General features: G+C 62.7%; 99 protein-coding genes and 2 riboswitches (2 of these 101 running past the window's edge). Of the genes, 37 read left to right on the top strand and 62 right to left on the bottom strand.

What is annotated here, in order from left to right; all coding sequences use genetic code 11:
* Positions 1–372, bottom strand: partial view of a GTPase HflX gene (gene hflX, locus GS_RS05060; protein WP_010941674.1) — the beginning only. The gene continues 1,296 nt to the left of window position 1, outside the view; 372 of the gene's 1,668 nt are visible here — the first part of the coding sequence; the start codon lies at positions 370–372; its stop codon lies beyond the left edge, outside the window.
* A 59-nt stretch (positions 373–431) separates the two neighbouring features.
* Positions 432–1,202 carry an enoyl-ACP reductase FabI gene (locus tag GS_RS05055; protein ID WP_010941673.1) on the bottom strand — a complete coding sequence of 257 codons (771 nt, stop codon included), beginning with the start codon at positions 1,200–1,202 and terminating at the stop codon, positions 432–434.
* Between the two features lie 145 nt (positions 1,203–1,347).
* On the opposite strand from GS_RS05055, the gene GS_RS05050 reads away from it, so the two are divergent.
* Positions 1,348–3,000: an HD domain-containing phosphohydrolase gene (locus GS_RS05050; protein ID WP_010941672.1), complete on the top strand. Its 1,653-nt coding sequence runs from the start codon at positions 1,348–1,350 to the stop codon at positions 2,998–3,000.
* Positions 3,001–3,031: 31 nt separating this feature from the next.
* Here the strand turns inward: GS_RS05050 and GS_RS05045 are convergent, their stop codons facing one another.
* Positions 3,032–3,280: a hypothetical protein gene (locus GS_RS05045; RefSeq protein ID WP_010941671.1), complete on the bottom strand. Its 249-nt coding sequence runs from the start codon at positions 3,278–3,280 to the stop codon at positions 3,032–3,034.
* Positions 3,281–3,473: 193 nt separating this feature from the next.
* Here GS_RS05045 and dusB point away from each other — a divergent pair, with 193 nt between their 5' ends.
* From dusB to GS_RS05025, 4 genes are read left to right on the top strand one after another with little or no spacing between them, the layout of a single operon-like run.
* A complete protein-coding gene (gene dusB / locus GS_RS05040; protein ID WP_010941670.1) occupies positions 3,474–4,451 on the top strand; it encodes a tRNA dihydrouridine synthase DusB in 978 nt (325 codons plus the stop codon).
* Positions 4,448–5,539 (top strand): nitrogen fixation sensor histidine kinase GnfL, encoded by a 1,092-nt coding sequence (gene gnfL, locus GS_RS05035; protein ID WP_010941669.1) that lies wholly within the window; start codon positions 4,448–4,450, stop codon positions 5,537–5,539. The genes dusB and gnfL overlap by 4 nt, the downstream gene beginning before the upstream one ends.
* A 55-nt stretch (positions 5,540–5,594) precedes the next feature.
* Entirely contained in the window at positions 5,595–7,040 is a 1,446-nt protein-coding gene (gnfM, locus tag GS_RS05030) for a nitrogen fixation sigma-54 dependent transcriptional regulator GnfM (protein ID WP_010941668.1), read from the top strand.
* A gap of 16 nt (positions 7,041–7,056) precedes the next feature.
* A complete protein-coding gene (locus GS_RS05025) occupies positions 7,057–7,620 on the top strand; it encodes a hydrolase (RefSeq protein WP_010941667.1) in 564 nt (187 codons plus the stop codon).
* Between the two features lie 156 nt (positions 7,621–7,776).
* On the opposite strand, the gene GS_RS05020 is transcribed toward GS_RS05025, so the two are convergent.
* The 4 genes from GS_RS05020 to dnaB all read right to left on the bottom strand — a co-directional run bounded on the left by GS_RS05020 (position 7,777) and on the right by dnaB (position 12,021).
* The gene (locus GS_RS05020) at positions 7,777–8,160 is read right to left on the bottom strand and encodes a hypothetical protein (RefSeq protein ID WP_010941666.1); all 384 of its coding nucleotides are present in this window, start codon (positions 8,158–8,160) and stop codon (positions 7,777–7,779) included.
* Positions 8,161–8,223: 63 nt separating this feature from the next.
* A riboswitch (cyclic di-GMP riboswitch) is annotated at positions 8,224–8,300 on the bottom strand.
* 158 nt (positions 8,301–8,458) lie between these two features.
* Positions 8,459–9,766, bottom strand: coding sequence for an enoyl ACP reductase FabMG family protein (locus GS_RS05015; protein ID WP_010941665.1), 1,308 nt, complete (start codon positions 9,764–9,766; stop codon positions 8,459–8,461).
* An 85-nt stretch (positions 9,767–9,851) separates the two neighbouring features.
* Complete coding sequence (gene lpxA, locus GS_RS05010; protein ID WP_010941664.1) at positions 9,852–10,661, bottom strand: acyl-ACP--UDP-N-acetylglucosamine O-acyltransferase; 810 nt, start codon at positions 10,659–10,661, stop codon at positions 9,852–9,854.
* Positions 10,651–12,021 (bottom strand): replicative DNA helicase, encoded by a 1,371-nt coding sequence (dnaB, locus tag GS_RS05005; protein ID WP_010941663.1) that lies wholly within the window; start codon positions 12,019–12,021, stop codon positions 10,651–10,653. Before dnaB ends, lpxA begins: the two co-directional genes overlap by 11 nt.
* 131 nt (positions 12,022–12,152) lie before the next feature.
* On the opposite strand from dnaB, the gene mutM reads away from it, so the two are divergent.
* Entirely contained in the window at positions 12,153–12,968 is an 816-nt protein-coding gene (gene mutM, locus GS_RS05000) for a bifunctional DNA-formamidopyrimidine glycosylase/DNA-(apurinic or apyrimidinic site) lyase (RefSeq protein WP_010941662.1), read from the top strand.
* Between the two features lie 45 nt (positions 12,969–13,013).
* On the opposite strand, the gene GS_RS04995 is transcribed toward mutM, so the two are convergent.
* Complete coding sequence (locus GS_RS04995) at positions 13,014–13,193, bottom strand: SAP domain-containing protein (RefSeq protein ID WP_010941661.1); 180 nt, start codon at positions 13,191–13,193, stop codon at positions 13,014–13,016.
* Between the two features lie 385 nt (positions 13,194–13,578).
* On the opposite strand from GS_RS04995, the gene GS_RS04990 reads away from it, so the two are divergent.
* Both GS_RS04990 and GS_RS04985 read left to right on the top strand, forming a co-directional pair.
* Positions 13,579–15,204, top strand: coding sequence for a fumarate hydratase (locus GS_RS04990; protein ID WP_010941660.1), 1,626 nt, complete (start codon positions 13,579–13,581; stop codon positions 15,202–15,204).
* 121 nt (positions 15,205–15,325) lie between these two features.
* Entirely contained in the window at positions 15,326–15,721 is a 396-nt protein-coding gene (locus tag GS_RS04985; protein WP_010941659.1) for a PaaI family thioesterase, read from the top strand.
* 13 nt (positions 15,722–15,734) lie between these two features.
* Here the strand turns inward: GS_RS04985 and GS_RS04980 are convergent, their stop codons facing one another.
* The 20 genes from GS_RS04980 to GS_RS04885 all read right to left on the bottom strand — a co-directional run bounded on the left by GS_RS04980 (position 15,735) and on the right by GS_RS04885 (position 41,262).
* Complete coding sequence (locus GS_RS04980) at positions 15,735–18,677, bottom strand: hypothetical protein (protein ID WP_010941658.1); 2,943 nt, start codon at positions 18,675–18,677, stop codon at positions 15,735–15,737.
* A 71-nt stretch (positions 18,678–18,748) separates the two neighbouring features.
* Positions 18,749–20,014, bottom strand: coding sequence for a glycosyltransferase (locus GS_RS04975; RefSeq protein ID WP_010941657.1), 1,266 nt, complete (start codon positions 20,012–20,014; stop codon positions 18,749–18,751).
* Complete coding sequence (locus tag GS_RS04970) at positions 20,011–21,897, bottom strand: helix-hairpin-helix domain-containing protein (protein ID WP_010941656.1); 1,887 nt, start codon at positions 21,895–21,897, stop codon at positions 20,011–20,013. The genes GS_RS04975 and GS_RS04970 overlap by 4 nt, the downstream gene beginning before the upstream one ends.
* Before the next feature lie 121 nt (positions 21,898–22,018).
* A complete protein-coding gene (locus GS_RS04965; RefSeq protein WP_010941655.1) occupies positions 22,019–24,028 on the bottom strand; it encodes a phage tail protein in 2,010 nt (669 codons plus the stop codon).
* 15 nt (positions 24,029–24,043) lie between these two features.
* The gene (locus GS_RS04960; protein ID WP_010941654.1) at positions 24,044–26,077 is read right to left on the bottom strand and encodes a putative baseplate assembly protein; all 2,034 of its coding nucleotides are present in this window, start codon (positions 26,075–26,077) and stop codon (positions 24,044–24,046) included.
* A gap of 23 nt (positions 26,078–26,100) precedes the next feature.
* Positions 26,101–29,460, bottom strand: coding sequence for a putative baseplate assembly protein (locus tag GS_RS04955; protein ID WP_010941653.1), 3,360 nt, complete (start codon positions 29,458–29,460; stop codon positions 26,101–26,103).
* A gap of 19 nt (positions 29,461–29,479) precedes the next feature.
* On the bottom strand, positions 29,480–29,881 hold the full coding sequence (locus GS_RS04950; protein ID WP_010941652.1) for a GPW/gp25 family protein: 402 nt from the start codon (positions 29,879–29,881) through the stop codon (positions 29,480–29,482).
* Positions 29,882–29,891: 10 nt separating this feature from the next.
* Positions 29,892–30,188 (bottom strand): PAAR domain-containing protein, encoded by a 297-nt coding sequence (locus tag GS_RS04945; protein WP_010941651.1) that lies wholly within the window; start codon positions 30,186–30,188, stop codon positions 29,892–29,894.
* 231 nt (positions 30,189–30,419) lie between these two features.
* Positions 30,420–31,076 (bottom strand): phage baseplate assembly protein V, encoded by a 657-nt coding sequence (locus GS_RS04940; RefSeq protein ID WP_010941650.1) that lies wholly within the window; start codon positions 31,074–31,076, stop codon positions 30,420–30,422.
* Positions 31,063–32,151 carry a phage late control D family protein gene (locus GS_RS04935; protein WP_010941649.1) on the bottom strand — a complete coding sequence of 363 codons (1,089 nt, stop codon included), beginning with the start codon at positions 32,149–32,151 and terminating at the stop codon, positions 31,063–31,065. Before GS_RS04935 ends, GS_RS04940 begins: the two co-directional genes overlap by 14 nt.
* 3 nt (positions 32,152–32,154) lie before the next feature.
* Positions 32,155–32,772, bottom strand: coding sequence for a peptidoglycan-binding protein (locus tag GS_RS04930; RefSeq protein ID WP_010941648.1), 618 nt, complete (start codon positions 32,770–32,772; stop codon positions 32,155–32,157).
* A 15-nt stretch (positions 32,773–32,787) separates the two neighbouring features.
* Positions 32,788–33,978 (bottom strand): hypothetical protein, encoded by a 1,191-nt coding sequence (locus GS_RS04925; protein WP_010941647.1) that lies wholly within the window; start codon positions 33,976–33,978, stop codon positions 32,788–32,790.
* Between the two features lie 3 nt (positions 33,979–33,981).
* A complete protein-coding gene (locus GS_RS04920; RefSeq protein WP_010941646.1) occupies positions 33,982–34,416 on the bottom strand; it encodes a phage tail protein in 435 nt (144 codons plus the stop codon).
* Between the two features lie 59 nt (positions 34,417–34,475).
* Positions 34,476–34,655, bottom strand: a complete 180-nt coding sequence (locus tag GS_RS17765; RefSeq protein WP_010941645.1) for a DUF6760 family protein — start codon at positions 34,653–34,655, stop codon at positions 34,476–34,478.
* Entirely contained in the window at positions 34,652–35,014 is a 363-nt protein-coding gene (locus tag GS_RS04910; protein WP_010941644.1) for a hypothetical protein, read from the bottom strand. The genes GS_RS17765 and GS_RS04910 overlap by 4 nt, the downstream gene beginning before the upstream one ends.
* 22 nt (positions 35,015–35,036) lie before the next feature.
* Positions 35,037–35,474 (bottom strand): phage tail protein, encoded by a 438-nt coding sequence (locus tag GS_RS04905; protein WP_010941643.1) that lies wholly within the window; start codon positions 35,472–35,474, stop codon positions 35,037–35,039.
* Between the two features lie 40 nt (positions 35,475–35,514).
* The gene (locus GS_RS04900; RefSeq protein WP_010941642.1) at positions 35,515–37,497 is read right to left on the bottom strand and encodes a phage tail sheath family protein; all 1,983 of its coding nucleotides are present in this window, start codon (positions 37,495–37,497) and stop codon (positions 35,515–35,517) included.
* Between the two features lie 78 nt (positions 37,498–37,575).
* Complete coding sequence (locus GS_RS04895) at positions 37,576–38,424, bottom strand: carboxypeptidase-like regulatory domain-containing protein (protein ID WP_010941641.1); 849 nt, start codon at positions 38,422–38,424, stop codon at positions 37,576–37,578.
* Entirely contained in the window at positions 38,421–39,017 is a 597-nt protein-coding gene (locus tag GS_RS04890; RefSeq protein WP_010941640.1) for a DUF4255 domain-containing protein, read from the bottom strand. The genes GS_RS04895 and GS_RS04890 overlap by 4 nt, the downstream gene beginning before the upstream one ends.
* Positions 39,018–39,030: 13 nt before the next feature.
* Positions 39,031–41,262 carry an ATP-binding protein gene (locus tag GS_RS04885; protein ID WP_010941639.1) on the bottom strand — a complete coding sequence of 744 codons (2,232 nt, stop codon included), beginning with the start codon at positions 41,260–41,262 and terminating at the stop codon, positions 39,031–39,033.
* 268 nt (positions 41,263–41,530) lie between these two features.
* Here GS_RS04885 and GS_RS04880 point away from each other — a divergent pair, with 268 nt between their 5' ends.
* Complete coding sequence (locus tag GS_RS04880) at positions 41,531–41,854, top strand: peptide chain release factor family protein (RefSeq protein ID WP_010941638.1); 324 nt, start codon at positions 41,531–41,533, stop codon at positions 41,852–41,854.
* A gap of 53 nt (positions 41,855–41,907) precedes the next feature.
* Here GS_RS04880 and GS_RS04875 read toward each other — a convergent pair whose 3' ends face one another.
* The 8 genes from GS_RS04875 to GS_RS04840 form a co-directional block, all read right to left on the bottom strand.
* Positions 41,908–44,859: an ELWxxDGT repeat protein gene (locus tag GS_RS04875; protein WP_010941637.1), complete on the bottom strand. Its 2,952-nt coding sequence runs from the start codon at positions 44,857–44,859 to the stop codon at positions 41,908–41,910.
* A gap of 238 nt (positions 44,860–45,097) precedes the next feature.
* Positions 45,098–46,450, bottom strand: coding sequence for a S41 family peptidase (locus GS_RS04870; protein WP_010941636.1), 1,353 nt, complete (start codon positions 46,448–46,450; stop codon positions 45,098–45,100).
* Between the two features lie 163 nt (positions 46,451–46,613).
* On the bottom strand, positions 46,614–47,984 hold the full coding sequence (locus tag GS_RS04865; protein ID WP_010941635.1) for an InlB B-repeat-containing protein: 1,371 nt from the start codon (positions 47,982–47,984) through the stop codon (positions 46,614–46,616).
* Between the two features lie 145 nt (positions 47,985–48,129).
* Complete coding sequence (locus tag GS_RS04860) at positions 48,130–49,182, bottom strand: hypothetical protein (protein ID WP_010941634.1); 1,053 nt, start codon at positions 49,180–49,182, stop codon at positions 48,130–48,132.
* 12 nt (positions 49,183–49,194) lie between these two features.
* Positions 49,195–49,446 (bottom strand): hypothetical protein, encoded by a 252-nt coding sequence (locus tag GS_RS04855; protein ID WP_010941633.1) that lies wholly within the window; start codon positions 49,444–49,446, stop codon positions 49,195–49,197.
* Between the two features lie 124 nt (positions 49,447–49,570).
* Positions 49,571–49,762 carry a hypothetical protein gene (locus tag GS_RS04850; RefSeq protein WP_010941632.1) on the bottom strand — a complete coding sequence of 64 codons (192 nt, stop codon included), beginning with the start codon at positions 49,760–49,762 and terminating at the stop codon, positions 49,571–49,573.
* A 509-nt stretch (positions 49,763–50,271) separates the two neighbouring features.
* Positions 50,272–51,666 (bottom strand): sigma-54-dependent transcriptional regulator, encoded by a 1,395-nt coding sequence (locus GS_RS04845; RefSeq protein WP_010941631.1) that lies wholly within the window; start codon positions 51,664–51,666, stop codon positions 50,272–50,274.
* Between the two features lie 28 nt (positions 51,667–51,694).
* Positions 51,695–53,662 carry a sensor histidine kinase gene (locus GS_RS04840; RefSeq protein ID WP_010941630.1) on the bottom strand — a complete coding sequence of 656 codons (1,968 nt, stop codon included), beginning with the start codon at positions 53,660–53,662 and terminating at the stop codon, positions 51,695–51,697.
* 525 nt (positions 53,663–54,187) lie between these two features.
* Between GS_RS04840 and GS_RS04835 the strand changes: the two genes are divergently transcribed.
* The 5 genes from GS_RS04835 (at position 54,188) to GS_RS04815 (ending at position 59,252) form a co-directional block, all read left to right on the top strand.
* Positions 54,188–55,234 carry an IS110-like element ISGsu4 family transposase gene (locus GS_RS04835; RefSeq protein ID WP_010941629.1) on the top strand — a complete coding sequence of 349 codons (1,047 nt, stop codon included), beginning with the start codon at positions 54,188–54,190 and terminating at the stop codon, positions 55,232–55,234.
* A gap of 533 nt (positions 55,235–55,767) precedes the next feature.
* Positions 55,768–56,556, top strand: coding sequence for a hypothetical protein (locus tag GS_RS04830; RefSeq protein WP_010941627.1), 789 nt, complete (start codon positions 55,768–55,770; stop codon positions 56,554–56,556).
* 478 nt (positions 56,557–57,034) lie between these two features.
* A complete protein-coding gene (locus GS_RS04825; protein WP_010940926.1) occupies positions 57,035–58,153 on the top strand; it encodes an IS4-like element ISGsu1 family transposase in 1,119 nt (372 codons plus the stop codon).
* Between the two features lie 19 nt (positions 58,154–58,172).
* Positions 58,173–58,838 carry a hypothetical protein gene (locus GS_RS04820; protein ID WP_010941625.1) on the top strand — a complete coding sequence of 222 codons (666 nt, stop codon included), beginning with the start codon at positions 58,173–58,175 and terminating at the stop codon, positions 58,836–58,838.
* Between the two features lie 87 nt (positions 58,839–58,925).
* Positions 58,926–59,252, top strand: a complete 327-nt coding sequence (locus tag GS_RS04815) for a hypothetical protein (RefSeq protein WP_164930423.1) — start codon at positions 58,926–58,928, stop codon at positions 59,250–59,252.
* Between the two features lie 104 nt (positions 59,253–59,356).
* Here the strand turns inward: GS_RS04815 and ltrA are convergent, their stop codons facing one another.
* Positions 59,357–60,697, bottom strand: coding sequence for a group II intron reverse transcriptase/maturase (gene ltrA, locus GS_RS04810; RefSeq protein ID WP_164930422.1), 1,341 nt, complete (start codon positions 60,695–60,697; stop codon positions 59,357–59,359).
* Positions 60,698–61,257: 560 nt separating this feature from the next.
* Between ltrA and GS_RS04805 the strand changes: the two genes are divergently transcribed.
* From GS_RS04805 to GS_RS04795, 4 genes are all read left to right on the top strand, one after another.
* Positions 61,258–61,692: a hypothetical protein gene (locus GS_RS04805; protein ID WP_010941623.1), complete on the top strand. Its 435-nt coding sequence runs from the start codon at positions 61,258–61,260 to the stop codon at positions 61,690–61,692.
* Positions 61,693–61,786: 94 nt separating this feature from the next.
* The gene (locus tag GS_RS04800; RefSeq protein WP_010941622.1) at positions 61,787–62,767 is read left to right on the top strand and encodes a transposase; all 981 of its coding nucleotides are present in this window, start codon (positions 61,787–61,789) and stop codon (positions 62,765–62,767) included.
* 197 nt (positions 62,768–62,964) lie between these two features.
* Positions 62,965–63,090, top strand: coding sequence for a hypothetical protein (locus tag GS_RS17695; protein ID WP_262421261.1), 126 nt, complete (start codon positions 62,965–62,967; stop codon positions 63,088–63,090).
* A complete protein-coding gene (locus tag GS_RS04795; protein WP_010941621.1) occupies positions 63,069–63,659 on the top strand; it encodes a carboxypeptidase-like regulatory domain-containing protein in 591 nt (196 codons plus the stop codon). Before GS_RS17695 ends, GS_RS04795 begins: the two co-directional genes overlap by 22 nt.
* Positions 63,660–63,932: 273 nt before the next feature.
* Here GS_RS04795 and GS_RS04790 read toward each other — a convergent pair whose 3' ends face one another.
* Complete coding sequence (locus GS_RS04790) at positions 63,933–65,225, bottom strand: GGDEF domain-containing protein (protein ID WP_010941620.1); 1,293 nt, start codon at positions 65,223–65,225, stop codon at positions 63,933–63,935.
* A gap of 220 nt (positions 65,226–65,445) precedes the next feature.
* On the opposite strand from GS_RS04790, the gene GS_RS04785 reads away from it, so the two are divergent.
* The 5 genes from GS_RS04785 (at position 65,446) to GS_RS04765 (ending at position 70,464) form a co-directional block, all read left to right on the top strand.
* Positions 65,446–66,036: a TetR/AcrR family transcriptional regulator gene (locus GS_RS04785; protein ID WP_010941619.1), complete on the top strand. Its 591-nt coding sequence runs from the start codon at positions 65,446–65,448 to the stop codon at positions 66,034–66,036.
* A gap of 66 nt (positions 66,037–66,102) precedes the next feature.
* Complete coding sequence (locus GS_RS04780; protein WP_010941618.1) at positions 66,103–67,377, top strand: TolC family protein; 1,275 nt, start codon at positions 66,103–66,105, stop codon at positions 67,375–67,377.
* Positions 67,374–68,546 carry an efflux RND transporter periplasmic adaptor subunit gene (locus GS_RS04775; protein WP_010941617.1) on the top strand — a complete coding sequence of 391 codons (1,173 nt, stop codon included), beginning with the start codon at positions 67,374–67,376 and terminating at the stop codon, positions 68,544–68,546. Before GS_RS04780 ends, GS_RS04775 begins: the two co-directional genes overlap by 4 nt.
* On the top strand, positions 68,543–69,742 hold the full coding sequence (locus tag GS_RS04770) for an ABC transporter permease (protein ID WP_010941616.1): 1,200 nt from the start codon (positions 68,543–68,545) through the stop codon (positions 69,740–69,742). Before GS_RS04775 ends, GS_RS04770 begins: the two co-directional genes overlap by 4 nt.
* Positions 69,743–69,759: 17 nt before the next feature.
* Complete coding sequence (locus tag GS_RS04765; protein WP_010941615.1) at positions 69,760–70,464, top strand: ABC transporter ATP-binding protein; 705 nt, start codon at positions 69,760–69,762, stop codon at positions 70,462–70,464.
* Between the two features lie 88 nt (positions 70,465–70,552).
* Here the strand turns inward: GS_RS04765 and GS_RS04760 are convergent, their stop codons facing one another.
* From GS_RS04760 to GS_RS04710, 11 genes are all read right to left on the bottom strand, one after another.
* A complete protein-coding gene (locus GS_RS04760) occupies positions 70,553–73,081 on the bottom strand; it encodes an EAL domain-containing protein (protein ID WP_010941614.1) in 2,529 nt (842 codons plus the stop codon).
* Positions 73,082–73,280: 199 nt separating this feature from the next.
* Positions 73,281–74,417, bottom strand: coding sequence for a trans-sulfuration enzyme family protein (locus tag GS_RS04755; RefSeq protein WP_010941613.1), 1,137 nt, complete (start codon positions 74,415–74,417; stop codon positions 73,281–73,283).
* Positions 74,418–74,432: 15 nt separating this feature from the next.
* The gene (locus tag GS_RS04750; RefSeq protein ID WP_010941612.1) at positions 74,433–75,566 is read right to left on the bottom strand and encodes a trans-sulfuration enzyme family protein; all 1,134 of its coding nucleotides are present in this window, start codon (positions 75,564–75,566) and stop codon (positions 74,433–74,435) included.
* A gap of 74 nt (positions 75,567–75,640) precedes the next feature.
* A riboswitch (SAM riboswitch) is annotated at positions 75,641–75,747 on the bottom strand.
* 154 nt (positions 75,748–75,901) lie between these two features.
* Positions 75,902–76,636, bottom strand: coding sequence for a PilZ domain-containing protein (locus GS_RS04745; protein ID WP_235044976.1), 735 nt, complete (start codon positions 76,634–76,636; stop codon positions 75,902–75,904).
* Between the two features lie 87 nt (positions 76,637–76,723).
* Positions 76,724–77,509: an inositol monophosphatase family protein gene (locus GS_RS04740; RefSeq protein WP_010941610.1), complete on the bottom strand. Its 786-nt coding sequence runs from the start codon at positions 77,507–77,509 to the stop codon at positions 76,724–76,726.
* Between the two features lie 116 nt (positions 77,510–77,625).
* The gene (gene gnfK / locus GS_RS04735; protein ID WP_010941609.1) at positions 77,626–78,372 is read right to left on the bottom strand and encodes a nitrogen fixation two-component system sensor histidine kinase GnfK; all 747 of its coding nucleotides are present in this window, start codon (positions 78,370–78,372) and stop codon (positions 77,626–77,628) included.
* 230 nt (positions 78,373–78,602) lie between these two features.
* Entirely contained in the window at positions 78,603–80,072 is a 1,470-nt protein-coding gene (locus GS_RS04730) for an ammonium transporter (protein ID WP_010941608.1), read from the bottom strand.
* Positions 80,073–80,109: 37 nt separating this feature from the next.
* Positions 80,110–80,448: a P-II family nitrogen regulator gene (locus tag GS_RS04725; protein ID WP_010941607.1), complete on the bottom strand. Its 339-nt coding sequence runs from the start codon at positions 80,446–80,448 to the stop codon at positions 80,110–80,112.
* Between the two features lie 51 nt (positions 80,449–80,499).
* A complete protein-coding gene (locus tag GS_RS04720) occupies positions 80,500–81,252 on the bottom strand; it encodes a hypothetical protein (RefSeq protein ID WP_010941606.1) in 753 nt (250 codons plus the stop codon).
* 347 nt (positions 81,253–81,599) lie between these two features.
* A complete protein-coding gene (nifV, locus tag GS_RS04715; RefSeq protein ID WP_010941605.1) occupies positions 81,600–82,751 on the bottom strand; it encodes a homocitrate synthase in 1,152 nt (383 codons plus the stop codon).
* 215 nt (positions 82,752–82,966) lie between these two features.
* Entirely contained in the window at positions 82,967–83,662 is a 696-nt protein-coding gene (locus GS_RS04710) for a type 1 glutamine amidotransferase (RefSeq protein WP_010941604.1), read from the bottom strand.
* A 250-nt stretch (positions 83,663–83,912) separates the two neighbouring features.
* Between GS_RS04710 and GS_RS04705 the strand changes: the two genes are divergently transcribed.
* A complete protein-coding gene (locus tag GS_RS04705) occupies positions 83,913–85,499 on the top strand; it encodes a methyl-accepting chemotaxis protein (protein WP_010941603.1) in 1,587 nt (528 codons plus the stop codon).
* Positions 85,500–85,555: 56 nt separating this feature from the next.
* Here the strand turns inward: GS_RS04705 and GS_RS04700 are convergent, their stop codons facing one another.
* The gene (locus tag GS_RS04700; RefSeq protein ID WP_010941602.1) at positions 85,556–86,185 is read right to left on the bottom strand and encodes a hypothetical protein; all 630 of its coding nucleotides are present in this window, start codon (positions 86,183–86,185) and stop codon (positions 85,556–85,558) included.
* 192 nt (positions 86,186–86,377) lie between these two features.
* Between GS_RS04700 and upp the strand changes: the two genes are divergently transcribed.
* The 3 genes from upp (at position 86,378) to GS_RS04685 (ending at position 89,251) form a co-directional block, all read left to right on the top strand.
* Positions 86,378–87,007, top strand: a complete 630-nt coding sequence (gene upp, locus GS_RS04695; protein ID WP_010941601.1) for a uracil phosphoribosyltransferase — start codon at positions 86,378–86,380, stop codon at positions 87,005–87,007.
* 18 nt (positions 87,008–87,025) lie between these two features.
* Complete coding sequence (locus GS_RS04690) at positions 87,026–88,276, top strand: uracil-xanthine permease family protein (protein WP_010941600.1); 1,251 nt, start codon at positions 87,026–87,028, stop codon at positions 88,274–88,276.
* A gap of 69 nt (positions 88,277–88,345) precedes the next feature.
* Positions 88,346–89,251, top strand: coding sequence for a YceI family protein (locus GS_RS04685; protein ID WP_010941599.1), 906 nt, complete (start codon positions 88,346–88,348; stop codon positions 89,249–89,251).
* A 115-nt stretch (positions 89,252–89,366) separates the two neighbouring features.
* On the opposite strand, the gene GS_RS04680 is transcribed toward GS_RS04685, so the two are convergent.
* From GS_RS04680 to GS_RS04640, 9 genes are all read right to left on the bottom strand, one after another.
* Positions 89,367–90,638, bottom strand: coding sequence for a rhodanese-like domain-containing protein (locus GS_RS04680; RefSeq protein WP_010941598.1), 1,272 nt, complete (start codon positions 90,636–90,638; stop codon positions 89,367–89,369).
* 216 nt (positions 90,639–90,854) lie between these two features.
* Complete coding sequence (locus tag GS_RS04675) at positions 90,855–90,962, bottom strand: RCKP-type rubredoxin-like domain-containing protein (RefSeq protein ID WP_010941597.1); 108 nt, start codon at positions 90,960–90,962, stop codon at positions 90,855–90,857.
* A gap of 16 nt (positions 90,963–90,978) precedes the next feature.
* The gene (locus GS_RS04670) at positions 90,979–92,415 is read right to left on the bottom strand and encodes a M16 family metallopeptidase (RefSeq protein ID WP_010941596.1); all 1,437 of its coding nucleotides are present in this window, start codon (positions 92,413–92,415) and stop codon (positions 90,979–90,981) included.
* A gap of 37 nt (positions 92,416–92,452) precedes the next feature.
* On the bottom strand, positions 92,453–93,949 hold the full coding sequence (locus GS_RS04665) for a M16 family metallopeptidase (protein ID WP_010941595.1): 1,497 nt from the start codon (positions 93,947–93,949) through the stop codon (positions 92,453–92,455).
* Positions 93,950–93,991: 42 nt separating this feature from the next.
* Complete coding sequence (locus tag GS_RS04660) at positions 93,992–95,074, bottom strand: MlaD family protein (protein WP_010941594.1); 1,083 nt, start codon at positions 95,072–95,074, stop codon at positions 93,992–93,994.
* 15 nt (positions 95,075–95,089) lie between these two features.
* Positions 95,090–95,854 carry an ABC transporter ATP-binding protein gene (locus tag GS_RS04655; protein ID WP_010941593.1) on the bottom strand — a complete coding sequence of 255 codons (765 nt, stop codon included), beginning with the start codon at positions 95,852–95,854 and terminating at the stop codon, positions 95,090–95,092.
* 10 nt (positions 95,855–95,864) lie between these two features.
* A complete protein-coding gene (locus tag GS_RS04650) occupies positions 95,865–96,635 on the bottom strand; it encodes an MlaE family ABC transporter permease (RefSeq protein ID WP_010941592.1) in 771 nt (256 codons plus the stop codon).
* Between the two features lie 6 nt (positions 96,636–96,641).
* Positions 96,642–98,960, bottom strand: coding sequence for an endopeptidase La (gene lon / locus GS_RS04645; protein WP_010941591.1), 2,319 nt, complete (start codon positions 98,958–98,960; stop codon positions 96,642–96,644).
* Positions 98,961–99,089: 129 nt separating this feature from the next.
* Positions 99,090–101,027 carry an ABC-F family ATP-binding cassette domain-containing protein gene (locus GS_RS04640; RefSeq protein WP_010941590.1) on the bottom strand — a complete coding sequence of 646 codons (1,938 nt, stop codon included), beginning with the start codon at positions 101,025–101,027 and terminating at the stop codon, positions 99,090–99,092.
* Positions 101,028–101,298: 271 nt separating this feature from the next.
* On the opposite strand from GS_RS04640, the gene GS_RS04635 reads away from it, so the two are divergent.
* The 6 genes from GS_RS04635 to GS_RS04610 all read left to right on the top strand — a co-directional run bounded on the left by GS_RS04635 (position 101,299) and on the right by GS_RS04610 (position 107,733).
* Positions 101,299–103,725 carry an Rne/Rng family ribonuclease gene (locus GS_RS04635; RefSeq protein WP_010941589.1) on the top strand — a complete coding sequence of 809 codons (2,427 nt, stop codon included), beginning with the start codon at positions 101,299–101,301 and terminating at the stop codon, positions 103,723–103,725.
* 378 nt (positions 103,726–104,103) lie between these two features.
* The gene (locus tag GS_RS04630) at positions 104,104–104,340 is read left to right on the top strand and encodes a hypothetical protein (RefSeq protein ID WP_010941588.1); all 237 of its coding nucleotides are present in this window, start codon (positions 104,104–104,106) and stop codon (positions 104,338–104,340) included.
* 34 nt (positions 104,341–104,374) lie between these two features.
* On the top strand, positions 104,375–104,596 hold the full coding sequence (locus GS_RS04625) for a hypothetical protein (RefSeq protein ID WP_010941587.1): 222 nt from the start codon (positions 104,375–104,377) through the stop codon (positions 104,594–104,596).
* 169 nt (positions 104,597–104,765) lie between these two features.
* A complete protein-coding gene (locus tag GS_RS04620; protein WP_010941586.1) occupies positions 104,766–105,968 on the top strand; it encodes a methionine adenosyltransferase in 1,203 nt (400 codons plus the stop codon).
* On the top strand, positions 105,940–106,359 hold the full coding sequence (locus GS_RS04615) for a YbaN family protein (RefSeq protein WP_010941585.1): 420 nt from the start codon (positions 105,940–105,942) through the stop codon (positions 106,357–106,359). The genes GS_RS04620 and GS_RS04615 overlap by 29 nt, the downstream gene beginning before the upstream one ends.
* Positions 106,360–106,548: 189 nt before the next feature.
* Positions 106,549–107,733, top strand: coding sequence for a methyl-accepting chemotaxis protein (locus GS_RS04610; RefSeq protein ID WP_010941584.1), 1,185 nt, complete (start codon positions 106,549–106,551; stop codon positions 107,731–107,733).
* Positions 107,734–107,827: 94 nt separating this feature from the next.
* On the opposite strand, the gene GS_RS04605 is transcribed toward GS_RS04610, so the two are convergent.
* From GS_RS04605 to GS_RS04595, 3 genes are all read right to left on the bottom strand, one after another.
* The gene (locus GS_RS04605) at positions 107,828–108,187 is read right to left on the bottom strand and encodes a hypothetical protein (RefSeq protein WP_010941583.1); all 360 of its coding nucleotides are present in this window, start codon (positions 108,185–108,187) and stop codon (positions 107,828–107,830) included.
* A gap of 151 nt (positions 108,188–108,338) precedes the next feature.
* Positions 108,339–109,682: a DEAD/DEAH box helicase gene (locus tag GS_RS04600; protein ID WP_010941582.1), complete on the bottom strand. Its 1,344-nt coding sequence runs from the start codon at positions 109,680–109,682 to the stop codon at positions 108,339–108,341.
* A gap of 156 nt (positions 109,683–109,838) precedes the next feature.
* The gene (locus tag GS_RS04595; RefSeq protein WP_010941581.1) at positions 109,839–111,740 is read right to left on the bottom strand and encodes an ATP-binding cassette domain-containing protein; all 1,902 of its coding nucleotides are present in this window, start codon (positions 111,738–111,740) and stop codon (positions 109,839–109,841) included.
* A gap of 162 nt (positions 111,741–111,902) precedes the next feature.
* On the opposite strand from GS_RS04595, the gene GS_RS04590 reads away from it, so the two are divergent.
* From GS_RS04590 to GS_RS04575, 4 genes are all read left to right on the top strand, one after another.
* The gene (locus GS_RS04590) at positions 111,903–112,628 is read left to right on the top strand and encodes a hypothetical protein (protein ID WP_010941580.1); all 726 of its coding nucleotides are present in this window, start codon (positions 111,903–111,905) and stop codon (positions 112,626–112,628) included.
* Positions 112,629–112,692: 64 nt separating this feature from the next.
* Positions 112,693–113,172 carry a 4Fe-4S dicluster domain-containing protein gene (locus tag GS_RS04585; RefSeq protein WP_010941579.1) on the top strand — a complete coding sequence of 160 codons (480 nt, stop codon included), beginning with the start codon at positions 112,693–112,695 and terminating at the stop codon, positions 113,170–113,172.
* A 1-nt stretch (position 113,173) separates the two neighbouring features.
* Positions 113,174–114,979: an aldehyde ferredoxin oxidoreductase family protein gene (locus tag GS_RS04580; protein ID WP_010941578.1), complete on the top strand. Its 1,806-nt coding sequence runs from the start codon at positions 113,174–113,176 to the stop codon at positions 114,977–114,979.
* A gap of 1 nt (position 114,980) precedes the next feature.
* A protein-coding gene (locus GS_RS04575; RefSeq protein WP_010941577.1) for an NAD(P)/FAD-dependent oxidoreductase crosses the window boundary here: on the top strand, positions 114,981–115,343 show its beginning. 861 nt of this gene lie beyond the right edge of the window; the window shows 363 of its 1,224 coding nt (coding positions 1–363); it begins with the start codon at positions 114,981–114,983; the stop codon falls past the right edge of the window.

Here is a 115,343-nt window from a genome sequence, read left to right as displayed (position 1 = left end):
GGCGAGCCGGCGGTCGTCCTCGTGGACCTGGATGACCGCCATCAGATCGAAGCGCAGGAGCGCCAGGTCGGTGAGGTCGTCCTCGGTAAAGGAACCGCCCCTCAGGTTGGTGTGAATATAGCGAAGCCCTCTCAGGAGCCGCCGGCCCAGCGGATACTCGGACAGGTCGGGGATGAAGAGGCCCCGCTCGTCGCCGATAATGACATACTCGACGGAGCCGTGGCGGTTGACGAGAATCCCCACCCGCCGGCGGATGTCCCGGGTGATATCCACCATCCGGGCCGCCAGTTCGGGGGTGATCAGTTCGTCGGGCGGCACCTTGCGCCGGTAGAGCCGTTCAAGGGCCGCCACCTGGCTCGGCTTGAGCCCCATGAGGTTGCCGTGCAGCTGTTTGATTGAAAACTCCTTGAGGCCGGCAGCAGCCTCGTTTGTCAAAGTCCTATGATATTATACCCGCTGTCGACGAAGTGCACCTCCCCGGTAACCCCGCTCGACAGATCGCTGGCCAGATAAAGAGCCGCGCCGGCCACTTCCTCCTGGCTGATATTGCGGCGAAGAGGCGCTTTCTCGGCCACGTGGCCGGCGATCTGGTTGAAGCCGCCCACGCCTGCTGCGGCGAGGGTCTTCAGTGGACCGGCAGAGATGGCATTGACGCGAATGCCGTCGGGGCCGACGGCCTCGGCAAGATACCTGACGCTCATCTCCAGTGCCGCCTTGGCGACCCCCATGACGTTATAGCTCGGGAAAACCTTCTGGCCGCCATAGTAGGAAAGGGTGATAATGCTCCCCTGCCGCTCCTTCAGGAGGGGATGGGCCCCCTTGGCCAGGGCGATGAGGGAGTAAGCGCTGATGTCCATGGCGAGGGAAAAGCCTTCCCGGGTGGTATTGAGAAAGGACCCCTTCAGTTCGTCCTTGTTGGCAAAGGCCACCGAATGAACCAGGGTGTCGAGCCTTCCCCACGAACGCTCAATCCGGGCGAAAACTGCCGCAATGTCGTCGTCGTTGCGAACGTCGCAGGGGAGAATGAGGCTCGCCCCGATGCTTTCGGCAAGCGGGATCACCCGCTTGGCCAGGGTTTCGTTGGCATAGGTGATCGCCAGATCGGCGCCTTCCCGCCTGAACGCCTGGGCAATGGCCCACGCGATGCTTTTCTCGTTGGCGATGCCGAAAACGACCGCCTTTTTGCCTTCCAAAAGACCCATGAATCCGCTCCTCCCTACCGGATGCTGTCACCTGCGCGGAGCACTCACTTCGGCTCGGCGCAGAGGGGATAGTAATACAAAAAAACCCCCTCGTTGGCAAGACATATGGCGATTTTATGATACAAGTGTGAATGGGGAGGACGCCATGACCGGCACCTACACCGAACTCATCGAGGGAAGCGAGCGATTGAGCGGGCTTACTGATGTGGACGAGGTAATCAAAGACCTCTCCCGTCTGCTGCGCAAGCTCGTCAAGACCCGATGGATCGCCGTTTATTTCTTCGACCGGGAACGGAGGGACTTCGCCCCGGCCCGCAGCACGGGACTCCCTGCCAGCTTCCTTCCCGTGTTTCGCGAGATGCCGCTGGCTCCGGACAAGATACCCCTCCTGAAAAGCATGCTCCGCAAGCGGCAGCACCTGATGCTCACTGATCCCGGCTCCTCGGACCTGCTCACCCCGAAGCTCCGGAAACTCCTCCGGAACCTCTGCGTCCTGGCGGTCCCCATGGTGGTCAGGACCCAGGTCATCGGTGCCGTGTTCATGGCCCGGACTCGCGACAATCCTCCCTTCTCCGACGCTGAAACCGCCATCATCCGCGACCTGGTCTCCCACGCGGCACTGGTGGTTTCCCACATGCAGCTCTTCGACGAGTCTCTGGACATGGCCCTGGACCTGGCGGGCCGTATCGACGTAATCCTCACCATCGACGAAATCAACAAGGCCATCTCCTCTTCTCTTTCTCGGGAAAGGATCATGGAAACGGCCATGGCGCAGGTGGAGCGGATTACCGGCTGCGAGTTCGTGGCAATCCTCCAGGCGGAAAACGGAGGGCTCAAGGTCATGTCGTCCCATGCCTCGGGGCTTGAGATCCCCGCGGCCCTCCGCCCCGGTGCGCCCCTGTCGCTTGCTGGCTGTACCGCCTGGACTGCCTTCCGCACCGGCCGCAGCGCGAGCATTGCCGACTTGGCCGATACCAGGAAGCCCGGCACCGTTTCCCGGACCCTTCTGGCCGCCGGCATCCGGTCGCTCCTGGCCATTCCCCTCATGTCGCGCGACCAGGTCAAGGGCGTGCTGCTGCTGGGCGACACGGAACCCGACAAGTTCGCCCGGGGCGAGACCTTTACTATTGAGAAGATCGCGTCACAGATGGCGGTGGCACTGGAAAACGCCCGGCTTTATGAAGACATGCGCAGCCTGTTCTTCAACACCGTGTCCAGCCTGGCCAATGCCATCGATGCCAAGAGTCCCTGGACCAAGGGACACTCGGAACGGGTCATGCACATTTCGACCCGCATCGCCAAGGAGATGGGGCTTTCGGAACAGGAAGTGGAACAGATCCGGCTCGGGGGGCTGCTGCACGATATCGGCAAGATCGGCGTCATCGAGGCGCTTCTGGAGAAGCCGGCGCTCCTTTCTGAGGACGAATTCCCTCCCATGAGGCTCCATCCGGAAAAGGGGGTTGCCATCCTGGCCCCCATCGCCCAGCTGAAGGAGGTGCTCCCCGTTATCCTCTACCACCATGAACGGCTGGACGGCTCGGGCTACCCCGAGGGGCTCACCGGTGATCACATCCCCCTGGGGGCACGCATCGTGGCGGTGGCCGACTCCTTCGACGCCATGGTGTCGGAGCGGCCCTACAAGCATGCCAACACCCTCACGGAGGCCCTGGAAGAGCTTCGTGCCGGCGCCGGCAGCCAGTTCGATCCGGTCGTGGTCGAATGCTTCGCCAGGTATGTCAAGCGGGTAATGGGCAAAGGGGGCGGCAACACGCCCGGTGTGCTCTGGGAAGCTGCCTGAAGGGATCAGGGGGTGAACGGCGGGCGACGGTTTATTCCGTCTCCTCCGGCGGAGCTGCAGGGGCGGGACTCACCGGTTCGCGAGCGCCACGCACTTCCTCCAGCCGTGCAAGACGTTCCTCCACGCGACCGAGACGCTGCTCCACCGATTCGAGAAGATCCAGCGCCCGCTCCATTTTCGCCTTGACCGCAAAGACCGCGAAAGGGAGCACCAGCCAGACGGCCACCACGAACAGGCCGAGAATCGCCATCATAACCATCATGCCGCCGAAGATTTCCATCTCTCCACTCCCGGGGCGCAATTGAGCAACCTTACCCCGTCGAAGCGTACCTTTCGCCCGGCGAAAAGTCAATCATCTCAAAGGACTGCCCCCCCGGCGACGTTGGACAACACCAAAATAAAAGCTTGCGTTTTTCCGGCCCCATGCTACTATGCCTAAATTTTAAGCAATAAAATCGTGCGATCGCCAACGAATGATCCGTTCTCTTACCATAGGCTCCCTGACCCTGGGAAACAATCTCATCCTCGCCCCCATGGCCGGGATAACCAACCTTCCCTTCCGCCTCCTGGCCCGCGAACAGGGGGCAGGTCTCTGCTTCACCGAGATGGTGAGCGTGAACGGCCTTGTCCGGGAAGGTAAAAAGAGTTTCGAACTCCTGCGGAGCGTGCCGGGGGATCGCCCCCTCGGCATCCAGCTTTTCGGGGACGACCCGGACGTCATGGGCCGGGTGGCGGCCACTGTGGACGGATACGGGGACCTCATCGACATCAACATGGGATGCCCCGTGAAGAAGGTGGTGGGGACCGGCGCCGGGAGCGCCCTCATGCGTGAGCCGGACAAGGTGCGGGCCATTGTCAGGGCCGTCCGGCGAGCCACGCGGCTGCCGCTGACCGTGAAGATCAGGAGCGGGTGGAGCTGCGAAGATGCCAACTTTATCCAGATTGCCCGGATTGCCGAGGAAGAGGGATGCAATGCAGTTACGCTCCATCCCCGGAGCAGGGCACAGATGTTCGAAGGCACGGCCGACTGGACGAAGCTCGCCGAACTGAAGCAGGCCGTCGCCATACCGGTCATCGGCAGCGGCGACCTCTTCAGCGCGGCCGACGTGGCCGCCATGCTCGACCGGACCGGCTGCGACGGGGTCATGATCGCCCGAGGTGCTCTGGGAAATCCGTGGATCTTCAGGCAGGCCCTGGACCTGATGGCCGGACGCGAGCCGGCGGCGGCCTCCCCGGCCGAACGGTTGGCGGTGGCCCGGAGGCATCTGGCCCTGTTCACGGAAATGGCCGGCGAACGGGTAGCCGCGAGAGAGATGCGCAAGCACCTGGGGTGGTACTCCCACGGACTCCCCGGTGCGGCACAGTTCCGGAAGGAAATCAACGAGATTGAGGGCAATGGCGCCCTGATGGAAGCAGTGAGCCGCTTTTTCACGGCTGTGGGGGCGCCATGACCACCGAAGAAAAGAAAGAGGAATTCCTTGCCACCGTGATCGACAGCGTCGGAGACGGCGTCATCGTCATCGACCTGGACGGACGGATCGCCCTGATGAACCCCGCTGCGGAGGAGATCTCCGGCATTTCGCGGCGGCAGGCCGTGGGACATCGCTTCGCCCTCGTCTTCCACCGGGAGGCGGTGCTGCGGGAGATGGTCGGCAAGACCGCCACCAGCGGCATGACCATCTCCGACCACGAGAACATCGTCATCCGGAAGCTGAAGCAGCTGACGCCGGTTTCGGCGACCACCTTCCCACTTATGCTTCCTCACGGCGAAACCACCGGGACGATCCTGGTGCTGCGCGACATCACCAGCATCCGGGAGCTGGAAGATGCCGTCCGCAATGCCGACCGGCTTTCCACCCTGGGAACCCTGGCCGCGGGATTGGCCCACGAGATCAAGAACCCCCTGGGGGGCATCAAGGGAGCGGCCCAGCTCCTGGAGCTGGAACTGCCCACCGAAAGCGAGTTGCGCGACAACGTCCGGATCATGCTCAAGGAGGTGGAGCGGGTCAACCGGATTGTTGAGGAGCTTCTGGCCTTGGCCTCGCCCCGGGGACTGCAACTGAGCAAGGTGAACCTCCATAAGGTCATCGGCGACATCCTCACGCTCCAGAAGCGCTCGACCGAAGGGAAGAACGTCGCCTTCCAGCAGCAGTTCGATCCCAGCATCCCGCCCATCCTTGCCGACGAGGGGCTGTTGACCCAGCTTTTTCTGAACCTCGTGAAAAACGCGATGGAGGCGGTGGATGACGGCGGCTGCATCCGGGTCGCCAGCCGGGTGATATCCGACTACTCAATGACCCAGAAGGGCGAGCGACGCTCGCGGATGGTGGCCATCGACGTGGCCGACGATGGACCTGGCATCCCGCCGGAGCGGCTCGAGCAGCTCTTCACGCCCTTTTTCACCACCAAGACCAAGGGGACGGGCCTGGGGCTGGCCATCTGCCAGAAAATCGTGACGGAGCATCGGGGAATGATCAAGGTGGAATCGTACCCCGGCAAAGGGACCACCTTCACGGTGATGCTCCCCCTGATTCAGTAGCCGGGATCTTTCCCTTAACCATGTTCACTTCCATATCCACAGTTCGAGGTCTGCAATGTTACTGAACCGCATATTGGTTGCCGATGACGAAGAAAGCATGCGCTGGGTCCTCTCGAAGGCCCTGCGCAAAAAGGGATTCACCGTGGACCTCGCCCGCGACGGAGAGGAAGCCCTGCGACTGATCCAGTCCAACGAGTACGACTTGGCCATCCTCGACATCAAGATGCCCGGCTTCACCGGGCTGGAATTGCTCGACAAGGTACGGGAGCTCAAGCACGATCTCCTCATGGTGATCATGACCGCCGAGGCGAGCATGAAAAACGCCGTGGAGGCCATGAAGCGGGGGGCCTACGATTACATCACCAAGCCCTTCGACCTGGATGTAATCGATGCCATCATCGAAAAGGTGCACAAGGCCCGGGAGATCACCTCCCAAATGACTATTCTGCGGGAAGAGCTGAAAGAGCGCTATCACCTGGAGAAGAACATCATCGGCAACTCCCCCGCCATGCGGGAAGTCTACAAGACCATCGGCAAGGTTGCCCCCAGCGACGTGACCGTTCTCGTTCAGGGGGAGTCAGGGACCGGCAAAGAGCTCATCGCCCGGGCTATTCACTTCAACTCCAAGCGGATCGGCAAGCCGTTCATCGCCCTCAACTGCGCCGCCATTCCCAAAGATTTGCTGGAAAGCGAACTCTTCGGCTTCGAAAAGGGGGCGTTCACCGGCGCCGTCGAGCGCAAGCTGGGCAAGTTTGAGCAGGCCAACGGCGGCACCATCTTCCTTGACGAGATCGGCGACATGCCCCTCGATCTCCAGGCAAAAATCCTGCGGGTGCTCCAGGAGAAGGAAGTTACCCGCACCGGCGGCAGCCAGAACATCGCCGTGGACGTACGGATCGTGGCAGCCACCAACCAGAACCTGGAGGAACTGGTCCGCAAGAAGCAGTTCCGGGAGGATCTCTTCTACCGGCTCAACGTGGTGCCTATTCAGCTGGTACCGCTGAGGGAGCGTAAGGAAGACGTGCCGCTTCTGGTGGACTATTTCCTCCAAAACGCCTGCGCGGAACTGGAGGTTTCGCCAAAAAAATGCTCTCCCGAGGCCATGGCGCTCCTCACCACCCACAGCTGGCCGGGCAACGTACGGGAACTGGAGAATACCATCAAGCGGGCGGTGATCCTCTCGTCCGACCCGCTTCTCACCCCATCCGACTTTCCGGGGCTGCGTGCCCGCCAGACGGGAAGCGAGGCGACCGCTGCGGACGACCTCTCCCTGGAAGCCCTGGTGGACATGAAACTGCGGGCAAGCCTCACCAACCTGGACAAAATGGAGAGCGGGGATATCTATAACCTGGTCCTCAAGCAGATCGAGCGGCCTCTCATCCGCTTCGTCCTGGAAAAGACGCGTGGCAACCAGGTGAAAGGAGCTGAGATCCTCGGCATTAACCGCAACACGCTACGCAAGAAGATTCAGGAGCTGGGCATCGAACTGAGAAAAGACTGAAAGGAGGGAGCATCTGATGGGAATTATGGAGAAGTTCTTCCTCGACCGGCAGCAGGCAGTGCTCGTGGTCATCGACGTGCAGGAAAAGCTCTGCGCGGCCATGGACCCGGAAGTTCTGGAACGGCTCACGAAAAATACCGGCATTCTGCTGGAGGCCGCCCAGGATCTCGGCATGCCGGTGGTTGCCACTGAGCAGTACGTGAAAGGCCTCGGCTGCACCCTTCCGGTCCTGAAGGAAAAGATCGAGGGAGACGCTTGCGAGAAAATGACCTTCAGCTGCTGCGGCGACGACGCGTTCCTGAACCGTCTCGCGGCACTGGGACGCAAGCAGGTCATCATCACCGGCATGGAAACCCATGTCTGCGTGCTCCAGACGGTCATCGAGCTCCTGGAGCGGGGCTACCATGTCCACCTGGTGCGGGATGCCATTATGAGCCGCCGCAAGGAAAACTGGTTCGTGGGAATGGAAGTGGCGCGGGACGCCGGCGCGGTCATCACCTCCACCGAAGCGGCCCTGTTCCAGCTCCTCCGCGTGGCCGGCAGCGAAGAGTTCAAAAAACTGTCGAAACTGGTGCGCTAGCAGATCGCGGTCGCACGCCATTCCGGGCCGTCCGAAGAGGACGGCCCTTTTTTTGTTGTTGCATGCGCCGGACTACCCGGCATCACGGGTTCCGGGATAAAAAAAGCCCCCTCTCCCAGGAGGAAGGACGAGGGGGCACAAGAACGGGAGGATGGGTTAAAAGAGGAAGGTTACCTTGACCGAAAACCCGTTGATGAGCGGGTCCTGTTGCCGCGTTATCCGCTGGCTCTGCTCCCGGATTTCGTCATGGGGGGCGAGATCCGTGTAGCCGATTTCAACGGGAACACCGCCGCAGTTGAGCGTCACATCGCCGGTTGGGCTGGCTGATATGCTGAAAAAGGTGGCATTTTCCGATTGGGAGGCGGGTGAAGCGGGAGGAGGAGAAACTATAGCCGGAGAATCATGGCTGGTGGCCGATGCGAGGTAAGCGGGGATTGAGTCCGCCAGCGCCGGTATCGCCACAACGGCAACGACGAACAGTACAACCTGCGCAACAACGGCCTTGCCCCATCTGCGACAACACTCCCGAGAAACTCCCATGGCTCGTCTCCTTCCGGCACCGGATAAAGAGCAAGCCGGGGCCGAACGTCGTCGTGCTGACATTTCGGCATCCCGGCTGTCTCAGAGAGACCCTGTGGGCTTTCCGTCCCACCCTCGCGGATGGTTTAGTATTGTCGTGTATCAACGATATGCGGTTTGCATGTGTCATGCAAACCGCATACCATTCAAGTAACAGTATTGTTCCCCTTTTGAAACCCCCTATTCAAGCGAGAGCGCGACGAACAAGAACGACCGCAAGGTGACCTTTTCCGTCGTCCAATGACGGAAAAGGTCGCGATCAGACGGCAAGCCTTCGCGCAATCACGTCGTGATTGAGCCAGAGGACCGGTGCCTGGGGCACCCAGGAGTGATCGAACATGAGTTGGCCCACTGCCTGGAAAACCGCCTTGGAAAGCTCTGCGCAAACGATGTTCTTGGGATCGGCGTTCATGGTCATGAGCGCGTCCGACGCGGTGAGCATCAGGGCGGCCTGATCCGGCGTGTTATGGCGGGGCCACTCTTCCAGTTTGCCGAAGGATGCCAGAACCGGAGAAGCAAGGTAGGCATCGGCCTGGGCCAACACGGCATCCATGGTTTCCCCTTCCCTGAGCAGCGCCTGGCAGGCGGCGCGGATGCCGGCTGCCGCCGAGGAGCCACCCTCTCGCGCAAGGGCAGCCAGCAACGGGTACAGAGAAAGTTCAACCCCAAGGAACAGAGCGCTGGAATTCGTCTGGATCTCCGGCGAATTGTAGACCGTAGCCTTCACACCCTGCTGCCAAACCCGGCAGGCCCATTCCTCAAGGCGGATCTTGGCCCATCCCTGCAGATAGGGAGTGTAGGATTGCCACCGGTATTCGCCGCCGATGAGTACCTCGCAGCCATGGTAGCCGTAGGCTGCGTAGGAGACCCTGGCGCCGGCGACCTCCACCCGCGCCCGCAGTGAGGCAGTGGCGTCCACAAGGGCGCCGAAGGTGTCGGCGGTCACCTCGTCGAAGGAGAGACTGCACAGCCGACCCACGTCGGAGTTCCAGAAGAGCTCCGAGGAGAGGAAGCGGTCTCCCTGTCCCTTGAACACGCGGTTGAGAAGCGGCATGAGGGTCCGGGCGCGGGGAATGCCGCCAGCCATGGTGTGCACGATCAGGAGATTGGCCCCCGATGGCACGAGCCCGTCGAGCTCCCGCGCGAAATCGGCCAGGTTGCCCCGGAAGCGGGCAAGCCCCTTCTGGCGCGACTCCTCAATGGCGGCCATATCAAGAGCGGTTGTGGCTACGGTCTCGGGCTTCACCCCTTTGAGGCGGTCGACCGGGGTGAGCCCGTCGCCGGCAGGCTCCAGATCGAAACCGGCTTCCAGCGGGACATTAATGATCTTCCCCCCCAGGTTCGCCTCGGCTTCGGCCAGTTCTTCGGCGGTGAGAGGGCGCAACGGCCCGTTGTTGTCACGGCGGCCCACCGTGGCGCCGATAATGGTCATGCCGGCTTTCCGAGCCTCGTCAACGATGCCGTTGGCGTAGCCGCGGCCGAACAGTTCGCCGAAGAGGACGAAAACGTCGCCGGGACCGTAGCCGGCAGCAGCGGGAACGTCACGGAGCGGAGTGTATGTGGTCATGATTGATTCCTCGATTCGTAATGGGTACTGACGTCCAGCCGCCGGGGCCGGTCGGTTCCGGAGGATGAGCCGGGCAGGCGGCGCCCTACTCTTTATCCTCCACATCCACGATCAGGCCGCGACCGAAACAGACGCCGCGCTTGGCCGACTTGATGAAGTCAATGAGGTAGCGGACATCATCGGTGATGTGGAGGGAGCGCTCCACCTCTGCCAGGGCATTCTGCATGTTGAGACCCGAGAGGAACAGGAGCTTGAAGGCGTTCTTGAGCGCCCGGATGCGGGACTGGTCGAAACCGTTGCGCTTGAGGCCAACCAGGTTCAGCGCCTTCACCGTATGGGTGTCGTCCATGATGCAGAAGGGAGGCACGTCGCGGGACGAGCGGGACAGCCCCCGCATCATGGCAAAGGTGCCGATGCGGCAGAACTGGTGCACCACACTGTTACCGGAAATGATGACCCGGTCTTCCACCACCACGTGTCCGGCCAGGAGGGCGCCGTTCACCAGGATGATATTGCTCCCCAGCTCACAGTTGTGGGCCACGTGGGAATGGGCCATGAACAGGTTATTGCTGCCGATCATCGTTTTCGTCCCCGGCCGGTTACCCCGGTGAATGGTGACATACTCGCGAATCACGTTGCCGTTGCCGACGATAGTCCAGCTCTCCTCCCCCTTGTAGCCGAAGTCCTGGGGGTCGTGACCGACGATGGCGCCGAAGTGAATGACATTGTTCTCGCCGATCTGCGTCCAGGGACCGATAACGGCGTTGGCCATCACCCTGGTGCCGGCGCCGATGGAGGAGTGATCTCCCACGATGACGTTGGGGCCGATTTCCGCGCCGTCGGCAATGGTGGCGGAGGGGCTTATGTGGGCAGTCGGATGAATGTTAGTAATCATGATGCTTCTCCATATTTTCGAACTTGGTGAATTCGCCGTTGAACAGCAGGTTGACGGAGCCGATGGGGCCGTTACGCTGCTTGCCGATAATGATCTCGGCGTCCTTCTCGTGCCCCTTGGTGCAGGAACCGTCGCGCTTCTTGCAGTCATCGCAGTAGACAGCGTCGCGATACACGAACATGATCACGTCGGCGTCCTGCTCTATGGCCCCCGATTCCCGCAGGTCGCTCATCATGGGGCGCTTGTCGGTGCGGCTTTCCAGGCTCCGGTTGAGCTGGGAGAGCGCCACCACCGGCACGTCCAGCTCCTTGGCCAGGGCCTTGAGGGAGCGGGAGATTTCCGAGATCTCCTGCTGGCGTGACTCCTGACTGGAGCCGCGCATGAGCTGGAGATAGTCCACCACGATCATGCCGAGGCCGTTCTCCGCCTTGAGGCGCCGGGCCTTGGCCCGCATCTCCAGCACCGGAATGGCCGGGGTATCGTCGATGTAGAGCCGGGCCTTGGAAAGCTTGTCGGCCCCGTGGGTCAGCTTGTGCCAGTCGGTGTCCACCAGGTGACCGGTCCGCAGGCGGCTGGCATCAACCCGCGACTCGGAGCAGAGCAGACGCATAACCAGGGATTCCTTGCTCATCTCCAGGGAGAACACGGCCACGGGCAGGGGCGGATCGGCATGGGCCGCGGCATACTGGGCGATATTGAGGGAAAAGGCCGTCTTGCCCATGGAGGGGCGGCCGGCAATGATGATGAGATCGCCCGGCTGGAAACCGGCGGTCATCTTGTCCAGGTCGTAGAACCCGGTGGGGACGCCGGTTACGTGCTCTTTCTTTTCGTAGAGGGTCTCGATTCTCTTGAAGGTATCCTTGAGGATGGTGCCCACCGGGGTGAAAGCAGGGCGGAGCTTGTTCTCGGAAATCTCGAAGATGGTCTTCTGGGCGCCGTCCAGAAGCTCGTCCACCGTGGTCTCCTCGTCATAGCCGCGGGTGACGATGTCGGTGGCGGCGGTGATGAGGCGCCGGGTTACCGACTTCTCCTTCACGATCCGGCAGTAGTAGGCGATGTTGGCGGCAGTGGGGACATAGTCCACCAGGGTGGCAAGATAGGCGCCGCCCCCCACCTCCTCCAGCTCTCCCTTGCGCTTGAGCATGTCCGTGAGGGTGATCAGGTCGCAGGGCTCGCTCCGGTTGGATAGGTCGATCATGGCCCGGAATATCTTGCGGTGGGACTCGCGATAGAAATCGTCGGCCTCGATCAACTCCAGACAGCGGTTGATCGCCTCGTTATCGAGGAGCACGCCGCCGAGAATCGACATCTCGGCTTCAATGCTCTGGGGAGGAACTTTTCTCAGATCGACCGCGGACATGACCTGCCTTGGGAAGAAACGCTGGATGTGAGTCGGAGGAAGGGGTACTATACCCTGCGCCGCCGGTCCGGGTCAACCGTTTTGACCGGGCCGGCGGCGCGCCGGAATAATGCGGATCAGCGGGAGGATAGATGCCGGAGTTGCCGGAAGTGGAGACAACCCTGCGGGGGATCGCGCCCCATGTGACCGGGCGGCGGGTGACGGCGGTCACGGCCCGGGCAGCCAAGCTGCGGTTGCCGATTCCCCCCGAGTTGGGCGAGCGGCTCACCGGCAGGGTCATCGAACGGGTGGAGCGCCGGGCCAAGTATCTCCTCTTGCGCTGCGGCGACGGCACGGCCATTATCCACCTGGGGATGACCGGCACGCTCCGGGTCGCTCCGGCAGGCAGTCCGCCGGGAAAGTACGACCACCTGGACCTGGTCCTGGACGACGGCCGCACCCTCCGCTTCAGGGATCCGCGCAAATTCGGGCTCGTCCTCTGGACCGGCAGCGATCCCCTTGCCCACCCGCTACTGGCACAACTGGGGCCGGAGCCTTTCCCGCCCCTGTTCAACGGGAGCTATCTCTTCTCGCGCAGCCGGAAGCGGAATGCCGCCATCAAGCTTCTGCTCATGGACAACCGGATCGTGGTCGGCGTGGGGAACATCTACGCCAATGAGGCCCTGTTCCGGGCGCGCATCCATCCCGAACGCGCCGCGGGGTCACTCTCTGAGGAAGACTGCGCCACGTTGGCAACCGCCGTCGGGGATGTGCTGCGCGACGCCATTGCCGAAGGAGATACAACCCTCCACGAATTCATCGCGACCGAGGTTCCTTCGGGGTATTTCCGCATCAATCCGGCCGTCTACGGACAGACCGGCAAACCGTGCACGGTCTGCGGCACGCCCATCGCCCGGATCCGGCTCGGCAACCGCTCAACCTGGTTCTGCCCCGTCTGCCAGAAATGAAAAAAGCCGGCTGTGCCGGCTTGACCGGGACGCAGTCGCGGACGGTCAGTTACAGTCGTCGCGCCAGAGACAGCTATCCTGCCCGCACGAGTCGGCGCGGTTGGTCCCGTAACACGCTTCGTTCCCCTCATCCGACTGGATTGCACGGACGAGTTCCGCCTTTTTCATGGAACCGGCCTTGATCCCTCGCTGCTTGGCAATCTCTTTGACTTGCTGCATGTTCATCGCTCTCATCCTCCCGACGGGTATGTTGTTTTCGCCGCATTACATCACAGTATCAGCCGTGTATTGCGGCACCATCACAACGTGATAACGATATCAGGAAATCGGTCCGCTGCAACCGCACCCTGCCGCCACCTGCTTCACGGACGGGGTCTCGCTCCCTTGGGAATCCTTATCGACACGTCCGAAAAAACATTTAATTGTTTCATGAAAAAATTCCGCATTTTCTCCCCCTGCACTTTCTTGCTCGACAAACTGAGAATTTTTCAATAAAATCCCGCCGTATACTGTATACACTTACGCGGACAGCATGGCCCGGAGCGTATAACGATTCCCGCCCGACCCTGCATCCCCGGCCGTCAGCCCATGATCGAAAGGAGAGCACGCGATGTCCACCAAGCCGTTCGTCTACCAGGACCCTTTCCCCCTCGGCAAAGATGAGACGAAGTACCGCAAGATCGAGGGATCCGAGAAACATGTCACGGTCGAGCAGTTCGCCGGCAAGGAAGTGCTGCGGGTCTGCCCCGAGGCGCTTTCCATCCTCGCCAACGAGGCGATGCGCGATGTATCCTTCCTGCTGCGCCCCGAGCACAACGAGTCGGTGGCGAAGATCCTGCGCGACCCGGAAGCGTCCATGAACGACAAGGGCGTGGCCCTCGCATTCCTGCGCAACGCCGAGATCTCCGCCAACTTCGAGCTTCCCATCTGCCAGGATACCGGCACCGCCACCGTCATCGCCAAGAAGGGCCAGCAGGTCTGGACCGGCGGCAAGGATGAAGAATACCTCTCCAAGGGGGTCTACAAGACCTACACCGAGGAGAACCTCCGTTACTCCCAGACCGTTGCCCTCAACATGTACGACGAGATCAACACCGGCACCAATCTCCCGGCCCAGGTCGAGATCCAGGCCGTGGACGGCGATGCCTACAAGTTTCTCTTCATGGCCAAAGGTGGGGGCTCCGCCAACAAGACCATGCTTTTCCAGGAGACCAAGGCGCTGCTCACCCCCGAGAAGCTTGAAAAGTTCCTCGTGGACAAGATGAAGTACCTGGGCACCGCCGCCTGTCCGCCCTACCACATCGCCGTGGTCGTGGGCGGCTGCTCCGCCGACCAGTGCATGAAGACCGTCAAGCTTGCCTCGGCCAAGTACCTGGACGCACTCCCCACCCAGGGGAACGAGCACGGCCAGGCGTTCCGCGATGTGGAGCTTGAGGAGAAACTCCTCCAGGCCGCCTACAAGCTCGGCATCGGCGCCCAGTTCGGCGGCAAGTACTTCGCCCACGACGTCCGGGTCATCCGGCTTCCGCGTCACGGCGCTTCCTGCCCCGTGGGGATGGCGGTCTCCTGTTCCGCCGACCGCAACATCAAGGCGAAGATCACCAGGGACGGCCTCTTCGTGGAAGAGCTCGACCGCAATCCGGGCCGCCTCATCCCCGAGCAGTACCGCGGCAAGCACGAGCACGGCGTCAAGATCGACCTGAACCGCCCCATGAAGGAAATCCTCGCCGAGCTCAGCAAGTACCCGGTTGCAACGCCGCTGCTCCTGAACGGTACCATCGTGGTCGGCCGCGACATCGCCCACGCCAAGTTCAAGGAGATCATCGACGCCGGCAAGCCGGTGCCCGAGTACCTGCTCAACCACCCGATCTACTACGCGGGACCGGCCAAGACCCCGGCTGGCAAGCCCTCCGGCTCCTTCGGCCCCACCACCGCCGGCCGGATGGACTCCTACGTGGATCTCCTCCAGTCCAAGGGCGCATCCATGATCATGATCGCCAAGGGGAACCGCAGCCAGCAGGTGACCGATGCCTGCCAGAAGTACGGCGGGTTCTACCTGGGCTCCATCGGCGGCCCGGCCGCGGTTCTTGCCGAGGAGAACATCAAGAAGGTCGAGTGCATCGACTTCCCCGAACTGGGGATGGAAGCGGTCTGGAAGATCGAAGTGGAAAACTTCCCGGCCTTCATCCTTGTGGACGACAAGGGGAACGACTTCTTCAAGCAACTGGGTCTGTAAGCACTGAAGCCCACCACGCCCCCGGCCTCCTGCGGCCGGGGGCGTTTTTGCGCGTATCGGTCAATGGTAGCGGGCCCGTGTGCCGGGGCGCCGGATGGACGCAGACAAAGGATCAGGAACCATGCAAGTCATCGACGACGGCCGCTGCTTCATCTGCGGCAAGGACAACCCCATCGGACTCAAGGCGGAATTCGTCACCGACCCTCACGAGCGGCGCGCCGAGACGCGCGTTCGAATCCCGGAGGTCTTCCAGGGATGGCAGGGGGTGACCCACGGCGGCATCATCTCGGCCCTGCTGGACGAGATCTGCGCGCAAGCCTGCATGGCGAGCGGACTCCAGATAGTGACCAGCGAGCTGCGCCTCCGCTACCGCGAACCGGTACCCACCGGATCAGAGATAACGGTAATCGGTCAGGTGACGGGCGAACGGCGCCGCCTGGTGGATGTGAAGGGGTGGGTCGAACTGGACGGACGGGTCATGGCCGAGGCCGAAGTGACCATGTTCCGGGTGGGGTAATCTTCCCGGCCGATTACTCCTTCAGCTGATTCTTCAAACTGTCGCGGTGTTTCTCGTACGCTGCGATGTGATCGCCCTTCTTGATCTCCGACTTCCTCCAGTAGATGGTATCTTCGGCGTTTCCTTCCAGAACCGGATTTTTGAAGAATATCTTGACCGTGGCTGGCTGGCCGTCCTCTTTACGCTTCTTGTCGCTCTCCGTGCGGACCGCCGCGATGGCGGCCTTGAGCGTGGAGCCCGAACTGCTATTTTCCGATCCCCGGAGCATCCAGTAGTTTTCAGTCTCGTCGTCCCCCTGGAGCTGGTATTCGACGATATGATCGATGTGGAAGGTCATCTTCTCCCCGGCCCGGTTGAAACGGGGGCGCACGATATCCCGGTCGCTCATGCCCAGGTCAGCGGCTTTCTTCTTGAGGGGCTCGCTCAGGTTCTGCCTCGCCCAGGATTCCCACTTGCCGACCTGACCTGTTTTGCGGTCCCTTTTTTCATGGAACAGCTTATCGGCCTTGGCCCGTCCCGTATAGAGGGTTTTGTGCTTTGCGCCCGCCCCTGCGTGCTCCTTGTATGAAGGGATGGGGAACGGCTTTTCATAGTAGAGGTCCCCTGCCGCGGCAGCTTTCCCCTTTTTCTTGACGGTCTTGAGATCCTGGGTGGGATTGAGGGTAGCCGCCACGATCCAATTCTCGCCGCCGTCCCGGGCCTTGAGTTCCTTGAGACCGTACTCCTTGCGGCGACGGATCGATTTCAGGACGGTATTGAGCTCGTTGAGGCCAATCCCCGTCTTCTCCGCATAGGCCAAGGCCTGATCCAGGGCCGTCTTTACCCGCCCCATGCGCGCGGCAACGTCGGTTGCAGGCTTGTCGGCCTTCTTTTCCGGCTCCTTCGCCCCCGGTCTCTTCCCCCTTTTTTCTGCCTCCGCCTGATACTGCCGAACAGTCTTGCCGTCGGCGGTCCGGGCGTTGGGGTCGGCAGGCTTTTTGGCTTTTTTGGGCCCTCCAGGCGTAACCCTGGCCTTTGCCGGAGATTGTTTCGGCGCCTCTCCCTCCTGGGCCGCCCCCTTCTTCGCCTGCTTTGGCGGCGGCTCCGCCGCCCTGGTATTCTTTTCCTTCCACGCCCCCTTTTTCTCTCCCTTGTCGCCGGAGCCTCCCGTAGCCTTGTCGCTGTAGAGATCGGTCATGAACTTCTCAGCGGAAAACTCCACCGGCTTGAACTCGACAGAAGGTGCTTGGCTGGAGCCGAAGACGTAATCCACCGTGGCGCCGACGCCGAAACTGCCGCCGATGGGCCACTCCTTCCCCCCCAGGGGCCAGGTCCACCGCTTGTCGGGGACGGGCGACCACCACGGGGCATCGATCTCCACGAAAAGGTCACCCGACAGCCCCAGGAACGGCTGGGCCGCGATCTCCATGTCGCCCCGGATGAAGAACTCCCCTTTTTTGTCCTCTCCTTCGGCACCTTTTTCCCGATAGCCGATGACAGGCGTCGCCTCCGCGTACCCCCTGATTCCGGCCAGGGCGTTGACGCCGGCGCCGGCCTTTATGTCGTGGGACAGGATTTCGAGCCCGGCACCGGCCTCGCCCCGGAGCCGGAGACCGGCCGCGGCGGAGATATTGAGGCTCCCCTGGATAGTGAAGTTCTGCGCCTTTTTCGGGTCGGTGGAGTAGGTCCCCTCCACCACGATATTGTAGAACTTGGCCGGACCAAGCTTGGCAAAGGCACCCATCCCCACGTTGGCAAAAATGAAGATGTTTCCCACCACGGGAATGCCGTAGGAGGCCCGGGCCTCCACCTTGAAGAGATCCTTGTTGAAGTCCTTCTGGGGAAAGAGGATGAACTCTTTCTGGGGGGTGATCTTGCCGATTACGGTGAGGTTTCCCCGGGGGTCGACGATGACGTGGGCTGTTCCGTTCAGCCAGTCGGTAAAGGCAAAGGTAAGGTCCCCCTCGCCGAAGACCACGTAGTCGACCTTGTCGCTACGCGGACCAACCGTGGCTGCCGGTGCAGGTGTTCGCTCCGGGGCCGTGTTGGCGGCTTCGAGTCGGGCCGCCGCCCCCTTTTCCATGAGACGAAGGAGGACCTCGCCGGAAAACTTCTCCCCCGTATAGCCGACCTTACCCTCACCCGTAATGGCCCGGCCGTCCCACCCCACTGCCACGTTGCCGGAGAACCCCTTGGGCAGAGTGAGCCCCACCGTGGCCGTACCGGTGACGATCCCTTCGGTGGACCGTTTCAGCTCCAGGCTGCCCGAAGCGAGCCCCCGCACGGTCACAGCCGCGCTCCCTTCAAAGGTGATCGCCTCGTTGACCGCCTCAAGGGTGAGGGTACCGGTAAACGCCCCTCCCATCCGGATCGGCGTGCCCTTGATTCCCAGATGGAGGGCACCGTTCTCCAGGGTATTGATCGCTGAGCCGAGCCGGCTCAGGTCAAGGGCACCGAGCCCCACCAAGTCAGGGGACTTACGGATCAGTACGGCGAGATTCCCTTTTCCCCCGTCGAAGCCCACCCGGCCCCGGATCTTTCCGCCGTCGCCGACCGCCACAAGGAGAGAGGGGGCGAGGGCACCCGTGAACAGGGGGTGAGTCAGGGGGATTGCCTGTTCGCGCACGGAGTAACGTTGCCCGACCCGGCGGACCTCCAGCTGACCGGCCGCGAGGCTGCCGAACCGGACATTGACGTTCCCTCGCGTGCGTTCCTTCAGGAAGTCGGCAATGGGCGGGGGCGGCACAAAGGTGGGCATCCCCTTCAGCTCCATGACGCCGGGGGCAGTCTCCCCCGTGGCATCGGCTGCGGTCGCAGCCTTGAGCATCTCTCCCGTTCGACGGTTACCGATGGTCTGCTGGAGCTGTCGGACCGGGCCGGCAGGCGTGCCGGACCGGGCCGGCGACGGAACCGGAGCGGGTCGCTCCGGGCGCCTGGCTGTGTTGATCGGTTTCGGTCCGGCTTTCTGAGATGTCATGGATGTCCCCGGCTACTGGTTGCTCCCGCGGGGAGAGCCCAGGATAGGAGAGTACAACGGAGACGGACCGGTCATGCCGCAGGACAGATGCCCCGTTCCCGCCCGCAGTAAGGGTTTCGTGCTCCGCTGCCGTGACGGCGTATCGCCTCACGAATAATGGCGGCATAGCCGCTTGCGGCCCGCTCTACGGAGAACGATCGGGCAATTTTCTGCCGGCCGGCCCGGCTCATGGCCTCGGCGCGGGCACTGTCTTCCAGCAGCGCCAGGGCCGCGGCCGCGAACCCTTCTGCGTCCGCGGCATCCAGCAGGATCCCGTCGCGCCCGTCCTCGATCACCTCGGGGATAAAGCAGCGCCGGGAGGCAATCACCGGCACGCCGGCGGCCATGGCCTCGAACAGTCCCCAGTTGGCCGCCCCCTCGAACAAGGGAAACAGGATGACATCCATGGCCTGGAGGTAGCGCACGAACTGGTCGTGGGGGACAAAGGGCCGGAAGATGAACTCCTCATCCTCCATTCCTTCCTGCCGGAGGGCATGCTGCTTGAACGAGGCCCCCCCCAGGTAGGATGCTTCGTTGCCGTAGATGCTCGTCTCATCGCCAACGACGAGGAAGTGTGCGTCGGGGCGGACGGCACGAATCCTGCCGACGGCCCGGACAAACACGTCGAAGCCCCGCACCGCCTCCAGGGTCCTGCCCGCAAAGCCGATGACCGGCCCGTTCCCGGTTATGCCCAGTTCACGCCGCAGAGCCTCCCGGTCACCTGCCGGGGGAGGCAGGGCAAACCCCTCCATCCGGACCCGTACCTTGTTGCGAAGCTCTGGTGGGAACAGGTCGCGGGCGTAGGCGGAGGGAACCACGCAGAGATCCGAATGAATCACACTCGAATGAATAAGAGAGCGCAGGGCCACGTCCATAAGGCTCTGGGGATACCGGCCCGGGAATTCATCCCGGCAGAAGGCCGGATGGTATCCGGGCAGCTCCACATAGGAGACCACAGGGATAGCGAGAATCTCCCGAACGAACAGGGTTGCCCCGAAGGATGCGTGCCCCACCACGGCGTCGATGCCGGTCGAGGCATGGATGTGCGCCAGGGCCTCCACGATGGCCTTGCCCCGGCGCGCCCCCTCCTCGATGCAGCGGGTGTAGTAGGTCCCCGACAGGGGCGATGCCTCCTCCCCGTACCCGTAGTAGGCGACAGGGGGCTTGTCCCGGCGGATCTGCCCGGTGAACGCCCGATCCACCAGAAAGGCACACTCCCACCCCCTTTTCCGGGAAAGAGCGTTGGCTATCCCGGTGAACTGGTTCGGATAGGAAGGATGGACGAATACAACGTTCATCGTTTTTTAGCCAATTTCCTGGCCGCGTCGATAAAACCGCGCGCCCGAGCGGGATCGCTGACACCCAGGGCGGCCGCCACGGCATTGACGGAGGCGGCCGCAAGATCGGCAATGGTCGAGATGCCGGCTGCCGTCAGTTTCCCGGCCAAGGCCGGCCCGATCCCCTTCACGTCCGTCAGGTGCGGAGACTGCGTGCTCTTACCGGGGGGAACGATCACCGTGGGGGCCTCCACTGTTCCGGGACCACTCATGATCGGGCCGTGGATGGTTACGCTCGGGATGGTCATGGTTGGGATAGTGGGCATCGTGAGCGTTGGCGCGGTCATGGTGAAGGTCGGGCGGGTCAGGGTAAACGTGGGCTGCGTCATGGTAAAGGTCGGTTGCGTGAGGGTGAATGTGGGCGAGGTAACCGTAACGGTGGGAGACGTCACGGTTATTGTCGGCTCCGCAACGGCAACGGCCGGGATGGCGACCCAGCGCAGAGACAGCGTGCGCTGGCCGACCCCCGGAGCGGAGAACATGATATCGAAGCTTCCGACGTCCTGGTACCTGAGCACCCGCACCGTGATGAACGCCGTCTGGCCGGCATAGCGGAGGACCGAACCGTATTCCACGTGCTCACCGTAATCTATGCCTACCTGCACGCAGAAGAGATTATCGTCAAACCCGGAGGTAACCCGCGCCGTGCCTACGCCGTCGGAATTGGTCGTGATGGAGATCCGCCCCGTGCGGGCCGAGGCCCCTCCGCCGCCTGCGGCGCTGATGGTGATCTTCTTGCCGGCGGGATCGGCGGCCAGGGTCACATTCTGTCCGGCTGCCAGGTCGATGGCCGCGCCGGGATTGACGACAAGGCTGCCGCCGTTCACGGTGAGCCCTGCCAGAGAGCGGTTCCAGCGCATGGCATTGGCGTTGGAGACGTGCTTATCGCAGGTGGTATCGTCACTTGCGGGGTCAACACAGGCCGGACCGGTCTGCTCGTGCCGGGTGTTGTGGGGGTTGCCGGTGACCCCCGAATGGCTCTCACCGATCGTGATGGTCCTGGCGGTGGTGTTGGGCGTGATCTGGACGGCGTTTGCCGCCACCAGGTCCACGTTGCCGCCCGGATTCTCGACCCCGTCCACGCTCTTCAGCGCTCCCACCTGGGCTGCGGTGGTCATATGGGGGTTGCCCAGGTCGGTCAGGTGGCGGCGAATCATCTCGAATAGTTCAGGATTGGTGTGCACGACGATGTTCTGGATGATGTCCGGGGTGCCGCTCCAGGCACCTCCCTTGCGTATCACCAGGGCCAACGGCACCCGGCAGGGCTCCCCGCAGGCAGGGCAGCCGGCCAGAATCCGGTCGAAGTGGGCCTTCAACAGAGCCCGGATGTCCGCCCGACTATCGGTCGTCTCCGTGGTGAAGAGGCCGGACCAGGCGTCGTCAACCGACGGGACCGGGCCATCCCATTTCTGCACGGCCAGGGAAAAATCCTCCCGCACCCGGCTGTAGCAGCAGGTTTCGCCGCAGGCGTTGCCGCTGTCGGCCATGGGGGCCGGAGCCGGTTCAATGCGGCAGTCCTCCCGGCTCAGCCAGAGGCAGTAGGACGTGACATCCGGGGCCGGCTCGAAGGTGACGGCGGAGGGTCTGTCCACCACGATCTCCCGGCCGCCGCAGTCAATGGCCACACCTTCGCCGACACTGAGCGCGACAGTCTTTTTCGACTCGTCCCAGGAGGCGGTCACCTCAAGGCCGCATACCGCTCCAGTGCCGAGCACCATCCTGTTGATCAGGTGGCGCTTGCCGTTCAGGTAGGACTGCTCCATCTCGAAGTCCCGGACTGTCATCAGCTTGCCGTAAAAATAGAGGTTTCTCTGGAATGGGCTCAGGGTGCGGTCGTTCGACATGGCGTCCTCCTTTTATTCATCTGTTCGTCAGGCAACATGACCCTCTCCGTTCAAACGGCCTGGTTCCGCTGCTCCTGGGCCCGCTCGTTCCAAAGGCTTCCGTCGCCTGCCGGTTTCAGGTTCACTCAAACAATGTATCCATGCCCTGTCGCGCCCGGACCTGCGCCTGCCCCGCCTTCTCGCCGTCGGCCAGATAGGTCTGCCGGGCGAGCGACGAGGAGGTCTCCAGGGCAAAGAGGGGCTGGTTCAGGTTGGTATTGACTTCCAGGTAGGTGTGCCCCCCAAGCCGGAACAGGTTCTCCAGGGCAACTACCGTGGCACAGGTGTGGGCCGGGCGCTCGCGCGCCACGATCCGCTTTACGGTTTCGGTCCTCCCTGCGCCGCCCGGCGGCAGGAGAACCGTGAAGTGGTAGGGATCTTCCCCGAAGAGCCTCATGGTTTCGCGCCACTCGCTCCGGCCCCGGATGCGGTCCAACTGGAACGCCTCCACAATCCACGGTTCCTTGCCGGTGTAAAGAGTGATGAGTTCCGCCAGTCCACCCCGGGTGCCCCGACAACGGTACAGCTCATTGGCCCGGGCGATCAGTGTGCGCAGCCGTGCCCCGCCATCTTCGAGCCACTGGTCCGCATCGGGGAGCGCCAGCCACGAGGCGAGCCAGGGAAGGAAGCCGGCCGGTACGGCACAGGGGTCGGCATAGCGCCGGGTCGTGAATATTTCGCGCTCCAGGTCGTAAAGGACGCTCTCGAACAGGGAAAGAAACCGCTCCAGGAAATCACGCCCCCGCTCGTCGTCCTGGAAGACGGCCGGAAGGTAGCGGAGATACGATTGTTTGGGAAACTGGAGGCGGAGGCTCACCACTGTGGGGGTGGCATGCCGGTCTTCGGAGATCAGTTCCAGGCGCACCCTCAGATACCGTCCCTCCTTCCGCTCAAAAAGGGCGTCGGCCGGATTGGACGGGAAACTTCGCCACTCGCCGTCGGCCGGCAGGAGCTCCGGATCGCGGCCGGTTTCGTAGATGAAGTAGGAAAGTCGCACCTGGGTCTTTGGGGGGACCGTCGCGTCCAGCGTCACCCGGTGCCAGAAGAGGCGGCCGTCGCCGGTATCGAATGAGCGGGAAGTGTAGATGCCCGTTACCGGGCCGCTGCCGGTCCACGAGCCTGCCGGCGGATAGCGACGGCGACGGGTGAGGCGGGCCACCTCCCCATCTTCCAGGGCGTAAAACTCCCCGCCGGGACCGGCGAACAGCCGCAGGGCCTTCCCCTCGTACTCCTCCAGAGGGCTCCAGTCACCTGCCGACCTGATGGCATAGATGAACCGCTCCCGATCAGAGACGTACCATTTGCCGTCGGCGTCCACCGCCAGACCGGCAGGCTCGAAGCCGAGGTCGTCCAGGCCGACGGTGCCCAGGAACCGGCCCTGGTCGTCAAAGGTAACGATGGCGGTGAGCCCCGTATCGAGGCAGTGGACCAGGGCCCCCCCGCCGGACGGGGAGGGAGCCGGGCCCAGCGCCAGCGCCACCGGCTGCTTCAGCCGGTCGGCGCCGAAGGGGGGCACATGGGGCACGGGTTCGCCATGGTAATCGAAACGCTGGATGCGCCGGTTGCCGGCATCGAGCACATAGAGGTTGTCGCAGGGGTCCACCGCCAGATCCAGGGGGCGGTCGAACTCCCCCGGACCGGTTCCGGCCGCCGGTTCCCCTGCCGGGTTCTCGGCTCCGATAAACCGGCGCACCTGCCAGTTAACCGTGGCAAAGACGCAGACCCGGTTGTTGTCCGTATCGGCCACGTAGAGATTGCGGCTCCCCAGAGCCATGGCCCGGGGTCCACTCAGTTCCCCCGCCCTGTCCCCCCTGCCGCCGAGACAGGGTATCCGCTCCAGTCGGCCGGACATGGGGTCCAGACGATAGAAGCGCTCGCCGGCCAGCATGATCAGCGTTCCGCAGCGATCAGCCACCAGGGCGTCGGGGCGGATGCGTCCCGCGAGCCCCAGACGGCGGTCGAGGCCGTGCACCATCTCGCCGGCCAGTGCCAGTCCGCCGTCTCCCACGGCCACCAGGCCGTTGGTGGCTGCCCCGGCGGCCCATGCCTCGCCGCTCGCCACATGGATTATGGTGTACTCGTTGTCTTCCACGCCGTGTCTCCCGTGTCAGTACGTGACGGTGCACCGGCCGGAGCGGGCAGTCACGTCCACCTCGTGCCGTTCGGAATAGACCAGGGCGTCCCGGTCTATCATCAGGTTGCCCTCGCCGTCGACCCGCGTGCACGTATCGCCCGAAAGCGTCGTCTCCAGCACGCATTCCACACCGCTCACCTCCCTGATGGCTGCAATGATCTCCGAACGGTAGACCCCTCTGCCAAAAGGCCACCCCGTCCCGTCCTCACCCCCCTTCAGGGGATGAAGAAACTCCAGAAGCCGTTCGGCCACCCGCGCTCGCAACTCCTCGGGACGTACCCCTTCACCGGCGCTGACCCGTGTTCTGACCGTCACCTGCGCGTAGAGGGGAGGGATCACCCTGACGCGGGTCGTCACCAGCCGGTGGCGATCCAGGTGGTCGCACACCGCGCGCAGGAACCGTGGGCCGGGATACGGCCGCGGGGTAAAGGACCAGGGGACCACGACCACGGTCACCGTGGCCGGCACAGGACGATCCTCCGGCGCTTCCGGCTCCCAGAGGGGAAGCGCCCGGGCGCGGGCCACCCGGAGACCGGGGGTATTCAGCGCCAGATACTCGAAATCATCGGAGGTTATGGCCCGGTCCACCTCCCGCAGTTCCAGGGGGGCGCGGGCAATGGCCTCCTCGAGCGGCTCGGCGTCTCTGCCGCCGCTGGCGGACGCGTCATTGCGCGCGGCAAGGTCCGCCAGCAGGGGATCATCGAAGCGCCACGATGCCAGGGGCCTCAGGTTTCCCGCCGCGCCCCCGCCTGACAGGTAGTCGGCCCGCACCCGAGCCCCCTCCGGCAAAACCCGCCCGTTGCGGCCATCACCGAAAAGGATGGTACCGACCGCCGGGTCGAGTACGAAATGCCGGTCCGTGGGCCCCGAGGCGTCCAGGTTGTCGCGTTCGGCCCACTCTTCCCAATCGGTGCCGGTCAGGACCCTGACCCTGAGGCTCCCCTCCATGGCCGGCCGCCGGGCAAGGGAAACTACCTGTCCCGGCATGCCATTGCCCCAGTCGGTGCCGGATGAAGAGACAAGGTTCTCGTCCACCACCGATACCGCTTGGCGCGCCGTCACCGTATTGAGGCGGATGGAGTCGATGCGCGGAGGTATCTCATAGAAGCCCGTCCCCTGCCGGGCGGCGGCGCGGCGGCATGCCGACAGACCCTCGGAAGGCAGCGGCACGGCGGTGCTCTCTTCCGGCAGGCGACAGCGGATCATGGGAAAGCGCGGCGCAGGCACCGTTGCCGGCAGGTAAGGCGAGGTGGTCGCCGTCATGTCGGCAGGCACTGAAAAGAGAATCTGTCCGGAGCGGGTCAGGCCGGTGGTGCCGTCCTCCAGCAGATCGAGCCGACGGTAACCGGCCTCCGTGGAATACTCCCAGACCAGATCCACCGGGGGTACGACGGCGGCCGGTTCGCCCCGGTGGGCACCCACGGGGGGCAGGTCTGCTTCGTAGAGATCGATGGCGAGGCGCACCTCCCGCCCTGCCGGAAGCATCCGCTCAAAGGCGATGAGGAGCGTGCCCCCCGGTGCCGGCTGCTCGCCGAAGGCAGGGAAAAAGAAGGCATCGCGGGCATTGGCATCGGTGACATTGCGGAAGCCGCCGCCCCAGGCGCTGATGACGGCAGCGATCCGGTTGTTCAGCAGGAACAGGTCGGCCGTCGTCTCGAAGGGAAGGGGTTCCCCTCCCGTCTCGGCCGTGAGGCGCGTACCTCGCGGGATCATCAACTCCCGTCCGGCGGTGGATGAGAGGGTCAGGGCCACGGTGGCGGGCACTGCCGGAACCGGCCGGATACCCACGAGACGGAGGAAGGTCCGGTAGTGGTCGGGGGTAAGGCAGTTGAGCCCGTAGATCTGCATCTCCGCCAGCCAGGCGAAGAGCTCCACCAATGTGATCCCCGGGTCCGATGCGTTGTGGTCGGTCCACGCCGGTGCGCGCACCGCAAGGCTCGCCACTGCCTCCCGCACCAGGTCGGCGTATCGTTTGTCGTCAAGATCCGGTATCGGTACTATGGGCATAACGCTCTCACTCCCGCATGGTGCTATACGTCGCCGGCCCGTGCCGCGACCCGATGGTCTCCGCTGGAAACGAGCAGATAGGGGTCCACCGGCCGCGTCAACTCATCCGCCTCGCCAAGCTCCATCCGACGTCCCATTTCATCGACGGCCGTTACCGCCATGCTTGCCACCCGATCAACCCCTTCGATCTCCTCCAGCAAGCGGTAGAGGTCCGAATGGCAGACCAGGCGGCCAAAGGGCCACCCTCCGCCGTCCCACCCGCCGGTCAGGGGATGGAGGAACCGCCCGAGAGCGGCAAGGGCCGCCGTCTCCACGGCGGGGGCCTGGTCGAGGCTGCGGGGCACCAGGGCGGCATCAACCGACACCCGCACGTAGGACGGCCGGGTCACCACGGCATGGCAGGGGGCGGTCACTACGTTGGCGCCGTGACCGGCGACAAACTCCTCCACCCGCCGGCGCAGGGCCGCCGAGGGGATGGGCCGGTCATCGGCCGCGCGCGGCACGATGATCACCGTCAGCCATCCCGTGCGGGTCATGCCCCGGTCATCGCACACGGGGAGGCACTTGACCAGGGCCATACCGGGGAACTGCTCCCTGATCAGGCCCTCGTAGTCCTCAACGGTCACGGCCCGGTCGCGGCGCCGCAGGCTCTGGGGGCCCCGCCGGTAGAGGGCGGAGATATCCTCCCCCTCGACCCCGCCTCCGCAGGGGCCGGGATTGACGACCTTGTCCACCAAGGGGATGCCGGTCCGCATGCGGGCAATCGCCCCCCAGCCGAGGTTGCCGGCAGCACCTCCGCCGGTGCGGTAGCTGACCCGGACGTTGTTCGTTCCGGCAGGCAGCACCCGGCCCCTTTTCCCGTTGCCAAAGGAGACGAGACCACTGCTCCGGTCGATGCCGTAGTGCCGGTCTAGCGGCCCCGAGGCCAGGAGGTCGTCGCGCCCTTCCCACCGCACCCAGACTTCGCTCACCCGTCCCTCCCGGTCAGTCACCCGGCTGACCCGACCGGGAGCGTCTGCGGCGAGGCGATCCAGCTCTGCGGCGGAAATGAGCCCGAACTCGTTGACCCAGACCTGGTCGTCGAAAACCGGCTTCCGGGCAAGGGTGAAACTCTGGTCCGGCAGCCCGTTCCCCGATCCCGGCCGCTCGTTCCTCACGGAGGTGAGCTGCAGGGCCCGGGCGGCATTGAGGTAGATGCCCCGGGCAATGGGGGGGCTGTTGGAGGGAAGCTGCCGCCACGACCGCCACCGGGCCGGATTGAGGATGCTCCCCTTCAGGTGGGCCGGTCTGCCGATGATGCGGGGGATGTTCAGGTAGCCGCGGCGCAGCCGGTAGGGAAGACCGGCGCCGAGGGCCGTGGGGGCGTACTCCCCTGCCACGAGCACCGCCCGGAGCCAGTGAAGCCGCGTGCCGAAGAGCGGTGCCGGAACGCCCCCCTCGGGCACCACGACACGGACGATGCCGGCACGGGTGAGGCCGGCTGTGCCGTCCTCCGCATCGAGCCTCAACCACTCGCACGCTCCGGCGTCATAGACTTCCCACTGCACCCTGGGCCTGAAGTCGCGGGCATAATCGATTTCGGCCAGATCCAGGTAGAGGCCGATGGGCCCCTTGGCCAGGGGGCGGTCGAAGCCGGCGTAGAAGGCGGGGCGCAGGTCGGCCAGTGGGCGGAACGGCCGGAAGACCGCGCCCGTGCGCAGCACGGCAAGACCGTCGTCCCACTCCAGGTTATTGCGCGTCAGGATAGAATCGGGCTCACCCATGGCCGAGGGATCGGTGCCGTCCCAGGAGAGGGTGATGCGCCCCAGGCGCGGCGGGGTGAAGCCGGCCGCCACGGCCTGGCCGTTTACGATCTCGAACTCCCGGCCATAATCGCCGGAAGAGAGCCGGACCCGGATCCACCAGTTCCGCTGGCCGCTCACCTCCACCTCCGCCATGTCGGCGGGGCAGGTGAAGGTCACCTCGCCGGTGGCCAGGAGGCCGCCGGTGCTGTCGGTCACGTCGCTGATGGCACACCAGCCGGTCCCGTTCCAGTACTCCCATGACAGGCCCGGCCCCAGCGCGGCAGCACGGCCTGACCGGTAGCTGACCGCTCCGGTCTTGTCGTAATAGGCCTTGGCCGTGGCTTCGCGGATATTCCTGGCCCGGAGCAGGTAGGAGGAAGCCGGGCGAGCGCTGCCGGGAGCCCGGATTATCCCGGCAACCTGGGCGTCGGACCGGGACAGGAGTTCACCGGCCGTGGCAATGCCCGCTCCCCTGAGCCGGGCCGAGAAGACGGCGCCGATCCCCTGGACCCGCTCGATGGGCACGTCAAGGTCCGTGGCGCAGGTAATGCGGAGGGTAATCCTGGCCCCCCTCTTGGAGAAGACCTCCCGGCTTGCCAGGTGGAAGGCGGCCAGTGGCATGGGCTTGTCGCCGAAAGGGAGGAGGTTCCGGATGAAATCGCCACCGGCAGTCACGGTGAGGTCCTGGGGAACATCGCCGGCAAAAGCCACGTCAGGGTGAATCACCGCGGTGGGAAGCGACCTGGTGCCGACCCCCACCACGGTGCGGAGCACGGCGTCCTTGACCCGCGCCAGGGCAGTCGTGCCGTCGGCACCTACCTTCGGCACCCCCTTGAGCCAAATGCCGTCGATGCCGTTCACCACGCACCGGCCCAGTTCCGGCCGACCTGCCCCGGTGGAGAGAATGAGCGTGCCGCCGGCACCATCGAATCTCGCCCCGAACAGCGTCTCCCGGCCGTCGGCATCGGTGTAGCTCCAGGCAACCTGGTCGGCCAGCGCCCGCGGCACGCCGGACAGGTGGATCTCCACGCCGCTCCGCACGGTGAAGAGCCCGGTCTGCCGCAGATAGAGGGCATGCTCCTGGAGGTTCTCGGTGCCGTGGAAGATCGTAAAGGAGCTTCCCGCGGTCCACGCCTCCGTGTGGCCGAAGACCTTCTCCCTCCCGCCCGCCGTATCGGGGATGGTGCTGTAGAGGGCCGTGATCCTGCTCGGGACGGCCAGCACGTTCTCGTCGGTTTCGAAGAGGAGTTCCGGGTGGTCCGTAGTCTTTTCCGCCATGACCTGGGTGCCGGACGCGACGAGGGCGCTTCGGTCCGCATCCTTGGCCAGGGTGAAGACCACCACGGTTTCGGCCGGCCGGGGCGGCAGGAGCCGCAACCCCAGCACTTCCAGAAACGCGGCCAGATGGCGCTCGGGCACACGGTTGAGCCGCTGGAGCACCTCCACCACCATGTCGCCGAAGACGCCGGTCAGGGCACTTCCCGCATCGCCGTCGACACCGCCGCTCCACTCGGGCACATAGAATGGCGCGGTGGCGCGAATCTTCTCGACCACATCCGCGGCCGTACGGCCGTCTATCAAGGGGAGATCGGCATTCATGGCAGTTCGCACCTCGATGTCACGCGCTTTCCTTCAGATAGAACGGGTACACCAGGTTGAACCGGGTGTTGGTGCTCCGCACCCGGTATTCGATATCGATCAGGAGTCTTCCCTCGGCCGCCTCCCGGGGTGAGGCGGTCACGGACAACAGCTCGATCCGGGGTTCCCACAGGATAAGGGCCTCCTTCACCTCGTTCTCGATCAGTCCCAGGGTGGTGGTGTTGATCACCGAGAAGACGCGGTCGTGGATGCCGCAGCCGAAATCGGGGCGCATGACCCGCTCTCCCCGGGCAGTGCCGAGAATGATGCGAATCGACTCGGCGATGTCCTCTTCGGCCGAAGAGAGGACCATGGCGCCATCCGCCCCCGCCGCCACCGGAAACTTCCATCCCGTGCCCAGGAATTCTCTGGCCTTGGTCACTGCGCCCTCCCTATCCGATCATCACCGTGGGACACCCCAGGGTAATGCTGTTGGGCGGCCCCGACTCCACGATGGAATCCCCCTGCCGGGCCGCCGGCAGGCCGCCGATCAAAACCGTGGCGCTCCCCGCCGCCACTGTCCCCCCCACGTGGGGCGACGGCCCCGGATTCATGAGCGGGCAGGCGTGAAAATCGCTCCCCGCCCGCCAGGCCGGCATGCCGCCGATGAGCACCGTGGCGCAGCCGGGCCCCGGCCCCAGGGGAGTGCCGTGGGATGTCATATCTCCTGTCCGTGCCGCCATCGGCATGAAAATCTCCTTCAAACTGATTTTCCAACAAACAGCCGCCTCTTGTTCCAGGGAGGCGGCGGGGCTCCCGCGGAGGAAAAATCCCGCAGAAAACCACCACATCCTCTTACGCAGGGAAAGCACTGGCACCCGCGATGACGGCTCCATGACCACCGCCGGTGACGCTTGGATTTTTCCGGAGCGGGAGCCCCGCCGCCTCCCGCCCCATCTCCCCCGACACCGCGAAGGATTTCAGTTGATCTTCACCATCGACCCCTGGATGGTCATGACGGCCCCGGCCTTGAGGGTCATGTTGGCGTCCGACTGGATCTCCACCATCTGCCCCTTGATCGTGAGCTTCATGGAGCTCTCGATACCGATGCTGTTCTGGGCCGAATCGATCACCAGCTTGTTGGAACCGCTCTTGTCCTTGATCTCGATCTTCTCGCCGCCGCCCGCATCGTCCAGGGTGATGGCGTGGCCCGCCTTGGTCCTGATCACCACCTTTTCCGCCCCGGACGTGTCGTCGAAGACCAGTTCGTGGCCGCTGCGGGAGGTGATCTTGCGGATATTGTTGTTGCCGTCGCCGTTGTCCCCCGGCGGGGTATCGGTGCCGTTCCAGAGGCTGCCGAGCACGTAGGGATGCTGCACGTCGCCGTGGTCGAAGGCCACGAGCACCTCGTCCCCCACCTCGGGGAGAAACCAGAGGCCGCGCCCCTTGCCGGCCATGGGGGTTACCACCCGGGCCCAGGTGCTCTCGTCCGCATCGTCCTTCCAGGGAAACCGCACCTTGACCCGCCCCATCCCCTCCGGATCCTGGTTGTCGGCGACGACACCCACCGCTACGCCCGGTGATTTCCCCTTCTGGTCGTCCTTGCCTTCCGCGTCGAGCAGATCATAGAGACCCAAGGGCGTTCCTCCTCACTTCGAAAGTGGTCCGGTAGCCCGAGTCCCCCAGGCTGTGCCGCGCCCCCTTCACGTAGTACCTGCCGCTGAACCGCGTGCCGATCCCCTGGATGGCCACGGTAATCCCCGGCCTGAGCTCCGGCATCCCGATGGTCTCCCCCGTGCCGGTGATGAAGCCGTCATTGAGGCGGTTGAGCTCGGCGCGGGCCAGGGCGTCGGCCTCTTCCCGGGAAAACACGGGCCGGTCCTCGATGCTGCGGACCACCGGCTCTCCCCCGGACCCTGCCTGCTCGGCACCGCTCACGCCACCGGCAAGCCCCTTCAGATCGGCAACCGTAGCCTTCCCCTCGATCCGCTCCTTGGTGGCCGGATTCCACCCCCTGACCCGCACCTCACTCACTTGGGCGGAGGTGGACAGGCGTGGGGTGAAGCTGACGAGGTTGCGGCCCCACTGGAAGGTGAGCAGTTCCGTTTCCTCGTCCGCCGGGGTACGGAACATGAGGGCCTTGCCCCGGACAAACACCTCGAAGCCCAAGTCCCGCGCCAGGCGCCGCAGAAACTCCAGGTCCACCTCGTCCTCCCCCTGCCGGATGCTCGGATGGACCGTAGCGGTTGCCTCCACCCCCGAGGCGTCGAGGCCGTTCAACCGGGCGATCTCGGAGGCGGCGTCACTGGCCCGGGCATTGGTCCGGGAGAAGTGGCTCTTGACCTTCTGGAGACCGTGGGAATGGTCATACCCCTGCACCATGAGCGAGGGGACGCCCGAATTCTGGAACGCCGGGGTCAGGGTATGGAGTCTCCCCTCGAAGAGGGGTTTTGGAGCCGGCACCGCCCGCCCCGTATAGCCGAGGAAGACCTTCACCTCCGCACCGGGCACCAGCTTCGGGTTATCGAGCCAGGCAAAGGTCTGGCTGCGGGGGTCGAGGGTCTCGTTGAAGGCCAGCGACACCATGGCCGGAGCATCGAGGGTCTCGTCCACCTCCACGCTCACGATCCCGTCCTGGGGGATCGTCTCGCCGTCGATCTCAACCCGGAAGCGGGGCGCATAGTAATCGAGACTGATCGTTTCATCGGCCATGGCTCACTCGATGGGGGGAATGACCAGGTCGGTGCCGGCCTTCACCCGCCGCGGATTGACGATGCCGCTCTCCCGGGCGATGAACCGCCACTGGGCCGGGTCCCCGTATTCCCGGGCAGCCAGAAGCCAGAGACTGTCACCCTCCCCCATGGTTCTTACTTTGGTCCGGTCCGGCGACTGGAGCGGCTTTTCCCGGTTGAGGCCGGTCCGGAACTCCTTCAGCGCCACCCCCACCGTGGCCCGCACGGGGGTCCCGTCGGCCAGAAACATGGTGAACCGCTGGGTGGCCCGCTCCAGCACGCCGGTGAAGCTCTCGCCGCCTCCCCAGACGAAGCGGCAGACGGGCGGGGCATGGGTCTCGGGATCGATGTCCAGGAACGAGGTGATCCGCTTGGTGTGAACCCGCACATCCTGCCCCGTCTCAGAGGTATCGAGAAAGAGATCCATGGTCAGGGTACGGGCAGTTCCCCGGCTGAACTGGAGCAACGGCGCCTCCAGCCCGGGGATGGCGATTTCCGCGTACTGGTTCCCCTTTTCCACCGCGTACTCGGTGGGATTGAACAGGACCGCCACCTCCTCGCCGGTGTCGGCGTTCACGAGCTTTGCCTTCTCAAGGGCCATGCCCCGCACCTCCCCTCATCGTCCCCGCCGTTCCCGTTCGGTGACGAGTCTCCGTTCGATCACCCGGCAGACCTCGTCGGCCAGCCGATTCACATCCACTGCGGCAGCCGGTGCCCGCGCCACCCGCCCCGTCTCCGCCGCCACCGGCCCGGCAAAGGGCACAGCGTTAGCCGGCACGGCTGCCGGAGGGCGGGAGACAAGGGCCGACCGGCTCACGGGGCCGGCCATCGCGTGGGTCAGGACAAGTTCTTTCTCCAAAGCGTCGGCGGGCACCGGAGACACCATCCCCCGCCGGCGCTGATCCATGGCAGCTGAACCGGCAACCGTCCCCCTCTCCGGCAGGGAGGCCGTACCGACTCTTGCCGGCCCCCCTGCGGAGCCGCTGCGCTTTCCCATGGCAGCAAGGCCACCGAGGGGCCGGACCGTGCCAATCAGCCGGGTCCGTGGCGCCGACAACCGCTGCCCGGCGGAGAAAGACCGCCCCGACACGACTGCCGGATGATCCCCACTGGCGTGGCTCTTTTCACCCAGGGGCTGAGTTGCGGCTACTCCGGCGGGTGTACGCCGCATCATGCGGACGGCCCGGTGCGGGAAAACGTTCCCCCCTACGGACTGTTCACGACGGTGAGCCGGCAGAATCCTGCCCCAGCCGGACGTCGACATGGTAACCATCCCCACTATCGCCGCCCGTGAGAATGAATCCCTATCTTGCCGGTGGTTCCGGCCATCTTCCCGCCGTCCCGGCCCCAGATCCCGTACCCTCACGTCTTCAAACCTGCCGAGGATGGTGCGTAGTATCTCCCCGTCCAGGCAACGGGGCAGACCGCCGGCAGAATGGACAAAGCGGGCTGCCGTATCACTCCCCCTGCCGGCGGCCGATGCACCCGGCCCCTGTTCAACCGGACCCGCTGGCGCCATCGCTGTTCCGCCGTGTCGCAACACACTGGAAACCGGCAGCTCTCCTGTGGGTCGTCCCATGACCAGAGAACCATTCGTCTGCCAGAAGAACCGGAGCGACAGGCTCAGGTCAAGGCGCCCGGTCCGCCCCGGATGCACCAGCGGCACCGGCGTAAGCGTCATGGGCCCCCGCAGGTAACGGCCCATCAGCCGCTCGGGTGTAAGCAGCGAAACCGTACCGGGGCAACCGCGACGGCCGGCCGCTCTCCGCCAGCTGCATCTTTCCGTGATCCGCTCGGCAAGGGTCATGGGTTACTCCACCTTCAGCCCGTTGTGCACCAGCTCCACCTTCTCAATGGCCGTGGCATTGCCGTCGGCCTTCAGTTCCGGCCCTTCCCACTTGACCGGATAGGCCCCGGAGAACTCCATGCGCCAGGCGGGATTTCCCTCCCTGTCCATAAGAATCACCGCACCATTCCGGCGGGACACCGTACCGGCGATCACGTCCCGGTACCATTCCCAGAGGACCCGGCAGTCGGTGATCCCCCGCCTGAGCACCAGGTTGGGGTAACGGGTGATCTTCCGCAGTTTGTGCGGATGCTCATTGACCCCACCTTCCCGGTACTCCTCCACCTCGGTTTCGGCCTGAAGTCCGGAGACCTCGGCGAAACCGCCCACCACCAGCCCTTCCAGTTCCACCAGAAAGCGAAAGGCGCCGTAGGGATCTTTTCTGTTGTCGAGCGCCATGGGCATATCCTTCCCCGCGCCGCGGGCCGGCCGGCGACTCCGGGACCCGCGTCGTTCCGCTACAGATCAGCGATGCTCGTGGCATCGGCGTTGGCGGACCGGTTGATCCGCGATATTTCCTCGCACCACCGGCGCCGGTCCCGATGCTCCATCCCCATGATCTCGTCATGGGGCCAGTGCAGGTAATAGGCGATGAAGGCTACCTCCTCGTAGATGCGATCGAGGGGGTAGCCCGTTATTCCCCCGGGGCGAGCTCCATGGTGAAGGCGTGCTCGCAGCGTGGGCAGACGGCCTTCACCTGGGCCGCGCCGCCGTCGTTGATCTGCCGGTAGAACTCCTGCAGGTACGACAGGTCGGAAACAAAGAGCCCTTCCACGATGCGGGGATTCACCTCCGGCAGGCTCCCCAGCTTGACCATGACCCGGGAGAGCAGGATCACGGTCAGGTAGGCCGGGTTCTGCTGGACCCGGGGGTCCTTCAGGGGGAGGACCTCGTCGGCCGCGGTGGCGAGCCTCATGATCCCCTGACGGTGAAGGTTCCCCTCGCCGTCCACGTACCCCTTGGGAAGGGTAAATTCAAATTCGGTCTGAAACGCCATGGTCATCCACCTTTCTCATTGATCAGCTCACGCGCTTCATTCCCTCGTGGACGATCTCCACGCTCTCGATGGCCACGTCGTTCCCCTTGGCATTGAGGTCCGCCGGATCGTACTTGTTCGGCCAGGCGTTCTCGAACTCCCACCGTGCCGCAGGATTTCCCTCCTCGTCCATGAGGATCACGGCCATGTTCTTGCGTGCGTCCTTCATCTTTCCCTGCATGACGAGCTTGCGCCAGTTGAAGAACTCCAGCGAATCGGTAGTGCCCCATTTCAGGGTCACGTTGCCGAACTTGTTGAGTCCCGAGAGCTTGCGCAGGCGCGGCTCCTCGCTCCCCTCCCGGTACTCCACCACGTCGGTGGAGGTATCGGGCACGGTCACCTCGCTGAATCCGGCCTGAACGATGCCGTCGATCTCCACGAGAAATCTGAAATTGCGGTATGGATCTTTTCTGCCGGCCATATGGTCATCCCCCTTGAGATAGTCTTAGTTCGGCGGCGCCCTACCCCTTGGCCCCGGCGGTCCACTGGGCGATGCGGAAAATCACGAATTCCGCTGGCTTAACCGGAGCCACGCCGATCACGCAGATCAGCCGGCCGTTGTCGATGTCGTCCTGGGTCATGGTGGTCCGGTCGCACTTGACGAAAAACGCCTCTTCCGGGGTGGCTCCGGCCAGGGCGCCGGTGCGCCATACGCCGGTCAGGAACTGGACGATGGTCTGCCTGACCCGGGCCCAGAGCGGGATGTCATTGGGCTCGAACACCACCCATTGGGTCCCCTCGTCGATGGACTCCTCCAGGAAGATGAAGAGTCGCCGGACGTTCACGTACTTCCAGAGCGGGTCGCTGGAGAGGGTGCGGGCGCCCCAGACGCGGATCCCCCTGCCGGGGAAGGCACGGATAACGTTGACCCCGCGGGGGTTCAGCACGTCCTGCTCCCCCTTGGTGATGGGGAACTCCAGATCCACGGCGCCGTTCACCTTCTCGTTGGCCGGGGCCTTGTGCACACCCCGCTCAGTGTCGCTGCGGGCGTAGATCCCCGCCACGTGGCCTCCGGGCGGCACCAGGCGCTGCACCCCTGCCTCGGGGTCGATGACCTTGAGCCACGGATAGTAGAATGCGCCATACTTGGATTCGTTGGTGTCGCGGGGCGAGAGGTTCGAGACGGTAGAGCCCTGGGCCGCGTCAATGATGGCGAACCGGTCCTTGAGGTTCTCGCAGTGGGTGATGAGGGAACCGGGCAGCCCAGCCACCCCTTGGGCGTTGGGCGCATACACGAGGGAGATGTCGTCGATCTCCTTGAATCCGGTAAGTCCCTTGCGGTTGCCGGGGGAATCCGTATCGCCCCGCTCGTAGTCGGAGAGGATGAGCGACGGGGTGATCCGGTAGACCGACGTGGCGTCGGGCTGGGTCGTCCAGGCGGCGCTCACCGTGGCCACCCGCGTCGAGCCCACGTACCCGGAGATTGTCCGCTTCTGCCCCAGCCCGGTGCCGGCAAGGATCTCGACGGCCATGCCGTTGTAAGCATTGTTCACGGTCGAAGCGCCGGCGGCCAGGGTGATGGTGGAGGCGGCCCCGGCCTGGGCCGTACCCTGCTGGGCCAGCACGTCCCCCCCTCCGGCGAGCGAAGCAACTGACGAAACGTAGTAAACCGACGTGCTGTCGGGCTGGGTCGTCCAAGCGGCGCTCACCGTGGCCACCCGCGTCGAGCCCACGTAGTCGGAGATGGTGCGGACCTGCCCCTTGCCGGTCTTGTCGACGATCCAGACCTGCATGCCGTTGTAGGCGTCATCCGTGGCCGAGGCGGTGCTGGCCAGGGTGATGGTGGAAGCGGCACCGGACTGGGCCGTACCCATATGCCCTGCCTTGGCGTCGGGGGCGCCCCCCGTGTCGCCGGCCAGCCTGCCGAGCCGGACCAGGCTGGAAACCGCGTTCACCCGCTTGTCGTAGTAGTCGGGAGACGCCTCGTCCACCGACAGGTTGTCGTAGATCTCCACCGCCGTGGGGCGAGGGTTCGCCTTCTGGTCGAAGTCCGGGTCAAACAGGGCGGTGGGGGCTGATTTCCAGTAATAGACGCTCAGCCTGAACCCCGACAGGCTCCCGGGGCTCACCTTCACGGCCACCCTGTTGCCCCAGGCCCCTTCGCCGATGGCAGTGACGGTGAGGGCGTTGGCCGCGCCGGCCGTAAGTTTCACGGTGGCCGCCGTGGCGGCCGCATCCCCCGCCTTGACGACCCGCCCCACATAGCAGCGCTTCCCGCCGTTGTCAAAGAACCCCTGGACCGTGTAGGGAAGGTACTTGTCCGATCCCAGGTAGCTCCCGAAAACCCGCTGGTACTCCAGCCAGCTGGTGACCAGCCGCGGCACCGTGGGTCCCCGCTCCGTTTCCCCCAGGAAGCCCGCCGTGCTGGTGCTCACCCCCTCGATGGGCTTAGCGCCGATTTCGAACTCCTCAACGTACACTCCGGGCGACAGATATTCGGGCATCGCGTATTCCTCCTTTCAGTGTGTTCCCCTATGATCAATCAGCCTCTATTCGGCAGTTGAGCATTGCCGGATTCAGGATCAGAGCTGGTGCAGGCTGATCACTCCCACAGATTGGGTCGTACCCTCGGCGATCTCCAGATCCCGCTCGTCCGGCAGGTATCCCGCTACGCTCGTACTGAGCCTGATAACGAACAGCCGGGCGGATGCGTTCCTCTGGTAGACAACGAATTCCCCGGTGCCGGCCGTGGCGGTGGTGAAGGGCGCGGCAGCCGCCAGAAGGTGGACCGAGGTGCCCGCGGCATGGCCGAAACGGAGCGGCGCCGCCAGGGTGAACGGCTGCGAGGCGTTGGACGGCAGCGGCGCCGCGATCCGGACGATCTCCTGGCGGGAGGGGTCTCCATCCCTGACCAGCAGCATGTCGCCCGCGGCCAGTCCTCCCGACAGGTGCTCAAGGCGGATGGTCGGCTGGCCCGCCTGGGCGCCACCCTGCCGCACCCGCCCCTTCACCGATGGCACCGGCATCCAGGGAACCGCCTCCACCCGGGCATCCGGCACGTCCTGCCCCGCTTCGTTCCTCACCACGCCACGGACCAGCGTGGTTCCGGGTGGAAACGGGTAGGCAGCGGACGGCTTAAGCAGCAGCTCCACCACCGGCAGGCCGGGATCCAGCAGCGCGGTGTCGATCTCCTTCTCCTCCGCCAGGTAGAGCTCTGACCGGGCACTCACCCGGTACGTTCCCGGCGGCAGATCCATGAAGAGGTGCCACCCGCCGGGGTTGCGAATGCCCTGGGTCCCGCCTCCCGTGAGCGTCACCGCTACCCCGGCCGGAGGCTCCCGCTCCGGCGCGAAGTCATCCACCAGCCGCATCGCGAAGGAAAGGCGGCTCACGGACCGGTCGGGCGGCTGGAGCATCACTGCCTCGGTCATAACCCGGCCCCTTTCTGGTAGTACTCCAGGGTCCTCTCCACCACGGGTTTCCCGCCGGTGGACCGGGTGGAATCAATGGCCACCGGGGTCACCTGGTACCCTGCCGATGCCTTGAGGGCGTTGTTGGGCAGAGCAGTCCATATCTTGGACAGGTCGTCCAGGGCAAGGGGTTGGAGATTCACCCGGAACTGGGCCGTGGATCCGGCCAGACCGCCCTTCAGGACCGATCCCGTCAGCAGTGAGTTATCGTAGAGTACCCGCATGGCCCGCCCCAGGATCCGGTGCTCCTCCAAGGAGCGTTCGGTCCGGTCGGTGATGAGCCGTGAGCCGTGGGCCGTGAGCAGGTAGGAAAGGTCCAGGTGGAGCGGCGGGGCCCGGCGGATACCCGGCGAAGCCGGCGGGGCCGGGGCGTTCTTCAGGTGCGGATTCTCGCTCACGGCATAGAGGAAGAGGGTCAGGCGGATGTCCTGCCCTTCCAGCTCCGCCGGAGAGAGAAGCGCGATGGCGTCGGCGGACAGCAGGTCGCCCATGCTCTCCCGCAGCAGGCCGATCAGCGTGGCCCCGATATCGGCAATCACCGTGTAGTCGCTCATGGCTCCATCCCTGTCACGCCAGCATCTCCAGATAGTCTCCGAACTCCTCCCTGGTGCACGGTTTTCCCGTCTTGCGCAACTCCCTGCCCAGGGCGCGGACCAGGTGCGCCATGGCCAGGGGCCGCCCCTCCTCGGCCGCGAAAAAGACCGCGCCCAGGGCCACGTTCCTGATATCCCCCCCGGAGATTCTGAACCGGCGGGCCAGGAATCCCAGGTCCACATCGTCCCCCACGGGAAGTTCCGGCGGGAAGATGCGCTGCCAGATCATTTCCCGGTATTCCTCGTCGGGAAAGGGGAACTCCACCACGATCCGGATGCGGCGGGTGAAGGCCTCGTCCAGGTTCTGGCGGAGATTCGTGGCCAGAATGGAGATGCCGCTGTACTCCTCCATCCGCTGGAGCAGGTAGCCGATTTCAATATTCGCATAACGGTCGTGGGCGTCCTTCACCTCGGAACGCCTGCCGAACAGGGCGTCGGCCTCGTCGAAGAACAGGATGGCGCCGGCGGTCTCCGCCTCGGCGAAGATGCGCTCCAGGTTTTTCTCCGTCTCGCCGATGTACTTGCTCACCACCTGGGAGAGATCGATCCGGTAGAGCTCCAACCCCAGTTCGCGGGCAATCACCGCGGCGGCCATGGTCTTGCCCGTGCCGGGAGGCCCCGTAAAGAGAACCGTAAGCCCCTTGCCCGAGGAGAGCTTCCGGTCGAATCCCCACTGGCCGAAAACCAGGTGCCGGTAGCGGACCTGGGCGCAGATCTCCCGCAACTGGGCCATCTGGAGGGCCGGGAGGACGATGTCGTCCAGGGTGTGAACGGGCTCGAGCCGCCGCGCCAGTGTGCCCAAGCGGGTGTGGGATCGGGCGCGGCAGGCGGCATGAAGCAGATCGGCTTCGCTCCCCCCGCTCGCCTCGTCCCCTCCGTGCCAGACGGCCAAATCGCGGGCATCGGCCAGTGCCTGGCGGATCTGGCCGGGGGTGAAGCGGAACGTGCCGGCCAGGACATCTGCCGCGCCCATGCCGGCCGCAAGGGGGCTTCCGCTCAAGCCATCCTCCCACAGGCGTTTCCGCGTGCCTTCGTCCGGAAGGGGAAAATCCAGTTCAATGAACACGTCGGAGGGATGCCGGTCACGGGGGCGCCAGGGGCGGCCGGAACAGACAAACGTGACCCGGCAGAAGGTCCGGATAGCGTCCATGAGCGACGTGAGTTCCGAGGTATGGTCATTGTCCCCCGCCAGGAGCGCATCCATCCCCTCCAGACAGACGACGGCCGGCTGAAGAGCGGCCTCGCGGCCAAGCAGCCACGCCATTTCCCCGAAGGGAAGGCTTCCGGCCAGCATCCGCTCCACATCGGCCACCAGGAGCCACAGGCCGAGGTCGCGGCACAGGCTCTCGACCAGTTCCCGCTTCCCCGCTCCCCGGGGGCCACGGCAGAACAGCACCAGTCGGCTCTCCCCCGAAGCGTGCACCGCAAGGTGGGCACGGACCAGCTGCCGTGCCCGTTCCCGGTTACGATCTTCGACCGGCGATACCGTGCCGCCGGGGCCGGGCAGGACCAGGCGGACCGCTTCGGCCAGGTGCGGGTCCGGCTGGGCGTGCCCCAGCACGTAACCGGCAATCCGGCCATTGAGCATGAGTTGGCGCGAGGGGAAAGAAACAGGGCCGTCCGGGGTGGCTTGAATGAACTGTACGAGACGGTACTTGGTCAGCGGAGCCCGGGGATCGAAGACGGTGCGGGCAGCCACCCGCTCCCGGAAGGAGGTGCAGAGGAGGTCGAGGATCAGCCCGATGCTGGGCCGTCGGCGCGTTACGTCATCATGGAGATAGGCATAGAGCTTTTCGTACTTCGGGTCCAGTTCGGGGGCAAGGCAGATGAGGAGGCACTTCTCCTCAAAGGGAGATAGGTGAAACGTGCGGGAAAGATCGGCAAGGGGGAGGGCTGTCCCCATTCGGAGTGTGGCAGAGCGGCGGTCCGCAACTTCGGCCGCCAGCTCGGCCAGTTCGGCGCCACACTCAGGCGAAGCTCCGGGAGTTCCTCCGGCATCGCCCGAAAGCAGACCGTTGATCTCGTCGTCCGAGAGGACGAGCCCCCGCAACTGCCCGAAGGGATCGGCTCCGCCCCTGTTCCGGCCGTCGAGCCGGTAACGGATGAGGAGATCGAGCCACCGGAGTTCGTCCTGGATATACTCCGGACCGTCGGCATAGGCGCCGACGGCGGGCTTATTCCGGTGCAGCTGTGCCGTCCCTGGCATACCAGACCCCGTCATCGCTCAGACATGCATGTTCAGAGCAGTATCGATTGTAGCGTCCGGGAAACCGCTCCCCGGCGCCGGAACCGGCACCCGGGGCGTCCGTGCCCCGGGGTAACGATATCGGTTACTTAGTAAAGATACATAAAACATCGCTCACGCACAAGTCTCTTAACCATTTTTTTTAGGCAGGCCGGGTGGTTGCAACCGGTGGCAAAGCTTGCGCGTTTCATGCTACCCTGGCAACCGGAATCAAAGGAGGGATGCTGCGATGACGGTGGACATCAGGGACGCGGATATCAAGGTGGAGTACTATCGTGCTTCAGGACCCGGCGGGCAGCACCGTAATACCACCGATTCGGCGGTGCGCATCCGCCACCTTCCCACCGGAATCGTGGTCCAGGCCAGCGAAAGCCGCTCTCAGGCGCAGAATCGCGAGAAGGCCATGGAGCGTCTGCGGATTGCGCTGGAAAAGCGTGAACGTAAGGCGAAAAAGCGGATCGCCACCACGGTGCCCAGAGGCGCCAGGGAAAAGCGACTGACGGAGAAGAAGCTGGTAGGGATGAAAAAAAAGCTGCGCTCAACGGTTGAGTGACCGCCGAGCGCAGCGAAGCTGCCGTTGCCGCGGGACTGCCGATTATCTTCCCGTCACCACGACACGACGCCCAGCATCTTGCGTAAGACAACCAGCACGTCGTTCATATCTATCACGCCGTCCGGGGCGGGGCGGCCGTTTCCGTCAAGGGGGGCCACATCGCCGTGGATGAAGTCGGCCACGGTGGGAGCCGCGATGCCGGCCGCAATCCGCAGAGCGCGCAGCACATCGGGGATCTCCAGTGTCTCGTTGCCGGTCAGATCACCATCGGGCGGATCGGGCGAAAACTTCCAGAGCTCGACGCCGCTGCCTCCGTCAGTAGCGGCAAAGTAGAGTGTATTGCCCGCCACCACCGGATACGAGGGAGACGAACTCCCCTGGCCCGCCACGATGTTCGTGACCAGCACCGTCCCCTCGGCGGTTCCGTCGCTCTGCCAGAGTTCGAGGCCGTTCACTCCGTCGTCGGCCGCAAAATAGAGCATCCCGTTCATCACCTTGATCCAGGTGATGCCAGATATCCCATCCCCCGGAAAAATGTCCTTCACCATCACCGTTCCCTCGGGCGTCCCGTCGCTTTTCCAGAGCTCCTCGCCGTGCACTCCATCGTCGGCCACGAAAAACAGGGTACCGTTCACGCCGGTAAGCAAGCGCAGATTGGACGCCCCTTCCCCCGGCAGGATATCGGCCACCAGCACGGTGCCGTCGGTGGTCCCGTCGCTCTTCCAGAGCTCGAATCCGGCGTTTTCGTCGTGGGCGGCGAAGAAGAGAGTTCCATTTACGGGGGTCAGGTAGGCAGGGAGAAGCGAGTGATTGAAGGGAGAGGTGTCCTTTACGAACGTGGTCCCCTCGGCGGTACCGTCGCTCTTCCAGAGTCCGTAGCCACCTTCGTCACCGGCGGCACTAAAGTAGAGGACGTTGTTCATGACCGTGAGCGACAAGGGACTGGAGCCGATGCCGTCCGGATAGATATCCCTGACCATCCGGGTGCCGTCGGCGGTACCGTCGCTCTTCCAGAGCTCGGCGCCATGCGTACCGTCATCGGCCACGAAATAGACCGCTCCGTTCATGGCGGTAAAACTGTCGGGAAATGAGGAGAAATCGAAAACGGGATTGATATCCTTCACGAGGACCGTCCCTTCGGCGGTACCATCGCTCTTCCAGAGTTCATGACCATTGCCCGCGGTAAAACCGGGGAAATACACCGTAGTGCCGACGGCGGCCATGGAGAAGGGATAATTGGGGTTGCCGGGAAAGAATATCCCCTGGGGCCCGGGGTTGATGTCCTTGATCATCCTGGTGCCTTCGGCGGTGCCGTCGCTCTTCCAGAGTTCGATGCCATGGCTGGCCTCTCCATAGTTGTCCTCGGCCAGGAAGTAAAGGGTATCACCAACGACCATCAACCGGTCCAGATAGGCCCACCCTTCGGGATTGATCTCCTTGACGAGCACCGTACCATCAGCAGTACCGTCGCTCTTCCAGACATCAAAGTCAAGATCGGTATCGGCCGCGGCAAAGAATACCGTGGTCCCCATCACGGCCAGTTGGTAGGGAAGACTGCTGGCCGTCTCGGGTGCAATGTTCCGCACCAGCACCGTGCCCTCGGCCGTTCCGTCGCTCTTCCAGAGCTCCGTGCCGTTTACGCCGTCGTCGGCTGCGAAGTAGAGTGTACCGTTATGCACCATGAGCTCGGATGGCCACGACATGGCGTCCGGGATGATATCCCTGACCATGAGGGTGCCCTCGGCAGTGCCGTCGCTTTTCCATATCTCGATGCCGTGCTCTCCGTCGTCGGCGGCAAAGAGGAGCATGCCGTTCACCAGCCGGGGAGAGCTGTACATGGAACCGCCCATCCCGGGCTGGATGTCGGCAACCATCTCCGTCCCCCCCATGGTGCCGTCGGTGCGCCAGAGTTCATACCCGTTGACGCCGTCATCGGCCGCGAAGTAGACGTACCTGTCCATGCCCACTATGCCCCAGGGCATTGAGTCTTCGCCGTCCGGATTGATATCCTTCACCAGCGTCGTCCCCTCGGGGGTGCCGTCGCTCTGCCAGAGTTCGTACCCGGTGTAGCCGTCATTGGCCGTAAAATAGAGCAGGCCATTGATGCCCACCGGCTCGAAGGGGTAGGAACTCTCTTCGCCGGGGGCTATATCGGCGACCAGATACGTCCCTTCGGCGGTGCCGTCGCTCCTCCAGAGCTCATGGCCATTTTCACCGTCATCGGCGGTAAAGTAGAGGATGCCGCCGGACACCGCCATCTCGCCCGGATCGGACCCGCCGAAGGGGTTGATATCCTTGACCATCACCGTGCCTTCCGGCGTCCCGTCGCTCTTCCAGAGCTCCCGGCCATGGAGACCGTCGTCGGCTGCGAAGAAGAGCGTACCGTTGACCGCCCTCAGCCACTGGGGCGTCGAACTCGCCTCCGCAGCGATATCGGCCACGAGAACGGTTCCCTCGGCGGTGCCGTCGCTCTTCCAGAGTTCCTTGCCATAGACGGGATGATCGGCGGAAAAGAAAAGCGTGTTCCCTGCCACTGTCAACTCCAGGGGGTTGGATGATTCGCCCCCCTGGTAGATATCCTTAACAATGACCGTCCCAGCAGCCGTGCCGTCGCTTTTCCAGAGTTCCACGCCGCGGAAGCTGTCCATGGCGGAAAAATAGGTGATCCCGTTCATGACGGAGAAATTCTGAGGCGTGCCCGGCCCGGGCCCGGCATTGATATCTTTGACGAGCACCGTCCCTTCCGCGGAACCGTCGCTCTTCCAGAGTTCCGGGCCGTTGGCGCCGTCGCCGGCACTGAAGAAGAGGATGCCGCCATTGGCCGTCATGCCGGAGGGGCTGGACGAGACGGGTACCGATGCGGTGTTGATATCCTTGACCATGACCGGAAGGGCCGGCCCGGCTTCGGCCCGGGCCGCCAGACCGGCCAGCAGAACCAGCACGGCAAGCAAGCGGATGGCGCATGCGGCCGGTCGCGTGTCTGAGCGATATCGTTTGCTGTTCATTCTTACCCCCGAGGCTGGTAGCCCCCTTCATGGTGCAGCGCCCGTGTCGCGCCATTATCGAGCTTATCGGCGAATCAGGCGGAAAATTTAACGGAAATCCGGCAGGATCGGCCCGAATCAGAGCAGAGGCCACTCTGTGGGGAGGGGATTGCACCTACGGGTCCGGCAACAAAAAACGGGACGTACTCAGCTGAGTACGTCCCGTTTCGGCAACACCATCTCCATTTCGGCCAACGGCCTAGTGCTTCGCGGTGGCCACCTTGCGCATGGCATCCCAGCCCTTGAGCAGTTCAAGGGCCCGAAGAAGCTGATAATCCTTGTCAACCTCGTGTTCGGGAGTCGCCGGCGCCGCCGGGAGCTTTTTCACGTCCTGCTCGGGGGTCTTTTCCCCCTCGCCCGATTCCGCCCCGGACAGATGGTTGTCCAAATCCTTTTCGAGGAATCCGGCCCTGCCCTTGTCCGGCAGTTCCTTGAACCCGGCCCGTTCTACGACGATGTCGGGCTCGATGCCCCGTGCCTGGATCGAACGTCCCTTGGGGGTGTAGTAACGGGCCGTGGTCAGCTTGAGACCGGCGCCATCCTTGAGGGGGACCACCGTCTGAACCGATCCCTTGCCGAAGCTGGTGGTTCCCATGATGACGGCGCGGCCGTGGTCCTGGAGGGCACCGGCCACGATCTCCGAGGCGCTGGCGCTGCCGCCGTTGATAAGGACGACAAGGGGGTAGCGCGGCTCTTTCTCGCCGATGGTGGCGCTGTAGCTTCGCTTGGCAAAGTGCTCGCGCCCTTCGGTATAGACGATGAGGCCGTTGTCGAGGCGTTCACCCACGAAGCGCCCCGCCACCGCCACTGCGGCATCCAGAAGGCCGCCGGGATTATTCCGCAGATCGAGCACGAGCCCCTTGAGGGACCCGCCGTTATCTGACCGAAGCTTGGCAAGAGCAGCGGCAAAGTCATCCCCTGTCCGCTCTTGGAACTGGCTTATCCTGACATAGCCGTAACCCGGCTCCAGAGTCCGGGATTTGAGGCTCCTGGTCTTGATGATGTCCCGCACCAGGGGGAACACGAGAGGTTTTCCGTTCCCGTTCCGCAGAATCGAGAGGGAGACCTGGGTCCCCTTCTCGCCCCTCATCTGCTTGACCGCCTGGGTGATGGTGAGACCGCGGGTGGGAGTATCGTCGATCTTCCAGATGTGGTCGCCCGACTGGATTCCGGCCCGCCAGGCGGGAGTATCCTCGATGGGGGCAACTACGGTCAGTTTGCCGTCACGCATGGAGATCTCGATGCCGAGGCCGCCGAAGGACCCCGATATCTCCGTCTTCATTTCGGTGAAGGGTTCCGGCGGAAGATACGAGCTGTGGGGGTCCAGCGAGGCGAGCATGCCGTTGATGGCCCCTTCCAGCAGCTTTTTCCCGCTCACCTCTTCCACGTAACTGCTCCGCACGATCGAGACGACCTCGCGGAACAGTCTCAGGTGCTCGGCACCGACCTGGTCGGCAGCAGGGTTATAGTAGCGCCATCCGGCGGCCACGCCGATGGTGAGGCAGAGTATGGCAACCACCAGGCCGAGGGTTATCCTCGTTCTCGTTTGCATGGGAACAACCTCCGGGGCTCCGTCAAAGGGAGCGTCTCCGGATACTTTAGTTGTCGCGGAGCGTGTTTGTCAATGTTCGCGGCAAAGGGGCGAGAGGAAACATCCCGGAACATCCGAAGAACCGCTTTGCCCTCCCCCGCGGAAAGCCGGAAGAGGGCAAAGGTTAGCGAACCGCCAGATTGCTGGCCGTGAGCGTCCCGACCCCGACGGTCACCGTCCCCCTCAGGACCGAGTACCCGGCAACGCTGCCGAAGCCTTCGGCGTATCCGCCGTAGAATACGATGGATTTTCCGCCGGAGATGGCCAGGCTCTCCGGGAACTCCATGGCCCTGGCCTTGATGGCGGCAGCAGAGCCATTGGCAATGGCTGCCATGGCTGCCGTCAGGGTCGTGTGGAGCGTCGTGGCGGTGCCGATGGTGAGTTCTACCGTTAGTGCGGGGTCGAACGCGGCGCCGACGTTCCGGTCGGCGGTCATGGTCGGAGTACAGGCGCCGGTGCCGGTGCAGTCGCCCGACCAGCCCGCGAAGACCGAACCCGTGGACGGCGTGGCAATGAGCTCCACCTGGCTTCCCGTATCGAAGGCTCCGTTGCAGCTGCCGGCCGAGCAGGCGATTCCGGCCGGAACACTGGTGACGGTCCCCTGTCCGGCGCCGGAAACCGTCACGTTCAGATTGCGGGTGCTCGGCACAAAGGTAGCCGTCACGGCCGCAGCGCCCCCCAGGGTGACCACGCAGGGGCCGGTGCCGGTGCAGGCTCCCGACCAGCTGGAAAAAACGTAATCCGCAGCGGGCGTTGCCGTCAGCGTCACCGGGAGGCCGTCATAGAACAACGCGCTGCAGGTGGTCGCCGGGCAGGAAATCCCCGCAGGAGAGCTTGCTACCGTACCACTGCCGTTGACGGTCACGGCGAGCTGATGCTGTGCGCGGGGGATGCCGGTCAGTGCCACATCATCCACTTTCCAGTACCAGGCGTAGTTGGCACCGTAGTAGTGAAAGCGGATCATGATGTTTGGCTTGCCGGCCGCAAGGGAGGTGAGGTCCAGTTCTTCCGTGGCGGGACCATAGTTGCCTCCGCTCCTGCTCCAGAGAGGCTGCCAGGGTCCGGCGCCGCCGTTCGTGCTCAACTCCACGGCAGCAGTCTCGCCGGCTTCATGTTCGAACAAGGTCTCGAACCTCAGCGTGACCGTTTCATATCCGCTCAGATCCAGGAGCGGGGTCCGAAGCTCCGTATCCATGTTGACGGCGCCGGCATAGTCGCTATCTGCAATGGCAAAACCGCCGGTCCCCCCGGTGTTGTTGCCCCTCTTTGCCGGATCGTCGAAGCGCCACAGGGCTCCGGTGCCGGCATTGTCCACCAGGCTCCAGCCGGCAGGCGGATCCTGGACCAGAGACTCAAAGCCGGCTGACAGAATGGTCGCCGTGCTGTCCACAGAGGCGGCGACAGCGGCTGGAACGGCCCGCGCGGGTTCCGGCAGCGCCACTGCCATCACCATCGCCACCGACAACAATACCTTGAAAACCTCCCAGCCGTTCATGATTTTCTCCCTTTTCGTACCTGCAGCGAACATGGAGCCTACTAATGTAGTTATATCGGCTTATCGGCATCAGGTCTAGAGTGGACGCCATAAAAAAAGGCGACGGTTTTACCGTCGCCTTTAACGTACGCTTTGGTGAGACTGCCTACGGAATCTTCTGCTCCACAGGCTTCTTCACCGGGCCGTTCATGCGGATCGCCGCGGCGAACTCCATCCAGAAGATGAGGTAGATGGAGATCATGAGCGAGAGGCCGATGTTCTGGTTTTCGACGCCGAGGGCCTTGGCCAGAACCGGCGAGGCGAAGCCGGCGCCCAGGGTGCCGGTGGAACGCTCCAGCAGGTAGAACGCACCCAGGGTCAGCGCCGTGCCGACCACCATGATGGAGATGCCGCGGCCGCGCTTGATCCAGTAGCGGGGCGAGAAGCCGAACATCCGCATGAAGATCACCACCCAGATGATCCAGACCGAGTAGTCAACCGCCGCGTCGGGGAGGGCAAGCTTGTTGTTGACCAGCGACACTTCCAGCACGGTCACGGCGCCGAGCAGGATGAACATCCAGGAGAACTTCTCATTGGCCTGGGTCTGCCACTGGCGGCTGTCAGGGGCTGCCACTTCGTGCATGGAGTGGCTGTGGGTCCCCAGGGCCGAGAAGAGAATGGCGAACCAGATGCCGGCGTTGTGGAACAGAAGCGAAGCGTGATTGCCCGCCACGTTGGCGATGCGCGCCATGGGGTCGGTGGCGAAGTCGGCGGTGATTCTCATCAGGAACAGGTTGACTACCACCGAGCAGGTGATGATCACCGCAATGGTGAAGATCTTGCGTGGCAACAGATAGGGGTCCACCCGGTCCGGGAAGCCTATGATGAAGGCGAACCAGATCAGGAACATGATGAGCGGAATCCCGAAGCAGATGCCGTAGACCGAATCGCCGGCGAAATCGCCCGCCTGGGCATAGATCTCCACGTTGTTGGTCGGGTCGGCATCGGTGTTGAGGGCCTTGACGATGTCCTTGGGCATCTTCACCACGTGGGGCAGCAGCCCCATGCCGTACCAGCCGTGATCACCCTGGGAGACGTCCACCACCCAGTACTGATCGCCCATCATCTCGTCGAGTCCCTGGAAGATCCTCATGCTGAAGGCGGCGCAGAGGGTCACCACCACGAGGAGCAGAATTGCGTTCTTGATACTCATTGGCATGGCGTGTTCCTCCTAATCCTTGTGGGTGGTCCAGAACATGGACACCGCGTTGGCCGCGAACAGGCCGTAGAGCCACATGGTGTTCCATGCGGGGCCGGTCCAGTGGCTGCCGTGACCGCCGCCGACCACGCCGGAGGCGACGATGATGCCGATCATGGCCGTACCCGCAACCATGGCGACCGCCCGAAGGATGGCACTGTTGCGCCAGGTGTGCCGCTCGAGCTCCTCGATCCTTGCCAGCAGTTCAAGCTCTTTTTCGCTCATCTCTCTTCTCCTTTACGAACGATATAACCGTTAACGCTGCAACGAATGTGAGGGCATAGAGAATGTACGGTCCGTGAAGATGCAGGCTCATGTTGTACAGCATGGTGTCTTCCTCCTTGTATGGTCAACACTTGACGGGTGTGAGGATGTCGTGGGGAAACCGCTCGGCCAGTTCCTGGTACTTCATGCACTCGCGGTACCGGCAGCTGCAGAACTTGATGATCATGTTGACGTCGTGGGGCGAGATATACCCGCATCCCACATCGCAGATGTCATCGCTCTTACCGTAGAAGGGGCAGACTATTCCGTCCTTCATGGATACCTCTATCTCTTAAACCGTGTCCGGTCCGATTGACGCGCATGGGATGAGAGTCGGATCATCTGGTCGTCACCATCCCCGACCCTGTCCCATGCAATGAAGGAGTAACTGTCTATCCCTAGAGCAACCTGTATACCAATTACGTGAATAGGCTTTTATTGTTTTTTTAATTGTGTATTTTCAGCATGTTAACCATGACAACGGGAACCATGGGGAGTATTTGGGAGGAACAGGCTAGAACGTCGTTTTTGCAGTCGTGCGAGGGTACCGGGAGCGCCGGAGAGGCTACGGGGACGGCACGGGTTTGCCTCATGCAGGGGGCTGGTCCGACAACCACCCATCATTTCAACATGTTACAACGAACAAGGTAAGGGATTGCAGGGCTGCAACGGTCGAGAGGGGAACTTTTGCAGAAATGCGAACCCGCTTCGACCGTGAGAGGAGGTGGAACGCCATGGGTAATCCGGCACAAGAGAGGACGGCCCCGAGAGGGGCCCCTGAAACCGTCAGGCGTAGTCTTCGCGGCGGATATTGTACTTCTTGAGCTTGCGGTAGATGGTGGCCATGTTCATCCCCGCATCGCGGGCCGCAGCCTCCACGTTGCCGCGATTCTTGCGCAGGAGCCCCTTCAGGTAGTCGACCTCGAACCGCGACAGGGCCTGGGAATAGTCGCTCTCATCCACATCGCCGGCCGTGTCCCCTTCTTCCCCGGGCACATGGTGAGATATCTCGATGAACTGCGAAAGCACGGCCAGCGAGAGATAATCACCGTTTTCCATGGCGGTGCAGGCTTCGATCACGTTCTTGAGCTGGCGGATATTCCCCGGCCAGGAGAACTCCATGACCGCCTCCAACGCGTCGGGGGCGAGCCCCTTGATGGCGGTGCCGAATTTCTTGTTCTGCAGCGTGATGAAGTGGGCCGCCAGCAGCGGGATGTCGGCCCGCCGCTCCCGCAGGGGGGGCAGGTGAAGATTCAGCACGTTGAGCCGGTAGTAAAGATCCTCGCGGAAGGCACCGCTCTTGACCGCCTCCTTCAGCTCGGCATTGGTGGCGGAGATGATCCGCACGTCGACCTTGGTGGGGGTGGTGTCGCCGATGCGCAGAAACTCCTGTTCCTGGAGAAAGCGGAGCAGCGTCTTCTGCACGTTCATGGGGAGGTTGCCCGCCTCGTCCAGAAAGAGCGTGCCGCCGTCGGCCGCCTCCAGGAGCCCCTGGCGGTTCTCCTTGGCGCCGGTAAAGGCCCCCTTGCGGTAGCCGAACAACTCGCTCTCCAGCAGCGATTCGGGCAGCGCCCCGCAGTTGATGGCCACGAACTTCTTTTCCTTGCGCAGCGAGTTGTAATGGATGGCCTGGGCGATGAGCTCCTTGCCGGTCCCGGACTCGCCGGTGATCAGGACCGACGTGTCGCGGATAGCGATCTTCTCAACCTTGTCCAGCACATCCTTGAGGCCGGTGGATGCGCCGATGATGTTGTCGAAGCGGAACTTGCCCACCAGCTCTTCCCGCAGTTCCCGGTTCTCTTCCAGAAGCTGGGTGTGCTTGAGGGCGTTCTTGACCCGGTAGAGGAGCTCCTCGGGCTCGAAGGGCTTGGTGACCATGTCGTAGGCCCCGCGCCGGAGCGCCTGGATCGAGGTCTCCACCGTGGCGTAGGCGGTGATCATGATGACCGGGACAAGGGGATCCTTGGCCTTGATCCGCTGGAGCACCTCAAGACCGTCCATGCCGGGCATCTTGATGTCGCTCACCACCAGATCCCAATCGCCGGCCTTGAACTCCTCCACCGCCTCGAAGGAGCGGGTATACCCCTTCACGGCATAGCCGCTGTCGGCGAGCACCGCCTCCATCATGCGGCAGAGCCCTTCTTCGTTATCGATAAGCATGATGCGCTTTTTATCTGACACGATCGGCACCTCTCAACTGATATTAACGCTACAGCTCTTCCGGCTCCAGGGGCAGGCGCACGGTAACGTCGGTGCCGCGCCCCACCTCGCTGTCGATGGCGATGCGGCCGTGGTGCATCTCCACGATCTGGCGCGTAATGGCGAGCCCCAGGCCGGTCCCCTTGGTCTTGGTGGTGAAGAACGGCTCGAATATCCGCTCCTGATCCTCGCGGGGGATGCCGCAGCCGGTGTCGCTGAACACGATGTTCACGTACTGCTCCTGGTCCAGGAACGTCCGGACGGTAAGGACGCCGCCGGCGGTCATGGCGGAGCCGGCATTGAGGATCAGGTTGATGGCCACCTGGCGGATCTGGTCGCCGTCGGCCATGACCGGCGGCAAGTCGGGCGCGAACTCCCGGACCACGGTCACGTGGTGCATGTCGGTGTGGTTGGCGGCAAACCCCACGATCTGACCCAGGAGGTCGTTGATGTCGGTGGGCTCCAGGGCGGGCTTGGGGGTCCGGGCGTAGGAGAGGAGATCCTGGACGATCTTCTTGCACCGCTTGCTCTCGCGCTTGATCTCGTGGATATATTTGTAGGTCGGGTCCTCTTCGGTGATCTTCGACTCCAGGTACGAGGCATAGCCGAGGATCACCCCCAGGGGGTTGTTGATCTCATGGGCAACGCCCGAAGAGAGGACGCCGAGCGATGCCATCTTCCCCTGCTGAGCCAGGCTCGCCTCCATCTCCTTGTTCTGGCGGATGATGGTGGTCATCCGGTTGAAGGCGCCGGCAAGCTCGCCCAGCTCATCGCCGGTGTCAACCTCCATCTGCTCGTCCAGACGCCCCTTCTTTACCTTCCTGATCACGTCGATCATGTAGTTGATGGGGTCGGTGAACACCTTGGCGGCGAGAAAAACCAGCCCCGTTGCCACGAGGCCGGTGAGGATGGTCAGCAGCGTCATGGTGGTGACGATGCGCCCCCGGATCTTGTTGGCCTCCCGGTAGAACTCGTCCTCATAGGACCCGACCGCCACGATCCATCCCCAAGGCTTGAAGTAGTCGTAGCGCACGAGCTTCATCCGCGGCGACGCGTCTCCCTTGTTGCGCCAGGGGTAGCGAATCCACCCGCGCTTCTTCTCCACCATCTCCTTGATGAACTTGTTGCCGCTGGAGTCGACCGCATTGAGGAAATTCTGCCCCTCGCCCGAGGGGTGGATGGTAAAGGTCCCCGTATCGTCCATGCAGAAGATGTAGCCGGTCTCCCCCACCTTCTTGCTGCGGATCTTCTCCTTCAGCTCGGCAAAGGAGCGGCGCTCGAAGGCCACGTCCTCATAGGTCTCCTCCAGATAGCCGCCCGACGCGATGATCCAGTCCCACTGGGGGAAGTACCGGTAAGCCACCACCTTTTTGCGGGGATACTTGTCTCCCAGCACCTCGTTGCGCCAGGGGTAGACGATATAGAGCACCTCCCCCGGCTTGGCCTTGAGCGCGTTCTCGCACATGATCCGGATAAAGGGGCGACCGTTCTCGTCCTTCTCGTCGTAGACGTTCTCCCCTTCCCGCGCCACGTGGACTTCCAGCAGCCCCTTGGTGGTCATGGCGTAGATATAGCCGGTCATGCCGACGCTGACCCGCTTGAGGGCCTTGCGGGCCTCCTCCTTGGCGGTGCGCAGGTCCACCTTGCCGGCCCGGTACTGGCGGTCCTGGGCCTCGACCAGGTTGTAGGAAAGATTGGTGAGGGTGGCCAGTTCCAGGTGCACGGTCCGCATCTTGTCCTGCTTGTAGACCTGGAACTGCTGGTAGTGGGAATTGAGGAGATCGATGGTGAAGCTGGCCATGTGCTCCAGGTCGTCCCGGGAGGTCTGGGTGATCCCCCGGTAGGCCTGCTTGGTGGAGATGTAGCCGATCACCCCGCCCACCACGAAAATGGGAATGATCACCAGCGGCATCACCAGTACCAGCATCTTCCAGCGGAGCTTTAGATTGGTCATGAAGCTGAAAAGATACCGGCGCATGGGGCCTCTTCCATCTGTGCGGAGTCACGGAGGATAGTATGTAAACACCAAAAAAAAATCCAGTTATTTTTGCATTTTTGCGAAAACATCTAGTTTTGACCCCGTGGAGACCGCGCTCCTTACGCAGCCTGCATCCATCAAGGTCATCGAAACGGCTCTGGTTACATAATCTCCTGAAACGAGGCTCACAACCGCGGAGTATAGGGGTTTTCCTGATTGAACGGGGATGGTAATTGATCTATGAAAGGGTGTTAGTGATGTGTGAGGGGGATTGATTCGAGAAGGCGGAGCCTTACAATGCCAATTTGGCCGACGAAAATGAGGCCCTAAGGCCTGAAAATACGTTCTTTGAGGGCTATTATTATGTAGTTCCAGGTTGTTAGCTTGGCCCGCCCCCCAGGGGCCATTGGATATGCATCACACTAACTGCTCAATAATGGGATACTGTGTAAGGCCCCCTCTGGGCATACGGATTAGCGTATGCTGGACTTTGGCGAAACCCATTCTCCAAAGGAGGCCTTACACATGAGATTTTACACTAAGACTCACAAGTACTACTGCGGAATTGATCTTCATGCCCGAAAAAAGTACGTCTGCATTCTCGACTCGGAAGGGACCGTGCTGGTTCATCGCGAAATCAACTGCAATCCTGAGAGCTTCCTTCGCCTCGTGGCACCCTACCGGGAGGACTTGGTTGTCGGCGTGGAATGCATGTTCGCATGGTATTGGCTGGCAGACCTTTGCCGTAATGAAAAGATCGAGTTTGTGCTCGGTCACGCCCTTTACATGAAGGCAGTCCACGGTGGCAAAGCAAAGAGCGACAAGATTGACGCCCACAAGATTGCTGTGCTGCTCCGCGGCGGCATGTTTCCCTTAGCCTACGTCTACCCGCCGGAAATGCGGGCAACACGGGACCTCCTGCGCCGCCGGAACTTTTTCGTCAGAAAACGTGCTGAGCTTATGGCACACATCCAGAACACGGTAACCCAATATAATCTGGCTCCTCTTGGCATTGATCTCGGAGTCGAAGAGAACCGCCATGAAGTAGCTCAGCTCTTCCACGATCCGGAAGTGAGGAAAATTATCGAAATTGACGTTGCCATGATCGACGCCTTTGACGATGTCATCAATGTCCTCGAACCGGACATAGAAAAAACGGCCCGGCAACACAACCTGCATGCCCTCAAACTTCTGCGCTCAATCAACGGCGTGGGAAAGGTGCTGGGCCTGGTAATGCTCTACGAGATCCATGACATAAATCGTTTCCCGACCGTGCAAGACTTCTCTTCCTACTGCAGGCTGGTGAAATGTGCCCACGAATCAGCGGGAAAGAAAAAGGGGGTCGGCGGTTCCAAGATAGGCAACGTCCATTTGAAATGGGCCTTCTCTGAGGCCGCTGTGTTCTTCGTGCGCCACAATCCCCAGGCAAAAATCCTGATGGAGAAACTGGTCAAGATTCATGGCAAAGGGAAAGCGATTTCGATCCTTGCCCACAAACTGGCACGAGCGATTTTCTACATGCTGAAAAACAATGTGCCGTTCGACCGGGAAAAGTTTTTGGCAACGGCGTAAAGCTGGAGGGGACAGAGGCAGCTTAGTGCACAACTGGAGCCACACGAGCAAGCATGACCACGACCGTGAAAGACAACGAGGTGCGGCTGAGAACACGTACCGGTCGATTTGATGATGCTCAGGGAGCAAGTTAACGAGATTGGAGCCCTGTCCCGCTCCTTACATAACTGAATCTATTCTTTTCAGCTTTTGAATGTTCTGCCCCTCGCCGGAAACCGGGATCAACTGTGCCTCGCACCAGCGATGAGCACGCTTCATGAATGGGACGGCCGAGGGAACGGGATAGTTTCTAAGCCGCGCAAGGAATGCCTTCGCAATCGCTGTAGCAGCAACAACCGCAGCGAATTGAGCTTTGATAAGAGTTTGGTGCAGGATTCTTTCCTGACCCAGTATTGGAAATCAAGTCAGAACGGATAAGATGTCGAGATAGATTCGTCAAAGAAAACGACTCAAAATCGGTTGGGCACCATTTTGCCTATTGACTGACTGGGGCCTTATAAGAGTTGGGCCTTGATACATAGAGGAGCATAGCCGTGCAGGTAACAGACAAGGCATATACGGAGCATCGAGTATTTATCGAACTTGAGCGATACGCGGAGTTCTATGAGCAATTGGCCATGTCTGTGTTTTTGTTCACAACGATGGGTACAAAGTCCATCTGCAACATTGACACCTACGTCTACTCCTCAATGCAGGGTACCGTTGAATCGATCAAGACTATTCTTCTCGCGGGGCGCATCAATGACGCATACGCGCTGCTTCGGAAGTATTACGATTCTGCGGTAATCAACGTCTATTCCAACCTGTACCTGCGGAACAACTTCAGCATCGAGAACTTTGTCGTCGAGAAAATACACAACTGGCTCCAGGGAAAGGAGAGCCTCCCAGAGTTCCGGGTGATGTCCCAATATGTTAGAACCTCAGAAGCGCTTAAGCCGATCAACGACCTGCTTTACGTCGATGACAGATACAAGCGCTTGCGCGCCAGATGCAATGACCATACACATTACAACTTCTACCGAAACGTAATGCTCAACGACAACGAGATTTACATCGAGAATCGTGGCTGGTGGCTTGATAGATTTGCTGAAGATGTGCGAGATATCTTCGTTCTTCATCTGGGCTACATCTTTTTCTTGAATGACCACTACATGATGTCCAGCGATTATATAGATGCGCTTGATTGCAGCATGCAACCTGAAGAGGATTCCCAATACTGGGTCGCTTCTTTCATCCAAGAAATCTTCAACGAGGTCGTCACTCCGGGACGCCCAGACATCACAGCCACTATCAAAGCAAATTCTGCGATGCAGCTATCATGAATAAGTTGAAAGAATAATGACGGAGACTGCGAGACGCTGGTAACTTATTTAACTTATTAACAAAAGCGATGCCCAACTAGCGCCACGACCGGCCTAGAAACCCGCCGGTCAGGCTTGTGGCGTTGTACGACGAAAAGGCAAAGCAAACCGAGGAGTATGTCGGTCTTGCTGGCGGAGTCACCCTGAGTTGCAGGAGTGTGGCGGCGCGGGCGGCGAAAACGAAGAGGAGTTTGCTGGTTTCATGTTCGGTATCTGAGAAGTTGGCGGGTGGAGTAAAAAGGAAGACTGGAAAAAGGCGAATTTAAGACATAAACTCCGCGAAGCCTGTAACCATCCAGTATTGGACCAACAAGAGGGGAGATTATTCATGGAATATCACTGCTGTCCCATAGTTTAACTGAATAAAGAGAGGCCCTGAGAGCTACTTGTGATATATTGAGTTCGCCAAAACACCAATATTAACAAGGAGATCAGAGCCGTGGCACATTGTAACACAGTCCTTAACCAAGTTGTCGGTTTTTTCAAGAGACATGAATTTGAATCCCTTGCCCGCAAGCATCACATCGGGCAGAAGTTTCGTTCTTTTAACCGTTGGTCGCAGTTCATGGCGATGATGGTTTGTCAACTTTCCGGCAGAAAAAGTCTGCGGGATATCGTGGAAAACCTCAAGGCCCAAGGCCACAAGCTCTATCATCTGGGCATGAAGACGGTTTCCCGTACCACCTTGGCCAGAGTGAACGATGAACAGCCGCATGAGTTGTACAAAGAGCTCTTTTACAAAATGCTGCATCGATGCAAGGCAGTTGCACCCAGTCATCGCTTCAAGATCGATGAAAAAGTCTATCTGCTGGATGCCACCACCATCAATCTCTGTCTGGAGGCGTTCCCTTGGGCCACCTACCGGCAGAAGAAGGGTGCCATAAAGATGCATGTCGGTCTTGATGCTGACGGCTATCTGCCTGAGTTCATCGATGTGACCGAAGGCAAGAAGCACGAGATGTCCTGGGCCAGGATGCTACAACTGCCTGCCGGTTCACTGGCCGTCTTTGACCGGGGCTTCACCGATTACGACTGGTGGCAGCAACTAACGACCAACGGCATCTTCTTCGTAACCCGGCTGAAAGAGAACGCCTTGGTGGAATACTTCAAGAAGCGTCCCGGCAGGAAAGCAACGGGCGTCATTCTTGACCAGGAGATTCGGCTCAAAGGGATGAAGGACAAACTGCGGCTTGTCCAGTTCATCGCCGATGACGGCAACGATTACCGCTTCGTGACCAATGCGCATCACCTGAAAGCAGCAATCGTGGCGGATCTCTACAAAGAGCGCTGGAAGATCGAACTGTTCTTCAAGTGGATCAAACAGAACCTGAAGATCAAGACCTTCCTCGGCACCTCGGAGAATGCCGTACTCACACAGATCTGGATTGCCCTGTGCGTGTATCTGGTACTGGCATACTTGACGTTTCTGTCAAAGATCGGATCGTCGATGCAGCAGATATTACGGTTATTACAGCTGAATTTGTTCGAGCGGCGAGACCTTGAAAGCCTATTCAAACCACCGAAAGTAGAGGCTTCGCCACAACTGGTGCTGCTTTAGAAACTATGGGACAGCAGTGATGGAATATATCGAGCTATTGAAAAATGATACGGTAGGTTACTATATTGCCGTTGTTGTCGCCGCAATCACAGCAATACTTCAACTCCTCAAAAAAACCAACGAATACTTCGAAAAATTCCATGTAACCAAAAAACTTGCCAGATATTCAGCACTCATTGAATGTTGTGACGAAAATACTCAGGAACATAAATTCATGACTAAACTGAAGTTGCTGGAAGCTTTTAAGATTGCAACAAATATCAACACCACACCAATTAAATCAAAATTTATTATGAGGCTTTATGATATTGGCATGTTTACTATTAAAGATCTGAAACAAGTTTATACATTTTTTGAAGTAAGTGATAACGAAAAGGCTATGTGCAAATTTTCTATATTCAACAAATTGGAAGTAATATGGTCAAGTGTAGTGGCGTTATTTATAAGTATTGTATTTATTGCGGTTTTTATAGCGATAACACCACATAATTTAAAACAGTTTTTTGGATATATTGCAATAATGTCATTATATTTATTGTGTATGTACGGAGTTGGTGAGCCCATAAGAAAGGCTATAACTTACCGAAAGTTCAAATTAATATTAAAACAAGAAGGGCTTTGGGAGGAGATGTCAAGCCAGCCCGCAAATCAACTGGAGAAAAGCGAGTTAGCTGAGTCGAATTAAGAGAGAGTCCAACTTGCAGCACGACCAGCTCGCCCGGAGAAACTGGGCTGGCTGGTCAGCCTTATGACGTTGGACGACAACAAACGAATGAAAAAATCAAACCTAATTCAAATCATTCTTTCAGCCGGAGAATTTTTCTTTGTTGCTGTATTCCTAGTCTCCGGCTGGCAATCTGATAGGGCACTTGATAAATCCGGAATTGGAGACCCCGAGAAATTTACTTACTGGAACGGATATGCCGGTCTCAGTGTGAAATGCTTCGCAGTTCTCTGGACAGTTGCCGTTGTGCTTTCGCTGCTATTCAGGAGAAGTAAAGACTTTGATTCTAAAAAGGCATATTGGAGATCATTGGTTCCTGATGTGCTATTGCCGCCACTGGTGCTGGTCCTTGGCTGGCTTGTGATCTTAATCTAACATAAGAAGAGAGAAGAACACGTCCAATCGGGTAGCCGGGGGTTTTACCCCCCCAGCCCCCACACCACCCGGCATGCGGGTCCGCACCGGGCGGTTCGACGAAGTTACCGGGCCGTGGCCGGGTAATGGATCTTCACCCACAGTTCTTTGACAGATACAAGTCCTTGATCCTTCAGCCACTGGTTGGTCATACCGTGCTGGGCGGCAAGCCTGCGGGACATGGCCCACGGACCGTTGCGGTTCAGCCCTGCTCTGATGGATGTGCCAAGCTGTACACCCAGTTTGAGCAGGTTCCGAATCTTGGTGCGGCACCACCGCCACTGCTTCCAGTAGCACAGCCGCACCCGCCGCCGTATCCAGCCGTCGATCTCCGGGATGTCACGGTAGGCTTCGGCAATGCCGAAGTACCCCATCCAGCCGCGGAGGTAGGTCGACAGCTTGTTCAGTCGGTACTCCATGGAGACGAACCAACTCCTGCCGGTGTACTTCCTGACCCGGCGCCGGAACTCCTTGTACGCCTGGTCAGACCAGAGGATTTTGGTTCCCTTGAAGACAAAGCCAAGAAAGCTCAAGTCGCCGCTTCTGGCGACTTTGCTCTTGTCTTCGTTGACCGTGAGCTTGAGTTTGTTCGTCAGATACTTCCTGACGCTCCCCATGACCCGCTCGCCGGCACGCTCGCTCTTCACCAGAATGACGAAATCATCGGCGTAACGGACGAACTTGTGGCCACGGCTCTCAAGCTCCTTGTCCAGGTGGTCGAGGAGGATGTTGGCGAGAAGCGGGGAAAGCGGACCCCCTTGGGGTACGCCCATGCGGGTCTTTTCCAGCCGCCCGTCAACCTCCACCCCGGCTCTGAGATACCTGCCGATCAGGGTGAGAACCCGCTTGTCGCGGACCCTCCTCCCCACCATTGTCATGAGGAGGTCGTGATTGACCGTGTCGAAGAACTTGGCAAGGTCGATGTCCACGGCAATGCGGTAGCCCTGCCGCAGATACTCCCGCAGCTGCCGCACGGCATTGTGTGCCGAGCGGCCGGGGCGGAACCCGAAACTCGATGCGGAGAATTCCGGATCGAAGATCGGCGTGAGCACCTGGGCTGTTGCCTGTTGGATCAGCCGGTCAAGGACGGTGGGAATCCCCAGCGGGCGGGTGCCGCCCGTTGGTTTGGGTATTTCCACTCGAAGGACCGGCTGTGGTTGGTAGGTACCTGTTGCAAGCGATGCACGGATATCGCCCCAGAGGGGCCGGAACCGTTCGGGGAACGCGTCGATGGTAACACCATCGACGCCAGGTGCGCCCTTGTTGGCCCGCACCCGTTTCCACGCCAGGTCCATGTTCTCTGTGGCAAGTATCCGCTCCAGTAGGTGCTCTTCCGGAGTTGGCCGGTCAATGACGCGCTCCACGGGCATTCCCCCGGTCGGGTTCGGTATGTCGTGAAAGCTCATTGGGGCTTACCTCCTCTTCATCGTTCGGCCCTTCGGCGGGGTAAGGCTTCCCGGCTGTCTGTGACGACGCCGGGCTTGTTTCCAGGTGCCGGATCGCTGGCGGCAACGTCCGCGCCTACTATGGCTTCTGCTGACTCCTGCCCCATCACGGCAGCTGTTACCAGAGGCCGCGCCAGCAAACATCGCTAGCATGTGGAGCAGGTCTCCCCGGATAAGAACGTGAACTGTGGCTACACAACCGCAGCATTTACCTTGGCATCCTGAATCCGTGGGACTTCGTCATGTTGTGCTGACTTGCCCGGACACCCCGGCCTTGTATGCTGTTTCTGTTCGTCGGCTCATAGCTTTGCGCTCGGGCTTCCTTCAGACCCCTCCTCGCGGAGGCGCCCTTGCCGTCGGCTAGTACTTTGGTACCCTGTCTCGCGACAGTGCTGGATTCTACGTACAGGGGACTTGCACCCCATTAGTTCACGCCCATGCCGGGCGTACACCAGGAAGATGCACCGGGCCTAAAAGCTGCCCGGTGATCTCCCGCCCGTTGAGCAAAGAAAAGATAAGAAATGGAAAACCCAATCCTTTTAGCTGCTGGATTTCTTGTGGTCGCGATCATGATAGCAATTCCGCTATCAAAACTGATCTCTCGCGGGATGCTGGGGAGCTGGCGACAGTTAGTGGAAGCGTATCCCGGAAAAGAGATTGAATGGAAGAAAAGAAGAAGATTCACATCAGCGATGTTTATTGGCGGACGGTTGCCACTTCGCTTCAATAACATGCTTCAGCTACATTCTTCTCCCGAATATTTAGGACTCGGCACGTCGCCTTTTGGTTCCCCCGAGGTCGTAGTTAGCAAATCTGACGTTGAAACCTATTCAGACCAGACAGTTTGGTTTTTCACAAAAATCGAATTAAAGCTCCAAAAATCAAATATCTCCATCCTCTTCTTCGGGCGGAGTGGGCGCTTCGTTAGAAAGTGGTGGGAATCAGCACATGAGTAGGAGCGATGCCCAACACGGATAGTGGACCGGAGATTCAGGGGACGTTGTTGATTTGTTGAATAGAGCAATATAACTATCTGAAAGTTCATTACCAATGCCACGATCAGCGCGAATTGACATTCCTAATCTTTTGCAGCACGTGATCGTTCGCGGCATAGAGCGCCGCGACATCTTTCTCTCGGATGATGATCGGTGGGACTTCCGGAATCGGCTTCAGAAGCTTCTGCTGGAGATGGATGTTGACTGCCTGGCGTGGTCGTTGATGTCGAACCATTTCCATCTTTTGCTCCGGCCAACACGGACCCCGCTTGCCCCCTTCATGCGGAGGCTCCTTACTGGCTACGCCGTCTCGTTCAACCTGCGCCACAACCGCTCCGGGCATCTATTCCAGAATCGGTACAAGTCGATCGTGTGCGATGAGGATTCGTACCTTCTGGAACTGGTGAGATATATCCATCTGAATCCTTTGCGTGCTGGTATTGTTGCCGATCTGGGCGCGCTGGACACCTTCCCGTGGTCCGGCCATGCAATGCTGATGGGGAAGATTGTTCTGGAGGGCCAGGGGATCAACGAGGTCCTGCGGTATTTTGGGCCGGGAGTCTCCGCATCACGCCGCACATACCGCGAATTCATGGCCGATGGTGTTTTACAGGGGGAGCGCCCGGACCTTGTCGGAAAGCGTTCAGGAGCCAGCGGCGGTGGCTGTCCGGCCAGCGATAGAAGGATTCTTGGCGATGAAAATTTCGTTGAACAGCTGAAGACCGAGGAATGCCTGCACCAACAACTGCGACGTCCTATGTCGATAGAATCGATTGTTGCGACCATTGCCGACCAATACGGAGTCGCGCCGAAAGCCATAGCATCAAAGTCTCGTCTGCCGCGGACTTTGGATGCGAGGGCGGTCGTTTGCTATACCGCAGTAGAAGAGGGCCACACCGGGGCAGAGGTTGGGAGAGTGTTGGGTATGACAAGATCAGGCGTCGCAATAGCCAGAAGACGCGGCGAGGAAGTTCTTGCCCGAATCGAGTCGACAGCAGAATTTCAGCACGATACACGTCTGGATTCGACAAATTAACAACGTCCCTTGAGCCCTTACGTCTGGATTCGACAAATTAACAACGTCCCTTGAGCCCTTATGTTCGTGGGACGACATGTAGGCCATCCGTACAGAATTCGTGGTGTCCCCGTAATTCGTACCGGGATACAGTTACCGCTCTCGGCGACAGGCTCCCCCTGCTCAGTGAAGACCTCCCCCCGATTGAACTTGTCTATGTGGCGAACGATCGGGCCGAGTGCCACATCTTCCGGGAAGAAACGATTCTCGGAGAACAGAAGATGGTCGGATACCCAGTCTACTTCATCAAGGAGAATGGAATATGGAAGCTGCTCAACTTCTGAAACAAACCCGACGCGTTACCAACTGCTTCATCCTCATCGCCGCATTCCTCGTCAGCACCGGCTGCGTCAACTACGTGCGGATCGACGGGCCGTACGAGGGTAAGGTAATCGATGCCAAAACCGGCCAACCGATCGAAGGTGCAGTAGTATTCGGCGAATGGAGCAAGGCGCATCCCGGCGCCGGCGGGGCGAGCCACACCTATTACGACAGCCGCGAGGTCCTGACCGACGGGAACGGCGAGTTCAGCATACCGGGACTGGGGCTGCTGGTGCTCACCATGATCGAAGAGATGGATGTGATCATCTTCAAGGCGGGATATGAGCAGATTACGCCCAATCCGTGGAGCGGCCTCAAGAATGTTTGGCCTAAGGATAAGGTTATTTGGCAAGGCGACAAGGCCACCTTCAGGTTGAAGAGATTGAGCATGAAGGAAAGGCGAAAAAGGCATGTCTCATTTCCGAGCTGCGCCGTTGAGCACAGGGGAAAAATGAGAAATCTAATCCGAGAAAGCAACATCGAAATGAGAGAAATGGGCATGCCAGCCAATATGTTACTGCCAGAGGAGTAACTGGTTATGATATTCAGACTAATTCTGGCCACGCTGTTGTTGGTCGCTTCCACCGAAGTGTTCGGCTGGAACTATAAGATAACGCATAAAACAATCACCGAGACGTCTAAGGGTACGGAGTTGATTAGTTGAGTAGCGAAGGGTAAGCCAACAAAGCAACTTCGACCCCTGGTGGAACCCCAGGATGATGTCCATCTGCTGACAGTCCCTTCCTGCACCCGCCCCCTTACTTCCAGCATAAATCAACAACTTAAAAGCAACAGACAGATAACCCTAACCTTTGACGGCCTCCAGCTTGGGCCGGGATCGTTCGCCGCGGCATTGTTCGTCGCCGGCACACATGACCCGGTTGCGCCCCGCAGTCTTTGCCAGATAGAGCCCCTTATCGGCACGCTCAAGCGCGGGCCGGTAGTCTGCCTCACCGGCAAGGACCGTGGCGATGCCAAGACTGGCGGAAACCCGGATCACCTGGTTATCGACGACCACCGGATCATCCGCCACCCGGCGTCGAATCCTCTCGGCAATATGCCACGTCTCTTCCAACTCAGTCTCGGAGAGGATGACCAGGAACTCCTCCCCGCCGTAACGTCCCACGGCATCATACTGCCGAAGGACGGAGCCGATCCGCGAGGCTATCTCCCTCAAGACGTCATCACCGGCACTGTGACCGTAGGTATCATTGATCTGCTTAAAATGGTCCACATCCGCCATGATAATCCCCAGGCTGGGAACCGCGGTCCGCTGCTGCTTCCTTCTCATCTGCCGAGCAAACTCCTCGGTGGCACGGTGAATGATCTGGCGCCGGTTGGCAATACCGGTGAGGGGGTCAGTAACCGCAATCCGCTTCAATTCCGCCTCTGCTTCCCTGAGGCGTTCGGTCATCCGCCGTATCACGAAAAAGGAACACCCGAATACGGACAGCAATACAACCAGGAGGATTGCGAACGTGGACACCACCACATTGCGGACATCGCTCGTGTACCGGGAGACATCCATGTATATCTCGAAGGCGCCGATCACCCTTCCGTCATCGGCTATGATAGGAACGTACGTTTCAACGACATCAACCTCAATCACCTTCTCTTCGGCCATATCAAGCACATCCTCTGACTTCTCCAGCTTGGAATCGACAAATCCGAGCAAGGCACGGACAAGGCGGACGTTATTCTTGTCGTGCTTTCCAATAATGGCGCTGTCAGTACTGTAGACAATGGTTCGCTTCTCGTTGTAGATCTTGATCTTCACGATGCCGAAGGGGCGGAGGAACTGCCGCAGCCGCTGGTCCACGTGAGGCAGTTCTTCCGGGGAAATCGTCACGGTAAAACCCTTTTCCTTATCTCCCTCCATAATATTTACTTCTTCATGTTTCAGCAGTGCCTCGCTCACCTGCACCGCATCTTCCTCGGCGGTTGCGATGGTATGGTTTAAATAAATTTTGTACGTGCCGTAACAGCAAAGCATCAAAATTGCCCCAATGGATAGGGCGGCGACCAGAACCAGGGATCGGAAGAAATAGTCGGCGCTCTTTACTCGTTCCACCACAGTCTGTTCTTTTTCTGCCGACATGATGTGCGCATCCCTTCATTTTTAGGCATTTCTTGCTTCTCATACGTATCGTCCGATTTCCACTATACTTGAGCGAAAACGGAAGGCACAAAGCGGAGTTAACCAGTTAACCCTCCCCCCTTGCACCAGCATGAAGACCTCTGCGTTCAACCCATTTTCTCCATTGACACGCCCCCCCCACATCCGCTAACGTGAGCACATACTCGCATAAGGCGGTTCCATGATTCCCAAGAAAAGCACCCGCATCCGCAAGGAAGAGATCGTCCAGGCCTCGCTCCGGGTCATCGGCGAGCGCGGCGCCAATGCCATGACCACCGCGGCCATCGCGGAGGCGGCGGGCATGAGCGAGTCGAACATCTATCGTCACTTCGGCGGCAAGCTGGAAATCAACCTGGCCCTGACCGATTTCATCGGCGCAGCACTGGCCGGACGGGCGGCGACGATCGCAGCGGGAAGCCAGCGGCCCGTGGAAAAACTGCACCAGATCTTCACCGGCCATCTCGCCCTCATTGCCGAGAATCCGGGCATCCCCCGCTTCATTTTCTCCGAGGAGGTTCACCTGGGAGACCGGCGACTGGCGGAGAAAATGGCCATCTGGATCGGGAGCTACCTGGAAACCCTGGCGGGGGTGGTGGCCGCGGGCATTGCCGAAGGGGAATTCCGTCAGGGGATTGCCCCCCGGGAGACCGCCATGACGTTCCTGGGGATGATCTCCTTCACCGCAATCCGCTGGTCGATGAGCGGCTTCGCCTTTGATATCCGGGACGAGTCCGCGCGGCTCTGGGACAATTTCGCGGAACTGCTCCGCTAATTTTTTTACCCCAAAAGTGAGCAAATGCTCACTTAATATTCATTTTACTGAATAAGGAACCATGCCATGCGAGTGATGATCGTGACTGCGGCGCTTCTCCTGCTCTCGGCCCAGAGACTCCCGGCAACGGAGCCCCTTACCCTCCGGGAGGCATTGGTGACGGCCATGGAGAACCACCCGAGAACCATGGCGGCCCGGGAATCGCTACGCGGGGCCGATGCGCGCGCGGGGCAGGCCCGCTCGGGCTACTATCCGCGGCTGGACCTGGTGGCGGATTGGAACCGGGGCCGCTCCTACCTGACCGCCCTCGAAGGGTTCAAGGAGACGGAGACCTATACGGCCGGCCTTACGCTCCGCCAGACGCTCCACGACTTCGGCCGCACTTCGGGAACCGTGGCAGCGGCAGAGGGAGAGCGGGGCGCGGCCCGGGAATCCCTGGCAGCGGTCCGGCAGGACGTGGCGCTCCGGGTGCGAGAGGTCTACAACGTCCTCCTGACGGCGGAGCGCCGGGTCGAAGCGCTGAGGGAGACCGTCCGGGCGCGGGAGGAGGTCCTGGGCCAGGCCCGGGCGTTCTACAGCGAAGGGGTCAGGCCACGGCTGGACGTGGTCCGGGCCGAGGCCGATCTCTACGCGGCCCGAACGCTCCTCACGGCAGCCGAAAATGAACGGGACATGGCCCGGGTGGATCTGGCCGCCGCCATGGGGCTCGACAGTCTCCCCGACCGGCCCCTGGCTGAACCGGACGGGGAGAGCCCTTCCCTGCCCGATCTGGCGGAGGCGAAACGCCGCGCCACGGCAGGCAGGGTGGAACTGAAGCGGTACGATGCGCTCCACGCGGCGGCCCAAGGGGCAGCGACGGCCGCCCGCGGCGGACATCTGCCGGTGATCGAGGCAACGGCCGGCGCCGGATACGCCGACCGGAGCTTCCCGCCGGAGGGGAACACCTGGGGGGTCGGCGTGCGCCTTACCGTGCCGATCTTCGCGGGGTTCGCCACCAGGGAGAAGGAACGGGAAGTCGCGGCAGCGCTGCGGGAAGTGGAGGCCCGGCGCCGGGACCAGCAGCTCCAGGTGGGGCGTGAAGTGGAAGGCGCCTGGCTGGGGATGCGGGAGGCCCTGGCCCGGGTGGAGTCGACCGGCCGGGAGCTGGAAGCGGCCCGGGAGAGCCGGACCCTGGCCATCGAACGCTACCGGGAGGGGGTGGGCACGATCATCGAGGTGACCGATGCCCAGGCCCGGGAGCTGGAAGCGGAAACGGCCAACATCCGCGCCAGGGGTGATACTCGCATAGCCTTGGCGCGTCTCGATCGGGCGGTTGGCGACGACGGAGGAACGGAACAATGACGTTGATACACACACTGCGCAGACACAAGACCGCCCTGGTCCGGACCGCACTTCTCGCGGCGCTGGTCGTGCTCGTCAAGGCCACCATCCTGGCCCCGCCGAAGGTCACGACGGTACGGGTCGAACGGCGGGACCTGACGGCCCGGGTCTATGGCAACGGGACCGTGGAGGCCAAGGAGGTGGTGGGGGTTTCCAGCAAGGTGACCGGAAGGATCGTTTCGCTCCACGCTGACCAGGGGGACCGGGTGCGCCGGGGCCAGATCCTGGCGCGCCTGGAAAGCGACGAATATGCCGCGCAGCTGGGTCAAGCCGAAGCAGGGGTCAGCCGGGCGGCGGCCGGCCAGAGCCTAGAGGCGGCCACCCTGGCAAAGGCGCGGGCAAACCTGGAACTGGCCGAGCGTAACGCTGCGCGCTACCGGAATCTGGCCGACCGGAACCTGGTGTCGCGCCAGGAAGCCGAGCAGTACGAAACGGCCTGGCGCCTGGCACGGGAGGAGGAAGCCCGGAGCAGTGCGGCCCTGGAAGCGGCCCGCATGGAGTCGGCGGCCGGACGCGCTGCCCGGGGAGTGGCCCGGTCGCGGCTTGACGACACCGTTATCCGCGCCCCCCGCGACGGGATCATCGTCTCCCGCGACCTGGAAAAGGGGGCCGTGGTCTCTCCCGGCCAGAGCATCTTCACCCTTGCCGATCCGGCGGTGGTCTGGGTCAGGGCCCATGTGGACGAATCGCAGCTTGCCGGCGTGGCCGTGGGCCGGGAGGCCGCGATCTCCCTCCGGTCCGCGCCGGAGCGTGCCATGCAGGGACGGGTGGCCCGGGTCGGCATGGAGAGCGACCGGGTGACTGAAGAACTGGCGGTGGACGTGGCCTTCGCCGCCCCGCCGCCCGCGTTCCGCCTGGGAGAGCAGTCCGACGTTCTGATCACGGTCGGCACCAAACGCGGCGTGCCGTCCCTGCCTGCCGCGGCCCTGACGAGCCACGGGGGGAAGCACGGGGTCTGGACGGTGTCGGAAGGTCGGCTCCGCTTCAAGCCGGTGCAGGTCGGCATCGAGGATCGCCAGGGCGTCACCGAGATCCTGTCGGGCCTGGCCGGGGCCGAGCCGGTGGTGCTGCCGACGCCGGCCCAGGCGAAGAAATTCCGTGACGGCATGAAGGTGAGGGTGTCGCCGTGAACCTGGCGGTCCGCGACATCCGCTGCCACCGGGGGCGTTTCGTCCAGACCTGCCTGGGGCTGGGGCTGCTCCTGGCCGTGGTCATGAGCATGGGGGGGATCTACCGTGGCCTCGTGGCTGACGCACTGGCCATCCTTGAGGCAACCGGCGCCGACGTCTGGGTGGTGCAGCAGGGGACCAGCGGCCCCTTTGCCGCCACCTCCCGCATGCCCGAGGACCTCAAGTACCGGATCAGGGCCGTGCCGGGGGTCAGCCAGGCATCCCCTCTCTCCTTCCAGAATATCCAGCTGGAGCGCTTCGGCGAGCCGTTCCGCTTCTTTCTGGTGGGATACGAACCGGGAGGGCTCGGCGGACCGCCGGCCATCGTGGAGGGGCGAGGGATCGGTCAGAAGCACTACGAGCTGGTGGCCGACCGGGCCATGGGGCTGGCGGTGGGCGAGCGGCTCGCCATAGCCGGCGACGTCTACACCGTGGTGGGGCTTACCCGGAAGATGGTTTCCTCCAGCGGCGATCCGGTGGCCTGGGTAACGCTGGAGGATGCCCAGAAGATCCAGTTCAAGGAGGACAACAACGCCATTCGCAATAATCGCGTGCGGATCGCGGACCGGGTGGCCCGGAAGGGGCTGCCGCCGGTCCAGGCGGAACAGGCATCTGCCCTGGCGGAAGAGCTCACCGGCTCCACCCACATCGTCAACACCGTGGTGGCACGCCTGGCGCCGGGAGCCGAACCGGCGCGGGTCCGCGCCGGGATCGATCGCTGGAACCATCTGCGCGCCATCTCCGATGAGGAGCAGACAACCATCCTCACCGAAGGGATGATCAAGAAGGCCAAGATGCAGCTGGGGCTGTTCCGGGCGATCCTGCTCGTCATCTCGGGGGTCATCATCTCGCTCATCATCTACACGTCAACCCTCGACAAGATCAGGACCATCGCCACCCTCAAGCTGATCGGCGCCAAGAACCGGGTTATCGTCGGCCTGATCCTCCAGCAGTCGATCCTGATGGGGGTCATCGCCTACGCCATCGGCTACGTCCTCATCACCCTCACCCAGGAAAAGTTTCCGCGCCGGGTGGAACTGCTGGCGACCGACCTCCGGATGCTCTTCCTCATCGTGGTGGTAATCTGCGTGGCAGCGAGCATGGTGGGCATCCGCAAGGCGCTGAAGGTGGAAGCCGCCGACGCCCTGAGCTCGTAACAACGGGAGGAATCTGCATGTACGCGGTGGAAGTGGAAAACCTGACAAAGATTTACGGGACGGGAGAAACGGCGGTCAGGGCGCTCACCGACGCCTCCTTCCGGGTGTCGCCCGGGGAGCTGGTGGCGATTCTGGGCCCGTCGGGCTCGGGCAAGACGACCCTGCTCACCTCCATAGGACTGGTTACGGAACCGACCCACGGCCGGGTGGTGATCGACGGAATAACCGTGGCCGACGAGGGATGGTTGCCGGGCCTCGACCTGAAGCGGATCAGGCGCGAGCGGCTGGGATTCATCTTTCAGGCCCACAACCTGATCCCCTTTCTCACGGCCCTGGAAAACGTGATGGTTGCCATGGAAATCAATGGAGTCGGTCGAAAAGAGGCGAAACAACGGGGGCTGGACCTGCTGGGAGAGCTGGGGCTGGCGGAGCGGGCCGGGCACTATCCGTCACACCTGTCGGGGGGACAATCGCAGCGGGTGGCCATTGCCCGGGCCCTGGCCAACCGGCCCCGGGTCATCCTGGCAGACGAGCCGACCGCGGCCCTGGACACCGAAAACGGCTCGAACGTGATGGCGCTCCTCAAGCGGCTCGCCGTGGAGAACCATTCGGCGATCATGGTGGTCACCCACGACCACCGGATGGTGCACGGTTTCGATCGGATACTTGATGTGAGCGATGGCCGGATCGTGGGGGAGCGGCGCAACGGCGGGACCGCCTGAGGCGGCATTACGGCCGGTTGTTTCGGCCGGAAATGCCGGAGAGAGGAGAGTATCGAGGTTCAGAAGGCCTTCGGTGACCGGCCAGGTCCTACCCCTCTTCGGCCCTCGCTATCAGCCGCAGGGGTGCGGTCCCGCGGGCGGGCAACGCCGCCATCAGGCGCGCCTCCAGGTCCCGGGCCGACATGGGCCTGCCGAAGTAGTACCCCTGAACCTCGTCGCACCCCCGCTCCCGCAGCAACTCCAGCTCCTCCTCCCGCTCGACCCCCTCGGCCAGGACCCGCAGCCCCAGGCTGTGGGCCATGGCGATGATCGCCTCCACGATGGCCCGGTCGTCCAGGTCGGAGACGATATCGCGGACAAAGGAGCGGTCGATCTTGAGCCGGTCGATGGGGAAGTGCTTCAGGTAGCTGAGGGACGAATACCCGGTGCCGAAGTCGTCGATGGCCAGATGAATGCCCCTTACCTTCAGGTCGATGAGGGTCATGATCGTGTCCCGGGCCCCTTCGAGCAGGGTGCTTTCGGTCAGCTCCAGTTCCAGAAGGGTGGGATCAAGCCCTGTCTCCTCCAGAACCCGGTCGACCATATCGATGAACCCCGGTTGGTTGAACTGGTGCCCCGACACGTTGACGGCCACCCTGACCGGCGGGAGGCCCGACTCCTGCCAGGCACGGCACTGGAGACAGGCTGCCCGCAGGACCCACTCGCCGATGCGGCGGATGAACCCCATCTCTTCGGCCGCGGGAATGAAGCGCCCGGGCGGGATAAGGCCTTCCTCGGGGTGGTTCCAGCGCAGCAACGCCTCAACGCCGAAGATTCCCCCGGTCCGCATATCGATCTGGGGCTGATAATCGAGATAGAACTCCTCATTGGCCAAGGCGCGCCGCAGACGGTCCTCAAGCCCCCGCCGGTCCTGGGCGGAGCGGTTCATGTCGTCGCTGTAGAAGCGATAGACGTTGCGGCCGGCCTCCTTGGCCGCGTGCAGAGCCATATCGGCCCGGGAAAGGAGCACATTGCCGTCCTCGCCGTCGGACGGGAACAGGGCAATGCCGATACTGGTGGAGATGAACACCTCTTTTCCTTCCAGGTCAAAGGACGGGGTGAGCAGGTCCAGAAGCGACTGGGCCACGATGCTCACTCCCCGCTCATCCCGCGCCCCGGTCAGGATGACCACGAACTCGTCGTCGCCCAGCCTGGCCAACGTGTCGCTGACCCGCACGTGGGCCTTGAGCCGGTCGGCCACCGACGTCAGGAGCAGATCTCCCATGGCATGGCCGAGAGTGTCGTTGATGTCCTTGAACCGGTCCAGGTCCAGGAACAGCAGCGCCACCGCACCTTCCTCACGCCTGGCCACGGCCAGGGCGTGGCTGACCCGGTCCTGGAACAGTGCCCGGTTCGGCAGGCCGGTGAGGGGATCGAAGTAGGCAAGCCGCCGGATTTCCTCTTCACTTCTCTTGCGTTCCCTCATGTCGTGAGCGATGCAGACGATGCCGCACACCTCGCCGTCCTGGTTCCGCATGGCGCCGCCGGACAGGACCACCGGGATCAGCTCGCCCTGGCGGCTCCGGTAGAGGAGCTCCCGGTCGGGAACCTGCCCCTGCTCGGCCATCTCGGCAATGATGCTCTGCCCATGCCCCCCGTCGGCCAGGATGGACGAGAAGGAACGGCCGATCAACTCGTTCTCCCGGTAGCCGAGCAACCCGCAGAGGGCCGGGTTGACGTTCATGACCGTACCGTTGGTATCCACCACCAGGAGGGCGTCGGCCATGGAGCAGATCACGTTGTCCAGGTAGTTGCGCGCCGTGGTGATTTCGTCCTTGGCCGCCCGGAGTTCCGTGGTCATGCGGTTGAAGGCGCCGGCGAGCCGGCCGATCTCGTTGTTGCCGCTGATATCGATGCGGGTGTCGAGGATTCCCTGCCCCACCTGCTCGACCCCTTCCTGCAGGAGCGCTATGGGACGTGAAATCAGTATCGCCGAGAGGGTGCCGCCACCCATTGCAAAGAGGAGCGCCACCGCAGATGCCGCGCTGAGGGTGAACAGTGCCAGGGTAATGGAATCGTGGACTTCCTGCTGACGTGTGACGAGCCGCCGCCGTTCGAGGGCGAGAGCGCGGTCGACAACGTCGAGGAAGTGTCTCTCCGCTGTCTCGAAGCGCTCCTTTACCTCCAAAATCGCCGCGGGTGAGCTGACGCGGCGCACGGTCTCCATGGACTCTGCGCTCAGCGCCAGGAGATCCCTGCCGGCCCGGTCGATTTCCTGCACATACTGCCGTGTTTCGGGATCAAGACGGTCGGAGAGGTCTTTCAGGGTGGAAAACGCGGACTGGTACAGACCGGCTCCCTGTTCCAGGAGCTCTTTTTCTTCCTCAACCTGATGGCGGGCAGCAACGCCGTTGCGACCGACCACGCTCACCAGTCCGAACTCGCTGGTGGAGGCAACAATGCGCACTCCCGCATGGCGGATGTCGTGGAGAGTCCTAATGGCCGGCAAGCCATCCCGCGTCACCGCGTCGAACTCGGCGCTGATCCTGGTGATGGCGCTGCCGCCGAAATAGCCGACCAGCCCCGTGAGCAGGGCGAAGATAAAACAGCCGGCTGTGAGGGTGCTCCGAATCTTCATTACCGCCTCTGTACTTTCAAGGAAAGATCACCTGGCTGCTACCCGCTGCATGATTAAAGGACGGAGGAGCGGACCACAGTGCACCTTGTTACAGATATCGGCGAAATGCGCAGGGAGTTGAGCTAAAAGTAAACAAAAACTGATCTTCAGCAAAAACCCTAATCCTTTCATTGCGTTTCATTATCGGCCATGCATCGTGTCAGCCGTTGATCAGGCGGTCCATCTCGGCCAGGAGGTCGTCGGCGTCCTCAAGCCCCACGGAAAGCCGTACCAGGGTATCGCCGATCCCCCGGGCGGCCCGCTCGGCCGGCGGCATGGCCGCGTGGGACATCCTGGCGGGATAGGAGATGATGCTTTCCACCCCGCCGAGGCTCACGGCAAAGGCAGCCAGACGCATCCCCTCCAGCAGGCGGCGGGTGGTTTCAACGGTATCCAGGGTGAACGACAGGACCGCGCCGGGGCCCGACGACTGCCGGCCATGGATATCGTGACCCGGATGATCGGGGAGTCCGGGATAGAAAACCCGGCTCACCCGTTTTTCCCCAGCCAGCCAGTTGGCAATTTTGACCGCCCCGGCCTGGCTTTCCTCCATCCGGACCCGCAGGGTCTTGATACCCCGCAGCACGAGCCATGAATCCTGGGGGCCCAGGATGGCGCCGAAGGCATTCTGGATGAACCTGATCCGCTGCCCCAACTCCGGGTCCCTCACCACGGCAAAGCCGCAGACCACATCGCTGTGGCCGTTCAGGAACTTGGTCCCGCTGTGGAGCACCACGTCGCAGCCCAGGTCCAGGGGCCGCTGCAGGTAGGGAGTCATGAACGTGTTGTCCACCAGGGTGATGGCCCCCCTCTCCCGGGCCAGGCGGGCCGCGGCGGCCAGGTCGGTGATCTTCATGAGTGGATTGGAGGGGGTCTCCAGATAGAGGCCCTTGGTGTTCGGGCGGAAGGCCGCCTCAATGGCGGCCGTGTCCGTGGCGTCCACGAAGGTGGACTCGACCCCCAGCCGGCTGAAAAGCTGGGTCAGCGCCCGGAAGGTACCGCCATAGACATCCTCGCAGACCACCAGGTGATCGCCGGGCGAGAACAGGAGCAGCGTGGAGGAGATGGCGGCCATGCCCGAGGCGAAGGCGAATCCCCGCGTCCCGTTCTCCAGCTGGGCCACGGTTTCCTCAAGGGCCTCGCGGGTGGGGTTGTCCGAGCGGGCGTAATCGTACTTGCCGAAATGGTCCACCGATTCCTGCCGATAGGTGGACGTCTGGTAAATGGGAACCGAGAGCGCTCCGGTGGTCGGATCGATCTCACGGCCCGTATGGATGATGCGGGTGCCGAATTTCATGATGTCCTCCATTTCTTACGCGAATGCCCGGGACAGGTCGGCGATAAGGTCGTCCGCATCCTCGATCCCCACCGAAAGGCGCAGGAGCACGTCATTGATGCCGAGCCGCTCCCGAACCTCCGGCGGGATGTCCGCATGGGTCTGAACCTGGGGAAAGGTGATCAGGGTTTCAACGCCGCCGAGGCTTTCCGCGAATGATATCAATTCCGTCTTGAGGAGCAAACGCTCCACCAGAGCCTTATCATCCACCTCGAAAGCGATCATGGCGCCGAAGCCCCGGGCCTGGCGCGCCAGCAGTTCGTGGCCCGGATGGCCCGGCAGCCCCGGATAGAAGACCCGTGGCACCCGCGGATGCCGCGCCAGCCATTCGGCGATCCGGCCGGCGTTTTCCTGCTGGCGGTCCAGTCGCACCGACAGGGTCTTCATCCCCCGGATGGTGAGCCACGCATCCTGGGGCCCCAGCACTGCGCCCACGGAATTCTGGAGGAAGTAGACCCGCTCGGCCAGGGCCGGCTCCTTGACCACGACCAGCCCCGACACCGTGTCGTTGTGCCCGGACAGGTACTTGGTGCCGCTGTAGACCGTGATGTCGGCCCCGAGATCCAGGGGCCGCAGAAGATAGGGAGTGAGGAAGGTGTTGTCCACGATACAAAGCAGCCCCCGCTCGCGGCAGAGGGTCGAGAGGGCCGCGATATCGGCGACCTTGAGGAGCGGGTTGGTGAGGGACTCCACGAACAGGGCCCTGGTCTCGGGACGGATGGCGTCCCGCACCGCCTCAGGATCGCTCGTGTCCACATAGGTGAACGAGAGGCCGTACTGGACCAGAATCTGGTCGAAGAGACGGCAGGTGCCGCCGTAGAGGTCCTCGGTCACCACCAGGTGGTCGCCGCTCTTGAAGAGCAGGAGGAGATTGGCGATGGCAGCCATGCCCGAGGCATAGGCAAATCCCCTGGCGCCGCCGTCCAGCCGGGCGATCCCCTCTTCCAGGGCCTGGCGGGTGGGGTTGCCGGAGCGGGAATAATCGTAGCCCGTGCTCTGGCCCAATCCCGGATGCCGGAAGGTTGCCGTCTGGTAGATGGGTACCGTCACCGCCCCGGTGCGGGTATCCCAGTCGAGACCGATCTGTGCTGCCTGCGTCGCGATGTTCATGGTTTCCTCCACAATGAAAAATCCCCTTCCGGGGTGCGGAAGAGGATTCGATTCACCGTGAGGTGTCACGCTCTTCCTTATCTCCCGAAACCTGTCGGTCTCGCAGGAATTGGCACCTTCCCCCCATGGGGAGGTTGCCGCGACGTCACCGGGCCTGTCCCTCGGTCGCTCTTGATAAGTTAAGCCGTATTCTGTTGTGGGTTACGCTCGTTGCTGCCCGAAACGCCTTCAAACCGTAAGATACCTTACCAATTTGATAGACATTAGTAAATCAGATTTTGATTATTTTTTGTAAAAATATATACCAACCGGCTGCAGAGAATAATACGCCAGCTTCAGATACCGCCTACCACCCTATTCTGCTCACACAAATCAACAACACACTTCCTCTGCTCATCCGTCAGCTCAAGAAATCTGACCCCGGCGCCGGCTATGCCCGGCGACACCCCCCACGGCTTGCGCCAGCGGACCTCCGCCGCGATGGGTGTCTGGTCGTCGAATTCCAGCATGCGCAGCCAGAGCCGGGCGCCCTGGGGCCAGGGATCGACGGCAATGAGAAAGCACCCGTCGAGCGAGAGATTGAGGCTGACCGTGCGCGTCACCTCTTCCGGGCTGAACGCCGGGGTTTCCGAAACCATCACGTTCAGGTGAGCGGCAACCCGGTCCCTCCGGCGGATGATGCGGGGGACGAAACAGGCGCAGACCTGGCGGACGAAGCTCCCGAGCCCGGCGCCGGGACCGGGGACGCGATCGTAGAAAAGCGCCCGCACCGTGGCAGAGCGGGAATCCCATTTCACCCTGAGCGTGGGAAACACCTGGATCAGATCGTAGAGGGCAGCCTTTTCCGTGCTGGTCGCCCGAACCAGGGTGGGAACGTCCAGGAGGATACCGTTGAACGCCTCCCGCGCCATGAGGGGAAAAAGTTCCCCGATGGAGGAGACGACCGTCACGTCCTCCACTTCGCTCCGCACCGTATCAAGATACGGCGCCACGGCCACCCGGCCCTCTACTACGAATACCAGGCGGACAGGCTCTTCGGTTTTCATCGACTCTTCATTACGTTCTGCCATTGCATTCTCCACGGGAAGCAGAGGATATACGCCCGGAACAGCACAGTCGTCAATGGGCAAATACAGTCAATATGGGAAAACGACAGGTTAGAGGGTGTCTCCCGCCGCCAGCACCCTCTGCATTTCGTCGTGGATCAGACCGTTGGAAGCCAGGATGCGATGTTCGGACACGGAGAAGGATGCGCCGTCGTGAGTGGTGACCCGCCCCCCCGCTTCGGTCACCAGCAGAAAGCCGGCGGCCACGTCCCACGGCTTGAGCTTGAGCTCCCAGTAGCCGTCAAGCCTGCCGGCGGCAACACAGGCCAGGTCGAGGGCCGCGGCGCCGGCTCGGCGCACGGCGCGGGCGGCAAACTGGAAGCGGTAGAAGTTGTCGAAGTTGTTTTCATTGTCACGGGTCCGGTCATAGGGGAAGCCCGTAGCCAGCAGGCACTGCTTCAGGGGAGCCCGCGACGAGACGTGGATCGGACTGCCGTTCACGAAGGCACCCTCCCCCTTCACGGCGGAGAAAAGCTCGTCCATAACCGGTTGGTAGACCACGCCGACGGTCACCTCTCCGTCGATTTCAAGGGCAATGGAGACGCAGAACCACGGAAAGCCGTGGGCATAGTTGGTGGTGCCGTCCAGGGGGTCCACGATCCAGCGATACCGGGAGGTGCCCGTCTCCCTGGTCTGTTCCTCGGCCAGGATGTCATGGTCGGGGAACGCGGCGCGGATGGCGGCGACGATCAGCTCCTCGCTGGCCTGATCAACCTCGGTGACCAGATCGATCTCCCCCTTGTAGCGGATGTCGTGGTCGGTCCAGAGACGCTCGCGCTGGAGTTGTCCGGCCCGGCGGGCAGCCTCGGCGGCAACGGCGAGATACGTGGCGGTCATGGCATTCTCCCGGAAATGGTGCTTGAGGGGTTATAGCAAACAGCCGCGTTTCACGCGACAAAAAAAGCCGCCCGAACCGTAGTTGGGCGGCTGTGAATCGGGAAGTGCCTAAAAATTCACTCGGCTGCGACAAAGGTGAGCGTAAAGGATGTCCCCTCCCCCACCGTGCTTTCCACCGCGATGGCCCCGCCCACCGACTCCATGAGCTTGCGGGTAATGAACAGGCCCAGCCCGGTGCCCTCTCCCGGCTCTTTGGTGGTGAAAAAGGGGGTGAAGATATGCCCCAGCAATTCAGCCGGGATGCCGGGACCCGTATCCGTCACCTGCACCGTTACGCCCCCCTCCCCGTTCTGGCTGGTGCGAATGAAGAGCTTTCCGCCCTCTCCCATGGCCTGGAGGGCGTTCATGACCAGGTTTATGATAACCTGCTTCGCCCGGTTGGCGTCGGCGGCAATGAAGGGGAGCCGGTAATCCAGATCTTCGATGACGGCGATAGAGCGTTTATGGGCCTCGTAACGCAACAGGGTCATGGCCTCCCGGAGCACCTGGTTCACGTCCGCTTCCTGGTGGTCGCTTACGTCCCGGCGGGTAAAGGAAAGGACCCCCTTGGTCATGTCAGACAGCCGGTGGGCTTCCTGGTTGACCCGCTCCACCATCTCGCGTACGAAATCGGGCAGGCCCTCTTCGCGGAGGATCATCTGGGTGGCCGAAACGATGACCGACAGAGGCGTGTTCAGCTCATGCACCACACCGGCCGCCATCCGGCCGAGCTCGGCCATCTTCTCGTTGAATGCAAGAAGCTCCAGCAGCTCGCCCTCGACAGGGTCCTTTTCTGCTATGTACTTCGCAAGCGCATTTGCCATGGGTCACCCGGGATCCGGTTGGGGGCCGAAGCGGAGAGCCCCACCATCCGTTAGGCACGAGGCATGCCAGAACGAAGATGTTATATATTCAGGCCTTTACGCACCATCGACCGGCCGTCACCTCGATTAATGCCGCTTTTTCAATCACCAGTCTGCCCAATATTTCAGCACAAAAAGAAAAGCCGCCCCCTGGAAGGGGCGGCTCATCAGAAACGTGAGATAAAATGTTTCTAGTTGTACGCCGACTCGGAGTGCTGGGTCTGGTCGAGGCCCATGATCTCGTCTTCCTTCTCCACCCGGAGACCGATGGTCTTGTCGAGGATGAAGGCGATGACCAGGGTCACGATGAAGGCATAGGCACCGGCCGACACCACCCCGATCACCTGGGTGATGAACTGGGACACGTTGCCGGAGAGGAGCCCCGTGGCCCCCACCGTGGCGAAGACGCCGGTGACGAGGGCGCCAAAGGTGCCGCCCACGCCGTGCACGCCGAAGGCATCCAGGGAGTCGTCATACTTGAGCTTCGCCTTCATGAGCACACCCAGGTAGCAGATCACGCCGGCGCCGAGGCCGATGATGATGGCAGCGCCCGGCTGGACAAAGCCGGCCGCGGGCGTAATGCCGACCAGTCCTGCGACCACGCCTGAACCGAAGCCGAGTGCCGAGGGCCTGCCCGCGTGGATCCATTCGGCGATCATCCAGGCCAGGCCGCCGGCTGCCGGGGCGATGGTGGTGGTGGCGAAGGCGAGGCCCGCAAGCCCGCCGGCCGCATCAACGTTGTTCACGCCGACTACCGCCGAACCCGCGTTGAACCCGAACCAGCCGAACCAGAGGAGCCCCACGCCGAGCATGGTCATGGAGAGGTTATGGGGAGCCATACGCTCATGGGGGAACCCGTGACGTTTGCCGAGGAAGACGAGGAACGCCAGGGCGGAAATACCGGAGGAGAGGTGAACAACGGTGCCGCCGGCAAAGTCCAGGGCACCCTTCTTGAAGAGCCAGCCGTCCACCATCCAGACCCAGTGGGCCAGGGGATCGTAGACCAGGGTGGTCCAAAGGAGCACAAAGACGCAGTAGGCGGAGAACTTAACCCGCTCGGCCATGGCGCCGGAGATGAGGGCTACGGTGATCATGGCGAACATTCCCTGGAACATGGCAAAGACGTACTCGGGGATGGCGTTGGGTTCACTGGTCACGTTCTGCCAGAGGGTGTAGACCGGCGCGCCGTCCTTGAAGCTGATCATTCCGTTGAGCAGCGCCCGGCTGAAGTCTCCCACAAGCCCCATGCCGCCCATGTCGGGACCGAAGGCCAGCGAGTAACCGATGACGGCCCACTGGACCCCCACGATCCCCATGGCAACAAAGGAATGCATCAGGGTTGAGAGGACGTTTTTGCTCCGGACCATGCCGCCGTAAAAGAGGGCAAGGCCGGGAAGCATCAGAAGGACCAGGGCCGCGCAGACGAGCATCCAGGCGGTATTGCCGGTATTGAGGACCGGTTCGGCCACCTTGGGGGCTTCGGCAGCCGCCGGTGCGGCCTCAGCCGGGGCAACGGCCGCCGGAGCAGCCTGGGCGGAGGTGACGGCTGCCTGGGTTGCCGCCACGGCGGGGGCCTTGGCCTCTTCGGCGAGGACTGCGGCCGGAGCCATGAAGGCTGCGGCGGCCAGGGCAAGTGTGATGATCGAACGTTTCCACTTCATGATGAACCTCCGTTGGTTTCTGTAATATCTCGAGCGATCAGATCGCTTCGTTACCCTTCTCACCGGTCCTGATCCTGACCGCCTCGTCCAGGGAAAGGATGAATATCTTGCCGTCGCCGATCCGTCCGGTCTTGGCGGTGCTTTCGATGGTTTCCACCACCTTTGCCACCAGTTCGTCAGCCACCGCGATCTCCAGCTTTACCTTGGGAATGAAGTCCACCACGTACTCGGCGCCGCGGTACAACTCGGTATGTCCCTTCTGGCGGCCGAATCCCTTGACCTCGCTCACGGTGATCCCCTCGATGCCGATTTCGTTGAGGGCGTCCTTCACTTCATCCAGCTTGAACGGTTTGATTATCGCCTCGATTAGCTTCATTGCGTGCCTCCGTGTATGTGGACGTGGGACAGGAACCGATCCTGCTCCCGGTTAAGGGAAATTGATGTCGAGCTGGGTGGTGAAGGTATTCTTCCCGCCCGTTACCGAGCTGTTGTAGATGTCGTAGCCCACGAGGAGCGATACGTTCTTGGAGAAGGCCCAGGAAACACCGAAGTTCAGGGCTCCCATGAAGCTGTCGCTCCCCTGGTAGTCGACCGCCACCCACAGCTTGTCGGAGATTTCGCTCATGGTACGGTCCCAGGAAAGGAGCACGCCATGGTTGTCGTTCTCGCCGTTCGCGTCGTTCAGCACCGCACTGTTCCCGACGAAGTAGCCCGCCGACAGTCTCCCCACAACCGGCAGGGTCTTGGCGACGAGCCCGTACACGATGTTCTGGTCAGAGACGTCTTCCTTGAAGCCGATGTTGTAGGCACCTACGGCAATGGCGGGCGAGTACCCGAAGAGCGACCCCTCGGGGGTTGCCAGCTTCACGTTGAGGTAGAAGGGATGGCTGTCGCCGGGGGAGGTTGCATTCACCATGTAGTCTACGCCCGCTTCCATCTGGAGCTTCTCGAAGGGGAGAAGGCCGAAGGTCAGGCCCAGGTCGTAGGTGTTGGGCTGGCGGCTGCCGTCGGGATTCTTGGAGACCCTCAGGTAATTGTCGATGCCGAGGTGGGCCGTGCCGAAGGCCTGCACATCGGTGGACGGAATCCAGACCTGGGTGGAGGGGGTCGCCAGGGCAACGCCGGTGATCATGGTAACGAGTGCTGTGGTCAGGGAAAGAATCTTCATCGTCATTTTCATTGATGCTTCTCCTTTGTCAGTAATAATTGCATTCACGAATGTCCTCCCAACGACGTTCAGCTTCTCCTCCTTTCCGCACAATGTAAAAAAAGAAAGGCGCCTCCACCCGTGGTGGAAGGCGCCTTTGCCTGGTTACCCGATTTCGTTGCATGGATGGCACAGCGTTGTGCCGATTGTTTGTCATTTGTTTAGCATAGGCCGTGCCACTCTTGCGCACACCGGATCGTCACAGTAATTTCGGCATGTTATTGTTACTTCGATAATTTTGCCGACCAGAAAAGAAGGGGCACGCCGATCGCCCGCCCCCTCGTTTGCCCATTATTTATGCAACCATGAACATCAGCGCATCATGCTGCCAGGCGGTCATGCTTTCCCGCCGCGTAGAGCCGGCGGAGATCGCCGTCGGAGAGGGGGCGCTTGAGCCGCTGGGCCACGGCGCGCACCTCATCCATCAGCTCCGCGGCCTCTTCGCGCGCCAGTTCCACCCCCATGCTCCGGAACCGCTCCACGAGACCGCTCGTCCCCGAATGCTTGCCCACCACGATGTGGCGCCGAAGCCCCACCTCCGCCGGATCGAATCCCTCGTAATTGAGGGGGTTCTTGATGACGCCGTCCGCGTGGAGCCCCGATTCGTGAGAAAAGACCCGCTCGCCCACCACCGCTTTCCAGGGAGGGACCGGCCGCTGGGAGGCACGCCCCACGAAGCGCGAGATCTCATGGAAGCGTTGGGTGTCGATGCCCGGATCACACCCGCAGGCGAGCTTGAGCGCCATGACCACCTCTTCCAGAGCCGCGTTGCCGGCCCGTTCGCCAAGGCCGTTTACGGTGGTGTTCACAAAACGGGCACCGGCCTTGATTCCGGCGATTGCATTGGCGGTGGCCATCCCCAGGTCGTTGTGGGTGTGCACTTCGATATCGAGTTCCGGCACGGCCGTTCGTAGCGTGCGCACCTTTTCGTACATGGTGAAGGGGTCGAGAATGCCGAGGGTGTCGCAAAAGCGGAACCGGTCGGCTCCCATATCGCGGGCGACCTCCATGAGCTCCACCAGGAAGAGGAGGTCGGCCCGGCTCGAATCCTCCCCTCCCACTGAAACGTAAAGCCCCTTCTCCTTCGCAAAGCCGAGGGAGTGCCTGAGCTGCTCCTTTACCCAACGGCGGTCCTTGCGCAACTTGTGGGCGATCATCTGGTCGGAAACCGACAGGGAGATGTCCACCGCGGTAATGCCGCAGTCGATGGACGCCTGGATGTCGGCCACCAGCGCCCGGTTCCAGGTAATGAGCCGGGCAGAGAGCCCCAGGTCCACCAGCGCCCGGACCGCGGCGCGTTCGTCCTCTCCCATGGCCGGAATGCCGCACTCCAACTCCCGGACCCCGATGGAGTCAAGCATGCGGGCAATGGCTATCTTCTCTTTCTTGCTGAAGACGACCCCGGCGGTCTGTTCGCCGTCACGCAGAGTGGTGTCGTCGATGATGACTTCGTGCTTAAGGGTATGTTCCATGGCCCGGCTCCTTTCCGGCAAACGAAAAGGCCCCGGAATGCTGTTCCGGGGCCCCGATGCCCTGCAAGACTGAATCTGTCGGTTATGTACGTTTAGATTAGCACGAGCCGTGCCAGGCTCTAGCAATCGGGAAAACCGCTGTCCGGCGCGGCACCGGGGGAAACGGCCCCCTCCGGTCTGCCCAAATATCGGGCACAGAGGCAGGGACGGCCCACTTATCGGGCTCGCTTCATCCCCGCAGCCACGAGAAAATTGCCCAGCATCAGCCGGGACGCCGCCCGATACTCCGTCTCGGCAGCGGCAAAAGCCGCCAGGAAGCTCTCCGCGTCCGGTGCCGTATCCCCGCTCCACCGGGCCCAGGCGCCAACGATCTCCCGGTTCACCTCCGGGTGGAACTGGAGCCCCCATGCCCGGTCGCCCACCCGGAACGCCTGGCGGAGGCAGACGGCGGACGAGGCCAGCAGGACGCCGCCGGTGGGAACGGCAAAGGTGTCGTCATGCCACTGGAACGTGATGAAACGCCGGGGAATGCCGGCAAAGAGCGGATCGCGCTCCCCCTCGACGGTCAGGTCAACGGGGAAAGTCCCTTTCTCGCCGTCGGCACCGGAGGTGACCGGCGCCCCGAACACGTCGGCGAGGAGCTGCCCGCCGAGACAGATGCCCAGGTAGGGGCGGCCGGCCGCCACGCAGCCACCGATGAACGCCTTGACCGTTTCGAGAAACGGATGTTTCTCCGTGTCGTGGACCCCCATGGCGCCGCCCAGCACGATGGCCGCCGTCACCTCGGCCGGCAGCGGCAGCGGATCGCCGGCGCAGGGATGCACAAGGCTGAAGGGAATGCGCTCCTCCCGCAGAAAATCACCGAAGATTCCCGGCGGCACTTCGGAATCGTTCTGGATCATGACCAGCATGGCGAGCCTCCTCGTAGCGGCTGCCGCTGAAACAGGCACCGCGTACTCACTGTCGGGTTCGATGCACAGAATGGGCCGACAGCCTGCTCCGGCCTTAGCGGAATGGAGTACTTTCCGGAGGCATTCAAGTATCTTGAAGAATGAATTAGTTGTTTATTTTTTTACTAAACATTTTCTTACGACAGCCGATAAATTCTATAGCTCTCAAGCGACAATTTATTCATCATTTGTTTACAGTGGGAGGTTTTAAATGTTGGGTAAAAAGCTGGCATTCAAAGTTCTGGCGATTCTCGGGATATGCCTTTCGCTTGGCCTCTTCACGCTGGGGTCGGTGGCGGGATGGCTCCAGTTCAGATCATCCCTCGATCTTCAGCTCAAGAATGCCCGTAATCTGGCCGGGCTCATCATTCACGACATTGACGGCTATATGATGAAGGGCGACTCCTCGGAAGTGGACCGCTTCATCTCCGCGGTCAAGAGCAAGAATTTCATCATGGACCTCAGGGTTTTCGACGAGCAGGCCAAAGAGGTGTCGCCAACCCCCTCCCAGACCCCCAACGCCAAGATCCAGCAGGCCATTGCCGCCGGCCGCACCCTTGAATTCAAGGAGACCCTGGACGGCAAGCGCACCCTGAGCCTGGTCCTTCCCTTCCCCAACGAGCAGCGCTGCCAGAGTTGCCACGACGCTGGCGCCGCCTACCTGGGCGGACTCCTGGTCACCACCTCCATCGAAGAAGGCTATGAGGGCGCCCGCCACCTGCTCATCATGCTGGCCGTGGTGGGAACAGTTTTCTTCCTGGTGCTCCTGGCCTGCATGTACTTCTTCTTCAGCAAGACGATCATCGCACCCATTGCCGATGTCTCGCGCCAGGTGGACGAACTTGCCAGCGGCGGCGGCGACCTGACCAGAGTCCTGCCGGTGCGGACCCAGGACGAGATCGGCAACCTGGCCGGCGGCATCAACCGGCTCACGTCGACCATCCAGGGCATCATCACCCGCATCGCCCAGAACGCCGCGCAACTGGCATCGGCGGCAAGCCAGCTCAACGTTACGTCGGCGGACATGGCCCGGAGCATGGAAGCGGTAGCCGGCCAGGCCACGACCGTTGCTACGGCCAGCGAGCAGATGGCCTCCACCTCCCAGGAGATCGCGGGAAGCTGTTCAATCGCCGCCGACGGCGCCATGCAGGCTACCGAAACGGCCCGGGACGGAGCGGAGGTGGTGGAACGGACCATCGCCGTCATGGCGAGCATCGCCGACCGGGTGAAGGACACGGCCCGGACCGTGGAAAGCCTCGGCAGCAGGAGCGACCAGATCGGCGAGATCATCGGCACTATCGAGGACATTGCCGACCAGACCAATCTGCTGGCCCTCAACGCCGCCATCGAGGCAGCCCGGGCCGGTGAGCAGGGGCGCGGCTTCGCCGTGGTGGCCGACGAGGTCAGGGCCCTGGCCGAACGCACCACCCGGGCCACGAAAGAGATCGGCTCCATGATCAAGAGCATCCAGCAGGAGACCCGCGGTGCGGTCACTTCCATGGAAGAGGGAGTTCACGAGGTCACCCGCGGCACCGACGAGGCCTCGCGCTCGGGCGAATCGCTCCAGGCGATCCTCCAGCGCGTCTCCGACGTGACTGGGCAGGTGAACCAGATCGCCACTGCCGCCGAGGAGCAGAACGCCACCACCGGCGAGATCACCAGGAACATCCAGGACATCACCGATACGGTCCAGAGTACGGCCCGCGGTGCGCAGGACTCCGCTCAGGCGGCCGGCCAGCTGGCCAGCCTGGCGCGTGAGCTGCAGGAACTGGTGGGTAAATTCAAGATCGGTGCCTGAGGCATCCCCCCGGCGGCTGCGTGCAGCCAGCCGCCGGGGGAACGTCGCGCTAGGGATCAGTCGGAAAAATCGGCCAGGGTGCGGAGGGTTTCGGCCAATTCGGTCCGCGCCACGGCAAAGAGTTTGTCAAGTACGCGCACCGTCGGCGCGGGCGGATAGAGGGGCAACGCCACGCGATAGATGAGGTCCAGGTAACCGTCCTGCCGGTTCTCCTCCAGGAAGAGCATCCCGTAGGGGAGAATCGGCGCCGAGAGCAGCGCGTCCTCCATGACGGCGTCATCATCGCTCCAGAAGGGGATAATCATCTCCAGGGAGAGGCAGAGCCCCACGCCGGTCAGGTCTTCGCCGGCAAAAACGAGCACTTCGTCCTGCTGGGAGCTGTCGGGCACGATCGCCTCCGGGCAGACCAGGCCGGCAGGGATGACCATGAGTCGCCCGTGCATGGGATCCAGACCGTAGGCCCACCCCTTTCGCTCCAGGTAGCGCTCCAGAGAGCGGTACGCCTTTTCCTGAAGACGCCCCACCCCGGCATAGAAGTGACCACGAAACTCGTGGCGCCGCAGGATGAGTTCGTCCAGGGTTATGAAATCATCTTCCCCCGCAACCGGACGTCCCGACCGCTTCTCCACGTTGTTCACCACCAACCGCAGCTGCGGTCGCTTCCGCTCGTCCTTGTCCTTGCTCATGCCGCCCCCGCTCCCCTTCCGTGGCTCCGTTCGGTACCCGCTCAAGATACCTTTCCGCGTTGCGCAGTGTCAACGGAAAGGAGCCGGCGCACCACGCGGCGCATCGTCGCCGCCGACGCGCCCTTTTCAGATGACTTGTCTGACAAATTCGGGTAATCTTCCGGCCGGCGAATTACCACAACGGAGGCATCCATGGGCGTTCACGAGCTTACCCACCCGTTAGTCAGGCACAAGATCGGCCTCATGCGCGAGGCGGATATCAGCACCAAGAAATTTCGGGAACTTGCCGCCGAGCTGGCGCGGTTGCTGGCCTACGAGGCGTGCGGCGACTTCCCCCTGGAGGTCCGGACCATCACCGGCTGGGACGGCAACCCGGTGGAGATCGAACAGATCAAGGGGAAGAAGGTGACGGTGGTGCCCATCCTGCGGGCCGGCATCGGCATGCTCGACGGGGTCCTCGACATGATCCCCAACGCCAAGGTGAGCGTGGTGGGACTCGCCCGCAACGAGGAGACCCTCGAAGCACACACCTATCTGGAGAAGTTCGTGGACAAGCTTGACGAACGGCTGGCCGTCATCCTCGACCCGATGCTCGCCACGGGCGGCTCCATGGAGGCAACCATCAGCATGCTCAAGCGCAACGGTTGCCGCCAGATCAGGGTCCTGGCGCTGGTGGCGGCACCCGAGGGGCTCGCCCGGGTCACTGCCGCCCATCCCGATGTGGACATCTACGTGGCGGCCATTGACCGCTGCCTCAACGAACACGGCTACATCCTCCCCGGTCTCGGCGACGCGGGGGACAAGATCTTCGGCACTAAATAACTTCCCGCGGAGCATGCCATGACCCACCACCAGGAACCGGTCTGGCGCCAGGCCATCGCCGGCGCGCAGATACTCTTCGTCGCCTTCGGCGCCCTCGTGCTGGTGCCGATCCTCACCGGGCTCAACCCGAGCATGGCCCTGCTGGGCGCCGGCATCGGCACCCTGATCTTCCAGGCGTGCACCGGGCGCAAGGTCCCCATCTTCCTTGGCTCCTCCTTCGCGTTCATCGCGCCGATCATCTACAGCGTCCAGACCTGGGGCATCCCGGCCACCCTGTCGGGGCTCTTCGCCTCCGGCGCGCTCTATCTGATGCTGGCGCTGCTCATCAAGATGCGGGGCGTCGCATTCATCCACCGGATCATGCCCCCCGTGGTGGTGGGCCCCATCATCATGCTCATCGGCCTGGGGCTCGCCGGCGTGGCGGTCAACCTGGCCATGGGCAAGACCGGCGACGGCAAGGCAGTGCTGGTCGATTACCAGACGGCCCTCCTGGTGGCCGGCGTATCCCTTGCCACCACCGTGGTCATTGCCCTCAAGGCAAAGGGCATCTTCCGGCTCATACCGATCCTTGCGGGGGTTACAGTGGGCTACAGCCTCTCGGCGTTTCTGGGGCTGGTGAACTTCAGCACCATCGCCGCGGCCCCCTGGTTCGCCATGCCCCCCTTCGTGGCACCCCAGTGGAGCTGGCCGGCGGTCTTCTTCATGATCCCTGTGGCGCTGGCCCCGGCCATCGAGCATGTGGGCGACATCATCGCCATCGGGGCCGTTACGGGGCGCGACTACACCGCCCGGCCGGGGCTCCACCGTACCATGCTCGGCGACGGGCTGGCGGTCTGCGTGGCCGGACTCATCGGTGGTCCGCCGGTGACCACCTATTCCGAGGTGACCGGCGCGGTCATGATCACCCGCAACCACAACCCCGTCATCATGACCTGGGCCGCCTGCATCGCCATCCTCATGGCCTTTTTCGGCAAGTTCAACGCCCTGCTCCAGTCCATTCCCACCCCGGTCATGGGAGGGATCATGATCCTGCTGTTCGGCAGCATTGCCGCCGTGGGCCTCAATACCCTCATCCATGCCCGGGTCGACATGCACCGCCCCCGCAACCTGGTAATCGTGTCGCTGGTGCTTGTATTCGGCATCGGCGGCCTGACCCTCCAGGCCGGCTGGGTGACTCTCCAGGGGGTGAGCCTCTGCGGCATCACCGCCGTGCTCCTGAACCTCTTCCTGCCCAAGGAGAAAAGAGACAGCGCCCAGCAGGCATTCTGAGCACGCCTTGACGAGCACTCCCTCCGTGGTAGCATCTAGCCATCACCCAACCAAAGTGAGGGGCGCGACATGGCAGACGCCACCATCGACAGGGAAGAGCTGCGTACGGGGCTAACCGAGAGAACGCTGATCGTCATCGATGTGCTGCCCAAGGAGTACTACGGGGAGTGTCACGTGGCAGGCGCCTGTAATGCCTGCGTCTACGAGGTGACGTTCCTGGAGCAGGTGAAGGCCATAACCGCCGACAAGGACGCGGCCATCGTGGTTTACGGGTCGAGCGGCCGCTCCCGGGATGCGGTGGTGGCGGCGGAAAAGCTGGCGGCGGCAGGCTATCGCAACGTACGGGCCTTTACCGGCGGACTCCACGAATGGCGCGCCGCCGGCCTGCCGGTGGACGAAGCCCCCGGGCAGACCATGCCGGCGCCGACACTCCGGGACGGGACCTACCGGGTCGACCCGGCCAAAAGCATGCTCCACTGGGCAGGCCGTAATATCAACGGTCGACACCACGGCACCATCGCCGTGGCAAGCGGCGAACTGACGGTGTCCCGGGGAGTGCCCGTCCGGGGGCGGGTAACCATCGACATGACCACCATCGCCAACGCCGACCTGACCGAGAGCGCCCTCAACCGCCTGCTGGTCGCCCACCTGCAATCGGACGACTTCTTCGACACCGCCCGCCACCCCACCGCCACCTTTGACCTGACCGGGGCCGAGCCGCTGCCGGACGCCACCCCCGGCACCCCCAACTACCGGATCACGGGCTCTCTCACCATCAGGGGAACGAGCCACCCCGTCGCCTGTCCCGCCCTCATCGCACCCCGGCAGGACGGCGGCGTCACGGCCCAGGGATGCCTCGACCTGGACCGGACCCGCTGGAACGTCAACTACGGCTCGGGCAAACTCTTCGAAAAACTGGGGATGCACCTGGTCAACGACCTGATCAGCGTGGAACTCCACGTGGTAGGATACTGAGGGGGCGATAAACGAAAGGGGCACCGGAACGGCCGACAGACAACCGGCATGCCGCCGGTGTCCCGCCCTTCCGGTGCCCCCTGCTCCTCCGAAACCGGCACTGTCCCGCCAGACGCTACTCGCTGATGGTGTAGCTTCCGTCGGCGGCAAACTCCACGCCGGCCTTTAGGTATTTGAGATTGTACCCTTTGTCCTTCACCAGGTCGTAGACCATCTCTGCCCGGGTGCCGGTAGAGCAATGGACGAGTACGGGCCGGTCGGCGGGAATCTCGGCCAGCCGCTTCGCTGCCTCCTCCGCCGGGATATTGACCGCTCCCTTGAAATGTCCCTTTTCGAACTCGCCGGGGGCACGGGCGTCGATGACGACCGTCCTGCCGTCCTTTAGCGCCGCCTGAAAGTCCTCTGTGCCGACCTCGCCCGGGGCAAGCTTTTTCACATATGTGACAGTTGCGGCCGCGGCACCGGTCTTCAGGTGCTTGCCGGCCTTCTGCCAGGCACCGATCCCGCCCGGGAAAATGGTAGCGTTCTTGTAATTCCAGTCCCGTGCCAGTTCAAGGGCCTGGCTGAGGTCCTCGGCACTGTCCGAATAGAAGACCAGGTGGGCTCCCCTGTAGGCGGGAAATTTTGCCTGCGCGGCGGCGAGGTCCGCGGCGGGGATGCCGACGGCGCCGGGGATGTGGCCCGCGGCCACCTTCTCGGGGGACCGCAGGTCAATGAGAACGATATTCCCCTTTTCAACAAATGCCAGGCTCGACTCCAGGGGCAGTTCGGCCTTTTTCCACTCCGGTTCGCCGTCCAGATAGACGCGGACCTTCTCGTATCCCGATTTTTTCGCCAGACCGGCGGATTTGGGACTGAGTACTCAGGTGACGCCACCGCAGTAGAACACCAGAAGCCGGTCTTTCGACGCCGTCAGAAGCGCGGGGTTCTTTTCGAGCTCGGCAAAGGGAATCGATACGGCCGTCGGGATATGGGCCTCATTGTACTTTCCGGCGGGACGGGAGTCGATCAGCAGATATCCCCCCTCCTCCGTTCCCTTGGCCACCAGGGCCTCCAGTTCCCTGGTGTCCATCGCGGTGACGCCTTCCGGCAGCTTGGCGACGACCTTGGCAACGGCCTTTGCCACGTTGTCGAAGCCGTCAACCCGATAATCGACCTGCAGGAGATCATCGGCGTGAATCTCCCTGATCGATGCCGCATTGGCGAATGTTGTCCCGTCGGTCACCCTGAAGAGCATCACCCCTTTGCTCTCCACTGTGAGGGATATCTGCCCCGCCTTTACCGAAACGGTTTTAACCTTCCCCTTGACCTCTTCCGCCGCCACGTTTCCGGCGAGTGCGAGCGCCAGGGGGAGCACTGCCAGCGCACCCCAGCCCTTTGTTTTCATAGGCGTAACGTGCCTCCTTGAAAAGTGTGATGGCTCCTCAAAATGCAAACAAGGTACCAAAATACAGCAGAAATACACCGGGTACGCAAACATCAATAATCCGCAGGATTTATACACCTTACCCACGACACGCAACAGGATGAATTCACATCCCGACTACGTCAACTTATCGTCATCAACAGAAAAAAGGCGGCCCATGGGCCGCCTTTCTCAGTATCACTCCTGCTTCTCGAAATTCCCCTTTTCCTGACACTGGGGACACTTCTGGGGCTTGCAGCGCCCCTCTTTGGTGAAGCCGCAGGTTCCGCACTTCCAGGTTGCCATACAGTTGTCTCCTTTCTTACTTCCCGTTCTCCAGCTTGATCTCCTGAACCGTGCCGAAGGTGGAGAGGGGTTTGTCGAATGTCTTGTCTTCACCAACCACGAGAATGATCAGTCGATCAGGGTGCAGGTAGGTCCGCGCCGCGCGGAGGACATCCTCCTTGGTGACCCGGGCGATATTGGCCCGGTAGTTTTCCAGATAGCCGTCGGGATAGCCGTAGAATTCGAGCCGGGCCCGCTGGTTGGCTATGAAGTCGGGACGGGCGAAACCGAAGATGAAGGAGTTGATGATCGCCTCCTTGGCCAGGTTCAGCTCCTGGTCGGTCACCGGTTCCTTGCGCATGCCGTCGATGATGTCCCGCATGAGGCCGATGGCCTTGGCAGTGGATCCGCTCTTGGTCTCGGTCTCGGCCTCGAAGGTGCCCACGAAGCGGCGCCCCACGTCGAAGGACGCACCCACGTTGTAGGCCAGCCCCTGGTTGGAGCGGATCTCGGTGGTGAGGCGCGAGGTGAAGCCGCCCCCCAGGATGTAGTCCATGACCCTGATGGCGTAGAGATCCGGGTTGTTCTTGTCGATCCCCAGGTGCCCCATGCGGATGGCCGACTGGTTCACCTCCTTGCGCGCCAGGAGCACGGCGGGCTTCATCTCCCGGGACGGTTCGGCCACGGGCGGGAAATCGACCTTCTCTTCCTTCCAGCCTGCAAAGGCCTTTTCCAGGAGCTTCACCAGTTCCTTGGGGTCAAAGTCGCCGGCAGCGGCGATGACAACATTACCGGGGCGGAAATAGCGGTCGTGAAACGCCGCCAGATCGTCGCGGGTGATGGACTGGACCGTGGCCACCGTAGGGAAGCGCCCCAGGGGGTGGCCGGGATAGAGGGCCTTCTGGAGTTCACGGTCGGCGATTCCCTTGGAATCGTCATTCTGGCGGCGGATGGCCTCGATGGTCCGGTTCTTTGCCAGGGTAACCCGGTCTTCCCGGAAGGCCGGGTTCATCATCACCCGGGCGAACAGTTCCAGGGTCCGGGGAAGGTTGCGGGACAGGGACGCCAGGGAGACATTCCCCGCATCGCTGCCGATACCCCCCTCCACCGAGGAGGCCATGAACTCAAGCTCCGCGTCCAGGGCCTCGGGGGCCATATCCCTGGTGCCGCCGCTCCGCATGACCGCACCGGTGAGCCCGGCAAGGCCCGCCTTGTCGGCCGGCTCATAGATGCTCCCCACGTTCACGTAGGCCGTGAGGCTCACCACGGGCAGCTCCCGGTCCGGGAGCATGTGGACGACCATGCCGTTTTTCAGCACCGCCCGCTCGGTCCGGGGGACCTCGAAGGCCGGCTGCGGGAAGGTCATGGTGCGGGGGTCGGCCTTTGCTGTTTTGGGCGCCTCGGCGCCCAGGGCGGCAAGGGGTACGAGTACCAGAAATGCTAAGAACAGGGCGAAACGTTGCGTAATGGTCATTCGTGCGTCCTCGTTCGCGATAAGGTTGGCTGTGCCGCTACTTTACGTCTTCTTTCTTCGTGATGACCCCCACGGTCCGGTTCTCGCGGACGAAATACTTCCGGGCCACCCGGATCACGTCGTCGGGGGTCACCTTGGCCACCTCTTTGCGGTGCTCGATCAAGTACCGCCATGAGCCGGTGACCGCTTCATACTCGGTCAGGTTGCGGGCGAGCCCGCCGTTGGAGATCATCTGCCGGCTTTCCTCGTATTCCAGGCGATTGAGGATCTGCGCCAGCTCCCGCTCGGTCATGGGCTCCTTCTTGAGCCGCTCCAGCTCCTCGTAGATGGCATCCTCCACCTCCTTCGCCGTGTGGGGCGCGCGGGGGGTGGCGGCCAGCACGAAGAGGTTGGGATAGCGGCTTCCCGGGGCAGAAAAGGTTGAGACCTCGGCGGCCAGCTGCTTCTCCACCACCAGCTTCTTGTAGAGGCGCGAGGTGCGGCCGTCGGCCAGGATCATGTCGATCACGTCGAAGACGTAGTCGTCGGGATTGGGCAGGGTGGGCTTGTGGAAGCCGACAAGCAGTTCCGGCTCCGCGTCGGCCAGGATCTCCACCCGACGCTCGCCCTGCTGGGCGGGCTCCACCACGGCCACCGGTCCCACCAGGGTCCCGGGCGGGATATCGCCGAAGTACTTCTCAACCAGGGCGATGGTCTTGTCCGGGTCGATGTCCCCCACCAGGGCAACGATGGCGTTGTTGGGCTTGTAGTAGCGGCGGAAGAACTCCTCGGCCTTGGTCCTGGTCAGGTTCTCCAGATCGGACATCCAGCCGATGATCGGCTGACCGTAGGGGTGGGCATTGTAGGTGACGGCCACGAAAGTCTCCCAGAGCTTGGACCCCGGCTCCGTGTCGTAGGAGCGGCGCCGCTCCTCCATGACCACGTCGCGCTCGGTGTAGAACTCGCGCAGCACCGCGTTCTGCATCCGGTCCCCCTCGATGGCGGCCCAGAGCTCCAGCTTGTTGGAAGGCATGTTGATGAGGTAGGTGGTGCCGTCCTTGCCGGTCATGGCGTTGTAGCCGGCCCCGCCGTTGCGGGCGTAGATCTCGGCGAACTCCTCCTTGATCACGTACTTCCCGGCATCGGCCTCCAGGGCATTGAGCTTCTTGCCGAGTTCATCCACCCGGCCGGCGTCGGCCCGGGCGCCCTTGGCCTTCTCGGCGATCAGGGCCTGGGCCGTTTCCTCGATCTTGTCCAGGAGCGGCTTTTCGGCGGCATAATCCTTCGTGCCGAGGGTCTTGGTCCCCTTGAACAGCATGTGTTCCAGCAGGTGGGCGATTCCCCGCTCGTCGCTGCGCTCGTCCACGCTCCCCACCCGGAACCGGATCCACGCCGCCACCGTGGGGGAAGTATGGCGCTCAACCATGAGGAGCTTCATCCCGTTTTTCAGGGTATGCTCCCGCACCCGCTCCTCAAGGCCCGCGCCGAGGGCCGGGAGGATGACAACCAACGCCAGCAGTATTTGCACTGCGATGCACATAGCCGATCTTTTCATGTCCTACCTCAGTTGAAAGTGATTGCCGGGTCGTTCCGGCCGTCAGAACAGCGAAAACTTCACGTACCGCTTGGGGTTTTCCTTGATGTCCCTGACGAGCAGGTCCAGGTCGTCCACCATCCGGTTGAGCTTGTCGTAGAGCTCCTTGTCCGACAGGAGCTTGCCGGCGGTCCCCTCGCCCCGCTGGAGGCGCGTGGTGATCTCTTCCAGGGAGGAAAGGGAGCGGTCGGCCCGGTCGATGAGGCTCATCCCCTTGTCGTAGAAGCCCCGGTCGGCCAGGAGGAGCCCCAGGGTTCCCTCCTTGGCCACCAGCTTGCGGTTCAGCTCCCGCACCTCGTCCGCGGCACCGCCGGCCTTGTCGGCCACCGCCACCAGCTTGTCGTAGAGCTCACGGTCGCGAATGAGCTTGCTCAGGGTCCCTTCCGACGACTGGATCTCCGCCAGGGTGTCGTCGGCGCGGGACAGGATCTTCATGAGCCGGTCATAGGGCTCACGGCTCCGGTTGAGCATGCCGAGGGTACCCTCGCCCCGGTTCACTGATCCGGCGATGGTGTTCAGTTCCACCGTGAGCCGCACCAGGTTGTCGTAGAGCTTGGGATCGCTGGCGAAACGTCCCAGGGTCCCCTCGCCCCGCTCGGTCTTGGCCACCACGGCGTTGACCCGCTCAAAGGCCTCGCCCGCCTTCTGGACCACGTCGTCGAGCTTGGGGAGGCTGGTGCCCTGGAGCCGCGTCACGGGTGTGGCGATGATCTGGCGGGTGGGGGTGATGTCAACGTACTTTTCCCCCAGGAGTCCGCGGGTCTTGACGGTGATGACCGAGTCGCGGCCGATCTTCTTCAGGGCCTCCTCGTCCACCTCAAGCACCGCCTCCACCTCATTGCTCTGCTCGGGGCGCTCGAAACGGATGTCGGTGACGATGCCCACATCGACCCCGGCCAGCCAGACCGGAGCACCCACCTTGAGTCCGGCCACGTCGGTCATGATCACCGACAGCCTCCCCTTGGGCACGAAGAACTTGGTCTTGTCCCCCATGATCAGGACCCCGCCGGCAAAAAAGGCCAGGGCCGCCAGGACGAAAAGCCCGCCCCGCACCTGGGACCACGATATGGTGTCGCTTCGTTTCATGAACTGTCCTCTGTTCTAGTCGCTGTTCCTGAAGAGCGACGCCTCCGACGGCGTCAGGAACTCGCGGATATCGGGTACGGCGCACCGGCGCATCTCCTCCTCGGTCCCCTCGAAGAGGAGCCGCGCTTCGTGGAGGAACGAAAATCGCTCGGACACGGCGAAAGCGGTTTCCAGGTCATGGGTGACCATCAGGGTGGTTTTTCCCTCCCCCTGCAGGCGGAGCATCAGGTGCTGGATGTTGTAGACCCCCACCGGGTCGAGGCCGGTGGTGGGCTCGTCGAAAAAGATGTAGCGCGGCTCGGCGGCCAGGGCCCGGGCGATGGCCACCCGCTTTTTCATGCCGCCGGAGAGCTCTGCCGGATAGAGGTCGATGGAGTGCTCGAGCCCCACGAAGGAGAGCTTCTCAAGCACGATCCGCTCAATCTCCCCCTCGCCGAGGCGCCCCTCCTCCAGCAGCCGGTAGCCCACGTTTTCTCCCACCGTGAGAGAATCGAAGAGCGCCCCCCCCTGAAAGACGATGGCGATCTGCTTCCGGAGCCGGATCAGCTCGCTCTCGCTCAGGCTCCCGATGGGGATGCCGTCGATGGAGATGGTCCCGGCCTGGGGGCGGATCAGTCCCAGCATGAGCCGCAGGATGGTGGTCTTGCCGGCCCCGCTCCGTCCCAGGATGGTGCGGTTCACGCCCGGCGCGAGAAACAGGTCGAACTCCGTGAGGATCGTCCGCCCGCCCACGGAGTAGGAAACCTTGTCCATCCTGATGCCCTGTTCGCCGCCGCTCACGTCGTCGCCCTCACCGGAACACAATAAATATCTTGGTCATGAAAAAATCGGCCACCAACACCATGACCGATGAGAGAACCACTGCCCGCTTGGCCGACGTCCCCACCCCCTCGGCGCCGCCGCTGGTGGAAAGCCCCACGTAACAGCCGATGAGCGCGATGAGCGTACCGAAGACAAAGGGTTTCATCACCCCCTCGATGAGGTCCTGGAACACCATGAACTGGGGCAGTGACTTCCAGTACATGAGGAGGTTGATGTCATACCCCGCCGCAATGATGTACCCGCCCAGCAGGGCCACCGCGTCGGTGACCAGGGCGAGCATGGGCATGGCCAGCATCAGTGCCTTGAGGCGGGAGGTGACCAGCCGGCTGACGATGTCGGTCCCCTCCACCCGCATGGCGTCCACCTGCTCGGTCACCACCATGGTGCCCAGCTCGGCGGTGATGGACGAGCCGACCCGGCCCGCGACCATGAGGGACGAGAGGACCGGCCCCAGCTCCTTTACCATGGTTACCGCCACCATCCCCCCCACGTAGCTGGTGGCGGCGAAGGGCTTGAGCTGGATCAGGGCCTGGAGCGCCATGACCATGCCGGTGAACAGTCCCGTGAGGCAGATGATGAAGAGGGAGCCGACGCCCATCTTGTCGAACTGGATGACGAATTCCCGGTAGTAGCCGGGGCGGCGGAAGATGCGCACCACGGCCCTGAGCGACAGGACGCAGAACGCCTGGAATTCGGCGAGGAAGCTTTTGACGGTGTGTTCAATGGAGGTCAATGGCATCGGTTGTCACTGGAGCGCGGCAGCCACCGCCTCATGCACGTCATCCACAAAGATGAAGGTAAGCTCGTTCTTCACGTCGTCGGGGATATCCTCAAGGTTCTCCCGGTTGCGCGAGGGCGCCACCACGGTCTTGACCCCGGCCCGCCGGGCCGCCAGGACCTTCTCCTTAAGGCCGCCGATGGCCAGCGCCCGGCCGGTGAGGCTGATCTCGCCGGTCATGGCCACGTCGCGCCGGGCCGGCCGTCCCGACAGCAGCGACACGATGGCGGTCACCATGGTGAGCCCGGCGGACGGGCCGTCCTTGGGAATAGCCCCGGCCGGCACGTGGATGTGGAGATCGCTGTCCTCGAAGGCCCCCTCGTCGATCCCCCAGTCCGCGCAGGTGGCGCGCACGTAGGAAAGGGCGGTCCGGGCCGACTCCTTCATCACGTCCCCCAGGCTGCCGGTCAGGATCAGATCCCGCTTCCCCTTCATGCGGGTCGCCTCCACGAAGAGAATGTCCCCGCCGGTCTCGGTCCAGGCGAGCCCCGTCACCACGCCGACCCGATCCTGTTCCGCCGCCACCTCGTTGAAGAAGGTGCGGGGCCCCAGAAACTCCTCCACCACCTCGGGGGTGATGGTCTCCCGCAGGGGCTTGCCCTGGGTGATCTCCTTGGCCACCTTGCGGCAGACCGATGCGATGCTCCGCTGCAGGTTGCGCACCCCGGCCTCCCGGGTGTAGTCGCCGATGATCTTGTAAATAGCGGCAGACGCAAAGGCGGGAGGGGTGGCGGAGAGGCCGTTTTCCTCAACCTCCTTGGGGATGAGGTAGCGGACCGCGATCTTTTCCTTCTCCTCGTCGGTGTAGCCCGAGAGCCGGATCACCTCCATCCGGTCCTTGAGGGCCGCCGGCACCGGGTCCAACAGGTTGGCCGTGGTGATGAACATGACGTTGGAGAGATCGAAGGGCACGTCCAGATAGTGGTCGGTGAAGGTGCTGTTCTGTTCCGGGTCGAGCACCTCCAGGAGCGCGCTGGCCGGGTCGCCTCGGAAATCGAGGCCGATCTTGTCCACCTCGTCGAGCATGAAAACCGGGTTGTTGCTGCCGCAGCGGAAGATCTCCTGAATGATCCGGCCCGGAAGCGCGCCGATGTAGGTGCGGCGGTGGCCGCGGATTTCCGCCTCGTCCCGCATCCCCCCCAGGGACATCCGGATGAACTTCCGCCCCAGGGCCCGGGCGATGGACTTGCCGAGGCTCGTCTTTCCCACCCCCGGCGGGCCCACGAAGCAGAGGATCGGCCCCTTCATCCTCTCGCGCAGGGTCCGGACGGCCAGGTATTCGAGAATCCGTTCCTTGACCTTCTTCAGGTCGTAGTGGTCTTCGTCCAGCACCGCCTCGGCCTGGTTGATGTCATGGTTGTCCGCCGTCGACCTGCCCCAGGGCATGCCGGCCAGGTAGTCCAGATAGGTGCGGGCCACCGTGTATTCGGGGGACGAAGGATTGATCCGGTCCAGCCGCTTGAGTTCCTTGTCGGCGATCTTGCGGACCTCGTCGGGCATGCCGGCGTTCTGGATCCGGCTCCGCAGCTCGGTCATCTCGGTGCCGCGCGGGTCCTCCTCGCCAAGCTCCTCCTGGATCTGCTTCATCTGCTCCCGCAGCAGGTACTCCTTCTGGCTCTTCCCCACCCGGCGGGTCACTTCGGCCTGCACTTCGCCCTTCACCTGGAGCCGTTGCACCTCGGCAGTCAGGTGCATGTACACCTTCTTGAGCCGCTCAAGGGGGTCCACGGTCTCCAGGAGCCGCTGCTGCTCGTCCAGGGGGAGGTTCACGTAGAGGGCCACCAGGTCCGCCAGCCGGGCCGGGTTGTCGATCAGGTCGATCATCTTCATGACGTCGTCCGGCAGGGGGCGACCATACGAAAGAGCGATCTTGAGGAGTGCGTTGAGACTCTGGACCAGAGCTTCGGAAACCACTGACTTCTCGAAGAACTCGTGGACCACCTCACAGCGGACCTGGATGTGGGGAAGCGTATCCGCCACGTCCAGGATCCGTACCCGCACGACCCCCTCCAGGACCACCTTGCCGCCCCCCTCGGGAAGCCGGTAGATCTGGTTCACCTTGCAGAGGGTGCCGATCTCGCAGAGCTGTGGCGTCTGGCCGGGCACCGCCTCTTCCCGGGTCCGGGCGAGCACCACCATCTGCTCGTGGCCGAGCATGTCCTCGAACGCGGTCAGTTCGTCGTCCTTGAGGAACAGCGGGAAGATCATATAGGGAAAGGCGACGATCTCCCGGAGGGGAAAGAGCGGAAGAACGGCGGGGACTGATATCGACACGGACTCGGACATGGGAACTGACCCTCTGGTCGAGCGGCTCACGGTGGCGGCAGAGTACAGAAAGAGTAGCCTCTGAAGCCGCGCCTGTCAATGAATGGCGCGTGAATGCAACAAGGTCGCGGGGATAGGAACACCCACTCCTCAGCCTGCGGCGACGCTCTCCCATTCTTCGTACAGGGAGGCAATGCGAGCGGTGAGTCCGGCATGTTCTTCGCCCCCCCGCCGGGCCTGCTCGTGGTCATCGAAAAAGGCCGGATCAGCCATGCGCGCCTCCAGGTCGGCCAGGAGCCCTTCTTCGGCGGCAATGGCGGATTCCAGCTCTTCGAGGCGCTTCAGGCGGCGCTTTTCGTCCCGCTGGCGGGCCTTTTCCTCCTCCCGCTGGCGCTGCCGCTCCTCCTTGGATTCCGCGGTCGGCGACCCGGCCGATGCGTCAGGCACCTGGGACCGGCCAGCGGCGGCCTGTGGGGCCGGGCAATCGTCCGCTGCTTTTTTCCGCAGGTAATACTCGTAGTCGCCGTGATAGCTGGTAAGCCGACCTCCCTCCACCTCCACGACCCGGGTGGCCAGGCCGTCGATGAAGTGCCGGTCGTGGGAGACGAAGACCACGGTGCCGGCAAAGGTCTTGAGGGCGTCCAGCAGCACCTCCTTGCTGAAGAGGTCCAGGTGGTTGGTTGGCTCGTCCATCAGCAGCAAGTTCGAGGGCCGCAACAGCATCTTGGCCAGTGCCAGCCGGTTCCGCTCGCCGCCCGAGAGGACCTCTACCCGCTTGTGGATGTCGTCGCCGGTGAAGAGGAAGGCGCCGAGGATGTCCCGCAGCTGGGGCACCATGTCGAAGGGTGCGTCGGCCAGCAGTTCCTCGTGGGCCGTTTTCGCGCCGTCCAGCACCTGGGCCTGGTCCTGGGCGAAGTAGTCGGCAACCACGTTGTGGCCGGCGATCCGCTCCCCTCCCTGGAACGGCTTGCCGGCCAGCACCCCCATGAGGGTCGACTTGCCGGCGCCGTTGTGCCCCACCAGGGCGATCCGCTCTCCCTTCTCCACCGTCAGATCGATCCCGTCCAGGACCACGTGACTGCCGTAGGCTTTGGTCACCCCCTTCAGCTCCAGCACGATCCTGCCGCTCTTGGGGGGATCGGGGAAGCGGAAGCGGATCTTCTTGCGCTCAGGCGGCAACACGATCCGCTCGATCTTTTCCAGCTGTTTGACCCGCGATTGGACCAGGGCCGCCTTGTCAGCCTTGTAGCGGAAGCGGTTGATGAAGTCCTCGATCTTGGCGACTTCCTCGTCCTGGCGCCGCTTCGCCTCGAGCAGGGCCGCCACCCGCTCCTCCCGGGCCGTCAGGTAGCGGCTGTACGAGCAATGATAGTCGGTAAGGGTGCCGTTCCAGACCTCCGTGATCCGGTGGCAGACCTGGTCCATGAAGAAGCGGTCGTGGGAGACGAGGATGACCGAATGGGGATACTCCTGGAGATACCCCTCAAGCCAGTTGCGGGCCTCGATGTCCAGGTGGTTGGTCGGCTCGTCCAGCAGCAGCACGTTGGGCTTTTTCAGCAGGAGCTTGGCCAGGGCGATCCGCATCTGCCAGCCGCCGGAAAACTCGCCGCAGTCGCGCTGCCGGTCGCCGGTGGTGAAGCCGAGCCCGTCCAGGACCCGGCAGGCCTCCGCCTCCATGGAGTATCCGCCCCGCAGCCGGAACTCCTCCTGGAGCCGGCCGTAGCGTTCGAGACACTCGCCGTGCTCCGGCGCATCGTGAGAGATATTCTCCAGCCGCGACGTCAGTTCGTGCAGCTCCCGTTCCAGGGACTGAAGGTCTTCCAGAGCGGTCATGGCCTCCGCCAGGAGCCCTCGGCCGCGGGTCACGATCCCGTCCTGGGGAAGGTAGCCCACCGTGGCGCCCCGGGCGAAGATGAGCTCGCCCGATGTCTGTTCCACGAGCCCGGCAACGATGCGCATCAGGGTCGACTTCCCGGCCCCGTTCTCGCCCACGAGGCCGACCCGTTCCCCCTTTTTCAGATGCCAGTCGATCTCCGCGAACAGGGAGGTGCCGGCGAAATCCTTTGACAGTTTTCTCAGATGGAGCATGAAGGTATCCCGAACCGCGTTCCGTTAGCGCTACAGGGCTATACTAGGGGGTGCCCCGCGATTTTGTCAATTGCTCCGGCAGGCGGGCGCACCAGGGGCCAGTTTTTTCTTATTACACAAGGGAAAACTCTGCTATACTTTTGAGGTTTTATCGACCTTCAGCGCCTATGGGGCGTTCGAATACCCATCGGGTCGCGCGGCCTGTGCCGCGGGCGACCATACATTTCCGCGGCGCGGGGCATTCCGCAGACCGCACAAAGGACTGAAATCAATGGCAAAAAAGATGCTCATCAACGTGATGCATCCGGAGGAATCACGCGTCGCCATCGTTGAAGACGGCAAGCTGGTTGATCTGGACATCGAAATCGAGGGGAGCGAACAAACCCGAGGCAACGTCTACAAGGGGGTGGTGGTCCGGGTGGAACCGGGACTGCAGGCCGCCTTCGTCGACATCGGACTGAAACGGCTCGGCTTCCTCCAGATGGGGGAAATCCATCCCTCGTTCTGGCAATGGCGCAGCGATATCCCCGAAGAGAGCCGCAGCCGCCGTCCCCGCATCCAGGAAGTCATCCGCCGGGGGCAGGAGCTCATTGTCCAGGTGGAAAAGGGCGAACGGGACATGAAGGGCGCGGCTCTGACCACCTACATGTCGTTTCCGGGCCGCTACATGGTGCTCATGCCCGGCAGCGACTCGGCGGGCATTTCCCGCAAGGTGGAGAGCGAGTCCGACCGGAAGAAGCTCAAGGAAAAGGTGGCCGAGCTGGAAATCCCCGAAGGCTACGGCTACATCGTCCGGACCGAGGCCCTGGGCAAGACCAAGACGGAACTGGCCAAGGATCTCCAGTACCTGGTGAAGCTCCACCAGGGCATCGTGGACAAGGCAGCCGCGGCCAAGGGCCCCACTCTTCTCCACCGGGAACTGGACGTGGTCATCCGCACCATCCGCGACTACTTCACCGCCGAGATCGACGAAGTGCTGGTGGACAGCAAGGACGTCTACAAGCAGGCCCGCGAATTCTTCAAGCAGACCATGCCCAAGTTCGAGAAGCTGGTGAAGCTCCACACGGAAAAGCGCCCCATCTTCTCCCGCTACCAGATCGAAGAACAGATCGACCTCATCTACGAAAAGAAAGTTCCCCTCAAATCGGGCGGCTACCTCATCATTGAGCCAACCGAGGCCCTGGTATCCATCGACGTCAACTCAGGCAAGACCACCGGCGAGAAGGGGGTCGAGGACACCGCCTACAAGACCAATCTGGAAGCGGCCGAAGAGGCTGCCCGTCAGCTGCGGATGCGCGACCTGGGCGGGCTCATCGTGCTCGACTTCATCGACATGCGGGACAAGAAGCACATCACCGCCGTGGAAAAGACCCTGAAGGCGGCCCTCAAGGGTGACAAGGCCCGGGTCACGGTGGGGCGCATTTCCCAGTTCGGCATGCTGGAGATGTCGCGCCAGCGGATTCGCCAGACCCTCGAACAGGGAAGCACCCTCGAATGCCCGCACTGCAGCGGGCGGGGCAAGGTGAAGAGCGTCGAGAACATGGCACTCTCCTTCCTGCGCAAGGTCCACGCCGCAGCGGCCAAGGGGACCGTGGCCGAGGTGCACGGCGGGCTTCCCCTGGAGGTCGCCTACTACCTGCTGAACCGCAAGAAGAGGGAACTGGCCCAGATCGAGAACGAGTACGACATCGTCGTGACCGTGAAGGGCAAGACCTCGTTCCTGATGAACCAGCTGGAACTGGAGCTGGTCAGGCGCGAAAAGCCGGCCCACGTGGAAACACATGAAGAGCACGCGGAGAAGGTGGCAGAGGCGCTCGCCGAAGGGCTGCCCGAAGCAGCCGAAGGGACCGACGTCCCGGCCGAGGCATCGACAGCCGAGACCGAGGGCAAGAAAAAGAAACGGCGCCGCAGCCGCCGGAAGGGCAAGGCCGAAGCCGAAGAGATGGTAGAGTCCGTAGCGGCTGCTGAAATCGAAGAACCCGAGGAGCTCGAAGCCGGCGGCGGAGAAGAACCGGAGGCCGCGGCTGGCGAAGAAACGGCGGAAGGGGAGGCTCCGGGCGAAGAAGCCAGGAAGAAGCGGCGGCGCAAGCGGCGGCGCGGCAAGAAGGCAAAAGCGGACGAAACCGCGGCCGAAGAAGCTTCAGCCCCGGAGATCGCCGAAGAGCCGGCAGAAGAGGAGACCACCGAAGCGCCGATCCCTGCCGAAGAAGCAGGAGAAGCTTCGGAAGAGGTGAAGAAGAAGCGGCGGCGGCGCAAGCGCCGGACCCCAAAACGTGCCGGCGAGGCGACCGAGGCGCCGGCAACGGAAGTGGAGCCGGCTGAGCCCCGTGCCGCGGAGCCCGAACCGGAGCTCGCCCCGGCCGAAGCGTCCCCAGAAAGCGCCGAGCCCGCTCCCAAAAAGACGCGCGCGCCCCGCAGCCGCAAAAAAGCGGCCGAAAAGCCCGAGAAGACCGAGCCCGCCGTGGCTCTCCCCGAGGAACAGCAGGCGCCTGCCGCAGCTGAAGCGACCCCGGTCACGCCGGCCGAAGCAAAACCGGCAAAAAAACGGGCCACGCGCAAAAAGACCACCTCCGAACCGGCACCCGCCCCGGTACAGCCCCCTGTCCCGGAGCCTGCCGCTGACGAGCCGCCCAAGAAAAAACGGGCTCCGCGCAAAAAGAAAGAAGCCCCGACAGAAGGAACACCGGAGGCAGGATAGCAACTGAACACTCCGAAGCCGGCCTGTCCGGCCGCAGATCCCCACCTGGCAGGGCTTCACTCCGAAGCCCTGCCATTTCACATCCTACTGTATAGCTTTTCCAGGCACCCCCTCACTTCCTGCAACTAATTGCCAACAATCAACATGTTAGCCCAAACCATCCGTTACAAGGTCATTCTTCCCTCTTTGTCCGGTGTATAGGCAAACCATACAAATGGCTCTCTCCGCCTGATACAGGCTGTACATCTCACAATAAATTTATCCATCAATTACAGCATGATACAAACACACTCGTTCACAATGCGCCTTATGGTACGGCTACTGCAGAATGAATAACGTCGCACCCCGATTACAACACGGAAACAATGAGGCTTTGTCATGATGTTGTTGAGTGGAGCCCTATCATTCCCCATCCTTGACGATGCAGGGACGCCCGTCATCATCGCCCTGTTCTGCATGGATGACTTTCTGCTGGCCTTTTTCGCATTCATCGGCATAGCCGCGGTACTCATCCAGTTCATGCCGGTGGCCCTGCTTCTGGTGAGCATGGTACGAAGCCTCTTCCGCTGTAGCTGCGTCAGCGTCATATCGCTCACAACTCTCCATGACGTCTGAACACCCGGGGTCCGCACCCCGGAAGGAGGCACCCATGAAAGCGCGGATCGGCACACTCACATTCGTTTTGGGCGGAGTCTCGCCGGCGTTCGCATCCGTTGGCGAGGCAGAGGGTTTTCAGGGGGTATTTACCACCGTCTTCATCTGTTACTGTGCCATCGTGGTCGTAGCCCAGACCATCGCGGCCATCCGGAGCCTCATCGGTTCCGGCAGCACCAAAGGGGCCGTACCGCCTGCCGAGAGTCAGAAGACCTGAACACGGCTGCGGCGCTCCCCCTTGAACACCCACTGCCTCACTCTGCCATGCGGGGTCGTCGGCCGCCCCGGGCTCCCCGCGAAGCCCGGAATGGCCGTACGACCCCTTTTTTTGCCGGTTCCTCCGCTGACCGTATGACAACATCCCCGCCTATGCTACAGTTATCAGTATGATCACCATCGAGGCTTATCGGGGACAACCGGTCGTCGAACAAGGGGTGGAAATCGTCGAGCGCAAAGGGCGCGGACATCCCGACACCATCTGTGACTCCGTGGTGGATGCCGTTTCCGTGGCCCTTAGCCGGGCATACCTGCGCGAATTCGGCAGGATTCTCCATCACAACATCGACAAGAGCCTCCTGGCCGCCGGGACCGTGGAAAAGGGGTTCGGCGGCGGCCGGGTGGTTACCCCCATGGAGTTCATCATCGGCGACCGGGCCACCTTCACGGTGGGAGGCACGACCGTGCCGGTGGCGGAGATCGCCGTTACCGCGGCCCGGGAGTGGATTCGCGCCAATCTCCGCTTCGTAGACCCGGAGGAGCACATTCGCTACCGGATCATGCTGGCGCCAGGCTCAGCCGAACTCACCGACATCTTTGCCCGTCCGGGCACCGTCATGGCCGCCAACGACACCTCGGCCTCAGTCGGCTACTGGCCCCTCTCACCGACAGAACAGGCAGTACTCGGCCTGGAGCGGCATCTCAACGGCCCCGCTTTCAAGGACCGCCACCCCGACTCAGGCGAGGACATCAAGGTCATGGGGCTGCGGCAGGGGAACGATCTCGCCGTGACCCTGGCCATGCCCCTCATTGCCCGGTTCGTGAAATCCGAGGCCGACTATTTCGCCCGGAAAGAGTCCCTGGCACGGGAAATCGCATCGTTCCTCGGGGAACAGGGCGGATTCCGCCGTACCGAGCTCCATTTCAACACGCTCGACATGCCGGGTCGGGGACTCGGGGGGGTCTACCTGAGCCTGCTCGGCACTTCGGCCGAAGACGCCGATTCGGGCCAGGTGGGGCGCGGCAACCGCGTGAACGGCGTCATCGCCCTTGGACGGCCGCTGGGGACCGAGGCGGCGGCCGGCAAAAATCCCGTGAGTCACGTGGGAAAGATCTATACCATCCTCGCCCACCGCCTGGCGCGCGAGATCTGCGAGGAGATCGAAGGGATCAGGGAGGCCCACGTCCTGCTCCTGAGCCGCATCGGCACCCCCATCGACCGGCCAGCCATGGCGGCGGTACAGCTTGCCCCCGAGCGGGGACGGCGGGTGGCAGATGTGGCCCGGAAAGCCGAGGACATCGTCGGGAGGGGGCTGGCGACCATTGGCGACTTCTGCCTGGAGCTTGCCGAGGGCCGTCATCCGGTCTGCTGACGAAAGGAACTCCTGCGTGATCAAATGGCTTTTTCTGACCGTGGGCGTCATCGCAACCGGCCTCGGCGTTATCGGCATCTTCCTTCCGCTGGTGCCGACAACGCCCTTTCTTCTGCTGGCCGCGGCCTGCTTCGCGCGCAGCTCGGACCGATTCCACCGCTGGCTCGTGGAGCACGCCCACCTGGGCCCCATGGTCCGGGGCTACCTGGAGGGTACGGGTATCCCCCGCCGCGCCAAGACGGTTGCGATTGTCATGGTCTGGCTGACCGTGCCCCCCTCGGCCTTCCTGCTGGTGCCGATGCCGTGGGTACGGGCGCTTCTCCTCGTCATCGCCACAGGTGTGACGATCTATCTCGTTCGGCTCCCCACGGCGCCGGCCGACAACCACTAGGCCCCTCAACTGTCTCCAATCGGCGACGGAACACCCACAACCAGGCTATCCACGGCCTCTTTTCACACATTAGGCAACCATTCCAGAAAAATATCGGTCGTTTCCAGACTTTTTGGCTAAACTATCCGCCTTCCCCGCCGATACATTGTATACGGCCATGCGTTATTATTTAGTTACGGGGGAGCGACAATGGTGTCACTGTGGAACTTCTATCTCAACTTTTCAGTAAAGGCCCGTCTTGCCACGCTCTGCGTCTGCTACAGCGCCTGCATCGCCGCGACGGCACTGGCCGCCCAAGCCGATTCGGCCCTTATCAAGTACGGATCCGTGATCCTCTTTATCGTCCTGGGGGGTATCTTCGGCTGGATCAACATCTGGTCCATCAACCGGCCGATCCAGAGGGCAATCGGTTATCTGCAAACCATGGCGCGTGGTGACCTGAGCCAGGAAATCACGGTGTTCCGGAAGAATGAGTTCAGCAAGATGCTCCTGACCATGCGGGAGCTCCAGGGCTCCATGCGCGACATCATCTCCGGCATCCAGACTACGGCGGCCGATCTGTCCGCCGCCTCCGACCTGCTCCGCACCACCTCCTCGCAGATTGCCGAAGGGACCGACCACGCCTCCCAAGAATCGGCATCCATCACCACGGCGGTGGATGAAATGGCCTCGGTGAGCCTCGCCATCTCGCACAACTGTCAGAAGATGGCAGAGGAGGCGTCGGGCACCGGCCACGCCACCGAAAGTGGAACGGAAACCATCTCCCGGATGACCACTATCATGGAGGCGGTCGAGCAGATGGTGTCCGGCACCATGGCGGCGGTCAACGCGCTGGGCGCCAACTCCGAACGGATCGGCGACATCATCACCGCCATCAGGGACATTGCCGATCAGACCAACCTGCTGGCGCTCAACGCCGCCATCGAGGCGGCCCGTGCCGGCGAGCAGGGACGCGGCTTCGCCGTGGTGGCCGACGAGGTGCGCAACCTCGCCGAGCGGACGACCTCGTCCACCAGGGAAATCCAGTCCATCATCGGCGCTCTGCAGGGCGACGTCAAAAACGTGATGGGCCTCATGGAGCAGAGCTCCGACAGTGTCCGCAACGGCACCCGGGACATGCATCTCTCCCGCCAGGCCATCGGGGCCATCAAGGAGCACATTGCCCCCCTCATTGACCACGTCTCCCAAGTGGCCATCGCGGCGGAAGAGCAGTCGGCCACCACTGCCAGCATCACGGAGAACATCCACCGCATCGCGCTGGTGATTCGCGACGCAGCCCAGGGAGCCCAGCAGACGGAAACCGCGGCGGCCGATCTGGCGCAGTCGGCGACGGAACTCCAGCAGATGGTCAACCGCTTCAAGCTCTCGGCCTGACGAACGTCTATCCCGACCCCGGAGACACCTCCTGCACACAAAAAAGGCCGCCCCGTTCAGGGCGGCCTTTTTCATGGTATCAATCCCACTCCCCTTAACCGATGGGGTTGCCGTGGGTTTCCACATCATAGATGGTGAGCAGCGTTTCGGGCGTCAGGAAGCAGACTTCCGTCCGCTCTCCTCCACTCCCGCCGTGAACCCATTCCACGGTATCGCCGGACTCGCCGTGCCTGATGGTCAGGCGTTCGCCCGTGATCCGCTTCACCTCCTCAACCATGTCATTCATGGTGAGCAGTTCTACTCCCCCGATCTCCTCGTCACTGGAGAGTCTTTCCAGGAATCTGTCGACGAGGTCGTAGTCGAGGAAGTCATTTTCCTTCCGCCACCACCGCACGAAGCGGTGTTCGCCGGAAGCACCCTCGGTAACCAGCCTTCTGATGTCCGTCCCTCTCATGGCATCCTCCTTTCCGTCCGCTTCCGGCTCGTTGGGAGCGGAAGTCCGCGGGCCATGATCTCTGCCGGTGTATCCTTGCCTGATTACATTATACCTCAAGGGAACGGTCAGTGAATATGGTTATCAAAATAATGTCTGTGGCCTCCCTTTGTCAGCGGGGCCGCCGGGGGCTTCCGGGCCGTTGCCGCGACGGACCCGACGCGGGAGCTCCTTGGCCCGGCTGCCGCCGGCCCGAGTCCTTGGGATGGGACGGCCGTCCAGACGCCGAGGGGGATGCCGCTGCGCCCCCTTTCTTCGGCTGGTTTGCGTGGGGTCGGGCCTGGCGCGGCTCACGGGGCGGACGGGCAAACTCCACATCCTTTTTCGGCGCCGGCACCGAGTAGTCAAAGCCCTGCACGGTGCGGCGCTCGATGGGGGCACCGAGGCTCCGTTCGATGGCACGAACCATGGCTCCGTCGTCAGAGGTCACCAGGGTGAAGGCGTCTCCGCTGCGGGCCGCGCGGCCGGTGCGGCCGATACGGTGGATGTACGCCTCTGCCGTGTCGGGGATGTCATAGTTGATCACGTGGGACACCTGGCTCACGTCGATGCCGCGGGCCGCGATATCGGTGGCCACCAGGATCTGGAACGTGCCGTCACGGAAGCCATCAAGGGCAGCCTGCCGCCGGTTCTGGGAGAGATTCCCCTGAAGCGAGGCCGCCCGGTAGCCGGCCTTCTCCAACTGTTCACCCAGGCGCTTGGCCCGGTGCTTGGTGCGCGTGAAAATCAGCACCGACTCAGTGTCCGTGTGGCGAAGAAGCTCCAGCAGAAGCGGGGTCTTCAGGTGCTGTTCCACCGGGTAGAGGGCGTGGGCGACGGTGACCGCCGGGGCCACGGTCCCCACCTGCACCGTCACCGGGTCCACCAGAATATCCTGGGCCAGCGTGCGGATGTCGATGGGCATGGTGGCCGAGAAGAGCAGCGTCTGCCGCCGGGGGGGAAGATGCTTGAGCACCCGTCGGATGTCGGGCAGAAAGCCCATGTCGAACATCTGGTCCGCCTCGTCCAGGACGAGCACCTCCAGGCGCGACAGGTCGATGGTCCCCTGGGCGATGTGGTCCAGGAGCCGACCCGGGCAGGCCACGACCACTTCGGCGCCGGCCTTGAGCTTCTGCACCTGGGGATTCACCCCTACCCCGCCGTAGACCGTCACGCTCCGCAGGCGGGTCTGCCGCCCCAGGGTGACGAAGCTGTCGTTGATCTGCTCCGCAAGCTCGCGGGTGGGGGCGATGACCAGGGCACGGACGCGGCCACGCTCGCCCTGTTGCAGGCGATGCAGGATCGGCAGGGCAAAGGCCGCTGTCTTGCCGGTGCCGGTCTGGGCCAACCCCATGACGTCGCGCCCCGCCATGACCGCGGGGATGGCCTGGGCCTGGATCGGTGTGGGGGTTTCGTAGCCGGCCGCCGCGATTCCCGTGGCCACGGCCGGATGAAAACCGAACGATTTGAAATCCATAAAATACTCCTTGGTGCTGCCGCCTGAAAACAAAAAAGCCCCGGTTCTTCCCAGGGCCTGATCTGATAGCGTTGTCCGGAAACAGCTGGTTGAGATGGAGCCGACCGTACCAGCTTTCGGCAAACTCTGTCAAGGAGGAAAGCGGGAGCCCCGTTCCTACCCCTTGAGGCCTTCCAGCTCTTCCCAGCGGGCATAGGCTGCTTCCAGCTCACCCTCCAGTTCCTCAAGCCGGCAGTTGAACACCGCCACTTCGGCGCCTGCGCCGCGATAGAACTCCGGATCAGCCAGGGTGGCGTGGAGACACTCCTGCTCCTCCTCCAGTTGATGAATCCGCTCCGGGAGCGCTTCAAGCTCGCGCTCCTCCTTGAAGCTGAGCTTGCGGGGCTTTTCGCCCCGGTCGCGGGTCTTGGTCGAAGTATCGGCGGGTGCCTTCGCCGATTGCGGCTTTGCTGCCGGCGTCTCGGCGGCGGCCTGACGGAGCCAGTCGTCGTAGCCCCCCACGTATTCCCGCACCTGGCCGTCGCCCGACAGGACAAGGGTGCTCGTCACCACGTTGTTGAGAAACTCCCGGTCATGACTCACCAGGAGCAGCGTGCCGGAATACTCCAGCAGCAGATCCTCAAGCAGGTCCAGGGTTTCGGCATCAAGATCGTTGGTGGGCTCGTCCATCACCAGCACGTTGGAAGGCTTGGTGAACAGCTTGGCCAGCAAGAGGCGGTTGCGCTCCCCGCCGGAGAGGATGCGGACCGGCGTGCGCGCCCGTTCGGGAGGGAAGAGAAAATCCTGCAGGTAGCCGATCACGTGGCGGCTCCGGCCATTGATGATGACGGTGTCGTTCCCCTCGCCCACGTTTTCCTGCACGGTCCGGTCCAGGTCCAATTGCTCGCGCATTTGGTCGAAGTAGAGGACCTCCCGGCGGGTGCCCAGGCGGACCGTCCCCTGCTGGGGTTCGAGCTCCCCCAGCAGGAGCCGCAGCAGGGTGGTCTTGCCTGAGCCGTTGGGGCCGATGATCCCCACCCGGTCCCCGCGCATGACAGTGGTGGTGAGGTTGGCAATGACGGCCCGGTCTCCGTAGCCGACGGAGGCGTTCTCCGCCTCCACCACCAGGGCGCCGGACCGCTCGGCCTCCTGGAGCCGGATCGTGGCCGTTCCCTGCCGCTCGCGCCGCTGCCGGCGCTCCTCCCGCAGCTTCTTCAGCGCCCGGACCCGCCCCTCGTTGCGGGTTCGGCGGGCCTTGATCCCCTGCCTGATCCACGCTTCCTCCTGGGCCAGCTTCTTGTCGAACAGGGCCTGGCGGGTGATCTCCGCCTCCAGGAGCGCCTCGCGCCGCTCCACGAATTCGTCGTAGCCGCAGGCAAAGGCGTAGATCCGCCCCCGGTCCAGTTCGGCCACCCGGTTGGCGAGCCGGCGGGCAAAGGCCCGGTCGTGGGTGACGAAAAGCAGGGTCGTGACGTTTTTGGCCAGGAATTCCTCCAGCCAGAGGATAGTATCGATGTCCAGGTGGTTGGTGGGCTCGTCCAGGAGCAGGATGTCCGGCGCCGACACCAGGGCCCGGGCCAGGAGTGCCCGGCGCTTGGTGCCGCCGGAAAGGCTCGAGAAAGGGGCATCCGCATCCAGGGAAAGGCGATTAAGAACCCGTTCCACCTCCTGATGGAGATGCCAGCCGCCGGTCTCTTCCAGCCGCTTCTGGAGGGTGGCCAGTTGTGCCAGGAGCCCCTCTCCCCCCTCAACGGCCAGCAGATGGCTCACCCGGTGGTACTCGGCCAGGAGTGCCGTGGCCTCGCCCATGCCCTGGGCCACCACGTCGAACACGGTCCCCTCCAGGTCGCGGGGGACCTCCTGGGAGACGAGGGCCACCCGCACCCCCTGCTGCCGCATGATCTCGCCCCCCTCCGGGGGAATCTCGCCGGCGATGAGCTTCAGCAGGGTCGATTTGCCGGTGCCGTTGCGCCCCATGAGGCAGAGGCGCTCCCCCTCCCCGATCTGGAGGTTGATACCGTCGAAGAGCGGCGGGCCGCCGAAGGCGAGGGTAATGTTGCGCAAGGTGATGAGTGCCACGACTTCTCCTTCCGTGCCTGTTTGCAGGAGTGACAGTATTCACTGTTTTGCCTCCCGGCGTCAATCCTCCACTGGCACCCGGGCCATTTGCATTGGCGACAATCCCCGGTACCATTGACAATTATCACGAACGAGCGGACCCGACCCCTCGCCCGGAGAACCATGAATCAGTCAACGCGCATCGTCGTCGGCATCATATCCCTGTTCCTGTCGCTGTTCCTGGCCTGGCGCATCGGCATCTGGCTGGAGCCGGCCCCGGCCGGGCCATCCCTGCCGGCGGGCGACCCGAAATCGCCCCCCTACGCCACCGGGACGGTGCAGGAGGACCTTCACTTCGAAATCCGCAACGTCCGCATCTCCGGGGATGGGGCCACCCTGAACGGGATCGGCATCATCCGGTTCGATACCGACCGGGAGCGGATCAAGCCGGCGGTGCTGGCAATGCTCACGGCCGTGAAGAAAAAGACCCCGGCAGCGAAGATGATAACCCTTGAGCTCAAGCCCGCCGTGGAGTGCACCCAGTGCACCCTGGCCAGGGCAACGTACCGTGAGGGCCGGACCGTCATCCGCTACGGGATCCCCTCCCAGGAACAGATCGAGCGACACAACGCACTCATCGGCACCACTGACGGTACCGGACGCCGGATCGACCGCCCCCGGCTCTACCGCCCCGACAAGGAGACCTTCGGGGCCGGGTTGGCCGTCACCATGGCCCTGGAGGCGGCACGGCAGAAGAACCCGTCGGCTGGCGAGGAGCAACTGCTCGACCAGGCAGCCGCGACGGTGGGCATCTCCCCGGTGGTGGCGGCACGTCACCGCGACTTCATGAAAGCCTATTTCACGGGCGACGGCTATGGGGAGGAAACCCTGGACACACCGCTCCAATGACGCAAACCGAGTGGGAGTTTCCAGTTACCGCGACTCCCCGGCATCCCCCTAAAGGAGGGTCACCATGCAGAAGCTGATCCGCGTCGAGCCGGCCAAATGCGTCGGCTGCAAGTCGTGCGAGCTGGCCTGTTCGTTCAGGCACCGCGGGGAGTTCGCGCCCAGCAAGGCCCGCATCGTCAATGAGGTTTTCCTGGAGGAGGCCAAGTTCATCACCGTCACCTGCATGCAGTGCGACGATCCCTGGTGCCTCAAGGCATGCCCCAAGGGGGCCATCGCCAAAGATGCGGCCAGCGGCGTGGTGGCAGTGGACGAGCTGAAGTGCGTGGGCTGCCGCACCTGCGTCAGCGCCTGTCCCTTCGGCATGATCAAGTACCTTCCCGAGACCAGGAAGGCCGACAAGTGCACGCTCTGCGCTCCCGATGTACCCGAATGCGTCATCTTCTGCCCCACCCACTGCCTGACATTCGCCGAGGAAGACGCGCCGCTGCGGGCAAAGGTGCTCAAATTCGTCCAGACCGTCAAAGACGGCCAGATGGAGGTGTGACATGGGAAGCGGATGGCACGGCAGAGTCCTGCGGGTAGACCTGGCGGCGCGGCGTTGCAGCATCGAGGAACTGAACGGGACGTGGGCACGGGAATTCATCGGCGGCCGCGGACTGGGCTCCCGCTACCTGGTCGAGGAGGTGGCCCCCGACGTGGACCCCCTCTCCCCCCGCAACAAGCTGATCCTGGCAACCGGTCCGCTCACCGGCACTTACGGGGCCGCCAACGGCCGCTACGTGGTGGTAACCAAGTCGCCCCTCACGGGTACCATCGCCAGTTCCAACTCGGGCGGCTACTTCCCGGCGGAACTTCGCTTCGCCGGCTTCGACCTGATCATCGTGGAGGGGAAGGCTGAAAAACCGGTCTACCTGAAAATCTACAACCAGAAGGCCGAACTGGCCGACGCCTCCCACCTCTGGGGGAAGACCACCTACGAGACCGAGGACATGATCCGGCGCGAGTTCCACGGCGATGCCAAGGTGGCGGCCATCGGCCCGGCCGGGGAGAAGATGGTCCGGTTCGCCTGCATCGTGAACGACAAGCACCGGGCCGCCGGCCGCAGCGGAGTGGGCGCGGTCATGGGGAGCAAGAACCTCAAGGCGGTGGCCGTGCGCGGCACCGGCGGCGTGACCATGGCCGACCCGGCCGCCTACCGGGAGGCGGCCCGCGAGTCGTACCGGCTCCTCAAGGGTCACCCGGTGACGGCCGAAGGGCTACCGGCCCTGGGAACGGCGGTGCTCGTGAACGTCATAAACCAGAGCGGCGCTCTCCCCACCCGCAATTTCCAGTCCGGCACCTTTGAAGGGGCTGAGGATATCTCGGGTGAGCGCCTGGCCCAGACCTGGCTCCGGCGGAACAAAGGGTGCTTCGGCTGCGTCATCGCCTGCGGCCGGGTAACCCGCCTGGCCGACCCCCGCTGGACCGAGAGCGGCGAAGGCCCCGAGTACGAAACCCTCTGGGCCCTGGGGGCCGCCTGCGGGGTTTCGGACCTTGCGGCAATCACCAAGGCCAACTACCTCTGCAACGAGTACGGCATGGACACCATCACCGCCGGCGGCACCGTGGCCTGTGCCATGGAGCTCTTCGAGCGGGGGCTCCTGACCGAAGGTGAGGCGGGAATGCCGCTGCGCTTCGGTGACGGCGACGCCCTGGTGCGGATGTTCCAGCTCATGGGCACGGCCGAGGGGTTCGGCGCAAAGCTGGGCCTCGGCTCCTGGCGGCTGGCCGAGAGCTACGGAGCGCCCGAGCTTTCCATGACGGTAAAGAAACAGGAGTTCCCGGCCTACGACCCCCGGGGCATCCAGGGGATGGCCCTGGAATACGCCACCAGCAACCGGGGCGCCTGTCACGTGCGGGGCTACATGGTATCCCCCGAAATCCTCGGCGTACCGGAAAAACTGGACCCGGCCGTTACCGAGGGTAAGGCGGGCTGGACCAAGGCATTCCAGGACTTCACGGCCGTGGTGGACTCGGCGGGCATCTGCCTCTTCACCACCTTTGCCATCGGCGCGCCTCAAGTATCCGCCTTTCTCAACGCGGCCACGGGGCTGGGGTACTCGCTGGAGCAACTACTGGAGGCCGGCGACCGGATCTGGAACCTGGAGCGGCAGTTCAACCTGAAAGCGGGGATCGATCCCACCCAGGACACCCTCCCGCCCCGGCTCCTGTCGGAGCCCCTGCCGGACGGCCCCATGCAGGGATCGGTGGCGCGGCTCGCCGAGATGCTCCCCGACTACTACCGGGCCCGGGGCTGGGACGAACAGGGCATTCCCACGGATGAGAAGTTGAAGTCACTGGGACTCGCCTGACGTGGAACGGCACTTCGACATCGTCATCATCGGCAACAGCGCGGCGGGAATGCAGGCCCTGCGCACCATCCGCAGGCATTCCCGCAGCGTATCCGTAGCCATGGTCGACCGGGAGAACTGTCCGGCCTACTCAAGGGTCCTGACCCCCTACTATGTTGGCGGCAAGACCCTTCGGGGAAACCTTTTCATCGTGGGAAGCGATTTCTACGACCACTACGGTATCGCCACCCTCCTTGGCCATGCTGCAGTGGAACTGGATGCGGAACGGCACCGTCTCCTCCTGGCCGACGGCACGGCGGTGGGGTTCGGGCAACTCCTCATTGCCGCCGGGGCCGAAGCCCGGGGACTGGAGGTGACCGCCGAG

Source organism: Geobacter sulfurreducens PCA (assembly GCF_000007985.2).
Lineage (GTDB): Bacteria > Desulfobacterota > Desulfuromonadia > Geobacterales > Geobacteraceae > Geobacter > Geobacter sulfurreducens.
Note: the sequence above shows the minus strand (reverse complement) of the source record. Positions and strands in the feature narration are given on the sequence as shown.

Coding starts and splice junctions, on each gene's coding strand:
- GS_RS04980 (WP_010941658.1), bottom strand. CDS start 18,677: ATGACATCTCAGAAAGCCGGACCGAAACCGATCAACACAGCCAGGCGC.
- GS_RS04880 (WP_010941638.1), top strand. CDS start 41,531: ATGACGGTGGACATCAGGGACGCGGATATCAAGGTGGAGTACTATCGT.
- GS_RS04895 (WP_010941641.1), bottom strand. CDS start 38,424: ATGACCGAGGCAGTGATGCTCCAGCCGCCCGACCGGTCCGTGAGCCGC.
- GS_RS04855 (WP_010941633.1), bottom strand. CDS start 49,446: ATGAGCGAAAAAGAGCTTGAACTGCTGGCAAGGATCGAGGAGCTCGAG.
- GS_RS04625 (WP_010941587.1), top strand. CDS start 104,375: ATGAAAGCGCGGATCGGCACACTCACATTCGTTTTGGGCGGAGTCTCG.
- GS_RS04610 (WP_010941584.1), top strand. CDS start 106,549: ATGGTGTCACTGTGGAACTTCTATCTCAACTTTTCAGTAAAGGCCCGT.
- mutM (WP_010941662.1), top strand. CDS start 12,153: ATGCCGGAGTTGCCGGAAGTGGAGACAACCCTGCGGGGGATCGCGCCC.
- GS_RS04750 (WP_010941612.1), bottom strand. CDS start 75,566: ATGAACATCGCGACGCAGGCAGCACAGATCGGTCTCGACTGGGATACC.
- GS_RS04660 (WP_010941594.1), bottom strand. CDS start 95,074: ATGAAACGAAGCGACACCATATCGTGGTCCCAGGTGCGGGGCGGGCTT.
- GS_RS04675 (WP_010941597.1), bottom strand. CDS start 90,962: ATGGCAACCTGGAAGTGCGGAACCTGCGGCTTCACCAAAGAGGGGCGC.
- GS_RS04585 (WP_010941579.1), top strand. CDS start 112,693: ATGCAGAAGCTGATCCGCGTCGAGCCGGCCAAATGCGTCGGCTGCAAG.
- GS_RS04620 (WP_010941586.1), top strand. CDS start 104,766: ATGATCACCATCGAGGCTTATCGGGGACAACCGGTCGTCGAACAAGGG.
- GS_RS04815 (WP_164930423.1), top strand. CDS start 58,926: ATGAAAAAATCAAACCTAATTCAAATCATTCTTTCAGCCGGAGAATTT.
- upp (WP_010941601.1), top strand. CDS start 86,378: ATGGGCGTTCACGAGCTTACCCACCCGTTAGTCAGGCACAAGATCGGC.
- GS_RS04925 (WP_010941647.1), bottom strand. CDS start 33,978: ATGACCCTTGCCGAGCGGATCACGGAAAGATGCAGCTGGCGGAGAGCG.
- gnfM (WP_010941668.1), top strand. CDS start 5,595: ATGTTACTGAACCGCATATTGGTTGCCGATGACGAAGAAAGCATGCGC.
- GS_RS04785 (WP_010941619.1), top strand. CDS start 65,446: ATGATTCCCAAGAAAAGCACCCGCATCCGCAAGGAAGAGATCGTCCAG.
- GS_RS04600 (WP_010941582.1), bottom strand. CDS start 109,682: ATGGATTTCAAATCGTTCGGTTTTCATCCGGCCGTGGCCACGGGAATC.
- GS_RS04605 (WP_010941583.1), bottom strand. CDS start 108,187: ATGAGAGGGACGGACATCAGAAGGCTGGTTACCGAGGGTGCTTCCGGC.
- GS_RS04760 (WP_010941614.1), bottom strand. CDS start 73,081: ATGAAGATTCGGAGCACCCTCACAGCCGGCTGTTTTATCTTCGCCCTG.
- GS_RS04725 (WP_010941607.1), bottom strand. CDS start 80,448: ATGAAGCTAATCGAGGCGATAATCAAACCGTTCAAGCTGGATGAAGTG.
- GS_RS04740 (WP_010941610.1), bottom strand. CDS start 77,509: ATGACCGCCACGTATCTCGCCGTTGCCGCCGAGGCTGCCCGCCGGGCC.
- GS_RS04860 (WP_010941634.1), bottom strand. CDS start 49,182: ATGCCAATGAGTATCAAGAACGCAATTCTGCTCCTCGTGGTGGTGACC.
- GS_RS04640 (WP_010941590.1), bottom strand. CDS start 101,027: ATGCTCCATCTGAGAAAACTGTCAAAGGATTTCGCCGGCACCTCCCTG.
- GS_RS04850 (WP_010941632.1), bottom strand. CDS start 49,762: ATGAAGGACGGAATAGTCTGCCCCTTCTACGGTAAGAGCGATGACATC.
- GS_RS05015 (WP_010941665.1), bottom strand. CDS start 9,766: ATGACCACATACACTCCGCTCCGTGACGTTCCCGCTGCTGCCGGCTAC.
- nifV (WP_010941605.1), bottom strand. CDS start 82,751: ATGGAACATACCCTTAAGCACGAAGTCATCATCGACGACACCACTCTG.
- GS_RS05055 (WP_010941673.1), bottom strand. CDS start 1,202: ATGGGTCTTTTGGAAGGCAAAAAGGCGGTCGTTTTCGGCATCGCCAAC.
- GS_RS05020 (WP_010941666.1), bottom strand. CDS start 8,160: ATGGGAGTTTCTCGGGAGTGTTGTCGCAGATGGGGCAAGGCCGTTGTT.
- GS_RS04590 (WP_010941580.1), top strand. CDS start 111,903: ATGAATCAGTCAACGCGCATCGTCGTCGGCATCATATCCCTGTTCCTG.
- GS_RS04955 (WP_010941653.1), bottom strand. CDS start 29,460: ATGAATGCCGATCTCCCCTTGATAGACGGCCGTACGGCCGCGGATGTG.
- lpxA (WP_010941664.1), bottom strand. CDS start 10,661: ATGATTACTAACATTCATCCGACTGCCCACATAAGCCCCTCCGCCACC.
- GS_RS04745 (WP_235044976.1), bottom strand. CDS start 76,636: ATGGCAGAACGTAATGAAGAGTCGATGAAAACCGAAGAGCCTGTCCGC.
- GS_RS04875 (WP_010941637.1), bottom strand. CDS start 44,859: ATGAACAGCAAACGATATCGCTCAGACACGCGACCGGCCGCATGCGCC.
- GS_RS04805 (WP_010941623.1), top strand. CDS start 61,258: ATGGAAAACCCAATCCTTTTAGCTGCTGGATTTCTTGTGGTCGCGATC.
- GS_RS04700 (WP_010941602.1), bottom strand. CDS start 86,185: ATGAGCAAGGACAAGGACGAGCGGAAGCGACCGCAGCTGCGGTTGGTG.
- GS_RS04920 (WP_010941646.1), bottom strand. CDS start 34,416: ATGGCGCTCGACAACAGAAAAGATCCCTACGGCGCCTTTCGCTTTCTG.
- GS_RS04900 (WP_010941642.1), bottom strand. CDS start 37,497: ATGCCCGAATATCTGTCGCCCGGAGTGTACGTTGAGGAGTTCGAAATC.
- GS_RS04840 (WP_010941630.1), bottom strand. CDS start 53,662: ATGCGCCGGTATCTTTTCAGCTTCATGACCAATCTAAAGCTCCGCTGG.
- GS_RS04630 (WP_010941588.1), top strand. CDS start 104,104: ATGATGTTGTTGAGTGGAGCCCTATCATTCCCCATCCTTGACGATGCA.
- dusB (WP_010941670.1), top strand. CDS start 3,474: ATGATCCGTTCTCTTACCATAGGCTCCCTGACCCTGGGAAACAATCTC.
- GS_RS04975 (WP_010941657.1), bottom strand. CDS start 20,014: ATGAACGTTGTATTCGTCCATCCTTCCTATCCGAACCAGTTCACCGGG.
- GS_RS04995 (WP_010941661.1), bottom strand. CDS start 13,193: ATGAACATGCAGCAAGTCAAAGAGATTGCCAAGCAGCGAGGGATCAAG.
- GS_RS04800 (WP_010941622.1), top strand. CDS start 61,787: ATGCCACGATCAGCGCGAATTGACATTCCTAATCTTTTGCAGCACGTG.
- GS_RS05050 (WP_010941672.1), top strand. CDS start 1,348: ATGACCGGCACCTACACCGAACTCATCGAGGGAAGCGAGCGATTGAGC.
- GS_RS04820 (WP_010941625.1), top strand. CDS start 58,173: ATGGAATATATCGAGCTATTGAAAAATGATACGGTAGGTTACTATATT.
- GS_RS04710 (WP_010941604.1), bottom strand. CDS start 83,662: ATGCTGGTCATGATCCAGAACGATTCCGAAGTGCCGCCGGGAATCTTC.
- GS_RS04730 (WP_010941608.1), bottom strand. CDS start 80,072: ATGAAGTGGAAACGTTCGATCATCACACTTGCCCTGGCCGCCGCAGCC.
- GS_RS04705 (WP_010941603.1), top strand. CDS start 83,913: ATGTTGGGTAAAAAGCTGGCATTCAAAGTTCTGGCGATTCTCGGGATA.
- GS_RS04990 (WP_010941660.1), top strand. CDS start 13,579: ATGTCCACCAAGCCGTTCGTCTACCAGGACCCTTTCCCCCTCGGCAAA.
- GS_RS04905 (WP_010941643.1), bottom strand. CDS start 35,474: ATGGCCGGCAGAAAAGATCCATACCGCAATTTCAGATTTCTCGTGGAG.
- GS_RS04755 (WP_010941613.1), bottom strand. CDS start 74,417: ATGAAATTCGGCACCCGCATCATCCATACGGGCCGTGAGATCGATCCG.
- gnfL (WP_010941669.1), top strand. CDS start 4,448: ATGACCACCGAAGAAAAGAAAGAGGAATTCCTTGCCACCGTGATCGAC.
- ltrA (WP_164930422.1), bottom strand. CDS start 60,697: ATGAGCTTTCACGACATACCGAACCCGACCGGGGGAATGCCCGTGGAG.
- GS_RS04780 (WP_010941618.1), top strand. CDS start 66,103: ATGCGAGTGATGATCGTGACTGCGGCGCTTCTCCTGCTCTCGGCCCAG.
- GS_RS04665 (WP_010941595.1), bottom strand. CDS start 93,949: ATGAAAAGATCGGCTATGTGCATCGCAGTGCAAATACTGCTGGCGTTG.
- GS_RS04890 (WP_010941640.1), bottom strand. CDS start 39,017: ATGAGCGACTACACGGTGATTGCCGATATCGGGGCCACGCTGATCGGC.
- GS_RS04670 (WP_010941596.1), bottom strand. CDS start 92,415: ATGACCATTACGCAACGTTTCGCCCTGTTCTTAGCATTTCTGGTACTC.
- GS_RS05025 (WP_010941667.1), top strand. CDS start 7,057: ATGGGAATTATGGAGAAGTTCTTCCTCGACCGGCAGCAGGCAGTGCTC.
- GS_RS04960 (WP_010941654.1), bottom strand. CDS start 26,077: ATGCCCATAGTACCGATACCGGATCTTGACGACAAACGATACGCCGAC.
- dnaB (WP_010941663.1), bottom strand. CDS start 12,021: ATGTCCGCGGTCGATCTGAGAAAAGTTCCTCCCCAGAGCATTGAAGCC.
- GS_RS05045 (WP_010941671.1), bottom strand. CDS start 3,280: ATGGAAATCTTCGGCGGCATGATGGTTATGATGGCGATTCTCGGCCTG.
- GS_RS04910 (WP_010941644.1), bottom strand. CDS start 35,014: ATGGCGTTTCAGACCGAATTTGAATTTACCCTTCCCAAGGGGTACGTG.
- GS_RS04945 (WP_010941651.1), bottom strand. CDS start 30,188: ATGCCGATGGCGGCACGGACAGGAGATATGACATCCCACGGCACTCCC.
- GS_RS04870 (WP_010941636.1), bottom strand. CDS start 46,450: ATGCAAACGAGAACGAGGATAACCCTCGGCCTGGTGGTTGCCATACTC.
- GS_RS04835 (WP_010941629.1), top strand. CDS start 54,188: ATGAGATTTTACACTAAGACTCACAAGTACTACTGCGGAATTGATCTT.
- GS_RS04970 (WP_010941656.1), bottom strand. CDS start 21,897: ATGTCGAACGACCGCACCCTGAGCCCATTCCAGAGAAACCTCTATTTT.
- GS_RS04930 (WP_010941648.1), bottom strand. CDS start 32,772: ATGGCCCTTGAGAAGGCAAAGCTCGTGAACGCCGACACCGGCGAGGAG.
- GS_RS04775 (WP_010941617.1), top strand. CDS start 67,374: ATGACGTTGATACACACACTGCGCAGACACAAGACCGCCCTGGTCCGG.
- GS_RS04985 (WP_010941659.1), top strand. CDS start 15,326: ATGCAAGTCATCGACGACGGCCGCTGCTTCATCTGCGGCAAGGACAAC.
- GS_RS04795 (WP_010941621.1), top strand. CDS start 63,069: ATGGAAGCTGCTCAACTTCTGAAACAAACCCGACGCGTTACCAACTGC.
- GS_RS04685 (WP_010941599.1), top strand. CDS start 88,346: ATGGCAGACGCCACCATCGACAGGGAAGAGCTGCGTACGGGGCTAACC.
- GS_RS04790 (WP_010941620.1), bottom strand. CDS start 65,225: ATGTCGGCAGAAAAAGAACAGACTGTGGTGGAACGAGTAAAGAGCGCC.
- GS_RS04865 (WP_010941635.1), bottom strand. CDS start 47,984: ATGAACGGCTGGGAGGTTTTCAAGGTATTGTTGTCGGTGGCGATGGTG.
- GS_RS04885 (WP_010941639.1), bottom strand. CDS start 41,262: ATGCCAGGGACGGCACAGCTGCACCGGAATAAGCCCGCCGTCGGCGCC.
- GS_RS04765 (WP_010941615.1), top strand. CDS start 69,760: ATGTACGCGGTGGAAGTGGAAAACCTGACAAAGATTTACGGGACGGGA.
- GS_RS04635 (WP_010941589.1), top strand. CDS start 101,299: ATGGCAAAAAAGATGCTCATCAACGTGATGCATCCGGAGGAATCACGC.
- GS_RS04935 (WP_010941649.1), bottom strand. CDS start 32,151: ATGGCCGATGAAACGATCAGTCTCGATTACTATGCGCCCCGCTTCCGG.
- GS_RS04690 (WP_010941600.1), top strand. CDS start 87,026: ATGACCCACCACCAGGAACCGGTCTGGCGCCAGGCCATCGCCGGCGCG.
- lon (WP_010941591.1), bottom strand. CDS start 98,960: ATGTCCGAGTCCGTGTCGATATCAGTCCCCGCCGTTCTTCCGCTCTTT.
- GS_RS04650 (WP_010941592.1), bottom strand. CDS start 96,635: ATGCCATTGACCTCCATTGAACACACCGTCAAAAGCTTCCTCGCCGAA.
- GS_RS04720 (WP_010941606.1), bottom strand. CDS start 81,252: ATGAAAATGACGATGAAGATTCTTTCCCTGACCACAGCACTCGTTACC.
- gnfK (WP_010941609.1), bottom strand. CDS start 78,372: ATGGCAAATGCGCTTGCGAAGTACATAGCAGAAAAGGACCCTGTCGAG.
- GS_RS04580 (WP_010941578.1), top strand. CDS start 113,174: ATGGGAAGCGGATGGCACGGCAGAGTCCTGCGGGTAGACCTGGCGGCG.